112 protein-coding genes, 1 tRNA gene and 2 pseudogenes (2 of these 115 only partly in view) are annotated in these 114,227 nt (G+C 68.4%); 52 read left to right on the top strand and 63 right to left on the bottom strand.

Annotation, left to right across the window (positions count from 1 at the left end):
* Window positions 1-406: the 3' portion of a polyamine aminopropyltransferase gene (locus NM203_RS20475; protein WP_255062168.1), read on the top strand. The gene continues 308 nt to the left of window position 1, outside the view; only the last 406 of its 714 coding nucleotides appear in the window; the start codon falls outside the window, past its left edge; its stop codon occupies window positions 404-406.
* A 59-nt stretch (window positions 407-465) separates the two neighbouring features.
* Window positions 466-1,884: an SDR family NAD(P)-dependent oxidoreductase gene (locus tag NM203_RS20470; RefSeq protein ID WP_255062167.1), complete on the top strand. Its 1,419-nt coding sequence runs from the start codon at window positions 466-468 to the stop codon at window positions 1,882-1,884.
* A 1-nt stretch (window position 1,885) separates the two neighbouring features.
* Here the strand turns inward: NM203_RS20470 and NM203_RS20465 are convergent, their stop codons facing one another.
* From NM203_RS20465 to NM203_RS20455, 3 genes are read right to left on the bottom strand one after another with little or no spacing between them, the layout of a single operon-like run.
* A complete protein-coding gene (locus NM203_RS20465) occupies window positions 1,886-3,094 on the bottom strand; it encodes a thiolase family protein (protein ID WP_255062165.1) in 1,209 nt (402 codons plus the stop codon).
* The gene (locus NM203_RS20460; protein ID WP_255062164.1) at window positions 3,091-3,504 is read right to left on the bottom strand and encodes a Zn-ribbon domain-containing OB-fold protein; all 414 of its coding nucleotides are present in this window, start codon (window positions 3,502-3,504) and stop codon (window positions 3,091-3,093) included. Before NM203_RS20460 ends, NM203_RS20465 begins: the two co-directional genes overlap by 4 nt.
* A 13-nt stretch (window positions 3,505-3,517) precedes the next feature.
* Complete coding sequence (locus tag NM203_RS20455) at window positions 3,518-3,982, bottom strand: cyclic nucleotide-binding domain-containing protein (RefSeq protein WP_255062156.1); 465 nt, start codon at window positions 3,980-3,982, stop codon at window positions 3,518-3,520.
* 124 nt (window positions 3,983-4,106) lie between these two features.
* On the opposite strand from NM203_RS20455, the gene NM203_RS20450 reads away from it, so the two are divergent.
* Window positions 4,107-5,528 (top strand): DUF2252 domain-containing protein, encoded by a 1,422-nt coding sequence (locus NM203_RS20450; RefSeq protein ID WP_255062155.1) that lies wholly within the window; start codon window positions 4,107-4,109, stop codon window positions 5,526-5,528.
* Between the two features lie 13 nt (window positions 5,529-5,541).
* Window positions 5,542-6,678, top strand: coding sequence for a zinc-binding dehydrogenase (locus tag NM203_RS20445; RefSeq protein ID WP_255062154.1), 1,137 nt, complete (start codon window positions 5,542-5,544; stop codon window positions 6,676-6,678).
* On the opposite strand, the gene NM203_RS20440 is transcribed toward NM203_RS20445, so the two are convergent.
* The 13 genes and pseudogenes from NM203_RS20440 to NM203_RS20380 all read right to left on the bottom strand — a co-directional run bounded on the left by NM203_RS20440 (window position 6,633) and on the right by NM203_RS20380 (window position 20,797).
* Window positions 6,633-6,896 carry a hypothetical protein gene (locus NM203_RS20440; protein ID WP_255062153.1) on the bottom strand — a complete coding sequence of 88 codons (264 nt, stop codon included), beginning with the start codon at window positions 6,894-6,896 and terminating at the stop codon, window positions 6,633-6,635. The genes NM203_RS20445 and NM203_RS20440 overlap by 46 nt on opposite strands.
* 106 nt (window positions 6,897-7,002) lie before the next feature.
* On the bottom strand, window positions 7,003-7,263 hold the full coding sequence (locus NM203_RS20435) for a hypothetical protein (RefSeq protein ID WP_255062152.1): 261 nt from the start codon (window positions 7,261-7,263) through the stop codon (window positions 7,003-7,005).
* A gap of 112 nt (window positions 7,264-7,375) precedes the next feature.
* On the bottom strand, window positions 7,376-8,119 hold the full coding sequence (locus NM203_RS20430) for a YwaF family protein (protein WP_255062151.1): 744 nt from the start codon (window positions 8,117-8,119) through the stop codon (window positions 7,376-7,378).
* 3 nt (window positions 8,120-8,122) lie between these two features.
* Window positions 8,123-8,734: pseudogene (locus tag NM203_RS20425) on the bottom strand (DUF1460 domain-containing protein); the annotation flags it as partial.
* Window positions 8,735-8,869: 135 nt separating this feature from the next.
* Window positions 8,870-9,766, bottom strand: a pseudogene (locus NM203_RS20420) (transglycosylase SLT domain-containing protein); the annotation flags it as partial.
* A gap of 70 nt (window positions 9,767-9,836) precedes the next feature.
* Complete coding sequence (locus NM203_RS20415; RefSeq protein ID WP_255062150.1) at window positions 9,837-10,253, bottom strand: EVE domain-containing protein; 417 nt, start codon at window positions 10,251-10,253, stop codon at window positions 9,837-9,839.
* A gap of 168 nt (window positions 10,254-10,421) precedes the next feature.
* Window positions 10,422-11,843, bottom strand: a complete 1,422-nt coding sequence (locus NM203_RS20410; protein WP_255062147.1) for a hypothetical protein — start codon at window positions 11,841-11,843, stop codon at window positions 10,422-10,424.
* A gap of 358 nt (window positions 11,844-12,201) precedes the next feature.
* Window positions 12,202-14,460, bottom strand: a complete 2,259-nt coding sequence (locus NM203_RS20405) for an ATP-binding cassette domain-containing protein (RefSeq protein WP_255062146.1) — start codon at window positions 14,458-14,460, stop codon at window positions 12,202-12,204.
* Between the two features lie 10 nt (window positions 14,461-14,470).
* Complete coding sequence (locus NM203_RS20400) at window positions 14,471-16,429, bottom strand: serine/threonine protein kinase (protein WP_255062142.1); 1,959 nt, start codon at window positions 16,427-16,429, stop codon at window positions 14,471-14,473.
* A 39-nt stretch (window positions 16,430-16,468) separates the two neighbouring features.
* Window positions 16,469-18,346 (bottom strand): serine/threonine-protein kinase, encoded by a 1,878-nt coding sequence (locus NM203_RS20395; RefSeq protein ID WP_255062296.1) that lies wholly within the window; start codon window positions 18,344-18,346, stop codon window positions 16,469-16,471.
* A gap of 49 nt (window positions 18,347-18,395) precedes the next feature.
* A complete protein-coding gene (locus NM203_RS20390) occupies window positions 18,396-18,653 on the bottom strand; it encodes a hypothetical protein (RefSeq protein ID WP_255062140.1) in 258 nt (85 codons plus the stop codon).
* 90 nt (window positions 18,654-18,743) lie between these two features.
* The gene (locus tag NM203_RS20385; protein ID WP_408633380.1) at window positions 18,744-19,931 is read right to left on the bottom strand and encodes an LLM class flavin-dependent oxidoreductase; all 1,188 of its coding nucleotides are present in this window, start codon (window positions 19,929-19,931) and stop codon (window positions 18,744-18,746) included.
* On the bottom strand, window positions 19,928-20,797 hold the full coding sequence (locus tag NM203_RS20380; RefSeq protein WP_255062135.1) for an alpha/beta fold hydrolase: 870 nt from the start codon (window positions 20,795-20,797) through the stop codon (window positions 19,928-19,930). Before NM203_RS20380 ends, NM203_RS20385 begins: the two co-directional genes overlap by 4 nt.
* A 47-nt stretch (window positions 20,798-20,844) precedes the next feature.
* On the opposite strand from NM203_RS20380, the gene NM203_RS20375 reads away from it, so the two are divergent.
* Window positions 20,845-23,043 (top strand): acyl-CoA dehydrogenase family protein, encoded by a 2,199-nt coding sequence (locus tag NM203_RS20375; RefSeq protein WP_255062133.1) that lies wholly within the window; start codon window positions 20,845-20,847, stop codon window positions 23,041-23,043.
* 39 nt (window positions 23,044-23,082) lie between these two features.
* Window positions 23,083-23,229 (top strand): hypothetical protein, encoded by a 147-nt coding sequence (locus NM203_RS20370; RefSeq protein ID WP_255062130.1) that lies wholly within the window; start codon window positions 23,083-23,085, stop codon window positions 23,227-23,229.
* A gap of 4 nt (window positions 23,230-23,233) precedes the next feature.
* Here NM203_RS20370 and NM203_RS20365 read toward each other — a convergent pair whose 3' ends face one another.
* On the bottom strand, window positions 23,234-23,614 hold the full coding sequence (locus NM203_RS20365) for a nuclear transport factor 2 family protein (protein ID WP_255062129.1): 381 nt from the start codon (window positions 23,612-23,614) through the stop codon (window positions 23,234-23,236).
* 81 nt (window positions 23,615-23,695) lie between these two features.
* Between NM203_RS20365 and NM203_RS20360 the strand changes: the two genes are divergently transcribed.
* A complete protein-coding gene (locus NM203_RS20360; protein ID WP_255062128.1) occupies window positions 23,696-25,066 on the top strand; it encodes an APC family permease in 1,371 nt (456 codons plus the stop codon).
* On the opposite strand, the gene NM203_RS20355 is transcribed toward NM203_RS20360, so the two are convergent.
* Window positions 25,013-25,684 carry an alpha/beta hydrolase gene (locus NM203_RS20355; RefSeq protein ID WP_255062294.1) on the bottom strand — a complete coding sequence of 224 codons (672 nt, stop codon included), beginning with the start codon at window positions 25,682-25,684 and terminating at the stop codon, window positions 25,013-25,015. The genes NM203_RS20360 and NM203_RS20355 overlap by 54 nt on opposite strands.
* A 109-nt stretch (window positions 25,685-25,793) precedes the next feature.
* Here NM203_RS20355 and NM203_RS20350 point away from each other — a divergent pair, with 109 nt between their 5' ends.
* Window positions 25,794-26,342 (top strand): hypothetical protein, encoded by a 549-nt coding sequence (locus NM203_RS20350; protein WP_255062127.1) that lies wholly within the window; start codon window positions 25,794-25,796, stop codon window positions 26,340-26,342.
* On the opposite strand, the gene NM203_RS20345 is transcribed toward NM203_RS20350, so the two are convergent.
* From NM203_RS20345 to NM203_RS20310, 8 genes are all read right to left on the bottom strand, one after another.
* Window positions 26,314-27,963, bottom strand: a complete 1,650-nt coding sequence (locus NM203_RS20345; protein ID WP_255062125.1) for a patatin-like phospholipase family protein — start codon at window positions 27,961-27,963, stop codon at window positions 26,314-26,316. The two genes, NM203_RS20350 and NM203_RS20345, sit on opposite strands and share 29 nt — an antisense overlap.
* A gap of 5 nt (window positions 27,964-27,968) precedes the next feature.
* On the bottom strand, window positions 27,969-28,310 hold the full coding sequence (locus NM203_RS20340; protein WP_255062123.1) for a hypothetical protein: 342 nt from the start codon (window positions 28,308-28,310) through the stop codon (window positions 27,969-27,971).
* An 87-nt stretch (window positions 28,311-28,397) separates the two neighbouring features.
* The gene (locus tag NM203_RS20335) at window positions 28,398-30,032 is read right to left on the bottom strand and encodes a monocarboxylic acid transporter (RefSeq protein WP_255062121.1); all 1,635 of its coding nucleotides are present in this window, start codon (window positions 30,030-30,032) and stop codon (window positions 28,398-28,400) included.
* Window positions 30,029-30,346 carry a DUF485 domain-containing protein gene (locus tag NM203_RS20330; RefSeq protein ID WP_255062293.1) on the bottom strand — a complete coding sequence of 106 codons (318 nt, stop codon included), beginning with the start codon at window positions 30,344-30,346 and terminating at the stop codon, window positions 30,029-30,031. Before NM203_RS20330 ends, NM203_RS20335 begins: the two co-directional genes overlap by 4 nt.
* A 177-nt stretch (window positions 30,347-30,523) precedes the next feature.
* The gene (locus NM203_RS20325; protein ID WP_255062120.1) at window positions 30,524-32,263 is read right to left on the bottom strand and encodes a sodium/solute symporter; all 1,740 of its coding nucleotides are present in this window, start codon (window positions 32,261-32,263) and stop codon (window positions 30,524-30,526) included.
* Window positions 32,260-32,628 (bottom strand): hypothetical protein, encoded by a 369-nt coding sequence (locus tag NM203_RS20320; RefSeq protein WP_255062117.1) that lies wholly within the window; start codon window positions 32,626-32,628, stop codon window positions 32,260-32,262. Before NM203_RS20320 ends, NM203_RS20325 begins: the two co-directional genes overlap by 4 nt.
* A complete protein-coding gene (locus tag NM203_RS20315) occupies window positions 32,621-33,400 on the bottom strand; it encodes a LytR/AlgR family response regulator transcription factor (protein WP_255062116.1) in 780 nt (259 codons plus the stop codon). The genes NM203_RS20320 and NM203_RS20315 overlap by 8 nt, the downstream gene beginning before the upstream one ends.
* Before the next feature lie 28 nt (window positions 33,401-33,428).
* Window positions 33,429-34,631, bottom strand: coding sequence for a sensor histidine kinase (locus NM203_RS20310; protein WP_255062115.1), 1,203 nt, complete (start codon window positions 34,629-34,631; stop codon window positions 33,429-33,431).
* Window positions 34,632-34,755: 124 nt separating this feature from the next.
* On the opposite strand from NM203_RS20310, the gene acs reads away from it, so the two are divergent.
* The gene (gene acs / locus NM203_RS20305; protein WP_255062111.1) at window positions 34,756-36,720 is read left to right on the top strand and encodes an acetate--CoA ligase; all 1,965 of its coding nucleotides are present in this window, start codon (window positions 34,756-34,758) and stop codon (window positions 36,718-36,720) included.
* On the opposite strand, the gene NM203_RS20300 is transcribed toward acs, so the two are convergent.
* Entirely contained in the window at window positions 36,721-37,509 is a 789-nt protein-coding gene (locus NM203_RS20300; protein ID WP_255062107.1) for an SDR family NAD(P)-dependent oxidoreductase, read from the bottom strand.
* Between the two features lie 44 nt (window positions 37,510-37,553).
* On the opposite strand from NM203_RS20300, the gene NM203_RS20295 reads away from it, so the two are divergent.
* The 4 genes from NM203_RS20295 to NM203_RS20280 all read left to right on the top strand — a co-directional run bounded on the left by NM203_RS20295 (window position 37,554) and on the right by NM203_RS20280 (window position 42,507).
* The gene (locus NM203_RS20295; protein ID WP_255062106.1) at window positions 37,554-38,417 is read left to right on the top strand and encodes an extracellular catalytic domain type 1 short-chain-length polyhydroxyalkanoate depolymerase; all 864 of its coding nucleotides are present in this window, start codon (window positions 37,554-37,556) and stop codon (window positions 38,415-38,417) included.
* A 99-nt stretch (window positions 38,418-38,516) separates the two neighbouring features.
* On the top strand, window positions 38,517-39,359 hold the full coding sequence (locus NM203_RS20290; protein WP_255062105.1) for an extracellular catalytic domain type 1 short-chain-length polyhydroxyalkanoate depolymerase: 843 nt from the start codon (window positions 38,517-38,519) through the stop codon (window positions 39,357-39,359).
* Window positions 39,360-39,442: 83 nt separating this feature from the next.
* Entirely contained in the window at window positions 39,443-41,500 is a 2,058-nt protein-coding gene (locus NM203_RS20285; protein WP_255062104.1) for a TRAP transporter permease, read from the top strand.
* On the top strand, window positions 41,497-42,507 hold the full coding sequence (locus NM203_RS20280; protein WP_255062103.1) for a TAXI family TRAP transporter solute-binding subunit: 1,011 nt from the start codon (window positions 41,497-41,499) through the stop codon (window positions 42,505-42,507). The genes NM203_RS20285 and NM203_RS20280 overlap by 4 nt, the downstream gene beginning before the upstream one ends.
* Before the next feature lie 3 nt (window positions 42,508-42,510).
* Here the strand turns inward: NM203_RS20280 and NM203_RS20275 are convergent, their stop codons facing one another.
* Window positions 42,511-44,079, bottom strand: a complete 1,569-nt coding sequence (locus tag NM203_RS20275; protein WP_255062102.1) for a PTS transporter subunit EIIC — start codon at window positions 44,077-44,079, stop codon at window positions 42,511-42,513.
* Between the two features lie 105 nt (window positions 44,080-44,184).
* Between NM203_RS20275 and NM203_RS20270 the strand changes: the two genes are divergently transcribed.
* From NM203_RS20270 to NM203_RS20255, 4 genes are read left to right on the top strand one after another with little or no spacing between them, the layout of a single operon-like run.
* Window positions 44,185-44,655 (top strand): PTS sugar transporter subunit IIA, encoded by a 471-nt coding sequence (locus NM203_RS20270; RefSeq protein WP_255062100.1) that lies wholly within the window; start codon window positions 44,185-44,187, stop codon window positions 44,653-44,655.
* Window positions 44,655-45,440 carry a glucosamine-6-phosphate deaminase gene (gene nagB, locus NM203_RS20265; RefSeq protein ID WP_255062099.1) on the top strand — a complete coding sequence of 262 codons (786 nt, stop codon included), beginning with the start codon at window positions 44,655-44,657 and terminating at the stop codon, window positions 45,438-45,440. The genes NM203_RS20270 and nagB overlap by 1 nt, the downstream gene beginning before the upstream one ends.
* A complete protein-coding gene (gene nagA / locus NM203_RS20260; protein WP_255062098.1) occupies window positions 45,441-46,583 on the top strand; it encodes an N-acetylglucosamine-6-phosphate deacetylase in 1,143 nt (380 codons plus the stop codon).
* A 28-nt stretch (window positions 46,584-46,611) separates the two neighbouring features.
* Window positions 46,612-46,935, top strand: coding sequence for a hypothetical protein (locus NM203_RS20255; protein WP_255062094.1), 324 nt, complete (start codon window positions 46,612-46,614; stop codon window positions 46,933-46,935).
* A 9-nt stretch (window positions 46,936-46,944) separates the two neighbouring features.
* On the opposite strand, the gene NM203_RS20250 is transcribed toward NM203_RS20255, so the two are convergent.
* Entirely contained in the window at window positions 46,945-47,634 is a 690-nt protein-coding gene (locus NM203_RS20250) for a TVP38/TMEM64 family protein (protein WP_255062092.1), read from the bottom strand.
* Window positions 47,635-47,793: 159 nt separating this feature from the next.
* On the opposite strand from NM203_RS20250, the gene NM203_RS20245 reads away from it, so the two are divergent.
* Window positions 47,794-49,590: an HNH endonuclease signature motif containing protein gene (locus tag NM203_RS20245; protein WP_255062091.1), complete on the top strand. Its 1,797-nt coding sequence runs from the start codon at window positions 47,794-47,796 to the stop codon at window positions 49,588-49,590.
* Between the two features lie 5 nt (window positions 49,591-49,595).
* Here the strand turns inward: NM203_RS20245 and NM203_RS20240 are convergent, their stop codons facing one another.
* Both NM203_RS20240 and NM203_RS20235 read right to left on the bottom strand, forming a co-directional pair.
* The gene (locus NM203_RS20240; protein ID WP_255062089.1) at window positions 49,596-50,693 is read right to left on the bottom strand and encodes an NAD(P)H-dependent amine dehydrogenase family protein; all 1,098 of its coding nucleotides are present in this window, start codon (window positions 50,691-50,693) and stop codon (window positions 49,596-49,598) included.
* A gap of 18 nt (window positions 50,694-50,711) precedes the next feature.
* Window positions 50,712-51,251, bottom strand: coding sequence for a spirocyclase AveC family protein (locus NM203_RS20235; protein ID WP_255062292.1), 540 nt, complete (start codon window positions 51,249-51,251; stop codon window positions 50,712-50,714).
* 587 nt (window positions 51,252-51,838) lie between these two features.
* Between NM203_RS20235 and NM203_RS20230 the strand changes: the two genes are divergently transcribed.
* From NM203_RS20230 to NM203_RS20220, 3 genes are read left to right on the top strand one after another with little or no spacing between them, the layout of a single operon-like run.
* A complete protein-coding gene (locus NM203_RS20230) occupies window positions 51,839-52,822 on the top strand; it encodes an LLM class flavin-dependent oxidoreductase (RefSeq protein ID WP_255062088.1) in 984 nt (327 codons plus the stop codon).
* An 11-nt stretch (window positions 52,823-52,833) separates the two neighbouring features.
* Window positions 52,834-53,907, top strand: coding sequence for an NAD(P)H-dependent amine dehydrogenase family protein (locus NM203_RS20225; protein ID WP_255062086.1), 1,074 nt, complete (start codon window positions 52,834-52,836; stop codon window positions 53,905-53,907).
* Between the two features lie 11 nt (window positions 53,908-53,918).
* Window positions 53,919-55,112, top strand: coding sequence for a cytochrome P450 (locus NM203_RS20220; protein ID WP_255062084.1), 1,194 nt, complete (start codon window positions 53,919-53,921; stop codon window positions 55,110-55,112).
* On the opposite strand, the gene NM203_RS20215 is transcribed toward NM203_RS20220, so the two are convergent.
* Window positions 55,099-56,376 carry a TetR/AcrR family transcriptional regulator gene (locus tag NM203_RS20215; RefSeq protein WP_255062083.1) on the bottom strand — a complete coding sequence of 426 codons (1,278 nt, stop codon included), beginning with the start codon at window positions 56,374-56,376 and terminating at the stop codon, window positions 55,099-55,101. The genes NM203_RS20220 and NM203_RS20215 overlap by 14 nt on opposite strands.
* A gap of 171 nt (window positions 56,377-56,547) precedes the next feature.
* Here NM203_RS20215 and NM203_RS20210 point away from each other — a divergent pair, with 171 nt between their 5' ends.
* Window positions 56,548-57,786, top strand: coding sequence for a cytochrome P450 (locus NM203_RS20210; protein WP_255062081.1), 1,239 nt, complete (start codon window positions 56,548-56,550; stop codon window positions 57,784-57,786).
* Between the two features lie 17 nt (window positions 57,787-57,803).
* Here NM203_RS20210 and NM203_RS20205 read toward each other — a convergent pair whose 3' ends face one another.
* Complete coding sequence (locus NM203_RS20205; protein WP_255062079.1) at window positions 57,804-58,001, bottom strand: hypothetical protein; 198 nt, start codon at window positions 57,999-58,001, stop codon at window positions 57,804-57,806.
* Between the two features lie 84 nt (window positions 58,002-58,085).
* On the opposite strand from NM203_RS20205, the gene NM203_RS20200 reads away from it, so the two are divergent.
* Together NM203_RS20200 and NM203_RS20195 are read left to right on the top strand one after the other, a co-directional pair.
* The gene (locus NM203_RS20200; RefSeq protein WP_255062291.1) at window positions 58,086-58,460 is read left to right on the top strand and encodes a hypothetical protein; all 375 of its coding nucleotides are present in this window, start codon (window positions 58,086-58,088) and stop codon (window positions 58,458-58,460) included.
* Window positions 58,461-58,520: 60 nt separating this feature from the next.
* Entirely contained in the window at window positions 58,521-59,153 is a 633-nt protein-coding gene (locus tag NM203_RS20195; protein ID WP_255062078.1) for a GNAT family N-acetyltransferase, read from the top strand.
* A gap of 3 nt (window positions 59,154-59,156) precedes the next feature.
* On the opposite strand, the gene mbtN is transcribed toward NM203_RS20195, so the two are convergent.
* From mbtN to NM203_RS20180, 3 genes are read right to left on the bottom strand one after another with little or no spacing between them, the layout of a single operon-like run.
* Window positions 59,157-60,314, bottom strand: a complete 1,158-nt coding sequence (gene mbtN, locus NM203_RS20190) for a mycobactin biosynthesis acyl-ACP dehydrogenase MbtN (protein WP_255062076.1) — start codon at window positions 60,312-60,314, stop codon at window positions 59,157-59,159.
* Window positions 60,311-61,903: a long-chain-fatty acid--ACP ligase MbtM gene (mbtM, locus tag NM203_RS20185; RefSeq protein ID WP_255062075.1), complete on the bottom strand. Its 1,593-nt coding sequence runs from the start codon at window positions 61,901-61,903 to the stop codon at window positions 60,311-60,313. Before mbtM ends, mbtN begins: the two co-directional genes overlap by 4 nt.
* A complete protein-coding gene (locus NM203_RS20180; protein WP_255062074.1) occupies window positions 61,900-62,169 on the bottom strand; it encodes a mycobactin biosynthesis acyl carrier protein MbtL in 270 nt (89 codons plus the stop codon). The genes mbtM and NM203_RS20180 overlap by 4 nt, the downstream gene beginning before the upstream one ends.
* Before the next feature lie 79 nt (window positions 62,170-62,248).
* Here NM203_RS20180 and NM203_RS20175 point away from each other — a divergent pair, with 79 nt between their 5' ends.
* The 5 genes from NM203_RS20175 (at window position 62,249) to NM203_RS20155 (ending at window position 66,192) form a co-directional block, all read left to right on the top strand.
* Window positions 62,249-62,719 (top strand): fluoride efflux transporter FluC, encoded by a 471-nt coding sequence (locus NM203_RS20175; protein WP_255062073.1) that lies wholly within the window; start codon window positions 62,249-62,251, stop codon window positions 62,717-62,719.
* Window positions 62,716-63,087, top strand: a complete 372-nt coding sequence (crcB, locus tag NM203_RS20170) for a fluoride efflux transporter CrcB (RefSeq protein WP_255062072.1) — start codon at window positions 62,716-62,718, stop codon at window positions 63,085-63,087. The genes NM203_RS20175 and crcB overlap by 4 nt, the downstream gene beginning before the upstream one ends.
* 53 nt (window positions 63,088-63,140) lie before the next feature.
* On the top strand, window positions 63,141-64,775 hold the full coding sequence (pgm, locus tag NM203_RS20165; protein ID WP_255062071.1) for a phosphoglucomutase (alpha-D-glucose-1,6-bisphosphate-dependent): 1,635 nt from the start codon (window positions 63,141-63,143) through the stop codon (window positions 64,773-64,775).
* Window positions 64,776-64,785: 10 nt separating this feature from the next.
* Window positions 64,786-66,063, top strand: coding sequence for an MFS transporter (locus NM203_RS20160; RefSeq protein ID WP_255062070.1), 1,278 nt, complete (start codon window positions 64,786-64,788; stop codon window positions 66,061-66,063).
* 56 nt (window positions 66,064-66,119) lie between these two features.
* Window positions 66,120-66,192, top strand: a tRNA-Ala gene (locus NM203_RS20155).
* A gap of 33 nt (window positions 66,193-66,225) precedes the next feature.
* Here the strand turns inward: NM203_RS20155 and NM203_RS20150 are convergent.
* A complete protein-coding gene (locus NM203_RS20150) occupies window positions 66,226-66,567 on the bottom strand; it encodes a hypothetical protein (protein ID WP_255062069.1) in 342 nt (113 codons plus the stop codon).
* 13 nt (window positions 66,568-66,580) lie between these two features.
* Entirely contained in the window at window positions 66,581-66,871 is a 291-nt protein-coding gene (locus NM203_RS20145) for a DUF732 domain-containing protein (protein WP_255062068.1), read from the bottom strand.
* A gap of 112 nt (window positions 66,872-66,983) precedes the next feature.
* Here NM203_RS20145 and NM203_RS20140 point away from each other — a divergent pair, with 112 nt between their 5' ends.
* Both NM203_RS20140 and NM203_RS20135 read left to right on the top strand, forming a co-directional pair.
* On the top strand, window positions 66,984-67,475 hold the full coding sequence (locus NM203_RS20140; protein ID WP_255062067.1) for a hypothetical protein: 492 nt from the start codon (window positions 66,984-66,986) through the stop codon (window positions 67,473-67,475).
* Window positions 67,472-68,791 (top strand): hypothetical protein, encoded by a 1,320-nt coding sequence (locus NM203_RS20135; RefSeq protein WP_255062066.1) that lies wholly within the window; start codon window positions 67,472-67,474, stop codon window positions 68,789-68,791. The genes NM203_RS20140 and NM203_RS20135 overlap by 4 nt, the downstream gene beginning before the upstream one ends.
* Before the next feature lie 41 nt (window positions 68,792-68,832).
* Here NM203_RS20135 and NM203_RS20130 read toward each other — a convergent pair whose 3' ends face one another.
* The 3 genes from NM203_RS20130 to NM203_RS20120 form a co-directional block, all read right to left on the bottom strand.
* Window positions 68,833-69,363 carry a hypothetical protein gene (locus NM203_RS20130; RefSeq protein WP_255062064.1) on the bottom strand — a complete coding sequence of 177 codons (531 nt, stop codon included), beginning with the start codon at window positions 69,361-69,363 and terminating at the stop codon, window positions 68,833-68,835.
* Between the two features lie 90 nt (window positions 69,364-69,453).
* The gene (locus NM203_RS20125; protein ID WP_255062290.1) at window positions 69,454-70,386 is read right to left on the bottom strand and encodes a membrane protease subunit, stomatin/prohibitin; all 933 of its coding nucleotides are present in this window, start codon (window positions 70,384-70,386) and stop codon (window positions 69,454-69,456) included.
* A gap of 93 nt (window positions 70,387-70,479) precedes the next feature.
* The gene (locus tag NM203_RS20120; protein ID WP_255062063.1) at window positions 70,480-70,734 is read right to left on the bottom strand and encodes a hypothetical protein; all 255 of its coding nucleotides are present in this window, start codon (window positions 70,732-70,734) and stop codon (window positions 70,480-70,482) included.
* A 246-nt stretch (window positions 70,735-70,980) separates the two neighbouring features.
* Between NM203_RS20120 and NM203_RS20115 the strand changes: the two genes are divergently transcribed.
* A complete protein-coding gene (locus NM203_RS20115) occupies window positions 70,981-71,958 on the top strand; it encodes an AraC family transcriptional regulator (RefSeq protein ID WP_255062061.1) in 978 nt (325 codons plus the stop codon).
* Here the strand turns inward: NM203_RS20115 and NM203_RS20110 are convergent.
* Window positions 71,938-73,401, bottom strand: coding sequence for an AMP-binding protein (locus NM203_RS20110; RefSeq protein ID WP_255062060.1), 1,464 nt, complete (start codon window positions 73,399-73,401; stop codon window positions 71,938-71,940). The genes NM203_RS20115 and NM203_RS20110 overlap by 21 nt on opposite strands.
* 42 nt (window positions 73,402-73,443) lie before the next feature.
* The gene (locus NM203_RS20105) at window positions 73,444-73,698 is read right to left on the bottom strand and encodes a WhiB family transcriptional regulator (protein ID WP_308212841.1); all 255 of its coding nucleotides are present in this window, start codon (window positions 73,696-73,698) and stop codon (window positions 73,444-73,446) included.
* A gap of 81 nt (window positions 73,699-73,779) precedes the next feature.
* Here NM203_RS20105 and NM203_RS20100 point away from each other — a divergent pair, with 81 nt between their 5' ends.
* Window positions 73,780-74,391: a TetR/AcrR family transcriptional regulator gene (locus NM203_RS20100; RefSeq protein ID WP_255062058.1), complete on the top strand. Its 612-nt coding sequence runs from the start codon at window positions 73,780-73,782 to the stop codon at window positions 74,389-74,391.
* Here the strand turns inward: NM203_RS20100 and NM203_RS20095 are convergent.
* Entirely contained in the window at window positions 74,351-75,232 is an 882-nt protein-coding gene (locus NM203_RS20095) for an AraC family transcriptional regulator (protein WP_255062057.1), read from the bottom strand. The genes NM203_RS20100 and NM203_RS20095 overlap by 41 nt on opposite strands.
* Window positions 75,233-75,256: 24 nt before the next feature.
* Between NM203_RS20095 and NM203_RS20090 the strand changes: the two genes are divergently transcribed.
* The 3 genes from NM203_RS20090 to NM203_RS20080 all read left to right on the top strand — a co-directional run bounded on the left by NM203_RS20090 (window position 75,257) and on the right by NM203_RS20080 (window position 77,548).
* Window positions 75,257-76,519, top strand: a complete 1,263-nt coding sequence (locus NM203_RS20090) for an amidohydrolase family protein (protein ID WP_255062056.1) — start codon at window positions 75,257-75,259, stop codon at window positions 76,517-76,519.
* A gap of 104 nt (window positions 76,520-76,623) precedes the next feature.
* Window positions 76,624-76,785 carry a hypothetical protein gene (locus NM203_RS20085; RefSeq protein ID WP_255062054.1) on the top strand — a complete coding sequence of 54 codons (162 nt, stop codon included), beginning with the start codon at window positions 76,624-76,626 and terminating at the stop codon, window positions 76,783-76,785.
* Between the two features lie 16 nt (window positions 76,786-76,801).
* Window positions 76,802-77,548 (top strand): hypothetical protein, encoded by a 747-nt coding sequence (locus tag NM203_RS20080; RefSeq protein ID WP_255062053.1) that lies wholly within the window; start codon window positions 76,802-76,804, stop codon window positions 77,546-77,548.
* A 30-nt stretch (window positions 77,549-77,578) separates the two neighbouring features.
* Here the strand turns inward: NM203_RS20080 and NM203_RS20075 are convergent, their stop codons facing one another.
* The 8 genes from NM203_RS20075 to NM203_RS20040 form a co-directional block, all read right to left on the bottom strand.
* Window positions 77,579-78,001 (bottom strand): Zn-ribbon domain-containing OB-fold protein, encoded by a 423-nt coding sequence (locus NM203_RS20075; RefSeq protein ID WP_255062048.1) that lies wholly within the window; start codon window positions 77,999-78,001, stop codon window positions 77,579-77,581.
* Between the two features lies 1 nt (window position 78,002).
* A complete protein-coding gene (locus tag NM203_RS20070) occupies window positions 78,003-79,208 on the bottom strand; it encodes a thiolase family protein (RefSeq protein ID WP_255062046.1) in 1,206 nt (401 codons plus the stop codon).
* On the bottom strand, window positions 79,208-79,795 hold the full coding sequence (locus tag NM203_RS20065; RefSeq protein ID WP_255062045.1) for a TetR/AcrR family transcriptional regulator: 588 nt from the start codon (window positions 79,793-79,795) through the stop codon (window positions 79,208-79,210). The genes NM203_RS20070 and NM203_RS20065 overlap by 1 nt, the downstream gene beginning before the upstream one ends.
* 75 nt (window positions 79,796-79,870) lie before the next feature.
* Window positions 79,871-80,749, bottom strand: coding sequence for a DMT family transporter (locus NM203_RS20060; protein WP_255062044.1), 879 nt, complete (start codon window positions 80,747-80,749; stop codon window positions 79,871-79,873).
* Window positions 80,746-81,870: an acyl-CoA dehydrogenase family protein gene (locus NM203_RS20055; protein ID WP_255062043.1), complete on the bottom strand. Its 1,125-nt coding sequence runs from the start codon at window positions 81,868-81,870 to the stop codon at window positions 80,746-80,748. Before NM203_RS20055 ends, NM203_RS20060 begins: the two co-directional genes overlap by 4 nt.
* Window positions 81,871-83,103 (bottom strand): acyl-CoA dehydrogenase family protein, encoded by a 1,233-nt coding sequence (locus NM203_RS20050; RefSeq protein WP_255062036.1) that lies wholly within the window; start codon window positions 83,101-83,103, stop codon window positions 81,871-81,873.
* Window positions 83,104-83,142: 39 nt separating this feature from the next.
* Window positions 83,143-83,799 (bottom strand): TetR family transcriptional regulator, encoded by a 657-nt coding sequence (locus tag NM203_RS20045; RefSeq protein WP_255062035.1) that lies wholly within the window; start codon window positions 83,797-83,799, stop codon window positions 83,143-83,145.
* A gap of 50 nt (window positions 83,800-83,849) precedes the next feature.
* Complete coding sequence (locus NM203_RS20040; RefSeq protein ID WP_255062034.1) at window positions 83,850-84,527, bottom strand: TetR family transcriptional regulator; 678 nt, start codon at window positions 84,525-84,527, stop codon at window positions 83,850-83,852.
* A 544-nt stretch (window positions 84,528-85,071) separates the two neighbouring features.
* Between NM203_RS20040 and NM203_RS20035 the strand changes: the two genes are divergently transcribed.
* Window positions 85,072-85,941, top strand: coding sequence for an FAD-dependent oxidoreductase (locus NM203_RS20035; RefSeq protein WP_255062033.1), 870 nt, complete (start codon window positions 85,072-85,074; stop codon window positions 85,939-85,941).
* Here the strand turns inward: NM203_RS20035 and NM203_RS20030 are convergent.
* The gene (locus NM203_RS20030; RefSeq protein WP_255062032.1) at window positions 85,909-87,765 is read right to left on the bottom strand and encodes a putative bifunctional diguanylate cyclase/phosphodiesterase; all 1,857 of its coding nucleotides are present in this window, start codon (window positions 87,763-87,765) and stop codon (window positions 85,909-85,911) included. The two genes, NM203_RS20035 and NM203_RS20030, sit on opposite strands and share 33 nt — an antisense overlap.
* Window positions 87,766-88,457: 692 nt before the next feature.
* Between NM203_RS20030 and NM203_RS20025 the strand changes: the two genes are divergently transcribed.
* The 3 genes from NM203_RS20025 to NM203_RS20015 all read left to right on the top strand — a co-directional run bounded on the left by NM203_RS20025 (window position 88,458) and on the right by NM203_RS20015 (window position 91,954).
* Window positions 88,458-89,222: a hypothetical protein gene (locus tag NM203_RS20025; RefSeq protein WP_255062031.1), complete on the top strand. Its 765-nt coding sequence runs from the start codon at window positions 88,458-88,460 to the stop codon at window positions 89,220-89,222.
* Between the two features lie 111 nt (window positions 89,223-89,333).
* Window positions 89,334-91,469, top strand: coding sequence for an Rv1355c family protein (locus NM203_RS20020; protein WP_255062288.1), 2,136 nt, complete (start codon window positions 89,334-89,336; stop codon window positions 91,467-91,469).
* Window positions 91,470-91,501: 32 nt separating this feature from the next.
* A complete protein-coding gene (locus NM203_RS20015; RefSeq protein ID WP_255062030.1) occupies window positions 91,502-91,954 on the top strand; it encodes a MaoC family dehydratase in 453 nt (150 codons plus the stop codon).
* Window positions 91,955-91,961: 7 nt separating this feature from the next.
* On the opposite strand, the gene NM203_RS20010 is transcribed toward NM203_RS20015, so the two are convergent.
* Window positions 91,962-93,140 carry an acyl-CoA dehydrogenase family protein gene (locus NM203_RS20010; RefSeq protein WP_255062029.1) on the bottom strand — a complete coding sequence of 393 codons (1,179 nt, stop codon included), beginning with the start codon at window positions 93,138-93,140 and terminating at the stop codon, window positions 91,962-91,964.
* Window positions 93,141-93,245: 105 nt separating this feature from the next.
* On the opposite strand from NM203_RS20010, the gene fabG reads away from it, so the two are divergent.
* The 7 genes from fabG to NM203_RS19975 all read left to right on the top strand — a co-directional run bounded on the left by fabG (window position 93,246) and on the right by NM203_RS19975 (window position 100,029).
* Window positions 93,246-93,986: a 3-oxoacyl-ACP reductase FabG gene (gene fabG, locus NM203_RS20005; protein ID WP_255062028.1), complete on the top strand. Its 741-nt coding sequence runs from the start codon at window positions 93,246-93,248 to the stop codon at window positions 93,984-93,986.
* Entirely contained in the window at window positions 93,986-95,197 is a 1,212-nt protein-coding gene (locus NM203_RS20000) for an acetyl-CoA C-acetyltransferase (protein WP_255062027.1), read from the top strand. The genes fabG and NM203_RS20000 overlap by 1 nt, the downstream gene beginning before the upstream one ends.
* On the top strand, window positions 95,194-96,387 hold the full coding sequence (locus NM203_RS19995; RefSeq protein WP_255062026.1) for an acyl-CoA dehydrogenase family protein: 1,194 nt from the start codon (window positions 95,194-95,196) through the stop codon (window positions 96,385-96,387). The genes NM203_RS20000 and NM203_RS19995 overlap by 4 nt, the downstream gene beginning before the upstream one ends.
* Window positions 96,371-97,048, top strand: a complete 678-nt coding sequence (locus NM203_RS19990; RefSeq protein ID WP_255062025.1) for a GntR family transcriptional regulator — start codon at window positions 96,371-96,373, stop codon at window positions 97,046-97,048. The genes NM203_RS19995 and NM203_RS19990 overlap by 17 nt, the downstream gene beginning before the upstream one ends.
* Window positions 97,049-97,109: 61 nt before the next feature.
* The gene (locus tag NM203_RS19985) at window positions 97,110-98,450 is read left to right on the top strand and encodes a flavin-containing monooxygenase (protein ID WP_255062024.1); all 1,341 of its coding nucleotides are present in this window, start codon (window positions 97,110-97,112) and stop codon (window positions 98,448-98,450) included.
* Window positions 98,447-99,085 (top strand): TetR/AcrR family transcriptional regulator, encoded by a 639-nt coding sequence (locus NM203_RS19980; RefSeq protein ID WP_255062022.1) that lies wholly within the window; start codon window positions 98,447-98,449, stop codon window positions 99,083-99,085. Before NM203_RS19985 ends, NM203_RS19980 begins: the two co-directional genes overlap by 4 nt.
* Entirely contained in the window at window positions 99,082-100,029 is a 948-nt protein-coding gene (locus NM203_RS19975; protein ID WP_255062021.1) for an alpha/beta hydrolase, read from the top strand. Before NM203_RS19980 ends, NM203_RS19975 begins: the two co-directional genes overlap by 4 nt.
* Window positions 100,030-100,063: 34 nt before the next feature.
* Here the strand turns inward: NM203_RS19975 and NM203_RS19970 are convergent, their stop codons facing one another.
* The 8 genes from NM203_RS19970 to NM203_RS19935 are packed head-to-tail and all read right to left on the bottom strand — an operon-like array spanning window position 100,064 to window position 108,937.
* A complete protein-coding gene (locus tag NM203_RS19970) occupies window positions 100,064-100,885 on the bottom strand; it encodes a mycofactocin-coupled SDR family oxidoreductase (RefSeq protein ID WP_255062020.1) in 822 nt (273 codons plus the stop codon).
* A 37-nt stretch (window positions 100,886-100,922) separates the two neighbouring features.
* Window positions 100,923-102,056: an NDMA-dependent alcohol dehydrogenase gene (locus NM203_RS19965; protein ID WP_255062019.1), complete on the bottom strand. Its 1,134-nt coding sequence runs from the start codon at window positions 102,054-102,056 to the stop codon at window positions 100,923-100,925.
* Window positions 102,053-103,603 (bottom strand): class I adenylate-forming enzyme family protein, encoded by a 1,551-nt coding sequence (locus tag NM203_RS19960; protein WP_255062017.1) that lies wholly within the window; start codon window positions 103,601-103,603, stop codon window positions 102,053-102,055. Before NM203_RS19960 ends, NM203_RS19965 begins: the two co-directional genes overlap by 4 nt.
* Window positions 103,596-105,083 (bottom strand): class I adenylate-forming enzyme family protein, encoded by a 1,488-nt coding sequence (locus NM203_RS19955; RefSeq protein WP_255062015.1) that lies wholly within the window; start codon window positions 105,081-105,083, stop codon window positions 103,596-103,598. The genes NM203_RS19960 and NM203_RS19955 overlap by 8 nt, the downstream gene beginning before the upstream one ends.
* Window positions 105,076-106,521 carry a class I adenylate-forming enzyme family protein gene (locus NM203_RS19950; RefSeq protein ID WP_255062013.1) on the bottom strand — a complete coding sequence of 482 codons (1,446 nt, stop codon included), beginning with the start codon at window positions 106,519-106,521 and terminating at the stop codon, window positions 105,076-105,078. Before NM203_RS19950 ends, NM203_RS19955 begins: the two co-directional genes overlap by 8 nt.
* The gene (locus NM203_RS19945; protein WP_255062287.1) at window positions 106,521-107,297 is read right to left on the bottom strand and encodes an enoyl-CoA hydratase/isomerase family protein; all 777 of its coding nucleotides are present in this window, start codon (window positions 107,295-107,297) and stop codon (window positions 106,521-106,523) included. Before NM203_RS19945 ends, NM203_RS19950 begins: the two co-directional genes overlap by 1 nt.
* On the bottom strand, window positions 107,297-108,103 hold the full coding sequence (locus tag NM203_RS19940) for an enoyl-CoA hydratase/isomerase family protein (protein WP_303624912.1): 807 nt from the start codon (window positions 108,101-108,103) through the stop codon (window positions 107,297-107,299). The genes NM203_RS19945 and NM203_RS19940 overlap by 1 nt, the downstream gene beginning before the upstream one ends.
* A gap of 12 nt (window positions 108,104-108,115) precedes the next feature.
* On the bottom strand, window positions 108,116-108,937 hold the full coding sequence (locus tag NM203_RS19935) for an enoyl-CoA hydratase-related protein (protein ID WP_408633387.1): 822 nt from the start codon (window positions 108,935-108,937) through the stop codon (window positions 108,116-108,118).
* Between the two features lie 56 nt (window positions 108,938-108,993).
* Between NM203_RS19935 and NM203_RS19930 the strand changes: the two genes are divergently transcribed.
* From NM203_RS19930 to NM203_RS19915, 4 genes are all read left to right on the top strand, one after another.
* Window positions 108,994-109,749 carry a FadR/GntR family transcriptional regulator gene (locus NM203_RS19930; RefSeq protein ID WP_255062012.1) on the top strand — a complete coding sequence of 252 codons (756 nt, stop codon included), beginning with the start codon at window positions 108,994-108,996 and terminating at the stop codon, window positions 109,747-109,749.
* A gap of 33 nt (window positions 109,750-109,782) precedes the next feature.
* Window positions 109,783-110,664, top strand: coding sequence for an enoyl-CoA hydratase/isomerase family protein (locus NM203_RS19925; RefSeq protein ID WP_255062006.1), 882 nt, complete (start codon window positions 109,783-109,785; stop codon window positions 110,662-110,664).
* 79 nt (window positions 110,665-110,743) lie between these two features.
* Complete coding sequence (locus NM203_RS19920) at window positions 110,744-111,919, top strand: thiolase family protein (RefSeq protein WP_255062005.1); 1,176 nt, start codon at window positions 110,744-110,746, stop codon at window positions 111,917-111,919.
* Window positions 111,920-111,938: 19 nt separating this feature from the next.
* Window positions 111,939-113,123: a CaiB/BaiF CoA transferase family protein gene (locus NM203_RS19915; RefSeq protein ID WP_255062004.1), complete on the top strand. Its 1,185-nt coding sequence runs from the start codon at window positions 111,939-111,941 to the stop codon at window positions 113,121-113,123.
* 4 nt (window positions 113,124-113,127) lie between these two features.
* Here NM203_RS19915 and NM203_RS19910 read toward each other — a convergent pair whose 3' ends face one another.
* The gene (locus NM203_RS19910; RefSeq protein WP_255062284.1) at window positions 113,128-113,871 is read right to left on the bottom strand and encodes a TetR/AcrR family transcriptional regulator; all 744 of its coding nucleotides are present in this window, start codon (window positions 113,869-113,871) and stop codon (window positions 113,128-113,130) included.
* 200 nt (window positions 113,872-114,071) lie between these two features.
* Between NM203_RS19910 and NM203_RS19905 the strand changes: the two genes are divergently transcribed.
* A protein-coding gene (locus tag NM203_RS19905; protein ID WP_255062003.1) for a crotonase/enoyl-CoA hydratase family protein crosses the window boundary here: on the top strand, window positions 114,072-114,227 show its 5' end (the start). It continues 606 nt past the right edge of the window; 156 of the gene's 762 nt are visible here — the first part of the coding sequence; it begins with the start codon at window positions 114,072-114,074; the stop codon falls past the right edge of the window.

Raw genomic sequence — 114,227 nt, 5'->3', positions numbered from 1 at the left:
CGGCTGGCATGAACGCGAGTTGCTTCCCGATACCGCCGAACTGGCCTCGGATCCGCGAGTCCGCTTGCAGCAGGGCGACTTCTTCGCGATGACCGCCAGCGACACCGGCTTCGACCCGCAGGCACCGGGCCGGCGCTTCGACGTCGTCCTCCTCGACATCGACCACACCCCCCGACACCACCTGCACGCGAGCCACGGCGGCTTCTACACGCCTGCGGGTCTCGAGACGCTGCGCAGGCACCTGCATCCCGGCGGCGTCTTCGCGCTGTGGTCCGATGATCCACCCGACGCCGACTTCGAGGCCGTCCTCGCCGGGGTGTTCGACCGATCCGAGGCGTCCGTCGTCCGATTCCCGAACCCGCTGACCGGCGGGCACTCGACCAACACGATCTACGTCGCGAGCTAGGGCGGTCGGCCGGCGTCGCTCGTTTCGTATCGGCGTCCCCCTCGCCGTACTCTGCCTGCGTGAACGCGATCGACCCGGAGAAGCTCGACACGTGCCTGCAGGTGCTGGCCGAGATCGAGTCGTTGCCGCCCGAACATCCCGATGCCGTCGCCGTGCGGCGAGCCACCGCGGGCATCTTCAAGTCGGTCAAGAAGGCCCGCCGCACCGCCAAGCGCGACGCGGTGGCCGCTGCCGACCGTGCCGTCATCGCCGCCACCGCCACCGGCGCACCCGGACGCATCGACGACGAGACGGCGGGCCTGCCGCTGGTGTCCAACGCGGTCGGGGCCAGTGCGGGCACGCTGCTCCGGTCGCGGGCGTGCTACATCTGCAAGAAGCACCACACGGTGGTCGACGCCTTCTACCACCAACTCTGCCCGGAGTGCGCCGCCTTCAACCGGGCCAAGCGCGACGCCCGGACGGACCTCACCGGCAGGACCGCCCTGCTCACCGGAGGCCGCGCCAAGATCGGCATGTACATCGCGCTGCGACTGCTGCGCGACGGCGCGCACACGACCATCACGACCCGGTTTCCGAACGACGCCGTACGCCGCTTCGCCGCCATGGACGACAGCGCCGACTGGCTGCACCGGCTTCGCATCGTGGGCATCGACCTGCGCGACCCGGCTCAGGTCGTCGCGCTCGCGGACAACGTCGCCGCGCAGGGTCCGCTGGACATCCTGATCAACAACGCCGCCCAGACCGTGCGCCGCGCGCCGGGCTCCTACGCCGCGCTCGTCGAGGGGGAGCGCACCCCGCCACCCGAGTTGGTCGACGTCGTTACCTTCGACCGCGTCAGCGACGCGCATCCGGCAGCGCTCGCGGGGAGCCTGTCGCAGCACCCCGATCCGCACGCGGTGACATCGCTCGCGCTCACCGCCCGCAGCGCGTCCCCGGACCGGATCGAAGCGGGAACGGCGATCGACGCCGGCGGCCTGCTACCCGACACGGCGTCGGTGAACAGCTGGACCCAGCGGGTGGACGAGGTCGACGCGATGGAACTGCTCGAGGTTCAGCTGTGCAATCAGACCGCGCCGTTCATCCTGGTGAGCCGGCTGCGCCCGGCGATGGCGGCGGCATCCGCGCGCCGCAAGTACGTCGTGAACGTGTCGGCGATGGAGGGCCAGTTCAGCCGCGCGTACAAGGGGCCGGGCCATCCGCACACCAACATGGCGAAGGCCGCGCTGAACATGCTCACGCGGACCAGTGCCGCCGAGATGCTGGCGCAGGACGGCATTCTCATGACCGCCGTCGACACCGGCTGGATCACCGACGAGCGACCGCACCCGACGAAGCTGCGGCTCGCCGACGAGGGTTTCCACGCGCCGCTCGACCTCGTCGACGGCGCCGCCCGCGTGTACGACCCGATCGTTCGCGGGGAGTCGGGCGAGGATCTGCACGGTTGCTTCCTGAAGGACTACTCGCCGAGCAACTGGTAGCTCAGGCCGCTGAGCGCTTCAGAATGTGCACTCCGCACGCCGAGCCCAGCCCGATCACGTGCGCGAGGCCCACCGTCGCGCCCTCGATCTGCCGGTCGCCCGCCTCACCGCGCAGGTGGTGACAGACCTCCCAGATGTTGGCGATCCCCGTGGCGGCGATCGGGTGTCCCTTCGACTCCAGCCCACCCGAGACGTTCACCGGCGTCGTGCCGTCCCGCCACGTCGCGCCGGAGTTGAAGAAGTCTGCGGCGCCGCCGGTTTCACACAGCATGAGGTTGTCGTAGTGCACCAGTTCGGCCGTCGCGAAGCAGTCGTGGAGCTCGACCAGGTCCAGGTCGCCGGGGCCCACGCCGGCCTGGTCGTAGGCGATGGCGGCCGCCTTGCGTGTGAGCGTGTTGACGTTCGGCAGGACCTGGCAGCCCTCCTCGTAGGGATCGGTCGTGAGCACCGACGCGGACACCTTCACCGCGCGTCGTCGTTGTTCGAGTGACAGCGATTTGAGCGTCTCGCCGTTGCACACCACGGCGGCGGCGGCACCGTCGCAGTTGGCGGAGCACATCGGTCGCGTGTTGGGGTAGGCGATCATGACGTCGTTCATGATCTGCTCCAGGGTGAATCTCTTCTGGTACGACGCAAGGGGATTCAGGGTGGAGTGGGCGTGGTTCTTCTCGCTGATCCTGGCGAACAACTCGAAGCTGGTGCCGCCGTACTTGTGGCCGTACTCCATGCCGATCTGGGCGAACACCCCCGGCATGGTCTCAGTGCCGATGCGTCCGTCGATCGGTGCGACCGCGCCGTACCGGCCGGCTGGCGTCCAGGTGTCGGTGTCCTTCTTCCTCGAGCCTCCCGCGAGAAGGCCCGCGCCCGAGAGCTTCTCGACTCCGACGGCCAGTCCGTAGTCGACCTCGCCGGCCTTCACCGCCATGATCGCGGTCCGCAGTGCGGTGGCCCCGGTCGCACACGCGTTGGCGACGTTGTAGACCGGTATGCCGGTCTGGCCGATCTGCTTCTGAAGCTGTTGTCCGATACCGGCACTCGCGTTCATGAGATTCCCCGCCGCGAGCACGCCGATGTCGGCCATCGTGACGCCCGCATCCGACAGCGCACCGGTGGCGGCCTGCGCCGCGAGATCGACGGTGTCCAAGTCCGGGTGCTTGCCGAACCTGGTCATCTGAATTCCGAGGATCCAGACCTCGTCGCTCGCGCTCATCGCCGGTCCTCCTTCGTCAGGGGCTCGAAGCCGAACCCCATCGCCTCCGTGCCCTCGGTGTCGGTTCCGATCGACTGGGTGGTGAGCCGCACCCTCATCCCGTCGTGGACGTGCTCGGGGTCCGGTTCGACGTTGACCAGGTTGGCGCGCACCTGGGTTCCGCCGCAGTCGACGACGGCCGCCACGAACGGCGTGGGAATACCCGGTGCCGCGAAGGCGACGATCGTGAACGCGCGCACGGTGCCCTCGGTCGGGATGGGCACGGTGGTGAACTCACTCGCGAAACAGTTCGCGCACGCGTTGCGGCGGTCGAAGAACCGGGCGCTGCAGTTCGTGCACTCCTGCGCGACCAGATGCGGTTCGTCACCGTCGAGCACCAGATAGTCGACCAGGGGAATGCGCCCGGCCATGTGCACCTCCTTGTTAACCCGGCTCGGCGGTTGCCCCGGGAGCGTGGCGCGCGACGGTCGCGTCCATCGCGGCGCGCAGCGCGGGTATCTCGTCCAGCAGGCGGTTGAGGTCGTCCCGCGTCACGTGCAGCACCTCGGCCCGTCCGGTGGTCGTCACCGTCGCACTGCGCAGCTTGCCGCGAAGCAGTGCCGATTCGCCGATCACCTCGCCCGGTCCCACCAGCGCGACGCGGTCCTGTCCGACGTACACCCCGACCTCCCCGCTCAGCAGGATGTAGCAGGAGTCCGACGGTGTCTGCTCCCGGATCAGCGGCCACGGCCCCGATGTCGAGGTCCGATGAGCCGCTTGCACCAGGCGCTTCAGGTCCTCGTCGGAGAACTCCGCGAAGGTGGGGAAATCCCGTAGCCGGCGGGCGTCCTCCTCGATCTCCAGGGCTCGGGCGGCCTCCGCCTCACGCGCGTACTTGCGGTTGTCCATGGCTCGGCTCCCGACTCCGTGTTGTGATCCCGACGTCGTGGAGCGTAGCGGGGGCGCTCGCCGGAACGTCCGGATCAGTGGGATTCGTGCCGTGGTCATCACGTCCATCGGGTATCACTGCACTATGAACGGCAACTCGGCGGCCGGCGTGCACACCGTGCTCGCCGACGCCGACGGGCAGACCTATCGTTCGCTGCGGCAACGCCCGGTCACCCGTGCGGAGCGCTACGCGCTGGGTAAGGGGCTGCGCAAGAAGGTGCCCCGTAAGTCGTTGGCCGACTGGACGGCACCGGCTGGTCGTCCCGACCCGGTGGATCTCATCAACGCCAGCCACAAGGGCCGCGTGGACCGGCTGATCCCCATCCGGGTGGGCCGAATGGTCGAGTCGCCGTACGGTTTCCTGCGCGGCACCGCGGTGGTGATGGCCGAGGACGTCGCGCATCTGCCCGCCACCGGCATCACGCCCGTTGTCTGCGGCGACTCGCATTTCGGCAACTTCGGGTTCTACGCGTCGCCCGAGCGCGATCTGGTGATCGACCTCAACGACTTCGACGAGGCGCATCCCGGAAGCTGGGAGTGGGACCTGCGCCGGCTGGTCGCGAGCATCTGGGTCGCGGGGCGGCACAACGGCGCGTCGGAGACGCACTGCGCGCGGGCGGTGCGGTCGTGTGTCGCGTCGTACCGGTACGAACTGCGACGGCTGGCGGATCTGCCGCTGTTCACCCGTTCGTTCATCCGCCTGGACGTCGACCGCCTGGCCGAGGAGACCGCCGGTCCGCTGCAGGCGGAGGTCGCGCGCTCGGCGGAACGGGCGCGGCACCGCACGGGCGACCGCGCACTGCCGCGGTTCACCCACGAGGTGGACGGCGTGCGGAAGATCGTCGAGGAGCCGCCGCTGATCACGCGACTGCCTGCGCGCGAAGCGGATTCGCTGGCCGAAGCGCTCGACGACTACCTCGAGACGCTGCCCTCGTACTGGCGACGCGTGCTCGGCGGCTACACCCTCGTCGACGTAGCGCACAAGGTCGTCGGCGTCGGGAGCGTGGGGCTGCGGGCGTACGTCGCGCTGCTCGAGGGTTCGTCGCCCGAAGACGTCGTGTTCCTGCAACTCAAGCAGGCCCGCCGGTCGGTCCTCGCACGGCACGTGCACGGCGAGTCGGCCTGGCACGCACACCAGGGGCAGCGGGTCGTCGAGTACCAGCAGTCGCTGCAGACCGTCAGCGATCCGCTGCTGGGTTGGACGTCGATGGACGGGCTCCAGTACTACGTGCGGCAGTTCCGGAACATGAAGGGCCGAATTCCGTTGGACGCCATCGACGCAGCCGCGCTCACCGACTACGCGGGTGTGGTCGGGCAGCTCCTGGCCAAGGGCCACGCACGCACCAGTGGTGCCTCGATGATCGCGGGGTACATGGGCGGATCGGATCGCGTCGACAAGGCGCTCTGCACGTTCGCCCGCCGCTACGCGGATCAGACCGAGGCCGACCACGCCGCGCTCGTCTCGGCCGTCGACCGGGGTCTGCTCCCCGTCGAGCTCGGGGTCTGAGTAGGGTCCGACGATGACCGTTGAACTGCCCGCCACGGCACTGGAACTGCGATCGCTGGTCACCGCGGACGGGATGTTGGAGCTGTCGCTCCACGACGTGCCGGTGCCGACTCCCGGTGTCGACGAGGTGCTGGTCCGCGTGGAAGCGGCACCCATCAACCCGTCGGACCTCGGCCTGCTGGTCGCCAGCGCGGACATGGCCGCTGCGACCGTGACGGGCACGGCGGAGCGTCCGGTCGTCACCGCGCCGCTGGCCGCAGGCAGCGTGGAGCGGTTGTCTGCGCGCATCGGGGAGTCACTGCCGGTCGGCAACGAGGGGGCGGGCACGGTGGTCGCCGCGGGTGCTTCGGCTGCGGCTCAGGGCCTGCTCGGGAGAACCGTCGCGATCGCGGGCGGTGCGATGTACGCCCAGTACCGGTTGGTGGCCGCCGCGGCCTGCCTGGTCCTGCCCGACGGGGCGACAGCGCGGGACGGTGCGTCGTCCTTCGTCAATCCGCTGACCGCGCTGGGGATGGTGGAAACCATGCGCAGCGAAGGGCATTCAGCACTGGTGCACACCGCCGCGGCGTCGAATCTCGGCCAGATGCTCGTCAAGATCTGCCTCGCGGACGGGATTCCGCTCGTCAACATCGTCCGCAAGAGTGAACAGGAGGAGATCCTCCGCTCGCTCGGCGCGGTGCACGTGTGCAACTCGGCATCGCCGTCGTTCGAGGCGGATCTCGTCGACGCGCTCACGGCGACGTCGGCGACGCTGGCGTTCGATGCCACGGGCGGTGGCACGCTGGCGAGCCAGATCCTCAACGGTATGGAGGACGCGGCCGCCGCATCGCCGACCGCAACGTACTCGCGGTACGGGTCGTCCGTGCACAAGCAGGTGTACATCTACGGCGCACTCGACACGGGACCGACGGTGCTCATCAGGAACTTCGGGATGGCGTGGGGAATCGGCGGGTGGCTGCTCACCCCGTTCCTGCAGCGTTCGGGCGCCGAGACGATCGGGCGTCTTCAAGCGAGAGTCGCCGCCGAACTCACGACGACGTTCGCGAGCACCTACACCCGTGAGGTGTCGCTGCAGGGCATGCTCGCACCGGACGCGTTCAACGCCTACAACCGGCGCGCGACGGGGGAGAAGTTCCTCGTCACGCCCTGAATCGACAGTCGCTCGTCGAGCAGTGCGTCGGCCACGTCGGTCGCCGGTCTGGTCGCGAGTTCCCGGTCCACGGAGTCGATTCCGCGCGGGCCGTCGGCGTCGCGAAGGTGCTGTTCGGCGCCGTCGATCAGCTGGCGTCGCATGCGTCGCCAGCGGTTGTCGAAGAGCACTGTGAATGTCAGAGCAGCCGTCAGCGCGGCGACGATGCAGCGAACCACGATCCCCCCAAGGTCAGGAGCTCCCCCGAGCTACACCGGGAGCATATCCGCAGCCCGCACTTCGTGTCGTCGAGTTGCGCGGTTCTCGGACGGCACTCAGTCGCGGTCACCGAGAGGACCGCGCCAGGCCGAGCGGACTGGCGCGTCTCACATGCTGCACGAACGCCTGCAAGGTCTTTGGCCGACGACGCCTGCCGCCGAAGATCGTCGCGGCCGTCCACCCGGCGGAGAAGCCGAGGACGAAGAACCTGCGCGCCCGGCGTCTCTTCGCCTGCGCGATGACCGACGCCGTGTGGATCCAGATGGCGGCGACGATGGCGATCGCGACGAGCAGGATCATCAGATGGGTCGGTTCAAGCCATCCCACTTCGCACCCTCAGACCTGTCGCGGCGACATTCGTCCCGATCAAACCATCGCCGGTCGGGAATCGCGGCCGTCGAGCACGGTTCGTGACCGAAGCGAGTGCTAAGCGTTAGCTCTAGACGGGGTTCGGGGGCCCTTCTGCCAGCGGCTGTTTCGCGCGTGCCCGCTCCCACGGCCACGTCATCAGCGCCCACACGCCGATGACGACGGTGACCTCGATGAGCGCGTACACCGGCCACGGCCCGAGCAGATCCAGCACCGACGCCGCGGCGGGCTTGGCGTTGAGATAGCCGTAGTTGGTGTTCGCGATGATGTTGAACGTGAAGGTCAGCGCCACCCAGATCATGGTGATCGCGACGGTGAAGCGGAAGGTGCGCCAGGTGGGACGCTGTCGGAGTCCCCACGTCACGTAGATGGCCGCCCAGACGACCAGCACGTGCAGCGCGAAGAACGTGACGAAGAGATGGTGCGGGAAATCCGGCGCGCCCTCCGCCGGCGTGCCGATGTCCGGTGTCAGCAGCGCCTGTGAACTCAGGAAGAGCCCCCAGTAGTAGGTCACCGCGCAGGCCCAGTGCCGCTGCGTCCACAGCGCGTAGGCCGCCATCAACTCCGCGATGTCGCACAGCTGAATCGGGATCGAGGTCTGGATGTCGGGCCGGATCAGCTTGTAGACGAGCGCCACGCAGAACATGGTCACCAGCGCGACCGCGAGCACGCGACCCAGGAGCCTGGCCCTCTCGTCGGTCTGCGTACGCCCGGCCCAGACCAGGAGGACGGCGCCGACGACGAAGATCGCGAGGACGATCAGGTGCGACACCCCGTACGCCGAGAACTCCTGTTGTGCAGCTGAGAACTCCATCGGTCACGCGACCGGTCGCAGCACCACGATGCCTGGCACGGTTTGAAGGTAGCCGAGGAACGGCTGATCGACCACCTGGCCGTACTGGCTGAGCGACGACGCGTTGCGGAAAACGGGCCCATCGGGTCCGTTGACGAAGACGCCGACGTGCGTGACGTCGAGGCCGCCGTCCGCTGCGTACGCCCCGACGTAGTCACCGTCGCGCAGCCGGCTCAGCACGCTCGCGTCGACGCTTTCACTGGGAATGTAGGTGACCGCCCGCGGAACGACCGGCAGGCCGGGCAGGTACGTCCCGCCGACGTCCTTGGCGTTGAGGTTCTTTCCCGTCTGGATCGCGGCCGGGCTCAGGCTGGCGGTGACGTCGGTGGCGAGTTCGGGCGCGACCGCCGCCCAGTCGGTGAAGAAGTGCTTCCTGTTGGTGAACGACACGATGCCGTCGCGGTAGCGCACGGCGGTCAGGGCCGCGATGAACTCGTCGCGGGTGCCCGCTCGTTTGAGTGCCTCCACGTAGTCGGCGTAGGTGAAGCAGTCGACGCTGTCGAGGTCGACGACTAGCTCCTCGGGCACGCTCTCGGTGCCGATGAGAGTGTTTGCGCCGTAGGGAATTCCGAGGAACTGGCGGGAGAGCAGCTCGGATCGCCGCGACGTTTCGGCGGTGGAATCGGCGTTGCGCGCGGCGAGCATCCGGTCGAGCGTCGCCTCGCTCTGCGGAGAGATCCGCGCCGCGGCGGGGGACATCGCATTCCGTCCGAGGTAGTCCGCCACGGGGACCTCGGCGGCTTCGGAGTAGCCGACCGGCAGCAGGATGTCACCCATGGTGGTGTGGAAGTAGACCTGCCACCGGTGATAGGCCGGGAAGGCGGTCGCGTCGGCGGCCATCGCCGTCGCGTAGTCGTCGACGGCGCGCACGTAGTGGTCCGAGTTGTTGTAGCGGAACAACGCGCTACCGCGATTCTCGGCGAAGCCGTTCGCGGCCAGCAGTCTTCCCGCGGCCATGATGCTGTCGCGCGGCGCGGTGATGTCTCCGCCGTCGCCGTACTGGGCGAACGTTCCCGGCAGGAACTGCATGGGCCCCTGCGCTCCGGCCGGGCTCACGCCGACGATGCGGCCGAAGGCGGTTTCGACGAAGTTGATGGCCGCCAGGTAGTTCCACGCGACGCCCGTCGCGGCCTCGGCCTCCCGGTAGTAACCGAGAAGCTCGTCGGCGGGTGGGGGTGAGACGATCTGCCACGCGGGTACGACATCGCGCGCGGTGCTCAGGGCCTCGAGCTGGCGACGCGCGTCGACGTTGCGGTCGTAGGCCTCGATCAGGGGCGGCGGAATGCGCGGCCGCACGACGGCATCCCACTCGGGGTGCTCCCCGATGGCGCGATACGCCGCCTGCTGACGGTGGGCCGCCGCTGTCAGCAGTTCGTCGGACGCCGCCGGGTCGCGCAGCACGTTCTCGTCGGCGATCAGGTCGTCGGCGAGGCGGCTCGGGTCGGAGGAGAGCTCACGGGGTGCGACTACGGGTGGCGGGGAGGCTGCGGTCGAGGTCGACGGCGCGCTCGTGGCCACGGGCGGGCTCCCGCCGTCGGAGCAGCCGACAACCAGCAGCGCGATCACGGCGAAGACTGCGCCGACGCGGCCGAGCGCGCCGACGTGCACATCTGGGCTCACGTGTAGCGATCCTCCCCGTGAACGCCGAGGCCCGCACGCATTCGTGGAGAACGCCTGGCTAGCGGGACAGCAACGGTTCGATCAGCGCCAGTTCCGCCTTGCTCACCCAGGACGGATTCGCCTGTTGCGGCGACCGGAACACCTCCATCGACCTCAGTTCGGGGAGCGCGAGCAGATCGATGGCCGAAAAGGGCTCGGCAAAGAGGGGAATGCTCACCGGCACCTGCAGCCCACCGCCCTCGACGAAGACGTCACCGGTCACCCGGCCCGCTCCCCAGATGCCTCGGCGGGGATGCGCTGACACCCAGAACAGCACCCGCTGACCGGGTGCGACCAGTCGCGCACGGTAGTTGGAGGCCACGCACCACCGGGCCTTAGCCTCACCGGCTGCGAGCATGGGCTCGACGGATGTCGTACGCGGATTGCACTTGATCACCCAGGCCCCCAGGTTGTCGGGGGTGATACGTCGGTGCACGGCAACGCCTTCAGTCTCGAGGTGAGGGCGGTCAGCGACGGCTGCCCGCGCCCACGAACCGGTGCCGCCGCGATACCCGAGGAGATGCGGTGCAAACTCGACGGCGGAAAGCGGAAACCGAAAACAGGCCAGGGCGAATACCCTGGCCTGTCTTCGGACTACAGATGGTTACTCCGAGCCGCCCGAGTCGCCACCACCCGAGTCGCCGCCCGAGTCCGTGCCGGAGTCGCCGCCGGCACCGGTCGTCGCGCCACCAGTGGTGCCAGCGGCCGAATCGTCGTCGTCACCGTCGTTCGACTCACCGGAGGTGTTGCCGCCGGTGCTGCTGCCGCCGCTGGTGGAGGTGTCCTCGTCCTGGTCCTCCTCCTGGTCCTCGTCTTCGTCCTCGGCGGTCGGCGCGGCGGTCGGCGCGGTGGTGCTCCCGGTGCTCGCCGAGTCGTCGACCACCGGCGTGGTGGCGGCGGGTTCGGCCGCGGGCTCAGTGGACTCCGGGCTGGCCGACAGCGAAACCGCCTCGGGTGCAGTCGATTCGACCGCCACCAGGGTGGTGGTCGCCGAGGAGAGGCCGAGGTCGGTCGGCTCGGACGCCGCCACCTTCGCCGTCGTCACGACCGGGGGAGCCTGCGGCGTGGCGTTCAGTGCGGTCGCGATCGCGTTCGGCACGTCGACGAGGAAGTAGTCGAAGAAGCCGTTCGGGCTGAGCAACCCCGCGAACGGTGACCGGCTCGGGAAGTCCGGCACGTACCCGTTGAGGAACGCGTCGACGAACCCGATCGGAGCGCTCAGCAGCTCGCTGAGGGCGCCCTCGACGTCACCGGCCTTGAAGGAGGCCTGCACGTGGTCGAGCGTCTCCGCGACGAACAGCGTCGCGGTGATGGGGGCGACGAGCAGCGCCCTGGTGAGGCCGGTGGCGATGCCGCGGGTGAACACCGCATCGGCCAGGTTCGCGAGCACCCCGCCGCCGGGAATGGCCGCGAGGGTGTCACCGGGGATGGAGAAGATCGGGAACAGCGGGCCGCCCGGCCGCTCCAGCAGCTGCACGAGGAAGTAGATGTTGACCTCGCTGAAGGCCTCGACGAACTGACCGGTCTGCAGATAGCCCAGGGTGTTCTGCAGGATGGTCGGGAAGTTCTGCAGGTTGGTGTTGAGGATGGCCGTCGAGCTCGCCAGGGCATCGGTGATACGGCCTATGGGGAAGCTCTGCAGGACCGACAGCAGCGCCTGCGGGTTGGTCGCATTCGCCGTGATGAGCTCGGCGAACTCGGCGTAGATCGCCGAGTTGCCCAGCCCCTCGAGCAGCGAGGTCGACGCGGCCGGAATGCCGGTGCCCAGCAGATTCAGGTTGGTCAGCGTCTTGGTGAGCGTCTCCTGCAGCACGACGAGCGGGTTGACGACCGCGTTCAGCTCGACGGCGCGGTGCGTGATCTCCGCTGCCAGAGGGGTGGGCGTCGGCGTGACGGGGTTGATCGCCAAGACGCCGGCGGTCGCCGCCGCGATGCCGGCCACCACGAATGTGGTGCTACGGCTCGGCGACGAGGAACGGGCCGACGGGATGTCCACATCCATGTCGGCGCTAAGGGCTTGCTGCACGGTTTCTCCTGTGGTGCGGTGCGGGATGCCAATTGGCAGTCGAACATTAGCTGAGGCTTACCTGATGAACAATAGGTATGCCTAACCTAGATAGAGCGCGGAGACGGCGGTTTCAGTGACGCCTCTCAAACTCGCCCGCACGGCGATTTGCCAGGTGAGAGGACCTGCTTCGCGTTGCTGAGAACCCGGTGGTGCAAAGCGGGAGAAAATTTGCGCCGGTGTCAAGGTCTCAGCCGGTAGACAGCGCACGTTCGAAAACGGGTCCGCACACCCGGCGCTAGGGCCCGGGCCGCGCGCGTTTGCCGAATCGTGCGCCGATTCAGTAGGGCCGTGGGATGAACAGGCCCCAGCACCGCCGCTACGCGCCGGGTCGTCGTGGCCGGATCCGCCACCGCGCCAACGCCGCGTAGAACACGCCGAGCACCGCCAGCATCGCGATGTCGAGTAGCCACGCCGATGCGGTGTGCAGCCAGAGGTCGTCCCTCGCGATCTTCGGCACGACGGTCGTCAGGTCCGCGGTTGACGCCGTCGCCGCCAGCCCCCACCGGGACGGGCTGAGCCAGGACAGCGGCTCGATCAGCCGATCGGTCATCGACACCATGCCGCCCGCGAACACGATCTGCGCCATGAGCACCGCCACCGTCAGCGGCAACACCTGGTGACCGGTCCGCGCGACAGTGGACACCAGCAGGCCGAGGACCATGGAGGTCACGCATGTCGCTGAGAGCGCCACGAACAGTTCCACCGTCGGGTCGCCGAGCACGCTCGCACCCGGAGGCGAGCCCCGCACCGCGGTGACGATCGCCACCAGGACCGCCGATTGCAGCACGCCGATCACGCCGAGTACCAGGATCTTCGATGCGAGGTAGGCCGTCGTCGACAACCCGGTGGCCTGTTCGTGCCGGAAGATCGGACGCTCGCCGACGAGTTCGCGAACCGACAGCGACGTGCCCATGAAGAACGCGCAGAGGTTCATGAAGCCGAGGATCTGTTTCGTCTCGAAACCTCCCGTCCCGCCGGGCTGCGACGCCCTCAAACCGGTGTCTCCGGCGATGGCGAGCGGCAGCAGCCCGATCACAAACGGAAGCGCGACGAGGAAGGCGAGGTGTCCGCGGTTGGCGACGATCAGCTGCAGATGCCTGCGAGCCAGCACGGCAACCTGGCGCCGGACGGGCGGTCGGGTGCGTCGGTCCGTGACGACGGCCGCAGCGGGAGCGGTGCGCGCCGCCGGGTGTTCGGTGCGGGCGAAGTACCGCCGCTGGGCGCCGTCGGGATCCGCGCTGACGGCGGCGTAGATGTCCGCCCAGTCGGTGGCGCCCATCGTCTCGCCGACCTGACCGGGCGAGCCCCGGTACGCCAGCCTTCCGCCGGGAGCGAGCAACAGCACCTGGTCGCATGCGTCGAGACACATCAGCGAGTGGGTCACCACGATGACGACTCGGCCGGCGTCGGCGAGTTCGCGCAGCATCGACATGACCTGTTGGTCCAGCGCGGGATCCAGGCCGGTCGTCGGTTCATCGAGCACCAGCAGCGACGGGCCGGTCAACAGTTCGATGCCGATGCCGACGCGCGTACGCTGCCCGCCCGAGAGCATGTCGACGCGGGTATCGGCGTGCGGTGTCAGCCGGAGTTCCTCGAGTACCTGTGAAATCGCCTGTTGCCGTTCGGATTCAGTGGTGTCCGGCGGCATCCGCAGTTGTGCTGCGTAATCCAGCGCCTGCCTGACGGTCAGCAGTCCATGCACGACGTCGTCCTGCGGAACGATGCCGACCCGTCCGCGCAGCGAGGCGTACTCGGCGTGCAGATCGCGGCCCTCGAACGACACGGAACCCGCCAACGGCCGCGCGAGCCCGACGACCACGTTCGCGAGCGTGGACTTCCCGGAACCCGACGGGCCGATCACCGCTGTCAGCGTGCCCGCAGCGGCGGAGAACGAGACGCGGTCCAGCAGTGTCTTGTCGCCCGCGACGGTCAGGCTCACGTCGCGCACGTCGAGACCGCTGGTCGCGGCCGCCGGCTCCACCTTCCGCGTGAGTTGTCCACCGGCGTAGACGAAGTCGACATTTCCTATCGTCACGACGTCGTGGTCCTGCAGTGGAGCGTCGCGCACGGGTGCGCCGTTGACGAACGTCCCGGTGAAGCGGTCGGCCTGCTGGATGCGGGGGCCCCGTGCGGTCAGGACCACCGTGGCGTGGTGGCTGGAGGCCAGCACGTCCGGCACGACGATGTCGTTGTCGGATCCGCGGCCGATCCGGATCGTGGCGCCGTCCACGGGTTTGGTCGTGATCACCGTCGGCCGGTCGTCGGGTTCCGCGGTCACGTCGAAGCTCAGCCGGGGTCCGTCGGGGTCGCCGATGTTGATGGTCTCGCCGCCGCGGATGTCCACCGTCTGGACGCGCTGACCGCCGACGTACACACCGTTGAAGCTGTTGTCGTCGAAAGCCGTCCAGTGGCCGTCGCGGCAGCGCAGGATGAGGTGCGACCGCGACACCCCCGGATGGGGAATGCGGATGTCGGCGCGCACGTCGCGCCCGATCACCACGTCTCGGCCCGGTGGAAAGGTGCGCTGCCATCCGCCGACGCGGACGGTCACGGCGGGCCATGTCGAATCACTCATCCGGGTACCGCTAATCGCCTGTGCGCGTTAAGGTCTCGGTGTACGTCATATCGACCGCGCAACTGCCCGTCTGCACCCACCTGCCGGTGCCACTGAGCGCTGCGATGGGGTTCTGCGGAGGTTCGGGGAGCGGGAAGGAGATGTCGGTGGTCAACTGCGAGATGTCGCCGCTCGGGCAGGGCCCCTCGGTGCGGTCGGTGACCGTCCACTTCCCGCTGTCGAAAACGAGCGGGAGATCGCCCGATGCGAGCACGAAGTACGTCATGCACGAATCGCCCGTGCGAAGGCAGTACGTGACCGCCGACGAGTCATCCTGCAGCGCGGGGATACTCGGGATCGAATAGGTGCGGGTCAAGTGGTAGCGGCCTCTCAGCGCCTCGGCGGGGGACACCACTCGAGCCGGGAGTTCGGCGGGGTCGGGTAAGCCGAAGAAGTCGGCGGTGACGTCGACATCGCCGGTGCGAGTGAAGGTGACGTCGCGCTTCTCGGCGCACTGGTTGAGCGTCATCCTGATGTGCTCACCGGCGAGTGTGCCGTCGGGGCGGGGTGTCAGCCGGAACACCTGCCAGGTGTCGGTCGTGACGCCCCGGCAGATCCCGGGCGCGACGGTCACGGCCAGCCAGTGGTCGCCCACTTCGTCGAATACCACTGACGGCGCGAGGAACTCGGCGCCGTTCCGCATTGACGAGGTGGCGACGCAGCCGTTGTCCGCGCATACCGAGCGGACACCGAAGGTGCCCGTCGAGGGTCCGCCGCCGGGTGGCACGGCACCGTCGAGATTGGTGGCGCGGGCGAAGTCGGCGCGATACACCCCCGTGAACGGCCCGGTGTTCGGCGGCGGACCGGTGACGCTCGGTGGCTGCGCGCCACTCGGCGGGGACGTCGCGGTGACGGGTTCGTCGGAGTTCCCGGTCAGCGTCAGCGCGGCGAACACGGCGGCGGCCACCAGGAGCACGGCGCCGACCACCGCGCCCATGACGAGCAGCGGTCGCTTCGACGGCGCTCCCGGCCGGACGTCTGCGAGCGCGGTGGGCGCCTCGCTACTGGACTGCCAGGGCTGCGTCAACGGCGCGGGAGCCGGCCGCCGCGGTCCCGTGTCGGGATACGGCAGCACAGCCGGCGTCGGCGAGATTCCCGGATCGGTCGGTCGCTCCACGGCTCGCTGCGCGGCCGCCGCCAGTTCCACCGCGGAGCCGTAGCGGTCGGAGGGTTGTTTGGCCAAACCCGTCGCGATGACGTCGTCGAGCGCCGTCGGGACGGTGTCGTGTTCCTGCGATGGACTCGGCGGCGGTGCCACCATGTGCCCGACCGCGACCTGTTCCAGTGTGGTTCCGGGGAACGGTACGTCGCCCGTCAAGCACTGGTAGAGCACGCATGCGAGCGCGTACACGTCCGCACTCGGGTGGGTCTCCGCGGAGCTGAAGCGTTCCGGAGCCATGTAGGCCCAGGTGCCGATGGTGGTGTCGGCGGCGGTCAGCACGGTGTCGGTCGTGCTGCGGGCGATGCCGAAGTCGATGAGATACGCGAAATCGGCGCCGGAACCGGAGTCGGTGACGAGGATGTTGGACGGTTTGACGTCGCGGTGCACAAGTCCGTTCCGATGCGCGTGATGCAGTGCCGATGCGATCTGGTCGATGATCCGTACGGCGCGAACGGGTTCCAGCGGACCGTCGGCGAGTATGGCCTGCAGATCCCGGCCCTTGATGAGGCGCATCGTCACGTAGAGACGTCCGTCGATCTCGCCGACGTCGTAGATCGGCACGATGTGCGGATCGTCGAGTCGCGCGGCGGCGCGGGCCTCGCGGCGGAATCGCGTCTCGAATTCGGGATCCTGCGCGTAGTGGGGGAGCAACATCTTGATGGCCACCACGCGGTCGATGGTGGTGTCGTGAGCCCGCCAGACTTCGCCCATGCCGCCGCGTCCCAGCAGTTCGATCAGCTGGTAGCGGCCGAATGAGGAGCCCTCCACCGGCTCACCATAACGATCGCTGCGAGGGTGCGTAGTCAATCAATCACCGGTCCGCGTCATCGTTTCGGTGAACTCGACCTCGGCGGCACACGGCGCGGACTGATCCTGTCGCCCGGAGCCGTTGAGTTCCGGAATCGGTGTCTGCGCCGGGGCGGGCAGCGGGTACCGGCCGGTCTTCTTGACGTGCATCGTCGCGCCACGGCACACGACGTCGGTCTCGGTGAACAGCGCCCACGCGTCCTTGTCGAACACCAGTGGGTTGGCCTCACCGTTCGGACCCCACATGAAGCTGATGCAGCGGTCGCCGGTACGCACGCAGTGGGTGTTCACGCGATAGGTGGCCTGCTGCTGCTGGCCGACCCGCGGGAACGTCCGCGTCTGCAGGTACTCGCCCCACAGGCCTTCGGCGGGCGAGCGCACCCGCGGCGCGAGCGACGCCGGATCCGGCAGGCTCTCGACATCGACATCGCCTGTGCGGGTGAGCGTTACGGTGCGCTTCATCAGGCAGTCGTTGCCTGTCAGCGACATGAACTCGCCCGCCAGTCTGCCGTCGGGTTGTGGTCGCAGTGACATCACCTCCCAGGCTTCGGTGGCCTGATCGGTCTTGCACGGCACCGCGCTGAGGCCGACGGCGAACCAGCGGTCGCCGATCCGGTCGAGGACGAACGGTTTCGCGTAGGCCACGGTGCCTTCGAGTCGGGTCGCGTTCGCAACGCATCCCGTCGGCAGGCACGTCGAGCGGATCGCGAACCTGTCCGAGGCTTTGGACGGATCGGGTCCCGGCACGTCGTTGAGGTGGGTGATCGGACCGAAATCGGCCCGGTACAGGCCGGTCAGCGGACCGGTGTTCGGCGGCGGCCCGGTGGGTGTCGGTGCCGGCAGCGCAGCCGATTGTTCAGTGGCGGTGGTGGTTCGGCTCTCCTCGGAGGGTCTCGCGGCGATGAAGACGCCGCCCGCGATCAGAGCGGTGACCGCGAGCAGTGCACCGATCAGGATTGCGGTCCGCCGGCGGGATCGGCCGGCGACCACGGTCGGCGGATCCGTCGCAGCGGGCCCGCCCGAGGGCGACCAGGTCTGCGCGTACGCCGGGTCCGGACGAGCGATCGGCGCGGTGATGGCTCGCTGCGCCGCGCTGGCGAGGTCGACGGTGGTCGGATACCGGTCGGCGGGTCGCTTGGCCAGACCGACGGCGACGACGTCGTCGAGCGCGGTCGGAATGGCGACGTGGCCGTGCGACGGTCTCGGCGGCGGCACCACCATGTGCGCTCCCGCGACCTGCTCGAGCGTGTCGCCGGGGAACGGCACTCCGCCGGTGAGGCACTGGTAGAGCACGCAGGCCAGGGCGTAGACGTCGGAACTCGGCGCGATGTCACCGGTGCTGAAGCGTTCCGGCGCCATGTAGGCCCACGTGCCGACGGCGGAACTCGCCGACGTCAACGCCGAGTCACCCGCGGAGCGCGCGATGCCGAAGTCGATGAGATACGCGAAGTCGTTCTCGCCCACCAGGATGTTCGACGGTTTCACGTCGCGGTGTACCAGGCCCTCCTGGTGCGCGTGGTGCAGGGCCGAGGCGATCTGCTCGACGATCCGCACCGCGCGCGCCGGCTCCAGGGGGCCCGCGCTCAGCAGGCTGAGGAGGTCCCGGCCCGAGATCAACCGCATCATCACGTAGAGGCGTCCGTCGATCTCGCCGACGTCGTAGATCGGCACGATGTGCGGATCGTCGAGCCGTGCGGCCGCGCGTGCTTCACGGCGGAACCGTTCGGTGAAATCGGGGTCCTGTGCGTAGTGCGGCAGCAGCGTCTTGATGGCGACTTCGCGGTCGATGGCGGTGTCGTGGGCCCGCCAGACTTCGCCCATGCCGCCGCGTCCCAGCAGTTCGATCAGCTGGTAGCGGCCGAACGCCGTCCCCTCCACGGGCTCACGATCACCCACCGCACTCACCCTCTTCCGGCCGCTGCTGGTGTCAGGGCTGCTTGTAGCGGCGCAGGAAGACGAACGCGTTGACCGCGGCGAGCCCACCGATGACGAGCGTCCACACCAGCGAGAAGATCAGCGAGAACGCCGACAGGCCGTAGCTCGAGAACGCGATCGCCGAGTAGGCCAGCCAGAACAGGCGCCACACCACCCAGAGCAGCGTCACACCGGACAGGATGCCGATGACGAGCGCGTAGTTCTTGTCCATCCGGTTGACCTGCTCCTGGTAACGGCTGAGGACGTTCATGGGTGTTCCTTTCGTCATGCACCACGCGTTCGGTGGTGTCATGACGAGAACCTCATCGCGCCGGACCGGCTACCGATCCCAAGAACCCGGTCACGGTGCGGCCTGTCTGGCCTCCCGCTCGGCGGCGTGGTCGTCGATCGCCTTGCCGATCGCGTGCGCAGCCCGGTCGACGAACTGCGTGCCGCTCCCGACGACCCAGTCGTGCGACGTGGCCGGGCCGGCCAGCTGACCAGTGAAGTGGGGCAGCACGTACTCGGCGAACAGTTCGTAGCTGCGGAGCTTGGCGTCGGGCCTGGCCCAGTCCTGATCGAACAGGAGGAACGCGCCGAAGCCCCCGTTACTCGCCTCGACGAGTTCGGAGATCTTCTCGATCGCGTCCTGCGGTGTGCCGATCACCGCGAAGCCGTGATCGCGATTGTTGGCCACGATCTCGGCGGGGGTGTCGCCCTGCACCGGACCCGCGGGCAGGATGTGTTTGAAGTAGCGGGAGAACTGCGCGATGCCGTACTCGACGTCGCGCGCCGCCTCCTCCCTGGTTTCGGCGAGATGCATCGGCCCCACCAGACGCCACTTCGAGCGGTCGGCGACGTGGCCGTGCTCGGCGGCCACCTCCTCCCAGGTCGCCCAGTGGTGGGCCAGCATGTCCATACCCTGCTTCGCGGTGGCCGCGATCGACAGCATGCCGACGCCGTGCTTGCCCGCGCCGCGCGGTCCGGTGGGGGAGAAGGACGCCGCGACCGCGACGTCGAAAAGCGGGTCGCTGTAGGGCTTCAGCTGGAGACACGCGTCCTGCAGGGTGAAGCCGTCCGTCGTCATGGTGACCGTCTCACCGCGCAGCAGCCGCATGATGGCCTCGAGGCACTGCTCCATTCGCGGCCGCTGCTCGTCGGCGGGGATGCCCAGCATGTGCGCGTCCGACGTCAGCTGGCCGGGGCCGCAGCCGAGCATCACCCTCCCCCGGCTGAGGTGATCGAGCAGCACCATCCGGTCGGCCAGCATCAGAGGGTTGTGATACGGCAGCGAACTGACCCCGGTGCCGAGCTTGATGTGCTTGGTGCGCTCGGCGGCGACGGCGATGAACACCTCGGGCGAGGCGATGATCTCGAACCCGGCCGAGTGGTGCTCGCCGATCCAGGCCTCGTGGAAGCCGAGCCGGTCCATCGCGACGATCAGGTCGAGATCCCGCTCGAGGGCGAGGGTCGGATTCTGGCCGACGGGGTGGAAGGGGGCCATGAAGTTTCCGAAGCGCATGCGGCCATTCTGACCCGGCGTGCTCATCGTGCGTGGCGAACCAGGAACTCCACCACCGCGTCGGCGAACAGGTCGTTTCGATCGCCCGCGACCATGTGCCCCGCGCCGCCGACATCGACGAACTCGACGGCGGGGAAGCGGGCGAGGAACGCCTGCGCACGATCCTCGGTCACCAGGTCGCTCATCTGGCCGCGCACCAGCAGCATCGGCACCCCGTCGCGCAGGATGGCGTCCACGGCGGCGTGGCAGCGGTCGACCTCGGTCACCTCGACGGGCGGCAGCGCCGACGTGCCGTCGATGAACTTCGGGTCCCAGTGCCAGAAGAACCGGCCGTCGCGCTCGCGCAGGTTCGCGCGCAGCCCGTCGAGGTCGGTGGGCCTCGGACGATGCGGGTTGTAGGCCTGCACGGCGTCGGCCACCTCGTCGAGGGAGCCGAAGCCCGACGTCATCCGGTCGTGCATGAAGTCGTGAATCCGCGACGCCCCCGACGGGTCCATGTCGGGAACGATGTCGACCAGCACCACGGCGCGCACCGTGTTCGGCGCCAGCTCACCGGCGAGCAGCATCGACGTGAAGCCGCCTAGCGAGGCGCCGACGAGAACGGGTCGCGGCGGGAGGGCGGACAACACGTCGATGACGTCGGCGGCGAACGTGGTGACCCGGTAGTCGCCCTCGTCGGACCAGTCCGATTCGCCGTGCCCGCGGAAGTCGACGGTGACCGCCTGCCAGTCGCGCGCCGCCACCGCGGCGGCCGCCTTTCCCCAGGAGCGCCGGGTCTGCCCGCCGCCGTGCAGGAACACCACCGCGGGCGCGTCCGGATCGCCGAGCCGATCGGACACGATCCGAACGCCGTCGTCGCGAACGGTGCTGAACGGCGTAGGTGCCACACTCATCGGAACAGCATGCGCGATGCGCAGCCGAACACGAGAGGGGATGGCCGATGCCCGTCGGTGTCACCGATGAACAGCGGGAGCTCGCCGAGGCGGTGGCGGCGTTCGCGTCGCGCCACGCACCGCTCGACAAGACCCGCGCGTCGCTCGATGCGCTCGCGGCCGGTGAGCTGCCGCAGTGGTGGGACGAGTTCGTCGCGAACGGGTTCCACGCCGTGCACCTCGCAGACGACGTCGGCGGCCAGGGCGGCACCCTCGCGGACACCGCGTGCGTCGTCGAGGCCGCCGCGACGGCGCTGCTGCCCGGTGTCGTCACCGCGACGGTCGTCGCAGGCGCGGTGGCGACGCTCGCCGACGACACCCCGGCCGCGCGGCGGGTCCTCGGCCGACTCGCGGCGGGGACGCCTGCGGCGGTGGTGCACACCGACGGGTTCGAGCTGACCGACGGCGTGCTCAGCGGCGCCTCCACGCCGACGCTCAGCGTGTGCGCGGCGGGCCTGCTGCTGGTCGCCGCGCACGACGGCGACGCCGTCGTCTGGTGTGTCGTCGACCCGGCGGACCCCGCGGTCACCGTCGACCCCCGGCGCGGCACGGACCTGACCACCGACGTGGGCGTCGTCCGGGTCGCGGGGCTCACCGTCACCGAACTCCTGACCGGCATCGGCGAGGCGCGCGCCCGATGCGTCTCGACGGCGCTGCATGCGAGCGCCGCCTCCGGCCTGCTCCGGTGGTGCGTCGACGCCGTGACCGAGCACCTCCGCACCCGTGAACAGTTCGGCAAGCCGATCGGCACGTTCCAGGCACTGCAGCATCAAGCGGCGATGCTGCTCGTCAACAGCGAGCTCGCCACGTCGGCCGCCTGGGACGCCGTCCGGGCGCTCGACGAGTCGCCGACACAGCAGCGCATCGCGGCCGCCGGTGCCGCCCTCGTCGCGGTGGCGCCCGCCGCGGAACTGGTGCTCGACGCGCTCACGATGTTCGGGGCGATCGGCTTCACCTGGGAGCACGACCTGCACCTGTACTGGCGGCGGGCGATCAGCCTCGGTGCGTCGCTGGGTCCGGCGAACCGGATCGCCACCGAGTTGGGCGATCTCACCCGCGGCGAGAGTCGGGACGCGGCAATGAAACTCGGCGACGTCGAGCCCGAGTTCCGCGCGCGAGTGGCCGCGGTGCTCGACGAGGCGCTCACCCTGGAGAACGACGGTGTGGCGAAGCAGGGTGACTACGCCAACCTCGCCACCGGCCCCCAGCGCACGCTGATCGCCGAGGCCGGTCTGATCCAGCCGCACTGGCCGGCGCCGTGGGGCGTCGACGCAACCCCCGTGCAGCAACTCATCATCGACGAGGAGTTCGAGAAGCGCCCGAGCCTGGTGCGACCGTCGCTGAACATCGCCGAGTGGGTGCTGCCGACGCTGCTGTCGGGCGCCTCGCAGGACGTTCAGGCCCGGTTGGTCCCGTCGACGATGCGCGGCGAAACGCTGTGGTGTCAGCTGTTCAGCGAGCCGGGTGCCGGCTCCGACCTCGCGTCGCTGACGACCAGGGCGAGCCGCGTCGACGGTGGCTGGCGGGTCAACGGACACAAGATCTGGACGTCGTCAGCCCAGTGGGCCGACTTCGGTGCACTGCTGGCGCGCACCGATCCCGACGCGCCGAAACACCGCGGCATCGGCTACTTCGTCGTCGACATGCGCTCCGAAGGCGTTGAGCTGGAACCGATTCGGACCGCGACCGGCGATGCGCACTTCAACGAGGTGTTCCTCCGCGACGTCTTCGTACCCGACGAGATGCTGCTCGGCGGGCCGACGGACGGCTGGAGCCTGGCCATCGCCACCATGGCCCAGGAGCGCGTCGCCATCAGCGGCTACGTCAATTTCGATCGGTCGCCGGATCTACGCAGACTCGCCAATTCCGAAGGCGTCGAGCATGATCCGGTGTGTCGTGCGCTCGGTGAACTCGACGCCTACGGCAACGCGATCAAGGCGCTCGCCGTGCGCGAAGTGACTCGGCTCATCGACGGCCAGGCGGCGGGACCGGCCTCCAGCATCGCCAAGGTGGCGATGAACGTCATGCTGCGTCGCGCCGCAACGGCGACGCTCGCGCTCACCGCGCCGATGGCACTGGTCGACGACGACTCCTCTGAAGTGGTCGAGCACTACCTGCACCTGCCCGCCGAACTCATCGGCGGCGGTACCAAAGAGATTCAGCTCAACATCATCGCCCAGATGATTCTGGGCCTGCCGCGCAAGTAAGCGGTGCGTGAAGCGCCCGGCAGCGGGTAGCCCGCCCGCATGACCGATCCGAAGAACGACGACCACGACGACACGACCGCCGACGACCCGCCGCCCGGACCGACGGACCAGGGCCGAACGGGCGGGATGGCCACCCGCGAGGTTGCGCCCGATGTGGCGACCAGTGGCGAGGAGCCGCCGGACTGACGGATCAGTGCTTGGAGGCGACCAGGAACGCCGCGGTGTCGTAGTACGTGCGGAAGGCGTCGATCGTGTCACCTCGTGCCTCAAGCACGCTCACGCCCTCGTACTGGAAGTCGGCACCGTCCCGCAGCGACCCCTTCGACGTCCACTCCAGATACGCCAGCCCGTCGCCCGTCGTCTGATGCCGGAACTCGGCCTCGATGTCGTTGAACACATCGCGGTACTGCTGCCAGAAGAGGCGAGCGCCGTCTTGGCCGCGCTCACCGTGTGGTACTCCGGCCTTGTCGAGCGTCGCGTCATCGGAAAACAGCTCGACGAGCGGTTCGACGTCCCGATCACGGTGTAGTTGCTCGAGTGCGGTCACGAAGCGCTGCGTCAGATCGTCCATATCCCACCGGTACCCGGCACGCACCGGATCACACGTTGAACGGCGATGAATAGCAGGCGGCAGACGGGGTACCGCGCCGCGATGACTTCGGATGCGGCGGTGCGCGAACCGGCTGCCGAGAAGCTGAGCCGGCGCATTACCGGACCACTGCTGTTCCTCTTCATTCTCGGAGATGTGCTCGGTGCCGGCGTGTACGCGTTGATGGGGGAGCTCTCGAACGACGTCGGCGGCGCGCTGTGGGCACCCCTACTGGTGGCTCTCCTGCTCGCATTGCTCACGGCGGGCTCGTACGCCGAGTTGGTGACGAAGTATCCGGAAGCGGGCGGCGCCGCGGTGTTCGCCGAGCGGGCGTTCCGACACCCCATCGTGTCCTTCCTGGTCGGGTTCTGCATGCTGGCCGCCGGGGTGACGAGCGCTGCAGGGCTCGCGATCGCCTTCGCGGGCGATTACCTGACGACGTTCATCGACGTTCCGGCGGTACCCGCCGCCATGGTGTTCCTCCTGCTGGTCGCCGCGTTGAACGCCAGGGGGATCAGCGAGTCGGTCAAGAGCAACGTCGTGATGACCGTCATCGAACTCACCGGACTCATCATCGTGATCGTGGCGGTGGCGTTCATGGTCGGGGCGGGCCGCGGTGACGTGGGCCGAGTCGTCGAACTCCCAGACGGCAGCACCCCCGCGCTGGCGGTTCTCGGCGGTGCCATCGTGGCGTACTACTCGTTCGTGGGTTTCGAGACCTCCGCGAACGTCGCCGAGGAGATTCGCGAACCGAGCAGGATCTATCCGAGGGCGCTGTTCGGCGCGCTGCTCACCGCTGGCGTGGTGTACGCGTTGGTGGGGATCGCAAGCGCCATCGCACTGCCGTCCGAGGACCTGTCCGCGTCCTCCGGGCCGCTGCTGTCGGTCGTGGCCGCCTCCGGATTCGGGGTGCCGGATCGGGTGTTCAGCGCGATCGCCCTCATCGCCGTCGCCAACGGCGCGCTCCTCACCATGATCATGGCGAGCCGACTCGCCTATGGAATGGCCGAACACGGCCTGCTTCCGGGTGCACTGAGCAGAGTGCTGCCTGGACGGCGCACGCCGTGGGTGGCGATCGTCGCGACGACCGGGGTCGCCGTACTCCTGACCCTCGTCGGCGATCTCTCGACGCTCGCGGAGACCGTCGTCCTCCTGTTGCTGTTCGTCTTCATCTCCACCAACACGGCCGTGCTGGTGCTGCGCCGAGACCGCGTGGAGCACAGTCACTTCCGCGTGTGGTCCGCGGTGCCGCTGCTGGGGGTGCTGTCCTGCGTGCTGCTGCTGTCTCAGCAGACCGCGAAAGTGTGGCTGTTCGCCGCAGCCCTGTTGGCACTCGGGGTGCTGCTGTACCTGCCTGCCAGGCTGGTGGCGCGAAAGGACTCAGCGGCAGATGAACTTGGCGATCAGCACCGCGACGTCCGAGGCGACGGCTAGCGTCGCCTCGTCGTCGGCGTACTCGTAGCGATCCTCGGATGCGTCGTAGCGCGCACCGGCGATCGCACCGTGGTCGGTGTCGATGTCGACGATGCTGACCGGCCAACTCGCCTGCTCCAGCGCAGACGCGAAACCGCTGCTCACATCGGCGGACACCACATCGTCGAGGCGTCCGTGCAGCAGCGTGAAGACACCGTCGGCACGCGAGGTGGCGGCAGCCTCACCGACCAACCCGCCGGTGATCGGGCCCGGCACGGTGAAAGCCCCTGCGAGACAGACGGTGTGCGAGACGGCTACGCCGAAGTCGGTCGCGTGAATCGTCAGATCGGCCGCCGCGAGACCGCCCATCGACCAGCCGACGAGGACGATGCCGGAGGGGTCGGCACGGACCTGCGCGAACGCCGCGGACTGCAGCAGATCCGCCCGGCCGCCGTCGCAGGCGTGGGAGTCCCAGTCCGGAACCACGACGTCGAGTCCGTGTCGGGCCAGCGCCTCGGCGAGCCGGCGGACCGATGCGCGCGCGTTGGATTGCATGCCGTGCCACAGCAGAACGGTCTCACCCGTCGGGTCGCCGTAGAGGTCGACGCCACGGCCCGGTGCGTACTCCAGATTCGCCATCTTCCCGGTGTTCCCGAAAACGTAGGCGATCACCCCATATCTCGGTACGTCTTTCCGCCATAGCGTCCTAACCGAAGTACCAGCACACGGGGAATTCAGGGGTGGGGTCATGCGTCCAGTCAGCGAACGCCGGCAGTTCCGCGTCAAGGCCGTGGAATGGATGCGACGGTATCTGTGCAACGAGATCGCGGGGACGACGGTTGAAATGGTCGGCGCGACCGTCGCCTACCTCGTCACCGACTCGTTGGCCGCTGCAGCGATCGTCGCGTCGATCGGAGCGTCGGTCGGCTACTACGCCGCCGCCTACGTGGCCGCTGTGCGGCTGTCGTTCCGAGCGCAATGCGCCCGTCCGCGTGCGGAACGCCTGGCCGTCGCGAACCTGCTGGCGCTGCGCAGCGTGCTCGTCGAGTTCGGTCCCGCCGAACTGCTCGACAGCATCTTCGTGCGGCCGTTGGCCTTCTACCTCGGCCCGCAGATGTTCGGCAACGTGGCCGCGGGCTGGGTTTTCGGCAAGCTGGTGTCCGACCTCGCCTTCTACGCCGCGGCGATCTTCAGCTACGAGCGCTTCACCAGCCTGCTCGTCGTCGACCGCTCGGCGGCGTGCGACACGGAACCGGCGGAAGTCCCCGTCAGGTCAGCCGATTACGCAATCTCGTGAGCGGGTTCTTCGGCATCCGGATCGCGGCCAGCACCGCGCTCATCGGAGACGCCACCGACGTGACCCGCACCGGCTCCTCGGCGGGCGGGACCGGCGTCTCGCCCTCCCACCAGATCGGCTCCAGCAGCGCACTGGTGACCGGGATCGCGCGGTCCACGCTGCGGTGGCCCCAGCGGCAGGCCCGGTCGATCGCGCTGACCGACGGCGCGAGATTGACGGGCGACAGCGTCGGCTCGAAGCGCACCAGATGGTCGGCGTAGGGCGCGTTTCGGCGCATCTGCAGGCGGATCGCCTGGGTGATCGGCACCAGCCACAGGTGTCGCGGATCCCAGTGTGGATGGAAGCAGTCGAACGCGAGATAGCACGCGTTGCGCGTGCCCAGCCTGCCACCGCGGACCCGCTTCCACGCCAATTCGACCGGCACGTTGCTCGCCGCGCCACCGTCGACGAGCGCCGCGACCCCCCGGTCGTCGCACAACGCGTCGAGGATGCCGTGCATGTCGTCGTCGCTCGACTCATGGTGCAGCACACCGGGAATGGCCGATGAGAACGAGGCGGCGTCGACGATGTTGACGTCGCGCGTGAGGTCGTCGTCACCGATCACGATCGGCTTCACCACGCGGACGTCGATGAACGCCGCGACCTGCCACATCCGGCCCGCGACGCGCGGCCCCACCCCGATCGGCAGGAAGGGCAGCGATCGCAGCGCGGCCACTTCGGGGTGACGGAACCGGAACGGCAGCGCCGCATACGGTTGTCGGCGGACGCCGGCTACCACGGCGTCGAACGGAATCGCGCTGTCGCGCATGCGCATCGGCGCACCGTCCGCCCTGGTGAACAGCGCGCTGGCGAACTCGTTGAACCGCAGCGAGAACAGCCCCGCCAGCCCGTGCCTGCGACGCAGCCGCTCGGGCCCGAGGATCGCGCGATACGACACGGTCTTGGCCCAGGCGACGTACTCCTCGATCGGCACCGGCAGTGCACGGCTGACGACGCTGCCCATGATCGAGCCGAACGACGAGCCGATCATGTAGTCGGGCACGTGGCCGGACTCGAGCAGTCGCTGCATGCCGCCGATGTAGACGAAACCCGCGCCGCCGCCACCGCCGAGCACCGTGACGAGCTTCTTGTAGCCGACTTCGGCGTCGAGTTCGCGCGCCGAGAAGTCGGCGCCGTGACGCTCGATCAGCAGGGCGCGCCGCTCGTCCTGCTCCGCGTCGAGCGCCGCCAGCACGTCGCGGGCACCGGTCAGTGCGGTGACGGCATCACGCTCCTCGCGCAGCGGACCAACGAACCCGTCGACCACCCGATCCCGCCATGCCGACAACTCCGCGCCCACCGACACGTCGCCTCGCCCGCGGTGTCCGGCGGGGCCGGCCGCTCCCGGTTCGAAATCGTCGAGCCGCGCGAAGTTGAGCAGGTAGCGGACCTTGCGCAGTTGGTCGGAGCTGAGCACGTCGGGATGGGCGAGGTGGTGCCGGACGAGCCGGTTCTCCATGCGCTGCAACAGCAGAACCGGATTTGCCCGCACCGGATCCGCGGTGGTCGCGGGCAGCGCCGCGGCGTCTCCCGTTTCGTCGAGGCCGTCGAACTCCTCGAAGCGGGAGTCGCTGTCGGACACCCGGACTACGGACTGGAGTCGATGGTCACGCGCGGTGTCGGCTGCGGTCCCGCGGCCGCCTGGTCTTCGGCCAAGCCGATGCACGCACCGCTATCGCCGCCGGTGCACGGATCGCCGTCGATTTCGGAGATGTCTGGATTCGCCCCCGTCGACGTGAAGCCCTGCGGTGACGGCGAGTTGGGCACCAGGAGCGGCGTGCACGTGGTGGTGAAGGTGTCCATCTCCTCGCCGCTGCTGCAGTCGGCGAGTGCGCGCTCCGGGGTGGCCGCGACCATCGCGGCGGGCGCGCCGAACGCGGCGAGCGCGAGTGCCGCACCGATGACGAATCGCTTGGATGTGTGGGTCATTCGTCGGATTCTAAAGATCGGCGGCGCGAAACAGGCCAGGACGCGACGTCCTGGCCTGTTCCGGTTGCGCTCGGTTAACGCACTCGGTTAATGCGAGACGGCCTTCTCGGCGCCGACGCCGGTCAGCGCACGCACCTCGAACTCCGCGTTGACGACGTCGTCACCGCGATCCGACGACGACAGCGTGCCGACGATGCCGAGGATGAACGCAAGCGGGATCGACACGATGCCGGGGTTGGCCAGCGGGAACCAGGCGAAGTCCAGGCTCGGCAGCATCGCCGTCTTGCTGCCCGACACCGCGGGCGAGAAGACGATCAGCACGATGCACGAGATCAGCCCGCCGTACATGCTGAACAGCGCGCCGCGGGTGTTGAAGCGGCGCCAGTACAGCGAGTACACGATGGTCGGCAGGTTGGCCGACGCGGCGACGGCGAATGCCAGCGCCACCAGGAACGCGACGTTCTGGCCGTTGGCCAGGATGCCCAGGGCGATCGACACGACGCCCAGCACGACCGCGGTGATGCGGGAGATCCTCACCTGCTCGTCCTCCGTCACCTTGCCCGGCTTCAGCACGCTGGCGTAGATATCGTGCGCAAACGACGCCGACGCCGTGATCGTGAGGCCGGCGACCACAGCGAGGATGGTCGCGAACGCCACCGCCGAGATGATGCCGAGCAGCACCACGCCGCCGAGTTCGAAAGCCAGCAGCGGTGCCGCGGAGTTGACGCCACCGGCTGCCGCCAGGATCTTGTCCGGACCGACCAGTGCCGCGGCGCCGTAGCCGAGCACCAGCGTGAACAGGTAGAAGGCGCCGATCAGGGCGATCGCCCAGACCACCGACCGACGGGCCTCCTTGGCGGTGGGCACGGTGTAGAAGCGCATCAGCACGTGTGGCAGGCCCGCGGTGCCGAGCACCAGTGCGATGGCCAGCGAGATGAAGTTGATCTGCGACGTCAGCGAGCCACCGTACTGAGCGCCGGGCGCCAGCACGTCGCGCGCCGCAACCGCCTCGGTCGCCGATCCGGCGACGGCGGTCTGAGCCGCTCCGAGAATCTCCGAGAAGTTGAGCCCGAACTTGGCCAGCACCATGATCGTCATGACGCCGGCGCCGACGATCAGCAGGACCGCCTTGATGATCTGCACCCAGGTGGTGCCCTTCATGCCGCCGACGAGTACGTAGACGATCATCAGAACGCCGACCACGGCGATCACGATCGCCTGGCCACTCTTGCTGTTGATGTCGAGCAGCAGGGCGACGAGGCCGCCCGCGCCCGCCATCTGCGCCAGTAGGTAGAAGAGCGACACCGTCAGCGTCGAGGTGGCGGCGGCGACCCGGACGGGTCGCTGCTTGAGGCGGAAGCTCAGCACGTCGGCCATCGTGAATCGGCCTGTGTTACGGAGCAATTCGGCGACCAGCAGCAGCGCGACGAGCCACGCCACCAGGAAGCCGATGGAGTAGAGGAAGCCGTCGTAACCGTAGACGGCGATGGCTCCGGCGATGCCGAGGAAGCTCGCGGCGGACAGGTAGTCGCCCGCGATCGCGATGCCGTTCTGCGGTCCGGAGAAGCCGCGGCCGCCGGTGAAGAACTCGTCGGCGGTGGCGTTCTTCTTACTGGCCCGGATCACCACCACCATCGTGACGATGACGAATGCCGCGAAGATGCCGATGTTGGCCAGCGGGTTGCCCACGGTTTCGCTGGCCGCCAGCAGTGTGCCCGTCATCGGTTCGCCCCTTCCAGCTCGTTGCGGATCGCCGCGGCGCGGGGGTCGAGTTCACGGTTGGCGAACCGCACGTACAGGCCGGTGATGACGAACGTGGTCAGGAACTGACCGAGGCCGATCAGCAGTCCGACGTTGACGTTGCCGAATACCGGAGTGGCCATGAAGTCGTGCGCGAACGCGCCCAGGGCGACGTAGATGCCGTACCAGACCAGGAAGAACGCCGTCATGGGGAACACGAACTTGCGCAGTCTGGTGCGCAGTTCCTGGAACTCGGGGCTCTGTTGGGTTTCGATGAACGGCTGCCCGTACGCCATCGAGGGCGCGGTAAGCGGTGGTGGTTCTGTCTTGGACACAGGGCTCCTACCTTGACTGTGACCCGGCTCAAGCCGGCGGCTACCTGAGACCCTGCTCACAATCGGCGACGGTGTCGACGGGCACACGGTCAAGGCGTCGAGGCGTGCGGTGAACGGTCGATCGACGACGACGAGCGGTCAGGCCTCGGCCACCGGGTTGTCCCGCACTCGCTCGTCGGTCGGCACCCGTTCGATGCTCATCCCCAGCCGTTCGGGCAGGTGCATGCGCGCGAAGATGCGCGCGGTGTCAGCCGATGCCGTGGTGAACCTGCTGACCACCACCATCGTGACGAACGCCAGCGGCACGCTCACCGCGGCGGGATATCCGGTGAGCACGCCGAGCCACCCGCCCAGCGCGTGCTCGTCGACTCCGCCCGCGAGGGTGAGCGCCGCGGCGGTGCCGGACGCCAGCCCTCCGGTCAGCAGGCCGCTCATCGCCCCGGCGACCGTGAGCCCGCGCCACCAGATCCCCAGCACCAGAAGCGGGCACAGTGTCGACGCGGCGACCGCGAACACCAGGCCGACGTTGCGGGACAGCTCCAGCGTCGAGGCCGCCATCGCCAGCGGCAGGGGCAACAGCCCACCGAGCACCGCGGCGATCCGGAAGTCTCGGACCCGACCGCGCAGCACGTCGGTCGCCAGCGCGCCCGCGATGCTGACGAGCAGGCCGGACGACGTGGCCAGGAACGCGGCGATCGCCCCGGCCGCGGCCAGCGCGGCGAGCAGCTGACCGAACGAGCCGGCGAACGCCGCCTGCGGCATGAGCACGACGGCCGCGTCAGCGGTGTCGGTGATCAGCAGCTGCGGCACGTACAACCGGGCGAAAACGCCCATCAGCGTGGGGAACGCGTAGAACAGCGTCAGCAGCGCGATCACCGCCAGCGCCGTGCGCCGGGCGGCTCGCCCGTCGGGATTCGTGTAGAAGCGCACCATCACGTGTGGGAGGCCCATCGTGCCGAGGAACGTCGCCACGATGATCGACAGCACCTGGAACAGCGGATGGGCGCCGCCGAGTCCGCCGCCGGAGCCGACCCACTCCTCGCCGGTGCTCGGCGCGCCCGCCACGACGGGGGTGAGCGAACCGGCCTCGAGCACCAGCGTCGTGCCGGCACTCAGCTGGTACTCGCCCGGAGCAGGCACTGCGACCCCGTTCATCGACACGCCCGCCGGCGAGTCGATCTGCACCAGCACCGGCGTTTCGATCGCGACGGTGGTGCGTTCGGCGATCGTCGGCGGCAGCGGTTCGGTGAGCGGTGCGGGGTTGCTCGCGAACAACGCCAGCAGTGCCAGCGCGGGAACGGCGATGGCCGTGAGCTTGAGCCAGTACTGGAACGCCTGCACGAAGGTGATGGAGCGCATCCCACCGCCGACGACGTTGGCGATGACGATGACCGCGACGGCGACCGGGCCGACCCAGAACGGCAGACCGAGAAGGATTTTCAGCGTCAGACCGGCACCCTGGTACTGAGGCACGAGGTACAGCACGCAGATCACGACGACGAAGACCATCGTGAGGGTCCGCAGGCGTCGCGAGCCCAGCCGGAACTCGGTGAAATCGGGCACGGTGTACGCACCGGAGCGGCGCAGCGGGGCGGCGACGAACAGCAGCAGGCCGAGGTAACCCGCGGTGAAACCGATGGGGTACCACAGCGCGTCGGCGCCGTACTTGGCGACCAGGCCGGCGACACCGAGAAACGATGCCGCGGAAAGGTATTCACCCGATATCGCCGCGGCGTTCCAGCGTGGGCCGACGGTTCGCGACGCCACCAGGAAGTCGGAGGTGGTCCGCGACAACCGTCCGCCGTACACCCCGACGGCGACCGTCGCGAACGCGGCGGCCATCAACGCGAGCGCGGTGAGGGCCTCGGAGCCGGTCACGGTTCCTCGTCGACCACGCGCACGAAGTCCTTCTCGCTCTGTTCGGCCAGCCGCACGAACAGCCAGCCGACGCCGTACAGCAACGGGCACAGCAGCGCGAGCACCAGCCAGTTCAATCGGATGCCGAACACCGACGTCGTGACGAGGACCGGGAACACGATGCCGCTCAACGGGATCGCGACGACGACGACCATCACCACCGCCGCGAGCCGCAGCGCCAGGCCGAGCTGCGCCCGCACCAGCCCCCGGACCAGGGCGTCGCCGACCGCGGTCTGCTCCTGAACCTCGACCCGCGTGCGCACCACGCGAGCGCCGCGGCGGTCCGCCAGCACCACGCGCTGGCGGCCGGGCTTCGGACTACTCATCGCCGCGCGCCGAGCGGTACTCGCGCATCGGGTCGCGCACCAGCCGGTCGCGCAGTTCCCGGACCTGTCTGCGGCTGACCGGCAGTTCGACGGCGGGGGAGTTGCCGTTGGTGGCCAGGCGCACGGTGACGGCGCCGTTCGAGGTGCGCATGCCCGTCACCATTCGCAACGCCACCAGGTAGGACCGGTGTACCCGTTGGAAACCCGCATCGGCCCAACGGGTTTCCAGGGTGGTGAGCGGTATGCGCACCAGATAGCTGCCCGTCGACGCGTGCAGGCGGGCGTAGTCGCCCTCGGCTTCGACCCAGCCGATCGAGTTCCGGTGGATCAGGTGGGTGACGCCGCCCACCTCGGCGGGCACGACGTCGGGCGCGTGGTCGTCGGCCGTCGGTGCGGGCTCGGGTGTCCGCGCCGCGGCGACCCGGCGCACCGCCTCGTCCAGTCGGTCCCGGCGGATCGGCTTGAGCAGATAGTCCACGGCGCCGACGTCGAACGCCGCCACCGCCTTGTCGTCGTGTGCGGTGACGAAGACGACCGTCGGCGGATCGGCGAAGTTGGCGAGCACCGCGGCGAGTTCTAGGCCGGACAGGCCCGGCATGTTGATGTCGAGGAAGACCGCGTCGACCTGGTCCTCGTGCAGCCGGCGCAACGCCGCGGTGGCATCCGGGGCGCTGCGCACGCGGCCGATCGCGGGGTGTTGCTCGAGAAGGTAGACCAGTTCATCCAGCGCGGGCGCCTCGTCGTCGACCGCGAGCACCGTGAGCGTGGTCATGCGCGATCCGCTCCGCTTCTCGCCGGCCTCAACTCAACCCACCTCCGTCGGCGCGGACGCCGTCGCGGAACTTCGGCACCCGCATGACGACCTTGGTGCCGGCGCCGATCGCCGTCTCGACCACCAGACCGTAGTCGTTGCCGAAGGCCGCACGCAGCCGATGATCGACATTCGTGAGCCCGACGTGGGCGGACCGTGACGTGCCGTCCTCCGCAAGGGCGTCGGCGTGGCCCGAGCGCAGCGTGTCGGGGTCCATGCCGATTCCGTCGTCCTCGACGGTGATGACGCAGTCCGCTCCTTCGTCGCGCGCGATGATCTCGACCGATCCGCCGCCCCGGCCCGCCAGGCCGTGCCGCACGGCGTTCTCGACGAGCGGTTGCAGCGCCAGGAACGGCACTACGACGGGCAGCACCTCGGGCGCCACGTGCAGCTTCACCTGCAGCGCGGTGCCGAACCGGGCCCGCTCCAGGCCGAGGTAGCGGTCGATGTTGTGCAGTTCCTCGGACAGCGTGGTGAACTGGCCCGCGGCGCGGAACGAGTAGCGGGTGAAGTCCGCGAAGTCGAGCACCAGATCGCGGGCGCGGTCCGGGTCGGTGCGGACGAACGAGGCGATGGTGTTCAGGGCGTTGTAGATGAAGTGCGGGCTGATCTGCGCCCGAAGCGCGAGCACCTCGGCACGGTCGAGGCGCGCGCGCGAGGCGTCGAGTTCGGCGAGTTCGATCTGGCTCGCCGCGTAGCGGGCGACTTCGCCGACGGCGCCGAGCATGCCGGGTCCCGGCGTCCGCGTCGTCACCACGGCCAGCACGCCGATGACCCCGGAGTCGTCCGCGAGCAGCGGCTGAGCGATCACCGTCGGTTGCCCGCCGGACATCACCCGGCGCTGTCCCGACACCGAATCGGCGGCAGCGCGTTCGCATTCGGCGCTGAGGGCGTCGGACCAGACGGTGCCGTCGTCGGGTTCGACGGTCAGCAGCCCGCCGTCGGCGTCGAACAGTGCGACGCCCTCCGCACCGGTGAGCGCGCGCAGGGGCGGCGCGGCGGCGCGCGCGGACTCCGCGTCCAGCCCGCGACGCAGCGCCCGCGCGGCGAGCGACGCGGTGTGCAGCGCCTCGTGCACGGCGCGTTCGGTCGGGGTGGCGACCACCCGGCGGGTGCGGACCAGATAGGCCGCCGCCGCCAACCCCGCGACGCCGAGGACCGCGAGGAGAACCGTCACTACCGCGCCGGACATCTCACCTCGCCAAGCCGACCGCTGGGCCGGTCTGATCGACCGGTCGGCGCGGCGTTCGCACCGCTCGCAGACTGGTGTGACGCACGCCTGGTCAGGGCCCATTCAGTGACTACGCTCACACCGCATGACTCAGACATACAGCGAGCCAAGGGCGTCGTACGCCCCCTCAGACGACTTCGCGGCGCAGGCCAACGGCACCGTCGAACTGTACCGGCAGGCGGAGGACGATCGGCTCGAATTCTGGTCGCAGCAGGCCGACCGGCTGGCGTGGGCCACTCCGTTCACCGAGGTGCTCGACTGGTCGAACGCCCCGTTCGCGAAGTGGTTCGTGGGCGGGCGCCTCAATGTGGCTTACAACTGCGTCGACCGCCACGTCGAGGCGGGGAACGGTGACCGGGTTGCCATCCACTGGGTCGGCGAACCCGTCGACGACGCCCGCTCGATCACCTACGCCGAACTTCAGGACGAGGTGTGCAGGGCGGCCAACGCGCTCACCGATCTCGGTGTCGTCGCAGGCGATCGCGTGGCGATCTACATGCCGATGGTGCCCGAGGCGATCGTCGCGATGCTCGCGTGTGCGCGTCTCGGGGCCATGCACTCGGTGGTGTTCGCGGGCTTCTCCGCCAGCGCGCTCAGGGCCCGGATCGAGGACGCGCAGACGAAGGTCGTCGTGACCACGGACGGGCAGTACCGCCGCGGACAGGCCGTGCCGTTGAAACCGGCCGTGGACGACGCGGTCGCGGGACTGGGGGAGACCAATCCCGTTGAACACGTTCTGGTCGTGCGCCGCACCGGGATCGACACGCCGTGGACCGAGGGGCGCGACCTGTGGTGGGACGAGGTGGTGGACTCGGCGTCGACCGAGCACACGCCCGACGCGTTCGACGCCGAGCAACCGCTGTTCCTGCTCTACACCTCGGGGACGACGGGCAAGCCGAAGGGCATCGTGCACACCTCGGGTGGCTACCTGACTCAGGCGTCGTACACGCACCACTACGTCTTCGATCTCAAACCGGAGCGCGACGTGTACTGGTGCACAGCCGATATCGGCTGGGTCACCGGACACAGCTACATCGTCTACGGGCCGCTGTCGAACGGCGCCACGCAGGTGGTGTACGAGGGCACGCCCGCGTCGCCGGACGAGCACCGGCACTTCCAGATCATCGAGAAGTACGGTGTCACAATCTATTACACCGCGCCGACGCTGGTCCGGACGTTCATGAAGTGGGGCCGCGAGATCGCCTTCGCACACGACCTGTCCAGCCTCCGACTGCTCGGCTCCGTCGGCGAGCCCATCAACCCGGAGGCGTGGCGCTGGTACCGACTGGTGTTCGGCGGTGACGCCACCCCGATCGTCGACACGTGGTGGCAGACCGAGACCGGTGCGGCGATGATCGCTCCGCTTCCCGGCGTCACCGCGTGCAAGCCGGGCTCGGCGATGGGCGCGCTACCGGGCATCTCGGCCAAGATCGTCGACGACGACGGCAACCAGCTCGAGCCGGGCACCGAACACGGCGAGCAGCCCAGCGGCTATCTGGTGCTGGACAAGCCGTGGCCCGCGATGCTGCGCGGGATCTGGGGCGACCCGGAGCGTTTCAAGGAGACCTACTGGTCGCGGTTCGCCGAGCAGGGGTGGTACTTCGCGGGTGACGGCGCCCGCTACGGCCACGACGGTGAGATCTGGGTGCTGGGCCGCATCGACGACGTGATGAACGTGTCGGGACATCGCATTTCGACGGCCGAGGTGGAGTCGGCGCTCGTCGGCCACGCCGGGGTGGCGGAGGCGGCCGTCGTCGGCGCGTCCGATGAGAGCACCGGTCAGGCGATCTGCGCCTTCGTCATTCTGAAGGCGCATCACACCGACCTGTCGCACGAGCAGATGGTCGAAGAGCTGCGCGCCGAGGTCGCCAAGGAGATCTCCCCGATCGCCAAGCCGCGCGAGATCCACGTCGTGCCCGAACTGCCGAAGACGCGCAGCGGCAAGATCATGCGCCGGCTGCTCCGCGACGTCGCCGAGGGCCGCGAACTCGGCGACACCTCGACGCTGATGGATCCCGGTGTCTTCGAGGCGATCCGCGCGGCGCGGTAGCTACTGCTCGCCGAGGCCCATCAACTCGGTGACACCGTGGTCGCGCCCCGCGGTGTAACCACCGTCCACGGCGATGGCCTGACCGCTGACGAAGCTGGCGTCCCTGGAGAGCAGGAACGTCGCGACGGCGGCGACCTCCTCGGCTCGGCCGAAGCGGCGCAGCTTGTGCTCGTGTCGCAGGCCTTCGCGCGCACCCTCCATGCCGGGGATCCCGACCACCGACTCGAACAGCGGCGTCTCGATGAAGCCGGGGCAGATCGCGTTGGCGCGAATTCCACTGGGCCCGTAGTCGATCGCGGTGTTCTTAGTGAGCAGGACGACCCCGCCCTTCGAGGCGTTGTAGGAACTGCCGCCGGCGGTGCCCTCGAGGCCCTCGATGCTGGAGAGGTTCACGATGGAGCCGCGTTCACCGTCGACGCGGTCCTGCTTCATCATCTGGTTGAGCGCCGCGCGGGTGACCCTGAACGTGCCCGTCAGATTGACGCCGATGACGCGATCCCACTCCTCGTCGGGGACCAGGTGCACGGGTCCGCCGCCCGCCACCCCGGCGGAGTGCACGACGCCGTCGAGTCGGCCCGCCACATCGACGACGGCGTCGACGGCGGCGCCCACCGCGCCGGAGTCCGTGACATCGGCGCGCAGGTACGCGCTCAACCCGTCGGGCGGGTCCTGCGCCACATCGACACCTACCACGGTGGCGCCCTCGGCGAGCAGTCGCTCGACCGTCGCCCGGCCGATGCCCGATGCCGCGCCCGTCACCAGTACGCCCTTGCCCGCGATGCCGTTCATCCGGTCATCATGGCGCAGATCGCCTGGCGTCATCCGGCGTTCGCATGCGCCCGGATACTGGCCGAGTGCCTGTGATCCGCGGCTTCGCCGCCAGCGTCGTCGTCGTCGTGCTGGCGCTCGTCGGCTCGGTGTCCGCGTCCGCGCTGCCGGGCGGTGACGCACCCGGCCGGCTGGCGTTCGGCGGTGAGCAGCGCACGTATCTGGTTCACGTCCCGCCGGGACCGCCCACCGGGCTGGTGCTGAACCTGCACGGCGCGGGTATGAACGGCGCTGCGCAGATGGCGGCCACCGGTTACGACGCCGTCGCCGATCAGCACGGCTTCGTGGTCGCCTACCCCGACGGCATCGATTTCAGCTGGGCCGACGGCCGCGGCGCCTCGGTACCCGACCAGCGGGGTGTGGACGACGTGGGCTACCTCGTCGCCCTCGTCGACCAACTCACCGCGCAGTACGGCATTCCGCGCGGCCGGGTGTTCGCCACCGGCATGTCGGCGGGCGCGTTCATGGCCACCCGGCTGGGCTGCCAGCGCGCCGACGTGTTCGCCGCGATCGCACCGGTGGCGGGGACGCTGGCCAGTGGCTATCCGTGTTCTCCAGCGCAGCCGGTGTCGGTCCTCCAAACGCACGGCAGCGTGGATCCCGTGGTGCCGTTCACCGGCGGCCCGATGGTCGGACGCGGCGGCTCGAGTGATGTCGTCGCCGCTCCCGCCATGGCGCAGCGCTGGCGGACCGTCGACGGTTGCCCGCCGCCGGTCACGCAGCAGGGGCCGGGCGTGCTGCGCTACACCGCCGCCGGTTGCGCGGAGGGCACCGAGGTGACATTCGTTCAGATCGACGGCGGCGGGCACGTGTGGCCGGGTGACGCGTCGCAGGCCATCGGGCGGTTCTTCGCAGCGCACGGCAGGTGACGATCGATTCGCCGGAGTAAACCTCGACGAGACCCGGCAAGGCTCGGCATACTGGCCCACGTGTTTGCAGGCGGTGCGGTTCGAGGGGTCGCGGGTGCGGTGGCTCGGCGTTGGGCTGCAGTCGCCGCGGTGGCGGCGGTCCTGCTCACGGTGTCGGCGTTACGCGCGCCGAGTGCGTCCGCGTTTCCGGGCGCACTCGATTTCGGCGGTATGCAGCGAACGTATCTGGTGCACGTGCCCGCGGGTGTCGACCGCCCGTCGGGCCTGGTGCTCAACCTGCACGGCGGCGGCCAGAACGGCGGGCAGCAGATGGCGTTGAGCAATTACAACGTCGCCGCCGACCGGCAGGGTTTCCTCGTCGCCTACCCCGACGGCATCGACATGAGTTGGGCCGATGGCCGCGGCGCGTCGGTGCCCGACCGGACCGGGGTCGACGACGTCGGGTTCCTCGTCGCGCTGGCCGGTCAACTGGCCGATCAGTACGGCATCGACCGCGCCAACGTGTTCGCCACCGGGATGTCGGCGGGCGGTTTCATGACCACGCGACTGGGCTGCGAGCGCCCCGACGTCTTCGCCGCCATCGCGCCGATGGCCGCGACGTACACCAGCGCCTTCCCGTGCACACCGTCACAGCCGGTGTCGGTGATCGGGGCGCACGGCAACGCCGATCCGGTGGTGCCGTTCAACGGTGGCCCGATGATCGGGCGCGGCGGTCCGAGTGAGATCGTCCCGGCGCCGGTGATGGCGCAACGCTGGTTCGATGTCAACGGGTGCCCACCGCCCGTCGTCGAGCCTGGACCGGGGGTGCTGATCCGCACCGCCACCGGTTGCGCGGACGGCGCCGAGGTCGAGTTCGTCCAGATCGAGGGCGGCGATCACCGCTGGCCCACCGGGGTGTTCGACGCGTCGCAGGCGGGCGCGCAGTTCTTCGCCGAGCACTAGCCTCGCGCTGAAACCCGTTCGGCGAGAGCGTAAGTTCCCAATACACAGCGGACGCCCAGGCGGCGGCTTAACGTTGCGGCCATATGAACCGCAGCTCGTCGACGGAGCCCGGCGACCCGCAGACGGTGGTCGTCGCCGACACACCCGCAGCGCCCGACGACCCGGACCGGGACGCCGCGCTCGCCGCGCAGGTCGACGATCAGGAGCGGCCGGGACGTCCGCTCACGGGCTGGCCGAACCGGGTGGTCGCGGTCGTGGCGTTCGCCGTCGCCCTGCTGACCATCTGGCAGGTGTTCCGCCCGCTGGCGCAGGGCAGCCAGTTCTACCTGATCGTGTTCCTCGCCGGGTCGCTTCCGCTGGTGTTCCTGGTCTACCGGTCGGGCTGGGGTCGACTCGACCCGGATGACCGACCGGGTCCCGTGGACTGGGCGCTGGCCGTGGTCACGCTGCTGGTCTGCCTGTATCCGATCCTGCCGGTGCCGATCGGCTCCGCGGGCGGCGGCTACAACGCGTTCCTCGATCGGCAGGGCCTGCTCGATCCGGTGGACGTCGCGATGGGTGCGCTGCTCCTGGTGCTGATCCTGGAGGCGTGCAGGCGCACCACCGGTTGGGCGCTGCCCATCGTGTGCGGGGTGTTCCTGGCCTACGGCTACTACGGGGGCCTGCTGCCGCAGGGGTGGACGATCGCGCACGCGGGCTTGAACTTCGACCAGATCGTCGACGCCCTGTACAACTCGGGCAGCGGGTTCTTCGGCACGCCGCTCGACGTCGCGGCCACCTACATCGTGCTGTTCACGATCTACGGCGCCGTCCTCGAACTGTCCGGTGGGGCACGGTTCTTCGTCGAGCTGTCGGTGGCCGCGTTCCGGCGGTCGCGCAGCGCGGCGGGCCGTACCGCGGTGGCGTCGGGCTTTCTGCTGGGCACCGTGTCGGGGTCCGGGACGGCGACGGCCGTCAGCGTCGGCGCGGTGACCTGGCCGATCATGCGCAGGGCCGGCTACACACCGGAACGGGCGGGCGGTGTACTCGCGGCTGCGGGTGTCGGCGCGCTGCTGTCGCCGCCGACGCTCGGCGCCGCGGCCTTCATCGTCGCGGAGTACCTCGAGGTCTCGTACCTGACGGTGCTCGGCTGGGCGATGATCCCGACGGTGCTGTACTACCTCGGCATCCTGCTCGCCGTCGAGATCGACGCCAGGCGATACGGCATGACCCCGGCCCGGCTCGAGTCGGAGTCGGCGTGGAAACTGCTGGGCCGCTTCGGGTATCACTTCTCGTCGCTGATCGCGATCGTGGTCCTGCTGGCGATGGGGATGTCCGCTACGCGGGCGGTGGTGTACGCGACGGTGCTGGCCTTCGCGCTGTCGTTCCTCGACCGGCGCTACCGGTTCACGCCGCAGCGGCTGTTCGAGGCGCTCAGTGCCGGCGTGCGCGGGGTGCTGCCGGTCGTCGCGGTCTGCGCCGCCGCCGGTGTGATCACCGCGACGACGACGAAAACCGGTTTGGGAGCGCAGTTCTCGTCGCTGCTGGTCGGGGGAGTCGACGCGATCACCGACAACCGCACCGCAATGCTGGCGCTGACCGCCGTGTTCGCCGCCGTGGCCCTGGCGCTGCTGGGTCTCGCGATCCCGGTGACGGCGTCGTTCGTCATCGGCTGGGTGATCATCGGACCCGCGCTGCTTGCGCTCGACGTGCCCGCCCCCGCCGCGGCGATGTTCGTCTTCTACTACTCGGTGCTCTCCGAGGTGACGCCGCCCACCGCGCTGGCCGCGGTTGGCGCGTCCGCCGTCACCGGCGGCAGGGCCATCCCGACGATGTGGCACGCGCTGCGATACGCGGCGCCGGCGTTCCTCGTTCCGATCGCGTTCGTGCTGACCGCACCGGGTGAGTACCTGTTGGCGCGGGGGCCGGTACTGGGGGTGATCTGGGTTGCCGCCGTCGCGTGCCTGGGCATCGTCGCGCTGTCGTTCGCCGCGGGCGGTTGGGTGCTGGGCGTCGGGGAGGCCCGCCTCGTTCCCCGCGTCCTCACCGGCGCTGCGGCGCTGCTGCTGCTGTTCCTTAATCCCGCCACCATCGTGGCGGGTTCGGCGTGTCTGCTCGCCGCGGTCGCGCTGACGTTCATCGACAAGAGGAGACGAACATGAGACGAGTAATGACGGTGGTCGCGGCAGTGGTGCTCACCGGGACCGCCGCGACCGGGTGCGGTGGCAGGCAGGACGCGCCGACGGCGGACTCGGGCGGCGAGCTCACGTGCGAACTCGCGGGCGAGACTCGCGTCAGCATTGCGACCGGTAACGCGACGGGGGTGTACTTCTCACTGGGAAACGCTTACGCCGAACAGGTTTCGACGTCGACGGACGGGAAGGTGAAGGCCTCGGCCGCGGAAACCGGGGCCTCGGTGCAGAACATCCAGCAGTTGGTCGCCGGAACCTACGAGGTGGCGTTCTCGCTGGCGGATACCGCTGCCGACGCGGTCGAGGGTAAGGCCGCGTTCGATGGCGAGAAGCAACCGGTGCAGGCGCTCTCGCGCATCTACCCGAACTACACGCAGGTGATCGCGCGCAAGAGTGCGGGCATCACCACGGTCGCCGACATGCGCGGCAAGCGGGTGTCAACGGGGTCGCCGGGGTCGGGGACCGAGGTGATCGCCAACCGCATCCTGGAATCCGCCGGACTGAACCCGGCCTCCGACGTCTCCGCGCAGCGCTTGGACCTCACCAAGACGGTGGACGGGATGAAGGACGGGTCGATCGACGCGCTGTTCTGGTCGGGTGGACTGCCGACCCCCGGCATCACCGACCTGCTCACCACCTCGCGCAACGACGTCGACTTCGTCGACATCACACCGGAGTTCGCGAAGATGGCCGAGATCAGCCCCGCCTACGAGGAGGGCGTCATCCCGGCGGCGACCTACGGTCTGGCCGCCGACGTGAAGACCATCGTGGTGCCCAACGTGCTGCTGGTGCGCGACACCGTCGACGCGAATCTCGCCTGCGTCCTGACCAAGACGCTGTTCGACCGGCTGCCGCAACTCCAGCAGGTGGTGGGAGCGGCGAAGGGGATCACGCTCGAGGATGCGCGCAACACGGACCCGGTGCCGCTGAATCGCGGTGCGGAGCGCGCCCTCGACGATCTCGGCGCGCCGAAGTAGTGCCTAGAGCACCTCGTTGATGTCGTTCTTGAGTGCTTCGGACTGCGTGCCGAACACCGCCTGCACGCTGTTGCCGACCTCGATGACACCTGCTGCGCCAAGGCTTTTCAGGCGGGCCTGATCGACCTTGCTCTTGTCGGCGACCTCCATCCGCAACCGCGTGATGCAGGCGTCGACGTTGACGAGGTTCTCCCGGCCGCCGAACGCCTCGATCAACTGCTCGGCCGTGCTGGTGGCCGGCGCGGTCACGGTCGCCGTGGACCCGGACTCCGCCGCCACCGAGGTCACGGACGCCGTCGCCTCTTCGAGGTTGGCCTGCTCTTCGGCCTCGAACTCCGCCTCCGGTTCGCGGCCGGGGGTGCGCAGGTTCCACTTGACGATCGCGAAGCGGAACAGCAGGTAGTAGACGACGAAGAACACGACGCCCATGCCGATCAGCAGTGGAATGTTCTTCGCGGCGGGCGCTCCGCCGTAGAGCAGGAGGTCGATCAAACCGGCGGAGAACGAGAAGCCGAGATGGATGTCGAGTAGGTACGCGATCGCCAGCGACAGTCCCGTCAGCAACGCGTGAATCACGTACAGCGGGAAAGCGACGAACATGAAGGCGAATTCGAGCGGTTCCGTGACGCCGGTGAGGAACGCCGTCAGCGCAGCGGCCGACAGGATGCCGACGGCGACCTTGCGCTGCTTCTTGTTCGCGACGTGGATCATCGCCAGTGCGGCGGCGGGTAGCCCGAACATCAGGATCGGGTAGAAGCCCGACGTCAGGTGGCCACCGGTCGGGTCGCCCGCGGCGAAGCGGGTGAGCTCACCGGTGACCACGCCGTCCGGGGTCTCGTAGTCGCCGTAGAGGAACCAGATGTACGAGTTGGGGATGTGGTGCAGGCCGATCGGGATCAGCATGCGGTTGGCGAACCCGTAGACGAACGCGCCGATTGCGCCCGCGCCGCCGATGAACTCGCCGAGGCTGGTGAGCCCCGCGTCGAAGATCGGGTAGAAGTAGCTCATCGCGAAGGCGATGAACAGGCTCGCCAGGGACACCACGATCGGGACGAACCTTCTGCCGCCGAAGAATCCGATGTACGAGGGGAGTTGGATCGTGTGATAGCGATCGAAGAGCCACGCGGTGAGTAGACCGATGACGATACCGCCGAACACGCTGTAGTTGATCTGAGCTTGTTCGCCCGCCTTGTCGAGTACGCCGGCGAGCACGAACGGCGACATCGTCTCGAACACCTTGTCCATCACCAGGTAGCCGACGACAGCGGCCAGTGCGGTGGACCCGTCGGCCTTCTTGGCGAAGCCGATCGCAACGCCGACCGCGAACAACAGGGCGAGGTTGTCGAACAGCGCACCGCCCGCGGCGCTCATCGCCTGGAAGAACGGTCCGATGACCGGCGCCTCGATGCGACCCAGCAGGTCGGGCTGTCCCAGTCGCAGGAGGATGCCTGCGGCGGGCAGCACCGCAATGGGCAGCATGAGGCTCTTGCCGAGCCTCTGCAGTAGCGCGAAGCCGGGTATCCTCAGTCCCGATTTCTTCTGTGGTCCACCGGTTTTCGTCGCATCGGTCATCGTTGAGGCCCTCCTGCTTCGCCACGGTCGAGCACCGCTGAAGTTGTGCGAAAGCCTAGACGAGAACCGATGAACCCGCGGCCGTCTTTCCGTACAGTCATGTCCGTGAGCACAACGCAGGTCCTCGCGCCCGTGGGCGGACGCGCCGTCGCCCTAGCCGATGTTCCCGATCCGGTGTTCTCGGCCGGCATGGTGGGCTTCGGCGCCGCCGTCGACCCGCCGCGTGAGGTGGTGCAGGCCGTCGCCCCGGTCAGCGGCAAGCTGCTTAAACTCATGCCGCACGCGTACGTGGTGCTGACCGCCGACGGTGTCGGCGTTCTGGTTCACCTCGGACTCGACACCGTTGCGCTGAACGGCGAGGGATTCACCACGCACGTCGCCCAGGGTGACGACGTGACGCACGGCCAACTGATCATCACCTACGACGTACCCGCCATCGAGGCGAAGGGGCTCAATCCCATCGTCCCCGTCGTGGTGATGGACGAACGCGAGGCGGCCAACGTGGCGCCCTCGGCGGCGGTGCTGACTGGTAACCAGATCGCTTCCGGGGCAGGTCTTTTCACGGCGAACAAGTAATGGAGGTCATCATCCTTCCGGGTGCCGTCGACATCGGCGCCGTTGGAGCCGACGCGGTGGAGGCGCTGCTGGCCCGTACACCGAATCCGGTGCTGGGGCTCGCGACCGGGTCGTCGCCGCTGTCGATCTACGACGAGCTGGTCCGCCGATACGCCGAGGGGCGACTGACGTTCGCCGGGGCTCGCGGCTTCACCCTCGACGAGTACGTCGGGCTGCCCGCGAACCACCCCGAGCGCTACGGCAACGTGATCGACCGGGTGTTCGTCTCGCGGGTCGACTTCGCGCCGGGCGCGGTCACCGGTCCCGACGGACTCGCGGCGGACATCCCCGCGGCGTGTGCCGCCTACGAGGACGCGATCCGCGCCGCAGGCGGCGTCGACCTGCAGATCCTCGGGATCGGGACCGACGGGCACATCGCGTTCAACGAGCCCGGCTCGTCGTTGGCGTCGCGCACCAGGATCAAGACCCTGACTCGGCAGACCCGAATCGACAACGCGCGCTTCTTCGACGACGACGTCGACGCGGTCCCCACGCACTGTCTGACGCAGGGGCTCGCCACGATCATGGAGGCGCGGCACATCGTGCTGGTGGCGTCCGGACGCAGCAAGGCCGAGGCCGTCCATCAGCTCGTCGAGGGCGCGGTGAGCGCGATGTGGCCCGCCACCGTGTTGCAGCTGCATCCGCACGTGTCGGTGCTTCTGGACGACGCCGCCAGTCGCCGACTCCAGTTGGTCGATTACTACCGCGAGACCTATCGGTCGAAGCCGGACTGGCAGGGCATCTAGGTGCTCGTCACCGCCGACACCGTCGTCACGGGCGCCGAGGTGCTGCGGCCTGGTTGGATCGAGGTGTCCGGCGCCAGGATCGTCGCGGTGGGCGCAGGGCCTCGGGGTGATGTGGACGTCGTACTCGGTGCGGTCACGGTGGTGCCGGGATTCGTCGACAGCCATGTGCACGGCGGTGGCGGGGCGAACTTCACGGCGGCGACGGCGGAGCAGACGGCCACCGCGGTCGAGTTGCACCGCAGGCACGGCACCACCTCGTTGGTCGCCTCGCTCGTCACCGCGAGCCCGGAGGATGTGCTGCATCAGGTCCGGGGTTTGGCGGCGGACGTGCGCGCGGGCGTCATCGACGGCATCCACCTGGAGGGGCCGTGGCTGTCGACGCTGAGGTGCGGGGCGCACCAGCCGGGCCTGATGCGCGACCCCGACCCGGCGGAGATCGCGCGGATCCTCGACGCGGCCGACGGTGCGGTGCGGATGGTGACCGTCGCCCCGGAACGCGACGGCGCGCTCGAGGCCATCGCGCAGTTCGTAGTCGCCGAAGTCGTTGTAGCCGTTGGTCATACGGAGGCGACCTACGAGCAGACGGTGGCGGCGATCGATGCGGGCGCGACGGTGGGCACCCACCTGTTCAACGCGATGCGTCCGATCGACCGGCGTGAGCCGGGGCCGGTTGTCGCGCTGCTGGAGGACGACCGGGTCACGGTCGAGATCATCACCGACGGTGTCCACGTCGACCCGGCGGTCTACCGGCTCGTGACGCGGACGGCGGGGCCGGACCGGGTGTCGCTGATCACCGACGCGATGGCGGCGACCGGCGTGTCGGACGGCGTCTACCGCCTCGGGCCGTTGGACGTCGAGGTCGTCGAGGGAGTGGCGAGGGTGGCGGGCACGGACACCATCGCGGGCAGCACCGCGACCATGGACCGGGTGTTCCGCTTCGCCGTCACGCACAGCGGGCTGCCCCGCGACGACGCTCTCCTGGCGGCGGTGCGGCAGGCGTCGTCGAACCCCGCACGCGCGCTTCGTCTCCCGAGCGTCGGGCTGGTTTCGGGTGCGTTCGCAGACCTTGTCGTGCTGGATGCCGACCTCGCCGTCAGGGGTGTGCTGCGGCGAGGGGAGTGGATTGTCGGTGAGCTCGCCTAGAGTTCGGCGCATCGAGAAGGGGGAGAGAATGAAACGTCGTTTCGTCGCCGCGGTGGTCGGCGCGTTGGCAGCAGTGGGTGGTGTGGTCAGTCCGGTGGCCTACGCCGACTCCTGGCGGATGCCGGACGTGATCGGCATGGATCTGCAGGGCGCCCAGGACATGGTGCAGTCGGCGACCGGTGGCGAGGTGTGGTTCAGCAGCTCAACGGATCTGACAGGTCAAGGCCGGGCGCAAGTCAGCGATCGCAACTGGCAGGTGTGCACATCGACCCCGCCTGCGGGCAGTGTCATCACCGTGTCGAGCGATATCGATTTCGGTGTGGTGCGCATCGACACCGAGAGCTGTCCGTAGTCGGCACACCTAGTCGCGCGCGCGGGCGCGCCAGTGCCGGAAGCCGCGATGGGCCGCGAATGCGCCGATGACGGCCGTCACGATCCAGACCGCGAGTGCGGCGTAACCCAGTGGCGAGTTGAGGTCGTTGATCGACGCGCCGAGTGCGGTGTAGACGAATGCCCGCGGCGCTGACCCGATGAACGCGCCGACTGCCATCTGCCACAACGGAACTCCGAAGGCGCCGAAGGTGTACGACGCGAGGGCGTCGGATATGCCGGGGATGAAACGCTGCCCGACGACGGCCCACAACCCGTAGCGCTCGATCCGAGCGTCGATGCGGTCGGCCCGGTCGGCGCCCAGCAGCGCGCGTGCACTGTCGCGACCCGCACGCCTGCCGATGAGGCTCGCGATGACGGCGGTGCCGACCGTTGCGCCGAGCGTGACGAACACGCCGATGACGGGCCCGAAGAGGACGCCGCTGCCTGCGGCCAGGATCGGGCCCGGCACCAGGATCGCGCCGAGCAGTGCCGATACGACGATGTAGGCCAGCGGCGCCGCAGGCCCGGCCGCCGCGACCGCGCTGCGGACTGTCTCGACGTCGACGACGCGCGCGACGGTGAAGAGGTAGAACAGCGCACCCAGGAACGCCACCAACACCAGTAGCCGGACGACATGGCGTCGTTGGGATTCGGGTTCGGGATTCTCGGTGTCGGTCATGCCGACGTCGATTGTCCAGCACGAGCTCATAGCACGTGGGTCCGACAGCTTCTGGTACGCGGGTGCCGGTTGTGCACAGTCCGGGATTCATCCACAGCTCGGGCTCTGTGCTGGAGTTTTTCCTGATCGGTGGTCTGATGGCCGGGGATAATCGAATGTATGTGCGAGACCGTCGATCCAGCGTTGTTGGATGACGCTGCGCTGAATCTGTCGATCACCGGGTACGCGCGGATCGAGGCCGCCGCTGCCGGGCATCGCCTGGCCCTGATCGCGGAACTGGTCGACCGGCGGCTGGGCACCGACCTGGCCCGCAGCCGCGAGCGCTCGGCCTGCGACGCCTGGGATTGCTGTGCCGCCGAGATCGCCGCCGACCTGATCGTCAGCCACCGCACGGCCTCGGGGTTGATGTATCAGGCCCTGGACCTGCGCGACCGGATCCCCCTGACCGGGGACCTGCTGCGCCTCGGCGACATCACCCCGAAGGTCGCGACCACCGCGTCGTGGCGCACCCAGCTCGTCGACCCCGACGCGCTGGCCCGGGTGGACGCCGACCTCGCCGCAGTGGCCACCCGATGGGGCGGCTACTCCGAGCAGAAACTCGCCGACGCGATCGACGCCGCGATCGAACGCCACGACCCCGACGCGGTGCGCCGGTTCCGCACCGCGCAGAGATCGTTGAACATCGCGTTCGGCAAACCCGACGACGCCACCGGCACCCGATCCATCTACGGGCGGGTCAGTGCCCTGGACGCCGAGCTGACCGACCGCCGCCTGGACGCCATGGCCACATCGGTGTGTCCCGAGGATCCGCGCACCCACGGCGAGCGTCGCGTGGCGGCCCTCGGGATCATCAACGCCGGCGGCGATCACCTGCCGTGTCTGTGCGGATCGGCGGACTGCCCGGCCACCGGGCCCGACGCCCGCGGTAAGCACTTCGAGATCCTCGTCCTCACCGACAACCCCCACCCCGCCGACGGCCCGGCACCCGAGGCACCCGACGACGGCCCGGATGACGGGCCCGATGACGGTGGGCCGCGCTACGACCCGGACTACGACTGGGAACAACACTGGACCGACGAAGCGCCACCCGGGGATGAGGAAGAGCCCGAACTGCCGCCCGGCGACGGGGAACCGGACCGAGACGTCGACCCCACTCGTGACGACGGTGTAGGTGACGACCCGGTCGTCAACTGGGAACACCATCGGCCCGCCGAAGACGAGCCCGACGATCAGCACCCGGAGCCGCCACTCGACGAGGAATCCGCGCCCGAACGTATGGATTCCGTCGCCGAGCTCGAGAGTGCCGAATCCGCAGCAACGACTTCCGAACCCACACCGGCCCCGTGCAGCTACACCGCGATCGTCGCCGGCGGTGGCGTCCTGCCCGCGGCGCTGCTGGCCGACCTGTGCCGGATGGGCGCCTCCATCCGCACCATCGCCACCCCGGAGGACCTGACCGCCGAGGTGCGCTACCGGCCCTCCATCGCGACCCGACGCCTCGTACGGGCCCGCGACATGACGTGTCGGTTCCTCGGCTGCGATCACCCGGCCGAGTACGCCGACCTCGACCACACCGTCCCCTACGGCCGTCCCGGCGGGCTGACCCATCCGGGCAACATCGCCACGCTGTGCCGAAAACATCACCTGCTCAAGACGTTCTGGGTCGGGGAGGGCGGCTGGTCCGAGGACCAGCTCGCCGACGGCACCATCGTGTGGACGAGCCCGTCCGGACTGAAACACCGGGCGCCGCCGGGCAGTCGGATCTACTTCCCCAACTGGGACCCCACCACACCACTACCGGACACCCCGGCACCGGTCACCGAACCGCCCCCCGGCCGCGACCTCCGGATGCCACAACGAAGACGCACCCGCGCCCAACAACGCGCCGCCGCCATTGCCGCCGAGCGCCGACGCAACCGCGAAGACCGGCTCACCGAATGCACCGCACCGTTCTGACCGACTTAGGAAGCGGCGAAGGCGCCCTTGGGTATCGTCAGCGGCAGCTCCACCGAGCTCACCAGGCCCGGCTCTGCGGCCATGACGTAGGGGACGGCGTTGAGGACGCGCATGGCCGTGGCGACCATTGCGCCAGCGCCCGAGGTCATTCCGCCGATGCCCGCCCCCGCCGGATCCCGCAGGGTGGCGGCCAGTGTGCAGTCGATATCGGGTACGCCCGTGATGTTCACCCGGTAGGACAGGTCGCCGATTCCCCGCGGCCAGTCGGGGGCGACGTCATGAGCCAGGCGGGTGACGTGCTCGATGATGATCGCCTCGCGGCCGTCGACGACGCCGATGGCCTGCATCCGCAACGCCCCGCACGTGCCCGCCTCGACCCTCCCCATCGCGACGTCGAGGGTGCGTTCCGTGATGGCGCGATCGAATGTCTCACGGACCTCCTCGATCTCGACGCCAAGCGCCTCGGCGACGAGGCGCAGCTGGCCCTGCCATTCGCCGGCGATCGCGCCGGGGAAGCTGATCCACGGCTCGTACTCGAGGGGTCGGCCGAAGCCCAGTGCGTCGGACATGATGTCGGGCACGCCGTAGTCGTCGTACAGGCCCATCTCGTAGCAGTGGATCGTCTCGATTTGCGACGACTGCGTGGACAGCACGAGCGGCAGGTAGTCGGCGGCGAAGCCGGGCTCGATGCCCGAGGCGTACAACGTCACCTGTCCCTGCTTCGCCGCAGCGGCAAGCTGGTCCCGCCATTCCGCGGGCTCGTAGTTGTGTGGATTGACCAGACGGGTGGTGCTGGTGGTCACGACGTTCAGGCCGGCCGACAGTAACTTCACGTAGTCCGGGATGTGTCCGGCATCCCGTTCGGGGCCGCTGGCCGCGTAGATGACGCAGTCCGGTCGCAAGGCGATCAGCGCGTCCGCGTCGTTGGTCGCCGCGACGCCGATCGGATCGCCCCCCGCTAGCACTCCCGCGTCCGTGCCGACCTTGTCCTCGGAATGCACCCACACGCCCACGAGTTCGAGATCGGGGCGATGCTGAATGGCGCGGATGGCGATCGCGCCGATCCCGCCTGTCGCCCAGACGACTACGCGCTGCTGACTCATATCGCTCTCCTCCGTTGGTTACCGATAGAACGGGCCCGGCTTGCCCGCGCGCTCCAGATCGCCGTACGGGTCGTAGACCTTCACGGCGGGGTAGGGGTACTCGTCGTAGGACGGCGTGGCGAAGCCGCCGACGCGCAGCAGGCTGAACACCGCGATCGGCACCGCGACGGCGGTCATCAGCACGGCGATCGCCACCGCCAGCAGTCGAGGGGTGGTCGGCGGTCCTCCGACGATGGGGAGGCGTTGGGCGACACGCGCGACGAACGCGGGCCGACCGCGGTCGTCGGGCACGCAGAGGACGGCCACCACGGCGAACAGGAAGCTGTCGTAGATCACCATGTACAGCGGCAGCTGCCTGCCTGCGACGTCGAGCACCGGTCCGGCGGCTTGCGTGTAGACGAACAGGTCGACCTTCAGCCACAGGAACTGCATGAGCGCGTTGACGGGCAGGCCGACCACGAACCCGGTGGCGAACACCGCGAGACGGCGATGCCCGCCCGGCTTCACGTGCGGCTCCACGACGCGCCGGTATATCGACAGCAGGCCGACACCGGTCAGGACGTAGTAGCTGGCGTATCCGCCGAGAAACGACAGGGTGGGGTTCGAGTAGTGGCGAGATGTTGAAATACGGCCACGACAGCGGAAAGTGGGCGACGCGGGCGTCGAAGACCGCGAACGTGGCCCAGTTGGCCAGCGGGTCGAGAGCTCCCGCGCACAGTCCGGCGATGCCGACGATCAACGCCCAGTGCGCCCTGCGTTCGCGGACGGACCACCAGCCCACCACCCCGAAGAAGCCGATGGTGACGGCCACCGACATCGCACTCGTGACCAGAGGCCAGTTGGTGACACCGAGGAAGCCGGGGCGCTGTGCGTACTGCGGGTCGGGGTTGACGGTCCGGGGATCGCCGTGCAGCCCGGTCTCCATGTTCAGTAGCGCGACGATGGCGAACACGCCGAAAGCGGCTGCGAGCGCGACCCATCCGACACGCCCGCGCCGTTGGCGGGTGTCCGTCGCCGATGCAGTGGTCAACCTCGTACCTAATGTTTGATCCGCAAGCTAGCAGGGAGCCCGCTAAGCGGTCAAGGGGTGCAGTGCGGACGTGTCGGCCCTTTCCACATCGAAGAACAAACGTTAGGTTGAGGGCGTGCTGACGCTGCGGTTCGACATGCGTGCCCCCGACTGGGCTGGACCCGCTGCCGACCTGTACGCGGCGGCGATCGACATGTGCGGATGGGCGGAGTCCAGGGGCGCGGTGCTGACGGTGCTGTCCGAGCACCACGGCACCGAGGACGGCCACCTGCCCACGCCGTTGATACTGGCCTCGGCGATCGCCGCAAGGACAACGTCGCTCGCGATACTTATTGCCGCGGTGCCGATTCCGCTGTGTGATCCGGTGCGACTTGCCGAGGAGATCAACGTGCTGGATCTGATCAGCCGCGGTCGGGTGTCCTACGCGTTCGGGGTTGGCCACCGCCCGGAGGAGTACGAACACGGCGGCGTCGACTTCAGCGAGCGCGGGCGCATCGCGGACGAATACATCGCGGCCGTGCTCGCACTGACCCGAGGCGAACCCGCCGACGTTGCCGGCCGTCGGGTGCGCGTGACCCCACAGGGCACGTCGAGCGCCGGGCCGCCGATGATGATCGCCGGCGGCAGTCGGCCGGGGGTGCGCCGGGCCGCGACGCACGGCCTCGGCTTCATCTCGCAGATCGATCGGCCGGACCTCAAGGACTATTACGACGAGCGGTGCCGCGCCGCAGGTAGGGAGCCGGGTTTCGTCCAGTTCCCCGTACCGGGCGCTCCCACAGCGGTATTCGTCGCCGACGACGTCGGTGCTGCCTGGGACGAACTCGGGCCGCATCTACTGCACGACGCGCGGATGGCGGCGGCCTACCGACACGGCGACGATTCGATTGCGAGCATCACGCGGGCCGACGACGTGCCGGCACTGCGGGCGGCCGACGGACCGTACCGCATCCTGACGCCGGCCGACGCGGCCGACGTCGTCCGCGCCGGCCGCCCGCTGCCCCTGCATCCGCTGTGCGGGGGGATCGACCCGGCCGTTGCGTGGCGGTACCTCGACACCGCAGTCTCCGCAGTCGCCGCAGTCGAACAGTCCCGAACCTGAGAGGAACATACGTGGCAACACCCGCCCGAGTGATCGTCTGGTCGACCGGAGGCGTCGGCTCCATCGCGATCGACGCGGTACACCGACGTCCCGATCTCGAACTCGTTGGTGTCTGGGTTCATTCGCCGGACAAGGTCGGTAGGGATGCGGGTGAGTTGGCGGGAATCGAGGCGATCGGGATCACCGCGACCAACGACGCCGACGCCCTCATCGCCCTCGCACCGGATGCCGTGGTGTACGCCGCGAGCGGCCCGGAACGCGACGCGGGCGCGGTTCCCGACTACCTGAAGCTGCTGGGGGCCGGCATCAACGTCCTGTCCACGTCGACCACCAGCCTGGTGTACCCGCCGTCGTACTTCGCCACGGAGTGGCGGGATCAGCTCGACGCGGCGGCCCGCGCAGGCGACGCGTCGTTCTACGCCTCGGGCATCTTCCCCGGCTTCGCATCCGACCAGCTCGCCCTGCTGATGACGACGCAGTCGAAGAACATCCGCACCGTGACCGCCACCGAGATCGCACTCAACGACCACTACCCGGTGGCCGACGTGATGATGGACGGGATGGGTTTCGCCAGGCCGCTCGACTTCGAGCCGATGCTGAAGACGCCCGGCTTCATCGAAATGGCCTGGAAGGCACCGATTCACCTCATCGCGAAGGGGCTCGGTGTGCAGATCGAGGAGATCAACGGAACACTCGATCGCGAGGTGACGCATCGCGACATCGAGGTGGCGTTCGGCACCATCCCGGCCGGGACCTGCGGCGCGGTGCGCACCAGGGCGGCCGGGGTGGTGAACGGTCGCGAGGCCATCGTCATCGAGCACATCATCCGGATGTCTCGAGACGTCGCGCCGAACTGGCTCACCTCGGACTGCGACGCGACCTATCGTGTCGACATCGAAGGTGAACCCGACATCCACTGCGCCATGACGATGGGAGCGGCCGAGGGCCACGCGGCGGGGCACGCGGCGATGGCCGCCACGGCGATGCGGGCGGTCAATGCGGTGCCCTACGTCGTCGACGCCCCGGCGGGTCTGCTCAGTTCGCTGGACATTCCGACGACACTGCCGCGACACGCGTTCGAGTAGGGGGAATCGACGTGACGGACCCGAAAACCGTTGACCTGTATTACGATCCGTTCGACTTCGTGATCGACGACGATCCGTACCCGGTGTGGCGGCGGATGCGTGAGGAGGCGCCGCTGTACTACAACGAGCGCCACGACTTCTACGCGCTGAGTCGTTACGACGACGTCGCGCGCGAGTTGCCGAACTGGCAGACCTACCGGTCCGGCCGTGGCACGACGATGGACGTCATCAAGAGCGGCTTCGCCGTGCCACCGGGCGTCATCCTCTTCGAGGACCCGCCGCTGCACGACCTGCACCGGCGGCTGCTGTCGAAGGTGTTCACCCCGCGTCGGATGGCGGCCATCGAGCCGTTGACCCGCCAGTTCTGCGTGCGGGCGCTCGATCCGCTGGTGGGGGCGGGCGGATTCGACGTCATCGCCGACCTCGGCGCGCTGATCCCGATGCGCACCATCGGGTACCTGCTCGGCATTCCCGAGCAGGGGCAGCAGTTGATTCGGGACACCACGAACTCCGCCATCGATCTGAAGGAGGGGGAGTACGTCGTCGCCGAGGGGTCGTTCGAGCAGGCGTATCAGCTGTTCGCCGACTACATCGACTGGCGCGCCGATCACCCGTCCGACGACCTGATGACCCAGCTGCTCAACGCGGAGATCGAGGACGACGACGGACTGCGCAAGCTCACGCGCACCGAGGTATTGACCTACACCAGCATGGTCGCGGGTGCCGGTAACGAGACGACGACGCGGCTGATCGGGTTCGCGTGTCAGCTGCTGGCCGAACACCCGGATCAGCGCCGCGAGCTGGTGGCCGACCCGGAGCTGATCCCCGGCGCCGTCGAGGAGGTGCTGCGCTTCGAGGCACCGTCACCGGTACAGGCGCGCTACGTCGCCCACGACACCGAGTGCCTCGGCCAGTCCATCGCCGAGGGCTCGATCATGTTGCTGCTCAACGGATCCGCCAACCGCGACGAATCCCACTTCCCGGGCGGCGAGAGGTTCGACATCCACCGCAGGGGCGGCCATCTCAGCTTCGGGCAGGGTCTGCACTTCTGTCTCGGCTCGTCGCTGGCCCGCATGCAGGCGCGCGTCGCGTTGGAGGAGCTTCTGAGGCGATGGCCGGAGTGGGACGTCGACTACGCCGGGGCGGCCAAGGCGCACACGGCCAGCGTGCGAGGGTGGGCGACGCTGCCGATCACGACGCGATAGAACCCGCGACAACCCCGCGTAGCAGAGTGTCGCGGACGTGGACGAGCGCCGCGCGGGCCCCGACCTCGCGCAGGATGTTCTCCGGGATCCACTGCAAGCCGATGACGCAGCGCGCCAGCATCTCGGTCGGGACATCGTCGACCTTGATCGCGCCCGCCTTGATCTCCTTGGCGAGCAGGCTCCTGGTCTGCTTGAGCCGAACGGGGAAGTCGACGCTGGGATTGGGTGCGTCGGGCGGGATCTGGCGCATCCACGCCAGTTGGATGCGGAACTCGTCGCCGAACCGGTCGAGTGCGTTGATGTTGAGCCAGCTCAGTGCGTCGAGTTTTTCGAGCGCTGTCGAATCCGTCCGCAGCACCTGGCGGGAGCCCGCCTCGACCTTCTCGCCGAACGAGTTCACCACGGACGCCAGGAGTTCGTCCTTGGACCCGATGAGGCGGAACACCGTGCCGTGGCCGATGCCCGCGGCGGCGGCGATGTCCCGCACCGTGGTTCCCTCGTAGCCGCGGCGGCCGAACTCCTTGCGCGCGACCGCGCGAATACGGGCGACCTTGTCGTTCTCCGGCTCGTCGTCCTCGGTCCAGCCTGTGATGGCTGCGTCGGCCGCCCGGAACGCCGCCGATGAGTCCAGTTCGGTGTCGGACGGTCGGTCGGTGGCCAAGCCCTCCAGGATGATTCGGCAGGACAGCGTGGCGATCTGCTCGGTGGCGGCGTTGTGCCGCATGACGTCGAGGCCGGTCCGCAGCATCGTCTGGCAGATGCGGTCGGCCAGCACGCGCAGATCGATGTCGGGTTTCAGATAGCCGGCCCAGCGCGCCGCCCGCAGCGTCTGGTACATCGCTTCGAGTATGGCGGCGGGCCGACGCTGGGTCCATTCGATCAGCTCGGGATTGCTGCTCGGCGTCTCGTACATCGAGATCTGAATGGCGGCACGATGTGTCACGGCGCAATGCGCGATCTCGCCGCCCAACGCTGCGATCCGGGCGAAACCCGGCCGTGCAGCGGGGTCGTCGAGGGTGGCGAGGGTGCGTTCGGCCAACCGGTCGAGATCCGTGTGGTAGCCCCGCAGCAACTCGACGAGAAGTGCTTCCTTGCTGTCGAAGTGGTGATACAGGCTGCCGGTCTGAATGCCGGCCGCTCCGGCGATGTCGTGCATCGACGTGCGGAGTCCGGAGGTGGCGATGAGGGACGCGGCGATCTCGAGCACCTCGGCCCTGCGGGTGGTGTCGTCGGCGGCCACGCTCTTGCCAGCGGACACCGTCATCGCGCTCCCGTCCAGCCGAACCAAGGTTTGGTCAACGCTAGCAGGTCGAAGCGGGTGGGACACTGCGTCTCCGGCTGTCAGGGGTGTCGATCTCGCCGGAGAAGCAGCGTCTGCCGTCACAGTAGCAGAACAAACGTTAGGTTTGTTAGCCTGTGCCGTGGAGGAGGCGCCATGACCGAGCCGACGACGGCCGATGAGTTGTCGCAGGAGGTGAAGGACGCCCAGGCGAAGTTCGATGCGGGCATGGGCGCCGACGGTGACGCGTCGCCGTACCCGATGTTCGCGGAACTTCGCGCCGCCGCCCCGGTGCATCCGGGTTGGCGGGAGATGGGCATCCTCGAGAACGCGGCCGAGGGGCAGCAGTTCTTCTCGGCCTACACCTTCGAGGCCGTCAAGGCGGTGTTCACCGACAACCGGACGTTCAGCACCAAGTGCTACGAGGCCATCGTGCGGCCGCTGCAGGGCCCGACGATCCTCGAGATGCAGGACCCCGAGCACGCGGTCTATCGACGGCTGCACGAGTTCGCCTTCGCGCGGTCGTCGATGCGGCGGTGGGAATCCGAACTCGTCCGGCCGCTGGTCGAGCGGACCGTCGACAGGCTCCGTGACCGGAGGTCCGCGGACCTGGTCGAGGACGTGTTCATGCCGATCCCTGTCCGCGTGATCGCCGCGCTGATCGGGCTGCCGGAGTCGGACATCCCCATGTTCCACCGCCTGGCGATCGACCTGCTGGGTTTCCACTCCGACATGGAATCGGCGATGACAGCCTCGGCAAAGCTCAAGGAGTACTTCGTCGGCATCCTGGCGGATCGCCGCCGCGCGCCGCAGGACGACATGGTGACCGTGCTCGCCGAGGCCGACATCGACGGCGTCCGGATGTCGGACGAGCAGATCTACGGATTCATGCGCAACCTGCTGCCCGCGGGCGCGGAGACCACGTCGCGGTCGACGGCGAGCCTGGCGTTCGGGCTGCTGAGCCATCCCGAGCAGCTGGCGGCGGTGACCGCCGACCGTGAGCTGCTGCCGCAGGCCATCGAGGAGGGCATCCGCTGGGAGACACCGCTGTTGAACTTCATGCGCGAGACGACCGCCGACATCGAGTTCTTCGGCGTACCGATTCCCGCCGGCTCGACGATAGCCGTGAACCTCGGCAGCGCCAACCACGACGATGCCAGATGGGACCGCCCCGAGGAGTTCGACGTCTTCCGGGATCGCAAGCCGCACATCGGATTCGGTCACGGTGCACACGTCTGCCTCGGCATGCACCTGGCGCGGCTGGAGAGCACGATGATCTTCAACACGCTGTTCGATCGGCTGCCCGGCCTCCGGCTCGATCCCGATGCGCCCCCGCCCTTCGTCTCGGGCACCTACTTCCGCTCACCGCAGCATCTGAGGGTCGTGTGGGACTGAAAGGCTGACGGGCGTCCCTAGGCTCGGCGAGCCTCGAGGAAGGCCCGCAACCGGGCGTCGTCGGTCGTGAAGCGGGCGGCCTCCTCGCCGCCGTCGCAGCGCAACAGCGCGACCGTCACACCCCGTGCCGTTGTGGCGAGCACTTCCCACGTCGCACCGGAGTCCTCCCACCGCGTCAACTCCTCGACGTAGTCGCGGTCGGCTTCCTGGTCCATGCGTCTAGGATTCCACTCGATGAGAGCCAGGCGAGCGTGAACGGCATCGCGGTAGCCGCGTCGGCGACGTTCGTCTGGCTGGGTATGGTGCTGGCCATCTCGTTCCTCGAGGCCCCCCTGAAGTTCCGCGCGCCAGGGGTGACGACGACAATCGGGCTGGGCATCGGACGCCTGGTCTTCCGCGCGCTCAACGTCTGCGAGCTGGTCTTCGCAGTGGTTATCGCCGCCGCGCTGTTCGCGACGTCGCACGGGTTCGGGATCGACGTGGCGTTCACCGTCGCCATCGCCGCGCTGTTCTTCCAGACCGTCGTCGTGCGACCACTGCTCGCGCGGCGCACGGCGGAGGTGCTGGCGGGTGACGAGGGGACGCGCTCCCGTGCTCACTTCGCGTACGTCGCCCTCGAGGTGGTGAAGGTCATCGCCCTGATCGTCGGCGGAATCGCGCTCCTGTCGGCCTGACTCGAACGGGCGCAAGGTAGGCAAACCTACCCTTACTCGGTCCGGTAGGCTCTGCGCCAAATGACGGATCTCGAAGAGGCGCTGCCCGTTCTGCCGCGTGAGCTGACCACCATCACCGACGAGGTACGCGCCGTACCCGCCCCGCCCAGTCCGGTACTGGCCGAGCCCTACTCGCTGCGACCGGTGGACGCCGAGACCGACGCCGACCTGCTCTCCGAGTGGATGAATCGGCCACACCTGGTCGAGGCGTGGGAGTACCCGCATCCGCCACGCTGGTGGCGCGGTTACCTGGGCGCCCAACTGGCGGGGGACTACTCGCGCCCGTTCATCGGCAGCTTCCGCGGCAAGGACGTCGCTTACCTCGAGGTGTACCGCGCCTCGAAGGACTCGATCGCGCCGCGATACGCAGCCGAACCGCACGACCTCGGCTTCCACGCGGCCATCGCGGATCTCCGCTTCGTCAATCGGGGTATCGGGCCGATCCTGTTCCCCCGGGTGGCCGCCAGCCTTTTCGAGCTCGAACCCGACTGCCGCCGAATCATGTTCGACCCGGACTACCGGAATACCGGCGCCCGCGCAGTGTGCGAATGGGCGGGTTGCACGTTCCTCGGCGAGCACGACATGGCGAACCGACGGATGGCTCTTTACGCGCTGCCGCGGACCCCGGAGGACGTGCCCAAGCCGCTGGGCTAATGCCTAGGGCTCCTGATCGAACTCGGCGTAGCCGTCGTAGTCGGGCTTCATCGCGGCGGCGACGAGCTCCCAGAGCACCTCGTCGGTGCCGCCGCCGACTCGCGCGAGTTTCATGTCACGCCACCACTTTCCGAGCGGCGTCTCGTCGACGAGGTAACCCGAGCCGCCGAAGATGTGCATGCACTCGTTCATCACCTCTTCGCCGAGGCGGGCGGCGGTGACCTTCATGGCGGCGGCGGCGCGCAGGTCCAGCTTCCCGGCCGCGGCGATGCCGTCCAGTGCGTAACGGAGCATGTCGACCCGCGCCTGCAGGTCGGCGACGCGTAGCCGCAGCGCCTGATGCTCGTAGAGCGAGTGCCCGAACTGGCGTCGGGTCATCATGCGCGCCAACGTGATCCCGAGGACGCGCTGAGCCGACGTCGACACCAGGCCCGCCACCGACATGCGTTCCTGCGCCAAGCCCCATGAGATCGCCGCGAGGCCGATACCGGCGCGGGCCACCAGGGCGTCGGCGGGGACGACGGTGTCGATGTGCACGGCGGCGGTGTCCAACGGGCCGGCGCCGACCTTGCGGTACGGCGTCTGGATCTCGCACTGCGCCAGCGGAACGGCGACGACGACCACGCTGCCGTGCTTGCTCGTCGGATCGTGGTCGACGCTGCGCGCCACCGCCATCACGTGATCGGCGATGGGGGACAGGGAGACGAACTTCTTTATGCCCGTGACGTGCAGGCCGTCGGCGACGGTGCGCACCTCGGTGCCCACGATCTGCAGGTCGGAGCCGCCCGACTGCTCCGAGGCGCCGATGCACAGCACCGCATCGCCGCGGATCGCCTGCTCGGCGATGTCCCTCAGGTAGTCCGACTTGCCGAACCGGCGCAGGATGGCGATCGCCGAATCGTGCAGACCCACACCGACCCCGATACCCGCCGAGCCCAACCGGCCCAGCCTGCGGGCCAGCTCGATGACCTTCGCGACGTCCGACTGCTGCTGGCCGGGTGGCCACTTCGCCGCGAAAACGCCCGACTCACCGAGGTATTCGATCAGCTCGCGGGGAAACTGCTCGGCCTCTTCGGCTTTCTCGGTCCACGCCATCACGCGATCGTCGAAGACGCCGTCGAGCAGGTCGCGGTAGTCCTCGAGTGACGTGGCGTCCGTCATCGGCCGGCCCCCTCCAGATTGCGTTTGACCTCGAGGCGGCGCAACTTGCCCGACGACGTTCGCGGCAGCGAGCCGGGTGTCATGAACACGACGTCGGCGGGGACCACGCCGCACTCCGAGGCGATCCGTGTGACGAGCTCGCTGCGTGCGGCGGGTTCGTCGGAGCCCTTGAACTCGGCGGCGATCACCAGACCGGGCCGCGCCGACGATTCGCCGGTGCCGACTGCGACGACGCCACCTTCGCGCACCCCGTCGACCTGCGCTGCGATGCGCTCGATCTCGGCGGGGAAGACGTTTCGCCCGGCGACGGTGATGAGCTCCTTCGCCCTGCCGCACACGACGAGTTCCCCGTCGACGAGGTATCCGATGTCGCCGGTGGGCAGCCAGGCGCGCGGATCGATGTCGGATTCGCCGACGTAGCCGGTCATCAGGGAGGTGCCCCGCACCTCGACCTCGCCGACGTCGCGGCCGGTGACGTCGGTGTCGTGGCGGGCCTCGGTGTTCAGGCGGATCTCCATGCCGGGGATGGCCGCACCGAGGATCGCGTACTGCCGAAGGACGCGGTGATCGCCCGTCGCGATCTCCAGCTCGTCGACTCGCAGTCCGGTGAACGGCTCGGGAACCGTTACCGCGCAAGTGGATTCGGCTAGACCGTACGACGGGGCCAGTGCGGTCGGGTCGAAACCGAACCGGGCCATCTCGGTGGCGAAGCGCGCGGTGCCCACGCAGTCGACGGGCTCGCCGCCGTTGAGGGCGAAGCCGATGGTGCTCAGGTCGACGTCGTCACCGACGATCCCGGCGTACTTGCCGATGATGTTGTAGGCCATGTTCGGTGCGGCGGTCATCGTGGCCCGGCTCTCCGTGAGCCACTTCAGCCAACTGAAGGGGGACGCGGCGAATGCGGGTGTCGGCGCCTGCCAGACCTCGGCGCCTCCCAACAGCGTCGTCAGCAGGAAGGCCAGTCCCATGTCGTGGTAGATCGGCAGCCAACTCTGGGCCCGCACCCGGCTGTCGACGTTGACGCGCGCGACGAGGCCGCGGAGATTGGCCAGCGACGCCTCGGGCGAGATCCGGGCGGTGCGAGGCGTGCCGGTGGATCCGGCGGTGCCCTGCAGGATCACTGGATTGTCGCTGTCGCCGACGCCATGTGCGGCGAACGTCGTCGACCGCCCGCTGTGCCCGAACGCGGTGACGTCGAGCACCGTGACGGCGTCGTCGCGTCCGCGGAGTTTCTGCAGCAACTCGCCGTGGCTGAAGACCGTGCTCACCCCGATGCTGCGGAACCGCGCGATCGTGGCGTCGGCCCAGTGCTCCGGGTCGGCGCCGCGAACCGGGCCGGGCAGGATCGACAGCGCCGCACCGGCGAAGAAGGTGCCGGGGATGGCGGCGAGGAACTCGACGGTCGGGTCGCCGACGAGGCCGACGGCTCGGGCACCGGAGTCGCCGACGCGTTCGGCGATGTTCTCCGCCCGTGCGTGCACCTCCTGCCACGGATGGTGCGACCACTCGCCGGATTCCGTGTCGAGTACGTGCAGACTCGTCGTCGCGGCGGTCATCGCGGCCGAGAGCGCCGCGGCGAGCTGATTCACGAGTTCGACTGCGCGGCAGGCACCTTCGCCAGAATGGCCGCTTCCAGTTCGCCGACGGTGTCACAGCTCAGGAGGTCCTCCTCCGTCAGTGCCACACCGAGTCGATCCTCGATGGCGACCATGCCGACCGCGAACGCGACCGAGTCCAGGCCGACGTCGTCGATCAGTCGGGAATCGGGGGTGACGCGACTGATGTCGACGTTCATGTCGTCGCGCAGGATCTCTGACAGCGCGGTGTGGACCGCTTCCGGTGTTGATTCAGTCACGGCGTGCGACGGTACACCGACAGCTTAGCCAAGGCTAGGCTTACCTACAGCGCGCGCCGGGCGGCGGTAGAGTCCGGCCGTGGCCGACGATCCGCACCTCGAACTGCCGGTCGATCCCGACGTCCCCGGCCGACCGCTGCACCTGCGGCCGTCGTCGCTGGCCTGGGTGTTCGCCGGCGGCGTCGTCGGCACGGCACTGCGGTACTGGGTCGAACTCGCGATTCCCCACGACGGCGCGGCGTGGCCGTGGGGGACGTTCCTGATCAACCTCGGTGGCGCGTTCATCCTCGGCGCGCTGCTGGAGGGTCTGGCGCGCCTGGGCGACGACGCCGGATGGCGCCTGCGGGCCCGCCTGTGCGCGGGCACCGGCGGGTGCGGGGCGTTCACCACCTACAGCACGCTCGCGCTGGAGGCGTCGTTGCTCGGTAGGAACGGGCACGTGGGAACCGCGGTGAGCTACGGAGTCGTCAGCGTCGTCGCCGGCATCGTCACCGCGTGGCTCGGCATCGTGGTCGCGTCCAGCCTGCGCAAGAGCGGGGCACCCGCGTGATCGTCGTTCTCACCCTGGTCGCCGGAGCGTTCGGGGCGGTGACCCGCTTCGTGCTCGACTCGTCGATCAAGCAGCGCTGGACGTCGTCGTTTCCGCTGGCGACCGTCGTCATCAACGTGACCGGTTCGCTGCTGCTCGGCGTCCTCGCCGGCCTGGTGCTGTTCCACGGTCAACCGAGCGCGTGGCAGACGATCGTGGGCACCGGATTCTGCGGCGGTTACACGACCTTCAGCACCGCGAGCTTCGAAACCGTTCGACTGGTCCAACTGGGCAGGCGCGGCTTCGCATTGCTCAACGCGCTCGGCTCGCTCGTGCTGTCGGTTGCTGCGTGTGCCGCCGGGCTCGCCGGAATGTGGTCGCTCAGCTGAATTCTCGGCGACGCGGCGGTGCGGCACGCCACGAGAGAGCAGAATCGGTTGGCATGGCTGCCAATCCTCGCGCCGGGCAACCGGCGGAACCCGATGACCTGATCGACGTGGCGCAGGTGGTGACGGCGTATTACACCGTCGCGCCCGATCCCGACAACGTGGACCAGCAGGTGGCCTTCGGCACGTCGGGGCACCGCGGCTCGAGCCTCGACGCGGCGTTCAACGAGGCGCACATCCTGGCCACCACGCAGGCGATCGCCGAGTACCGCAAGGCGCAGGGCACCACCGGGCCGCTGTTCATCGGCCGCGACACGCACGCGCTGTCCGAACCCGCGTGGGCATCGGCGCTCGAGGTGCTCGCCGCCAACGACGTCGTCGCGATGATCGACGGTGCCGACCGGTACACGCCGACCCCCGCGGTGAGCCACGCGATCCTGAAGTTCAACAGGGGGCGCGACAGCGATCTGGCAGACGGAATCGTCGTCACCCCGTCGCACAACCCACCGCGCGACGGCGGCTTCAAGTACAACCCGCCCAACGGCGGTCCCGCCGACACCGACGCCACCGGGGTGATCGCCAAGCGCGCCAACGAGATCCTGCGCGGCGGACTCGCCGACGTGAAGCGCATCCCGCTTGCGCGGGCGCTCACCGTCGCCGAACGGCACGACTACATGAGCGCCTACGTCGAGGACCTGCCGAACGTCGTCGACATCCACGCGATCCGGGCCGAGGGCGTGCGGATCGGCGCCGACCCGCTCGGCGGTGCCAGCGTCGACTACTGGGCGGCGATCGCCGAGACGCATCAACTGGATCTGACCGTGGTCAATCCGCTGGTGGACGCCACCTGGCGGTTCATGACGCTCGACACCGACGGCAAGATCAGGATGGACTGCAGTTCGCCGAACGCGATGGCGTCGTTGATTCACAAGATCGGCGACTACCAGATCGCGACGGGCAACGACGCCGACTCCGATCGGCACGGCGTCGTCACTCCCGACGGCGGGTTGATGAACCCCAACCACTACCTTGCCGTGGCCATCGACTACCTCTACTCCAACCGCCCCGACTGGCCGGGCTCGACGGCCGTAGGGAAGACGGCGGTGAGCAGTTCGATCATCGACCGCGTCGTGGCGGGGCTGGGTCGCAAGCTGGTCGAGGTGCCCGTCGGCTTCAAGTGGTTCGTCGACGGGTTGATCGGCGGCACAATCGGTTTCGGTGGCGAAGAGAGCGCGGGAGCGTCGTTCCTGCGCACCGACGGATCGGTGTGGACGACGGACAAGGACGGCATCATCCTCGCGCTGCTGGCATCGGAGATCCTGGCGAAAACCGGGTCGACGCCATCACAGCGGTACGCCGAGCTCGCCGACAAGTACGGTGCCCCGACCTACGCCAGGATCGACGCACCGGCCAACCGCGAGCAGAAGGCGCGGCTGGCGAAGCTGTCGGCGGACCAGGTGAGCGCCACCGAACTGGCGGGGGAGTCGATCACCGCCAAGCTGACGACCGCTCCCGGCAACGGGGCGCCGCTGGGCGGGCTCAAGGTCACCACCGAGAACGCCTGGTTCGCAGCGCGGCCGTCGGGCACCGAGGACGTCTACAAGATCTACGCCGAGTCGTTCCAGGGTCCCGAGCACCTCGCGCAGGTGCAGGAGGCGGCCAAGGAAGTGGTCAACGCGGTGATCGCTTAAAGTCCGATGAGTGAGTTCTGATGCGGAGGCCGACTGTCTGACCGACGCCTCCGATAACCCCAAACCGAAGCTGCCCACCGAGGTCTGGGTGCTGGTCAGTGCCAACGCGGTCATCGCCATCGGCTACGGCGTGGTGGCGCCGGTGCTGCCGCAGTACGCGCGCAACTTCGGGGTCAGCATCGCGGCGGCGACGTTCGTCGTCACGGCGTTCGCGATCATGCGGTTGGTGGGCGCACCGCCCGCGGGTCTGCTGATCCAGAGGTTCGGAGAGCGCCGGATCTACATCAGCGGCCTGCTGATCGTCGCGCTCTCAACGGCCGCGTGCGCGTTCGCCGAGACTTATTGGCAGCTCCTGGTGTTCCGGTCGCTCGGCGGTCTCGGTTCCGCGATGTTCTCGGTGTCGTCGTTCGGGCTGATGATCCGGATCTCGCCCCCCGATGCGCGTGGCCGCGTGTCGGGTCTGTTCACGTCGGCCTTCCTCGTCGGATCGGTGAGCGGCCCCGTGCTCGGAGCGCTCACCGTCGGTCTGGGGCTCGCGATGCCGTTCATCATCTACGGCGTCGCGTTGCTCGTCGCCGCGACGGTGATTTTCATCAGCCTGCGGCACTCGGCGCTGGCCACCCCCGACATCGCGGCGGAGCAGGCGATCTCGGTGGGCACGGCGCTGCGCAATCGCGCGTACCGGGCGGCGCTTCTGTCGAACTTCGCCACGGGCTGGTCGGCCTTCGGGCTTCGCATCTCGCTGGTCCCGCTGTTCATCGTGGAGGTGCTCGACCGCGGCCCCGGCTGGGCCGGCCTCGCGCTGGCGACGTTCGCCGTCGGCAACGTGGCGGTCGTCATTCCCAGCGGTTACCTCTCCGATCGTGTCGGCAGGCGGATCCCGCTGCTGATCGGGCTGCCGGTCGCAGCCGCGGCCACGGTGCTCGTCGGCTTCACGTCGTCGCTGCCGCTGTTCCTCGTCGCGGCGTTGATCACGGGCGCCGCGACGGGCATCTTCATCTCGCCACAGCAGGCCGCAGTGGCCGACATCGTGGGCAGCAATGCCCGCGGCGGCACCGCGGTCGCGACGTTCCAGATGATGTCGGACTTCGGTGCGATTCTCGGCTCGCTGGCCGTCGGGCAGATCGCCGAGCACCTGTCCTATGGCGCCGCCTTCGCGGTGAGCGGAGCAATCCTGCTCAGCGCCGCTGTCGCCTGGCTGTTCGCGCAGGAGACCCGGCCGAAGATGGAAACCGCGCACACCGCCGCCCGACCACTGGGTCCGGAGGCGTGCGGAGAGGCGTCGTGACCAGCGGTTTTGAGCGGCCGTTGCGGGTGGTGTAGCGTAGCCGGGCACGACATTTAGGGGCTATGGCGCAGTTGGTAGCGCACCACACTGGCAGTGTGGGGGTCAGGGGTTCGAATCCCCTTAGCTCCACTTAGAACACGCAGATCGCGACGTCGCCAACGACTAGCTCATCGGCCCGAACGTGCGCATCGCACGCTTCACCTGATCCAGGTACTCCGGACAACCACCCTCCACCGACTCCCAGGTGATGTCGCCGGCGGACTCCAGATCCCAGCCCTGGTCCCGCAACCCGTTGATCACTGCGAGCGCATCGTCGGTGCCGACCGGCGGATGCTGTTCGGCGGCTTCGTCGAGAGCGACGCACACCCTCCAACCGTTCGCCTGGATTTCGTGGTTCTCGTCGGGCGTCAGGAGGCCGTAGACGTTCGGTTCGGCAGCGGCTGGCGCGGCCAACGTCAACGCCACCGCTAGCGGCAGAGTCAGAATCCCCGAAAATCTCCCCATGCGGTTAGTCCGGTCAGCAGTCCAGGTATCGAGCTGACGCGATCGTGACGTCGATGGCTACGGACGGGGTCACGTCGAGGTCGTCGGACACCATGTTCGACACGGCCGATGTGGGACTTCCCGCGCGGAGCATGCTGCACACCCTGTCTGCTTCCGTCAGCAGCTGTTCGCTCGTCAGGAACGGGAATCGGGTGAGTAGCGGACGCAGGAAGTCGTCCTGATCGGTGGCAGCCGCCGGTGGGGCAACAGCTACCGCTGCGGCCAGCGCGACGAATGTGAGCCCGGCGATGCGACGCTTGTTCATGAGTAGTGTTCTACCCGCGTTCGAGCGAGTCCGAGTGCCAATCGCCGCGGACCGTAGCTCGGCCTCGTTTTTGCCGCCATCTCGGGGGATGCCGGAGTGCGAGACTGGCCGGGTGGATGTCGTTCTTCGAGCGGGTGTGCTGGAAGACCTGCCGGCACGGGAGTTCCTCGTCTCGCCCGGCTTCGCCGGGATCGCGGCGTTGCTGGCCGCGATCATCGCCGCGGGTGCGGTGCTCTACGCATCGCGACGAGCCCGGCAGCGGTTCGACCTGCATCGTGAGCAGGAGGAACGCGGTCGACAACTGGGTCGAGACGACACAGCGAAGGCGCTGGCGTGGGAGCGGTGGCAGTGGGTGGTCGACAAGGCCGGTGTAGAGCCCGCGGTGAGTGAGGGCGCCACTCTGGGTCTCGGCCCTGCCGTGGCCCTGGAACTCCTGCGCGGCCTGCTCCGTGACGCCGAGGCGCTCGGCGACGACACGCTCGCCAAGGCGATCGCGGTGTATCAGGAGCAACTGCTGCTCGTGCTGGCGCAGCAGGGCGGCCCCGTCGCCGGACTCGCGGGCGTTCCCACGGCGGACGCGCCCGACGATGGAAAACCCCGATGACCACCACCCGGCAGCACATCGAGGACCTCGACGTCGAGACGTGGGCGACGCTGACGCGACGCGCCGCGAAGGACGCCGTCGCGGCCGCCGAGCGGCTGGGCATCCAACCGCGCGCCGAATCGGTCGCGATGGCCGAGATGAGTGAGCGCGAACTCGTCGAGCACCGCGAACGCAACGACCCTCCCGTGCCCCACCGGTCGCTGGCGATGCAACTCGTGGAGGCCGACCATCTGCGTCATGCGGCCGAAGACCGGGCCCGCGACGCACACCAGGGCAGGCTGGACGCCGAATCGGCGGCCTCGCTTGCACGCGGTGAAGCCGCTGAGTCCGCGGCTGCGGCGACGGCGGCTGATGAGCGTGCCCGCGCCGCCGAGGCCGAGGCCGCGCAGGCGAAGGCCGAGATCGCACGGATCCGCGCCGCCGCAGCGGCCGACGTGGCGGCGGCCGACGAGCGGGCTCGGGCTGCCGAGGAACGAGCCGACCAGCGCAGCACGGAACGGGCGACCGAGCGGGCGGCCGGGGAGAAGGCCGTGCAGCAGTTGCAGGCCGAGATCGCGCGGGTGCGCGCCGCCGCAGCGGCCGACGTGGCGGCGGCCGAGGAGAAGGTCCGGGCTGCCGAGGAACGAGCCGACCAGCGCAGCACGGAGCGGGCGACCGAGCGGGCGGCGGGGGAGGAGACCGTCCAGCGGATTCAGCTCGAGCTCGAGAAGGTGCGCTCCGATGCCGCAGCCGAAGTGGCTGCGGCACAGGGGAAGGCGAGCGGTGTCGTCGCCGCCGCGCGGGAAGCCGCAGACGCCGAGATCGCCGCCGCGCGGGAAGCCGCAACGGCCGAGATCGCCAACTGGAGGGCCCATTCCGCGAACATGGAGCGCTGGGCGCGGGGCGAGGTGGCCAAGCAACTGCTGACGATCCCCATCCCGCCGCGGGAACTGCGCAATCGGATCGGCACCGTCGAGATCACCATCGACGCGCTGTACCAGATCGACTACGTGCTCGAGGTGGGTCTGGACGAGGACGCGGACACTCGGTTCGCGCCCGATCTCGAATTCACCCGAAGCCTCGCGCTGAGGGTGCAGCAGCAGGCCAGGGATCTCACAACGGAACTGGCCAATCTGCCCTCGCGCTTCCTCGACCCGCCACAGGTGGAGATCGCCACCGGCTACGCGGTTGCCGCCGGCGATGCCTACCGCGCGATCCTTCAGCGCATCGACGGCGCGCTCGCGCGGATCGGACGTCGCTTCCACAGTCCGGACGCCGAGATCATCGCCGCGGTCACCGCAATGCTCGACGACCTCCGGGCACAGGGCCTCACCTAGCGGGACGGCGAAAACGGTGTTGCCCGAGGCGTTTCCGTCGCCTAGCGTTGCGCGTCCATCAGCCGGTTGGCCGTGTCGAACTGCTTCTGCGCGTCGGCCATCAACGACGTGAACCGCTCCACGTCGGCTGTGCTGGCTCCCGCGAGGGTGAAATCACCGCAAAGTCTCACCGCCGATTCGACGTCGTCCACCATGGCCTGCAGCGCCCCGGTCACCCCGGGGTCGGGGCTCGGAAGTGCCGCGCGCAGCGGATCGGCGTCGCGGTCCAACACCGCGCACGCCTCCTGGAGGGTGCCCAGGTTCTGGGATTCGATCGCATCGACGATGCCCCCCATCGAGGCCGTCAGATCGGAGAAGACGTCGCTGTGGGCGGCCCGCCACGCGGCGACCGCCTGCTGCGGCTGCGGTGTGACGCCTCCCGCGGTTTCCGTGGGTGTCAGGGGAGAGGCCGTCGCCGACCGGATCGACGTGATCGGCGGCGGCACCGGTGGCTTGGTCGCCTCGTCCGGCTCGTCGCTGCACCCCGCCACCGCGATCGAGAGCGCGATGAGAATTGCCGGGGTGCTCCTCACTTAGCAAAGCCTAGCGAGACGCAGTCAAGATCGCCCTGCGACACACTCGGTGCGGGGCGACGACGTGGCAGGAGACCGCGGGTCAGATGATCAGCCGCCCTGCGGCACCACGTAGGTGGGTTGGTAGGGATTCTGGCCCGCGTCAATGGCTTTGGACCGCAAGTAGTCCTCGACCGACGGATACCCCGAGATCTCAGCCGCCTGCTGCAGCGCCCGCTGCCTGGCCAGTTCGGTCTGCGCCTGCGCCGTGGCGATCTCTGCTTCCGCAGCGGCCTTCTTTGCGTTGGCCTCGGCGATGCCCTTCGCCTCGGTGGCCCGGCCGTCTGCGATCGCCTTCTGTTCGGCGATGATGGCCTCCTTGAGACCCTCGTCGCGGGGCTCCGGCTTGAGTACCGTCACCTGGAAGTTGCTGAAGTAGTCCTGCCCGTTGGTGCGGGCCTTGCTGGCGTTCGGCAGCTCCTGCCGCAGGGCGTTCTGGAACTCGACGCGGATCGCCTCGTCATTCCAGATCTGCTGCCACGTGTACTTCTGCGATACCCGGATGAGCGTCTGCTCCAGCGGTTGTCCGACAACGTAATTGAGCAGTTGTATCCAGCCGTCACTGGGCAGACCGTCCTCGTTCAGCCAACCCTGGTACTTCGTCCCGAACTCGCGGTGGAACGACTTGAGCTTCTCGCAGTCGGTGGTGAGGTCGAACGTCACCGATACGGGCACCAGCAGTTCGGCGGGTGCCTTCGCGTTGGACACCACCACATACGGTTCGCGTTCCGCTCCGGTGTCGAAGGTGGCGTCCCAGGAGATCTGACGCGCCGGATAGCGGTAGACGTCGACGCTGCCGTAGATCTCCGACGTCTCCTCCTGCAGACACTCGATGATCGCCGGGTCGGTGGGGATCAGAACGTAGTTGTCGACGATGATGGCGGTCTGGCCCGCGGTCACCCGTGCCGTCGTGCACGCGGACAACCCGAACACCGTGCCGAGGACCGCCACCGCCGCGACGCCGGCGATACCCCACTTGCTCACCTTCAAGGGCCAGCTCCCCTCCGTGCGCAGCCGGACAGCCGCGGAACGAAGTCATTATTGACCTTGATCCGCGAATTCGTCGCGGTTGTGCGATCAGCGCGGTGGCGCGGGTGGCGCGGGCGCTGGCACCGGCAGGCCGCCGCCACCGGGGAGCTCGGGGATCTGAGGTGCGGGCGGTGCCGGCGGCGCGGTGGTCAGATTGCCGGGGTTCCAGTCGGTGTTACCGAACAGCAGGTCCCAGTTCACGGTGTGCAGCACAGCCCAGCCCATCACGCCCGCATAGATCAGGCCGAGTACGGCTACGACGCCGACCAGCCACCACACGGCGAACTCTGCTCTCTGCGTCACTGCGGTAACCCCATTTCGACGATGAATGTGGTTCGAGGGTAGCCATGGGCGCCGCGTGGCCGGGCGAGGGAGCCGCGATTGGCAGCCGACTCCCACGTAATCACGTCGCCGCCGTACCGTCGATCTTGATGACAGCAAACTAATCAATATCCGACGTTTCGTCGGTTTTGCGCCTATCGTGGTGGTCGACCGCACCTTTTACAGCGCAGCGCGGTGCCGGCGTCTGCGCAGGGAAGGAGAGGGCGAATGTCGACGATCGGATCGTTCCTGGTCGACACCGACGACATCGGTGAGGCCGAAGCCGCGTTGAGCGAGAACTTCGGCCGGATCAACATCGGCGTCGTCCCCGACGGATTGCCGACGAGGACGCGCATCTGGCGCAACGAGATCGGCAAGTTGACCCTCGACGACGCCGAGTACACCTATTCGATGGAGTACTCGATGCAACCGCCGGAGCACATCCTGCTGTGTCGGGTGAGATCGGGTGTCATCGAGGAACGCACCGGCTCCGGCGATCCGGCGGTGTACGGACCGGGATCGGCCGCCGCTTTCGGCGCCGTCGCGAACACACCGTTCCGGGGCAGGGTCCATTCGGCGGTCTACGACCTCTTCGTCATCGACAGGCAGTGGCTGAACGACGTCAGCGGGCGATCGGATCGCCCGGTCGAACTCGGCTCGTCCCAACCTCTCTCCGCATCGGCGAATCAGCTGATCGTGGACGCCCTCGACTACGTTCGGCACGGGGTGATGGCGAACGCGCACGCCCCCGCGGAGCCTCTGCTGGCGGGCGCCTTGACCAACTACCTCGCGTCGGCGGTGATCTCGGCATTCCCCGTCGACGCGCCGGATGCGGACGTGCCGACCCGGCTCCCGCGGAGCACCGAGGTGCTCGTCCGGCGCGCCACCACCTTCATCGACGAGAACGCCCACACCGACATCACGCCCGCCGATATCGCGGCCGCCGCGAACCTGACACCTCAGGTGCTGGACATGATGTTCGTCCATCACCACGGCTGCTCGCCGACGCAGTACGTGCGCCGCGTCCGGCTCGACCACGCACACCACGATCTCGCTGCTGCGGACCCGGCCACGACGACGGTCGCCGACGTCTCCAGGCGGTGGGGGTTCGGCAGCGTCAGACGTTTCGCGATTTCATATCGCCTGGCCTACGGACGGTCCCCGAACGCCACATTGCAGGCCTCGTCACCGTCCGCCCGCCTCTGATCGTCGCGCGAACTCGCGCACCGCCGCCTTCGACACCTTGCCGTTCGTCGTCACCGGCAGCGCATCGACGAACAGCACGCGCCGCGGTCGCTTGAAGCCCGCGAGGTGGGCACGCGAATGGGCGATCAGCTCGTCGATCGAGGGCGCGCTGCCGGACCGCTGCACCACGACGGCGCATATCGCCTCACCCCAGTAGTCGTCCGGCACACCCACCACCGCCACGGCATCGACGTCCGGATGCGTCGACAGCACGTCCTCGACCTCGCGCGACGACACGTTCTCTCCGCCGGTGATGATGACGTCCTTCAGTCGGTCGGTGACGACGAGCCGGCCCGAGTCGTCGAGCCGTCCGACGTCGCCGGTGCGGAACCACCCATCCGACTCGACCAGCGCGGGAGCGAATTGCGCTCCCCGGAGCTGGATCTCACCGGAGTCAGCTGCGAACCGCACGTCCACCTCGGCGTGCGGTCGCCCCGCGCTCCGCAGCGCTGCGGCGTCACCCGCCGCACCTGCGCGGTGCTCGTCGGGGCCGAGGAACGTGACGTTTCCGCCGGCTTCGGTCATCCCGTAGCCCTGGTGGAAGTCGACGTTCAGCCGCTCGATCGCTCGACGCAACAGATCGGCGGGTATCGCCGCCGAGCCGTAGGCGATCTCGCGCAGCGTCGGCAGGCGGACGTCGGTGCCGGCGAGATACTCGAGCAGGCTGTGCAGCATCGTCGGCGCGAGCGAGCACGAGGTCACTCCATGGGTGTTCACGGCCTCGACGAACGACTCGGGGCGAAACGCCGGCACGGGTAGCACCGTCGAGAACGCGGCGTGCTGGACGAGCATGTTGTAGCCCGCGATGTGGCACATCGGAAACGGGAGCAGGTACACGCCACCGGAGCGCACCGATCGGCCCGACACCGTGCCCCGAACCGCGGTGGAGATCGAACGGTGAGTGTGGACAACGGGTTTCGGTGCGCCGGTCGAGCCGCTGGTGAACAACCACCACGCGGGATCTTCAGCGGATACGTCTGGACGATCGGGCCGGTGCTCCAGCGCGCGTGACCATTCGGCGTCGGTGAACGCGACGGTCGGCCCGGCGTGGCGGAGCGGGTCGAGATAGCGCTGGTCGCCGAGCACGACCGCGGGCCGTGTCGCTGCGAGTTGTGCGACCTGCTCGTCGACGCTGAGCCGCTGATTGACGAGCACGAGAACGCGACCGGCCGCGGGCACGCCGTAGTACAGCCGGGCGTAGTCGGCACCGTTGTCGGCGATGACCGCAACCCGACCGCCGCGGTCCGTCACCTGCGAAACCCAGCCGGCTACTGAGCGCACGTCACGATCGAGCTGAGCGAACGTCGTCGAGGTGCCGTCCGGGCTGACCAGAGCCAGGCGGTCCGGTACCGCGGCCGCAGCCGCCGACACCAGGTCGTGGATGCGGTCGATCCGGTGCGGCATGCGCTCGACCTTAAGCGCGATGCCGAGGAAATCGGGACGCGGCTAGTTCGCGTGCCGTTCGGCCAGCGACCGCAGTTGGCGCAGGGCGAACTGCCGGCCGCGGCCCCCCTGGGGGATGAGGATGCCCGCCCAGACGCCCTCGGCACCGGGTGTCGTGCACGCGTCCCTGGCGCATCGCCAGCGGTGTGAACAGCGTCGGCAGAGTGCCTTGGCGCCCTCGTCGGCGGCCGTGGTCCACCGATCGGGGTCGCGTTCACACGGGAACGCCACGTCCAGCTGGATAACGGTCGAACTCACCCTCGCTCCTCCCGACACGCGACGCCACGACAATACATGTGTATCGGCCGGACGATACAGTTGTATTGCTAGTATCGCCACGTGACAGTGACCGCCGACGCGATCCGCGACGAGCGCACGACCATCGAGCGCATTCGCGCCGCCGCCATGAAGAGCTTCGCGGAGCAGGGGTCGGCCGCCACGACGATGCGCGGCGTCGCCGCCGCGGCAGGCGTGTCCCTCGGGTTGGTGCAACACCACTTCACGACGAAGGCCGGGCTCATCAAGGCCGTTGACGACTACGTCCTGAGTCTGGTGATCGCGTCGATGTCGCAGCCGCTGTCCGACGGGCCCGGCGATTCGATCTCCGAGATCGGCGGCAGGATCAACGCGCTGATCGCGGCGCAACCGGACGTGGCCCGCTATCTCGGACGCGTGCTGGTCGACGGAAGTCCGTTCGGCGCCACCGTCTTCGACACCCTGCTCGCGCTGGGAACGGCGCGGTGGCATCACCGCGTCGAGATGGGCGAGGTGCGCTCCGACGTCGACATCACCTGGGCGGCGATCAACGGCCTGGTGCTCGCCCTCGGCGCCATCAGTCTGCGAACACACCTCGACCGGCACCTGCCTGAGCCGTTGACGAGCCCCGGTCAGCTCGCACGATGGCAGGCCGCTACGGACGCGCTCCTACGCGAAGGGCTGTTGCGGCACTAGGTCGAACTCGTTCGTCGGCCACCCGTTTGCGATAGGCGCTCGGTGTCTCGCCGCAGAACTGAGTGAACGCACGACTGAACGAACTGAGGCTGTCGAAGCCGACCGAGCTGGACGTCTCCTGCACGGACTGCTCGGGTGCGGCGAGCAGCGCCATCGCCCGGAGCATGCGCGCGTGGAGGAGATACGTCCGCCACGGCATTCCGATGGTGTCGGCGAAGAGTCGCCGCAGCGTCCGCTCGGACACCGCGACCTCTCGCGCCACGTCGTCGGTGGTCACGGCGTCGAGGTGCGCCTTCGTGTACGCCAGCGCCGCCGCCACGATGGGGTGATCGGATGTCGGAAGGCTCAGCGGCGCTTCGTGATCCAGGGCTTCGGATACCAGCGCGGCCAGCGTGCGGAAGAAGTCGTCGGACGTGCGGTCGCCGTGTGCGCGGTCGATGGGCCACCGCAGCGCGTACAGCATCATCTCGCGAATGAGCGGCGACACCGCGATGATGCGGGCGCGCCCGTCGGCCTGCGGGATGAGCGTCGGATCGAACATCACCGCGACGGTCTTCACGTCGGGGTTCATCACGGCCTGATGCTCGAGGCCGGCGGGGATCCACGCAGCCTGCTGCGGGGGGAGCAGGTAGTGCGCGGTGTCGGTCTCCACCTCGACGACACCGTGCACGGCGTACTCGATCTGATGGACCTCGTGCGAGTGCCAGCCCGTGATGAGCGCTTCGCCTTCGTAGAGGTAGCTGCCGCCGAGGGCGCGGCCACCGCGGCGCAGTTCGATGACCCGCCTGGCCAGGTTGGCCGATTGGGGCAAAAGTCTGTCCGAAGTCGCAGAGCCGGTCACGGGATCTGACGGTACTACTGGGATATGCAGACCGACGACCTGATCCTGGTGAGCATCGACGACCACGTGGTCGAGCCGCCCGACATGTTCCTCAACCACGTACCCGCGAAGTACAAGGCGGAGGCGCCGATCGTCGTGACGGACGACAAGGGCGTCGATCAGTGGATGTATCAGGGCAGGCCGCAGGGTGTCAGTGGACTCAACGCCGTGGTGTCGTGGCCCGCAGAGGAATGGGGGCGCGACCCGGCGGGTTTCGCCGAGATGCGACCCGGCGTGTACGACGTCCACGAGCGGGTGCGCGACATGAACCGCAACGGCATCCTCGCGTCGATGAACTTCCCGACCTTCACCGGCTTCTCCGCGCGACACCTCAACATGCACCGCGAAGAGGTCACGCTCGTGATGGTGTCGGCCTACAACGACTGGCACATCGACGAGTGGGCGGGCAGCTACCCGGACCGCTTCATCTCGATCGCAGTCCTGCCGACCTGGAATCCCGAGGCGATGTGCAAGGAGATCCGCCGCGTCGCCGCGAAGGGCTGCCGCGCGGTCACCATGCCGGAGCTGCCGCACCTCGAGGGGCTGCCGAGCTACCACGACGACGAGTACTGGGGCCCGGTGTTCCAGACGCTCTCGGACGAGAACGTGGTGATGTGTCTGCACATCGGCACCGGCTTCGGCGCGATCAGCATGGCGCCCAACGCCCCGATCGACAACCTCATCATCCTGGCCACCCAGGTGTCGGCGATGTGTGCGCAGGACCTGCTCTGGGGCCCGGCCATGCGCAAGTACCCGGACCTGAAGTTCGCGTTCTCCGAAGGTGGAATCGGTTGGATCCCGTTCTATCTGGATCGCAGCGATCGGCACTACACCAATCAGAAGTGGCTGCGCCGCGACTTCGGCGACAAGCTACCCAGCGACGTGTTCCGCGAGCACTCGCTGGCCTGCTACGTCACCGACAAGACGTCCCTGAAACTGCGCCACGAGATCGGCATCGACAACATCGCATGGGAGTGCGACTACCCGCACTCGGATTGCTTCTGGCCCGACGCGCCGGAGCAGGTGCACGCCGAACTGCTGGCCGCAGGCGCCGACGACACCGACATCAACAAGATCACCTGGGAGAACTCCTGCCGCTTCTTCGGTTGGGACCCGTTCAAGCTGACGCCGAAGGAGCAGGCGACCGTCGGGGCGTTGCGCGCCAAGGCAACCGACGTGGACGTGTCGATCCGGCCGCGCAGGGAGTGGGCGCAGCTGTACGCGGAGAAGCAGCTCGCCAAGGCGTGAGCTGTGAATGAACCTCCGACTGTGGACAACTCGCGGTACTCGGGCTGATTCGTCGGACCGGGCCCCGAGACTCGTCGCAACATCGATTTGCGAGGAGTTCGGGCATGGGCAACAGGGCCAACATGGTGGTCGTCGAGAACGGCGACTGGACGCTGCATTACGCGCATTGGGCGGGCTGCCGCATGCTCGATGCTCTGGCGTTCGGACCGGAGCACGCGGTGCGGTACATCCGAGCTCACGAGCTGTGGCCCACCGAGCGGTGGTGAGGAGCTCGCGGCGTCGATGAACGAGCGGAGAGCGATGCTCGGCCTCCTCCCGCTGATTTGGCCCGGCTACGAGGTCGGGTGGGCGTACGGCGGAACCGACGAACTGGTGGATTACCTAGGTGCTGGACGGCATTGGGATCTCGGCCGACCGGGCGTGGAGTTGGAGCTCGCGAATGCGCGTTCCGGCCTGTGCCACCTCGTGTCAGTTGTCGATGGGGACGGTCGTCTTCGAATGTGGCCGCTCCAGTGGGGGTACAGCGCCGCGTGGCAGGGTCCGTCGATGCTGGACACGCTGCCCGGCAAAGGCGTAGCCCGCATGAGCAGGACCGAGATTCCGGAAAGCGGTGTGCACGTCGACGTGGCGGATCGGACAGTCGGTGTCTGGATCACCTCAGAAGCCAGAGGGATCTTCGACCTGATGCCCGAGCGATGGCCCGAATGGCGGACGGAATGCTGGGACGATCGCTACGAGGAGCAACTGCTGCGCTGCGGCGGTGCGTTGCGCTTGCCGGTAACCGATCTCCGCGCAGGCATCGATGAAGTACGAGATTGGCTGCGCAAGAGAGTCTTCCAGAGCTTCGAGGACAGCCCGGCGGGTGCCATTGTCAAGATGGCGGGCCTGCTGACAGATGCAGGACTGCCCGAGCCGACCATCCGTGCGAGTGCTGTGGCGAGCTCGCCCTTTCGACCCGACCGCGACGCGTGGAACCGCTTCGCGGCGGCATGCGAGGCGCAGCACCTGCTGTATACCGAGAGCGCGTGAGGCTCTGGATGTCGAACACCGCGCAGTCGCTCAGGCGGGCTCGTAGCGCAGCATCGTCACACCGGCGTCGGGGTAGTCGGTGAACACCGGTCGCACGCGCATGCCGACCCGGAGGTCCTCTGTTGCGGCGTTCACGATCTCGGTGGAGAACCGCGGTCCCTCGTCCCACTCCACAACGGCGAGAACCTGGGGGACGTCGTCGGTGAAATGCGGTGACACCGCGCGATAGCAGACGGTGAACGTGTACAGCGTTCCGGCGCCGCTGATCTCACGCCATTCCAGGTCGTCGGCCAGCGTGCCCGGCGCGAGCACCCGAGGGTAGAAGATCCAGCGCTTCGATGACGGCGAGTACTGGATCCGAATCCTGTGCTCTGCCAGGGCGTCCCAGAACGGTTGGCTCGTCGGGGTGGGAATCGGCATGGGTTTCGCCATGGGTTTCGCCATGGCGGTCATGTCAGTCGCCCTCCAGAACCAGCGTGGTCTGCTCGGACAGGATGCCGCCGTTGCCCGACACGAACGCGCGGTGGCAGTCGGCGACCTGGGTGGCACCCGCCCGGCCCATGATCTGCCGGGTGGCGTCACATACGTGATGCATACCGCCTGCGATGCCGGGTTGGCCGTATCCCAGTTGTCCGCCCGCCGTGTTCATCGGGAAGTCGCCACGGAACGTCATGTCGTGCTCGGCGATGAACTGAAGACCCTTGCCCTTCTGGCAGAAGCCGGCGTCCTCCAGGCTCATCAGCACCGTGATGGTGTAGCAGTCGTAGATCGACACCACATCCATGTCCGACGGGCTCAAACCCGCCATGCCGAAGGCGGATTCGGCGGCCTTGATCATCGGCGTGTCGAGCAGTCGTTCGGCGTAGGTGGGGGTCTTGTACGGCACCCGTTCGCCGAAGCCCTTGACCCACACCGGCCGGTGGCGGCCGCGGCGGGCCAGTTCCGCGTCGGTGACCAGCACAGCGGAGCCGCCGAGCACGGGCATGACGATCTCGAGCATGTGCAGCGGCGCGGCGATGACCGGGCTGGCGAGCACGTCGTCGACCGTGAGCGGAGTGTCCTTGAAGATGGCGCCCGGAGTGTGGTTGGCGTTCACCCGCTGGTCGACGCTGATCTTGGCCATCGCGCGTTCGTCGTAGCCGTAGGTCGCCGCGTACAGCGTGGCGACCTGACCGTAGGGACCGTTCTGGCCGAGATTGCCGTAGGGGATCTCGAACTCGGCCTGCGGCGAACCGTAGCGGTTGCTCGAGGCGCCGAAGTAGAGCATGTCGCCGAAGTCGAGCGGCTTGGCCGCCGACATCGGGGTCAGCGGCGTCGCGGGGATGACGCAGAGCACGGCCCGGCACAGCCCGAGTTCGACGGCAGCCGCTGCGCGCCACACCATGGCGGCGGCACTTGCTCCGCCGAGGTCGACGATCTCGGCGAAATTCGCTCGGATACCGAGGTATTCGATGATCGTCGAGGGGACGAAGATCTGCGACTCCTGCAGGTGCCCGGTACAGATGCCGTCGACGTCCGACGCGCTGAGTCCCGCGTCGTCGAGTGCGGCGGCCGCCAGCCGGGCCCACTGCTCGATGGTGAATTCGAGCGGTCCCGTCGGCTTCTTCGTCGCGGGCAATTCGGTGTAACCGACGATCGCCGCCTCGCCACGCAGTCCCATCAATTCTCCTCGGGAAGGACGAGGGCCAGCATGGTGTCGAGGCGGGTGGCCATCACGCGGTAGCTGACCGCACCGGATTCAACCTGCAGCAGTGCTCCCCAGAACAGCGTCTCGAGGGTCTCGAGCACCTCGGGCCATGCGCCCATGCCCATCGCGGCGGCGATGCGGCGCCGCACCTCCGCGGCGATGCGCGTGCGGGCTTCGGCGACCGCCGCGTCGTCGTTGCGCAGCAGCGCGCCGGTACAGGCGACGGCGAGCCGCGGTTCATCGGCGACGACGAGGGTGACGGCGCGCAGCTGCTCACTGACCCTGGCCCGCGGGCTCGCCGTCGGATCGACGTCGAGGGGGAGCTCGGTGACCCTGGCGAGATACAGCTCGGCGAACATCGCGTCGAGGGACGGGAAGTGCGTTCGCAACGCGGATGGCGCGATGCGGGCGCGCTGCGCGAGCGCGGGCACGGACACGTCGGGTCCCGCGGACTCGTCGAGCATTGCCGCGGCCGCACCGAACACCCGTCGGCACGTGAGCGTGCGCTGGGCGTGAGGATCGCGCAGACGGGTGACGCGAGCCACCGCTGAGCTGGACATGTGTCCAGGTTAGCCAAGTCCTCCTGGCTGTGCAATCCCGTCCTGTGTCGCCGCTGACGGGATGTCGGAGGTCGCCTAGTCGGACACCTGTCCACTGCGCTCTCCGGACCGCCGTGTCGCGAGCACCGATCCGGCGAGGATCAAGCCGAGTCCGGCGAGGTGGGCGGCCGTCACGTGCTCGTCGAGGATCAGCACCCCGGCGGCCAGCGCGACGGCGGGGTTGACGTAGGTGAAGACCAGCGCTCGCGTGGCGCCGACCTCCCGGATCAACGCGAAGAACACGATGAACGCCAGGGCGGTGCACAGGACGGCGAGACCACCGATCGCGAAAAGCACTTGTGCAGAGGGAATTTCGGATGGCCAGGTCGCCGCGGCGGGGACCGCGTAGATCAGCGCCGCCACCGCGAGGCACGCCGTGGTCAACTGCATCGCCGGGACGTCACCGAGATACCGCGCGGCGATGAGCGGGGCGATGGCGTAGCAGGTGGCCACCAGCAGCACCTCGAGCACCGGCCAGGTGGAGCCGCCACCCAGCTCCGGGCCCGCAAGCGCGGCCACGCCCCCGAAACCGATGGCCAGTCCGGCGATTCGCTTCGCGCCCAGGCGTCGTTCACCACCGGTGACGCGGTCGAGCGCGGCGGCGATGATCGGCGACGCCGCGATCAGGAGTCCGGTCAGCGAGCTGGTCAAGTGGCGTTCGGCATCCGACAGCAACAGCCAGGCCGCGATCACCTCGAAGAACGCGAACGCCAGCGCGGGCTTCCAGTGCCGGAGTACCAGCGCCCACGCCGGTCGGGAGAGGCTGAGCGGCAACAGGACTGCGGCACCGATCGCGGTGCGGGCCAGAACCAGCACGGGCACCGATACGCCCTCGACCGCCACCTTGATCATCAGGTAGGGCACACCCCAGATGACGCTCATCGCGGCGAACAGCGTCCACCCGCGCAGGCTCACGTCGTGGTCAACCTCGCATACCGTGCGACGTGGTGGTCGGTGGTTCCGAACTCGTACTGGACGGCGGTCAGCCGTTTGAAGTAGTGACCGATCGCGAGTTCCTCGGTCATGCCCATGCCGCCGTGTAACTGCACCGCGTTCTGTCCGATGAATCGCGCCGCGCGCCCGATCGTCGCCTTGGCCGCCGACACCGCCTTCGCGCGCACGGCGGGCTCGGCCTCCAGGTTCAGGATCGCGAGATACACTGCGGCAATCGACTGTTCGAGTTCCATGTGCATGTCGACCATGCGGTGCTGGAGTGCCTGGAACCCGCCGATGGGCTGGCCGAACTGCCGGCGTTGCTTGGCGTACTCGACGGTGTCGGCGAGCACCTTGCGCATGCACCCCACGGCCTCGGCGCACACCGCCGCGGCACCCTCGTCGCGCGCCGTCTCGATCGACGGCCACGCCCGACCCTCGTCACCGAGCAGCGCGTCCGCGTTCAGTCGCACGCCGTCGAGGACGACGTCGGCGGCTCGCCGGTCGTCCACGGTTCGGTAGGCGTGCAGGGTCAGCCCCGATGGCTCCTCACCGAGGTCGACGAGGAACAGCGACTGACCGCCGGGGGTCTTGGCCGTGACGATCAGGTGGGTCGCCAGTGGGGCTGCGACGGCCATCGTCTTGGCGCCCGTGAGCACCCAGTCGGATCCGTCCCGCGTCGCGGTCGTGCCGATATCGCGCCAGTTGTCACCGCATTCCGCCTCCGCGGCGGCCAACGCCACGATCGCGGTTCCCTCGCAGATGCCCTCGAGCACCTCGCGTCCGGCCGTGGACTCCGCGCGGAGCAGCAGCCCGGCCGCGACCACCGCGGCGTCGACGTACGGTTCGACGACGAGCGCGTGACCGAGGGCCTCGGCGATCACCATCACCTCGACGGGTCCGCCACCGATGCCGCCGACCTCCTCGGGAAGGGCCGCGCCGAGGATCCCCAGCTCGTCGGCGAAGGCCCTCCAGATCTCGGGTTGCCAGCCGGCGCCCGTCTTGACCGCCGTCCGGCTCTTCTCGAGCTCGTAGCGCGTCGCCAGGAACTTGTTGAGGCCGTCGCGCAGCAGTTCCTGTTCGTGCGAGAGGGTGAAGTCCATCTACAGTCCCAGTTCCGCTTTGGCGAGGATGTTTCGTTGAATCTCGTTGCTGCCGGCGTAGATCGAGCCGGCGCGGTCGTTGAAGTAGCGCAGTGACGCGACCGCCTGCCACGGCTCACCGCTGACGTAGCCGTCGGCGGGCGGTTCGTATCCGGCGACGGGACCGCCGGGGAAGGTGGCGTGCGGTTGATAGGCGCGGCCCCTCGGCCCGGCGGCTTCCATCGACAGTTCGGTGAGAGTCTGGCTCAGCTCGGTCGACAGGATCTTGAGCATCGACGATGCGGAACCGGGGTGTCCGCCTCCGGCGAGCGCGGCGAGCACTCGGTATTCCAGGACTTCGAGTACTTCGGTGCGGATGCGCGCCTCGGCGAGTCGCCTGCTGAATGCGGGATCGTCGATCAGCCGGCCGCCGTCCGGGCCGGGCTGGGACGCCGCCGCCGCTGCGACCTCGTCGGCCAGCACCTGCAGGGCCGGGGCGTTCGCACCGCCGCCGCGTTCGAACTCCAGCAGGTACTTGGCGACGGTCCACCCGTCGTCGACGCTGCCGATGACGTTGCGCTTCGGGACGCGTACGTCGTCGAAGAACACCTGGTTCTGGATCTCCTCGCCGGAGGTCATGACGAGCGGACGGATCTGAATGCCGGGGGAGGTCATGTCGATCAGCACGAACGTGATTCCCTGCTGCTTCTTGCCCGTCCGCGACGTTCGGACGAGGGCGAACATCCAGTTCGCCTCCTGCGCGTGCGTGGTCCAGATCTTGCTGCCCGTGCAGACGAGGTCGTCGCCGTCGTCCACTGCGGCCATCGAGAGCGCGGCCAGGTCGGATCCGGCCTCCGGCTCCGAGTACCCCTGGCAGAAGAACACCTCGCCGGTCAGGATGCGCGGCAGGAAGTAGCCCTTCTGCTCGTCGGTGCCGAACGCGACGATCGCGTGGGCGACCATGCGAATACCCATCGGAGACAGGGAGGGCGCGCCGGCGAGTGTCGATTCGCGACTGAAGATGTAGTGCTGCGTCAGGCTCCAGTCGCACCCACCGTGCTCGACTGGCCACGCGGGAGCCGCCCAGCCGCGCTCGTGCAGGATCGCCTGCCACGCCATGCTCGCTTCGTGATCGCTGTAGACGCTGGTCTGCAGCCGTCCCGCCTGCTGAAGTTCCGGAGTCAACCGGTCCCGGATGAACGCCCGCACCTCATCACGGAACGCGATGTCCTTCTCCGACCACGTCACATCCACTTGTGTAACCTAGCAACAGATGTGCTGCCCCGGAACGCCCTAGGGCCTGTCCTTGTCCCGTGAGCGAGTGGACTGGCGGGCCAGGAACTCCCGGTAATACCCCACGGAGTCCGGTGCCACGATGGCGGGCAGCAGCACCTCCCAGGTGGTGACGAAGTGCTTGCCCAGCTCCTTACCGTCGTCTAGGGATGCGGACAGCAGTTCCGAGCCGAGCATGCTGCCGAAGATCGTTCGGCCGACGGCCTCGGCGTCGAGGTCTGCGCGCACGTCTCCCTCGGCGATGGCGGCCTTGACGCGACCGGTCATCTCGGCGAGGAACTCCCCGTAGGTGCGTTTGGCCGCGGGGTTGAACCCGCCGAATGTGCGCAGCAGGCGGGAGGCGGCCTGTGCGAGCTTGTCGTTGCGGATGGTGTCGGCGACCATGAAGACGCCGTGGATGACGTTCTCCAGGGCCGGCGAGCCCGTTCTCCCTGCGGCTCGGAACGCACCGATCACCCGATTGCCGCCGTCGTCGATGATGGCGGTGGCGAGCACTTCCTTCGAGTCGAAGTGGTAGTACAAGGCGCCCTTGGTCATTTCGGCGCGGTCGATGATGTCGGCGAGCCCGGCTGCCGGGTAACCGATCTCGTTGATCAGGTCGACGGCCGAGTCGATGATCTTCTGCCGCGTGGCTTCCGAACGGGCTTGACGGACCACTCTGCGATTACCTCAGTCAATTCATCCGATGCGACGTACGTTCCGGGGAATCATAGATTGCCATGGACCAATGGCGCTGTATTCCTGATGGCGAGTGCGGATCGGCGTTGGATGAAGCCGTGTAGATAGTCGAGCCGTCCCGGTTCGGCGAACCCGGGAAGGATCAGGAGCAAGGTCGCTTCGAGGTCGCCGATCAAGGTCTTCGGCTCGTCCAGATCGCTGGTCTGGCGCAGGCCCAGGTACATCGACACGATCGTGCGAGCAACCGCCTCGGGGTCGACCGCGGGCAGCACATCCTCTTGCTCTTGCGCCTGTCGCACCAACTCAGCGAAGCCGCCGACCCAGACGTCCACGACCTTCGCCTGCAGTCCGTCGAAGCGGCCGACCGACTCGAGCAGATTCAGTCCGGCCCTGGCCATCTCCTCACCGCAATCGGAGACCGCGATGAGGTACGTCACGTCGACGAGCGTTTCGAGCGCCGAGGACGATGGCGTGGTGAGGTCGGCCACCTGCTGCCGCGTGAGCTTGGTGCGCTCCTCGATGACCGCCATCGCCAGCTCGTGCTTCGACCTGAAATGCGTGTAAAGCGCGCCCTTGGTGACGTCTGCTCCCAGGAGGACGTCGTCGAGGTTGACCCGGGTGTACGGCTTGAGTGCGAACTCGTGCGCGGCGGCGTGGATGATGTGCAGGCGGGTCGCGGCGGGTCCGGAGTCGGCGGCTTCGGTCACCAGATCGCACCCCCGTCGCCGTCTGCGTCGGCCCGGTCTCGCGCGACCGCGGTGGTTCTCAGCGTGACCACATTCTGGTTGTCGACGTACCCGATTTTGCTACAGACTCGCGGTCATCTCCAGTGGTGCAGAACATTCCATTGGTATGTAAAGTAGGAGGGGTGAAGACTGGTGGTCTGAAGCCGGGGATGGGTCTGCGGGGGCCCGAACCGTCGGAGATCTGCACGTCGGAGGCGGTATCGCGCTTTCGTCTGCCCTCCCGCGCTGGTGGGTTCAGCGCGTTGCCACAGTCCGCACAGGCAAACTCCTTCGAATCCCCGCGCGGACCGTGGCAACGTCGTTTCCGCGGTCAGTGGCCAAACTCAAAGATGGTTTCGGCGTGCCGTGTCGATGCCTTTGAAGTGCAGCCGATGCCCCATCGCGGACGGGTCCCGACGTTTACGTCGAGCGTCCCAGCCGGTCGGTGGAAATTGACCGCAGTATCGAAAAGGCAACGTAAAGGTAAATAACGTCGATGTGGGATATCGAAGTTGACGTGGCATGTGTGGGAGCTGGACCGAGCGCGTTGGCAGGCGCTGTGGCCACCGCCGATATGGGGGCGACGGTGTTACTCGCCACCCCGTTGGCCGACCGCGGACCAGCCCGCTCGAACGTCGCCCTGCAACAGCGAGTCGGGGGATTTCTCGGTAGCTGGGCGCGCCTCGACATGGACGAGGAGACCGACCACTATCTGACCGCGCTCGTCGAGGACTACTGTGCGCCCGGAGATTTCTCGGGTGATTCGCGGATGACGGTGCGCGCCGTCAGTGCGATGCCCAGCGGTGGCTCCGCCGCCGCGTTCATCGGTTCGCGGCTGGGCAAGTGGAACGCGACGTGTCTCGCGTCTCCCTACGGACTGCTCTTCTCGAGTGTGTCCGGCTGGCGCACGTCGAAGATGCGGACCGAGGACGGGCAGTCGATCGAGGTGCAAGCCCTCGGGACCGTCAGCTCGGGCGACCTCGCCGCCGGATTCGATGCCACGTGGTGGCTGCGGTCCGAGGCGCGCGCCCGCGGGGTCGAGGAGCATCGCTTCACCGAACTGAGGCGCATCGTGTTCGACGACGGACGCATCGTGGGCATCGAACTCGACACCGCCGACGGCGTGTTGGCGGTCGGCATCCGGCGCGGGCTGGCGCTGTCGTCGGGTAGTGCACCGGCGGGGCAACTTCCCCGGACGGTGCACTCGGCAGGGGGCGAGGACCTGCAACTGTGCATCGTCGGACAGCCTGCAAGCCGTTTCCTTCGCGTCGAATTGCTCGGCACCGTGGTGCCGGAACGGCCCCTCTGCACGGCCTCCGGCAAGCGGCTGCGGGACGCCCTACGTGATACGAGGTCGCTGCCGTCACTCGCCGGCCGGTGCGGAAAACCGCGCTGACACATGGCCCTTCGTAAGGAGGGCGGCGAGGTCGGTGGCGCTGATAGGCGGCGACAGCAGGAATCCCTGTGCGCGGTGGCAGCCGTGGCGGAGCAGCGTGATGGCTGCGGCTTCGGTCTCCACACCCTCTGCGACGAGTTGCAGACCGAACGCCTCGGCCAGGGCGATGGTCGCCCGCACGATGGCCAGGTCGTCGGGATTGGACCCGAGGTCCGTCACGAAGCTGCGGTCGATCTTGAGGACGTCCACCGGTAGCGCCTTCAGGTGGGACAGCACGCTGTAGCCGGTTCCGAAGTCGTCGATGGCGATCTGCACGCCGGCGGCCTTGAGTCCGTTGAGCGTGATGCTGGTGGTTTCGATGTCCTGTACGACGACGCTCTCGGTGATCTCCAAGCAGATCGACCCCGGTTCCAGGCCGAACTCGCGCATGGTGGCGGCGACGGATTCGGCGAAACCGGCGCTGACGAGCTGCACCGGAGACACGTTGATCCGCAACACCGTGCCGATCCCGATGCCCGCGGCCCGGAAGCTCGCGAACTCGGAACAGGCGGTTCTGATCACCCATCGGCCCAATTCGCCTGCCAGATTGATGGATTCGGCCACCGGGATGAAGTCCGCCGGTGAGATGGCCCCACGCGTCGGGTGGTCCCACCGCACCAGGGCTTCGGCAGCCAGCACCTCACCGGTGCGCATGTCCACTTCCGGCAGGTACCGCAGGTACAGCGCGCCGTCCTCGATCACGCTGCCGAGGTGCAATTCGATGTCGGTGCGGTACTCGGCTTCCTGCGACATCTCGTCGGTGAACATGGCGACTTGATTACCGCCTGCGGCCTTGGCGTTGAGCAGCGCGAGGTCGGCGCGGCGTAGCAGGTCCGACGTGGTGTCGCGGCCGGGAACGCCCTGAGCGACTCCGACGCTGACGGTGCGCGCGAGCACCTCGCCGTCAAGCGACACCCGCTCGCTGATCGCATCCAGGAGTTCGCCGCCCATCTTCTCCGCGGCCACCGCGGTGAGCCTGCTCGCGGGCACGACGACGAACTCGTCGCCGCCGAGTCGGGCGATGACCGTCTTCGGCTTGGTGCGCTCCTGCAATCGTTCGGCGAGGACCTTCAGGAACCGGTCACCGGCGGTGTGTCCGAGATAGTCGTTGATCGTCTTGAGCCGGTCGAGGTCGAAGAACAGCGCGGTCACCGGGCCCGAACGGCCTGCGGCGAGCCGCTTCTCGAGATGTGCGAGCAGCGCGCGCCGGTTGTAGACCCCGGTGAGGTCGTCACGATCGGCGAGATAGCGCAACTGCTCCTCGGCCTTCACCCTGGCTTGAACCTGGGCGAAGAGCGAGCCGATGGCCTCCAGCGCGTTGAGCTCGTCCTCGCGCCACTCCCTGTCGCCGATCTTGACGAAGCCGAGCACGCCGGTCGTGACATCCCCGGACACCAGGGGTGCCGCCGCAAGCGAGGTTTGAGGGATGTTGCGGCCCTGTTCGATGCGCTTCTGGTAGTCCGCGTCGTCGGGCCGGAACACCGCGGGCTTCTTGAAGTGCTCCGCGTACTTGAACACCGGATCGGCGTTCTCGAAGTAGACGACGCCGATGGGGTCGGGGTCGGGAACATCGGTGCGGACGGGCCATTCGGCGATGAGGATCGACGCGTGAATGCTGTGGTCGTTGTGCCGGAGGAAGCTGACGTCGACGGCGAAGTAGTCCACCAGCAGCTCGAGCATGTCCTGGCTCACCTGGGCGGCGGTCGCGGCGTTGGCCGCCATCAACCGGGCAGCGACGGTGACGACCAATCGCTCCAGGCTGAACGGCGCACTATCCGCGAACATTCACGGATTTTAGCCGTCGCGTCGGTTTCACGGGTGCGGGCCCGGTGGGGTTATCTGAGGGATCCCTGGCGAATCGCGCACAGGTTGGGAATTCCAGCAACTTTCGACGGCCACGCGAACGGTCGCAAAGCCTGGGTGGACCATTGTCGGGGGCGCGTTTGCCCGGTCGTCGCCGCCCGGTACCGGCCCGCAGCTATTGCCAATTAGCTGAAATTGCACACTTTCGCATTACTACTAGCGAGTTTGACGCGTGTCGGCGTCGAAATTTCGCGGTGGAGGCAAATTGACTGCCATTTGCCAATGGCGGCCGATCGAGAGGTTGCTCCTCGACACGGCGCACGGCGTTTCGGATCTGGCTACCGTCCATCACTTTGTCGGTATCGCATGGCGGCTGTCCGAGCCGCGGCGTCCGGCAGCCGCAGATCGAAGGAACTACCAGGCAGGGAGCCCTGTTGCCAGTGCCTGGCGCGGATTGAGAGGGCGGATATCGTCAGCTTCTCATCGTGGTGAGTGCGCTGTCGGGATTCGTGAAAACGGCGGCCGTGGAAATCGACGGATACGGTGATTCTGTTTACTAAAGCGATCATGGCAAGCGCTAGTCGGATAGGCTTTCGAATGGGAGGGGAAGCGAAATGCCTGGCTGGCTTCGCAATTAATTGCCAGCCGCGTGATAGGGACAGGAGCGGATGCTCGTGAGCATTGGCAATCCCCAAGTGGACGTCCGTACGGCTATCGAGTTGCCCGTTCACCGCTGGCGCGACCAGGCGTCCGGCTGCTCGATGCTTGCCGCGACGCCGGCGGCACTTCCCGACCTCTGGGAGGAGTTCCTCGACGGAGCACTTGGCAGCTATCGCAGGCACGGTGTCGAATGCGCATTGGATGTCGCCGCGATCGCCGACGGCCGCGATACGGCCCTGTTCTTCGTCGCTCTCGACCGGCGCGAAAGGGTCGTCGCCGGGGTTCGCGCGAAGGGCCCGTACGGTTCGCCGGACGAATCGCACGCCGTGGTCGAGTGGGCGGGTGAACCCGCCATGGTGGACGTCCGCGCGATGATCGCCGATCGGATCGGCGCCGGTGTCGCGGAGGTGAAGTCGGCGTGGGTGGGTGACGGCTCATCCAACGGTCGGACTCTGACCCGCGTACTAGCTCGCTCTCCGCTTTACACGATGGCGCTCTTGAACATTCAGCACGTCATGGCGACATCCGCCACCCACGTCCTGGAACAGTGGCGGTCATCGGGCGGCGTGATCGCCAGGCACATCGCGCCCGCGCCGTATCCCGATGCCCGTTACGAGACCAGCATGATCTGGTGGGACCGAGCCACGGTGATGCGGCACGCCGAGCCCGACCAGGCGGTCAAGATCGCGTTCGAGACCGCGGCCCTGCGGCGCGGCGACTTCCAGTACGACGCCCGTCCTTCGGGCGGCGACGATTACCGCGAGTCCGCGGCGGCGTGACGACGCGGTAGCGCGGTGTGCCGACTGGGGGAGCGAAACGCATCCTTCCGCAAGTAATGTCGGACGGTGGTGGGGAGCGGCCGGACGGCAGAGGGGCGAGACGGGATGCGGATGGTCACTTTCGACGACGGCGTGTGTTCGGCGGCCGTTCTGAACCCTTCTCTTCCCGACGACGCCGACGCACTGGCGGGACTCCGCACCGACCCTCGGCTCGACGTGCAGGATCGGCGTGCCGAACAACTCGACCAGTTGCGGGGATTGCGTCCCGCCGTCGACGCCGCCGTCCTCGAGGAATCGGGGCGGTGGGCCTACTTTCCGTGGCGCCGCGCTCTGGTTTCCCTCCTCGGCCCTGTCGGCTACCGCAGGCTTCGGCTGGACAGGAACCGCAACCTGATCACGGACGCCGAGCAGGATCGATTGCACGCGTTGCGCATCGGTGTCGTCGGACTCAGTGTCGGGCACGTCATCGCACACACGCTCGCCGCCGAGGGGCTGTGCGGTGCCCTGCGGCTCGCCGACTTCGACACCCTTGAGCTCTCAAACCTGAACCGTGTTCCCGTAACGCTTTTCGATCTCGGTATCAACAAGGCGACGGCGGCGGCGCGACGGATCGCAGAGGTCGACCCCTACCTGCCGGTCGAGGTCATGACCAGCGGGTTGACCCCGGACAACATCGAGGAGTTCCTCGACGACCTGGACATCGTCGTCGAGGAATGCGACTCGCTGGACGTGAAGGTGGCGCTGCGCGAAGCGGCCCGGTCGCGCCGGCTGCCGGTGCTGATGTCCACGTCGGACCGCGGACTGGTGGACGTCGAACGTTTCGACGAGGAGCCGCGCAGGGCGGTGATGCACGGTCTGCTTGGCGACGCCGATGCGGCGTCGCTCGCTGGAATGTCCAGTCGGGACAAGGTGCCCCACGTGTTGACCTATCTCGACGGGAGGCGACTGTCCGCGCGGATGGCCGCGTCACTCGTCGAGGTCGACCGGTCGATCTCCACATGGCCGCAACTGGCTGGCGAGGTGACGCTGGGTGCTGCCGCGATCGCGGAGGCGGTACGCCGCATCGGGCTGGGCGAGCCGTTGCATTCGGGCCGGGTCCGCGTCGACATCGGAGCAGCGCTGGACTCCCTGATCGATCCGATATCCGAGGCCGCACAGACGCTTCCGGAGTCCGCGGTGCGAGCCGCTGAGAGTGTGGACTCGACTGACGTCGCTCGGTTGGTCGTCGATGCCGCCATGCGCGCCCCGTCGGGCGGCAACGTGCAACCCTGGGCGGTCGAAGGTGGCCGCGACGAGGTCCGGCTCACGCTGGCACGTGAGCACACGTCGACGATGGACGTCGCACTGCGCGGCAGCGCGGTGGCACTGGGTGCGGCGGTGTTCAACGCGAAGGTGGCCGCGGCCGCACACGATCGGCTGGGTCCGGTTCAGTTCACGGTCGACGGCGACGGGTGTCCGCTGTCCGTCACCGTCGCACTGGGGGACGGCGCTGACGCCGTGTTGGCATCGCAGTACCCGGCGATGCTGGCGCGCGAGACCAACCGGCGGCTCGGGCGGCCGGGCACCCTCGCAGCGGCCACGATCGACGAGCTGAAGGCCGCCGCCGAGCGCGAGGGCGCCACCCTCTCGGTCCTCACCGACCCGCACCAGATCGACTCGGCCGCAGCGATTCTCGCGGCCGCCGATCGTGTGCGATATCTCACGCCGCGGCTGCACGCCGACATGATCTCCGAGTTGCGCTGGCCCGGCGATCCCGATCCCGATGCCGGTATCGACGTGCACTGTCTCGAGTTGGCACCCGACGAGTACGCGGTTCTGAGCATCCTGCGCCGTGGCGAGGTGATGGCCGCGCTGTCCGAGTGGAATGCGGGCGAGGCGCTCGGCGACCTGACGGGTGACCGGGTGCGGTCGTCGTGCGGGCTCGCGGTCGTCCGCGTCGACGGATCGTCGCTGACCGACTTCGCGCGCGGGGGAGCAGCGGCCGAGGCGGCGTGGATCTGCGCCGAGCGCAACGGGGTGGCCGTGCAGCCGATCTCGCCCGCCTTCCTGTACGCGCGCACGCCCGCCGACTTCGCCGAGTTGTCGAGCCCGTTCAGCGGCGAACTGGCTCGGCTCCGGTCGGAGTTCTCGGACCTGCTGGACATCGGTGATCGCGACGAGCTGGTCCTGATACTCCGGTTGGCGCTGGCGGAGCGGGCATCGGTACGCAGCCGCCGCAGCTCCGATCGGCTCAGAGCGATGGCGTAGATTCGCCACGTCAACGGTGAAAAGGAGAAGCGGTGAAGGTTTTCGGCGATCTGGACGAACTCGTCTCGGCGCAGGGCAGTGAGCTGGGGCCGACCGAGTGGATGGAGATCACCCAGGAACGGGTGAACGTCTTCGCCGACGCCACCGACGATCATCAGTGGATTCACGTCGATGCCGCGAAGGCGGCCGACGGTCCGTTCGGCGGGACCATCGCCCACGGATTGCTGACACTGGCCCTGGTGCCGCACTTCTCGCACCAGCTGTACTCGGTGAAGGGCATCTCGCTGGCGGTGAACTACGGCTACGACAAGGTGCGCTTCATCACCCCGGTCAAGGTCGGGGCGAGGATCCGCGCACGCGCCGTGCTCTCGTCGGTCAAGCAGCTCGAGGGTGCCGCTCAGGCGACCATGACGGTGACGGTCGAGATCGAGGGAGTCGACAAGCCGGCCGCGGTGGTCGAGCAGATCATCCGCTACATCGCGTAAACCCCGGTCACCTGGCGCGCTGCGCGGCTTTCACCAGCCCGCCGCCGATGATGAGGCGCTGGATCTCGCTGGTGCCCTCGTACAGGCGCAGCAGTCGCACGTCGCGGTAGATGCGCTCGACCGGCACGTCGCGCATGTATCCGGCACCCCCGTGCACCTGAACGGCCAGATCGGCGACCTTGCCGACCATCTCGGTGCAGAACAGCTTGGCGGTCGACGGCGCGATGCGGCGGTCCTCACCGGACACCCACATCCGGGCGGCGTCGCGGACGAGCGCCCGGCCCGCCATCACCCCGGTCTGCATGTCGGCGATCATCGCCTGCACCAGTTGGAAGCTGCCGATCGGCGTACCGCCCTGCGTCGCGGTCGCCGCATACGCGACGGCCTCGTCGAGGGCCCGCTGCGCGGTGCCGACCGACAGCGCGGCGATGTGGATGCGACCCCGCGCCAGCGATGTCATCGCGGCCCGGTACCCGATGTCTTCCGCGCCGCCGATCAGGGTGTCGTGGCCGACACGGACGCCGTCGAAGTTCACGTCGGAGGTCCACGCGCCCTCCTGGCCCATCTTGGCGTCCTTGGCGCCGATCTCGACACCGTCGGCGTCGGCCGGGACCAGGAACACGGCGATGCCGGGGCCGTCGGTGTCCGCGGGCCGGGTTCGCGCGAACGTGATGAAGAGGTTGGCCGTCGGCGCGTTGGTGATGTACTGCTTGCGCCCGGTTATGACCCAGTCGTCGCCGTCGCGAACGGCCTTGGTGCGCAAGCCCGCCGGGTTCGATCCGGCACCCGGCTCGGTCAACGCGAAGGACGCGACGACGTCGCCTGAGGCGATGCCCTCGAGCCACCGCGCCTTCTGTTCGTCGGTGCCGAAGCCGACCAGCACCTGTCCGGCGATCCCGTTGTTGGTGCCGAACATCGAGCGCAGCGCCAGCGTGGTGTACCCGAGTTCCATCGCGAGTTCGACGTCCTGCACCAAGGTCAGGCCGAGACCACCCCACTCCTGCGGGATGGCGTAGCCGAACAGGCCCATCTTCTTCGTCTCGTCGCGGATGTCGTCCGGGACGCGGTTGTCGTTGGCGATCTCCAGCTCGCGCGGCATGACGACCGTTCGGACGAAGTCACGAGTCGCGTCGAGGATGTCCTGGAAGTCCTGTTCGCCGACTTCCGCGTCGGTCTGATCGGCCATGCGTGGGCACTCCTGGGGCGGGGTCGGGTCGAAGTTTGATCGAGCTGAGAAATATCATATTTTATGTTGCAGATCGATCGACGTTCGGGAAGGACGGCAGCACCCATGGCATTGCTTGAGGGAAAAACCGCGGTGGTCACAGGCGGGGCGCAGGGGATCGGCTTCGCGATCGCCGAGCGCTTCATCGCGGAAGGTGCACGGGTGGTCCTCGGCGACCTCGACCCGGAGGCGACCGAGGCGGCGGTGCAGAAGCTCGGCGGTGCCGACGTCGCGCGGGCGGTCACCTGCGATGTGACGTCCGCTGCTGATGTCGAGGCGCTGGTGAACGCCGCCGTGACCGAATTCGGCGCGCTGGACGTGATGATCAACAACGCGGGCATCACCCGCGACGCGACGATGCGCAAGATGACCGAGGATCAGTTCGACCAGGTCATCGCCGTCCACCTCAAGGGCACGTGGAACGGCACTCGGCTCGCGGCCGGCATCATGCGCGAAGCGGGCGGCGGCGCGATCATCAACATCTCGTCGATCTCGGGCAAGGTCGGCCTGATGGGGCAGACCAACTACTCGGCGGCGAAGGCGGGCATCGTCGGTATGACGAAGGCCGCGGCCAAGGAGGTCGCGCATCTCGGGGTGCGCATCAACGCGATTCAGCCCGGTCTGATCCGATCGGCGATGACCGAGGCGATGCCGCAACGCATCTGGGATGCCAAGCTCGCCGAGGTGCCGATGGGCCGCGCGGGCGAGCCGGGCGAGATCGCCTCGGTCGCGGTGTTCCTCGCGAGCGACCTGTCGTCGTACATGACGGGCACGGTGCTCGAAGTGACCGGCGGGCGGTACATGTGATGCGACAGGCCGTCATCTGCGAACCCGTGCGCACGCCGATCGGCCGGTACGGCGGAATGTTCAAGACGCTCACGGCGGTCGAGCTCGGCGTCACGGCGCTCAAGGGTCTGCTCGAGCGCACCGGAGTCGCTCCCGACCAGGTGGAGGACGTGATCCTCGGGCACTGCTATCCGAGCATGGAGGCACCGGCGATCGGCCGCGTCGTCGCGCTGGACGCGGGCCTTCCGGTCACGGTGCCCGGCATGCAGCTGGACCGCCGCTGCGGCTCGGGACTGCAATCCGTCGTTCAGGCCTGCATGCAGGTGGGCGCCGGGCAGAACGAGCTCGTCGTCGCCGGTGGTGCCGACTCGATGAGCAATGTCGTGTTTCACTCCACCGACATGCGCTGGGGCGGTGCCAGAGGCGGAATCACGGTGCACGACGCGTTGAATCGCGGCCGCACCACCGCCGGCGGGCGCGACTACCCGGTGCCGGGCGGCATGATCGAGACCGCTGAGAATCTTCGGCGGCAGTACGGGATTCCCCGTGAAGAGCAGGACGAGTTGGCAGTGGCGTCGCACCGGAAGGCCGTCGCCGCGCAGCAGGCCGGGGCGTTGACCGATCAGATCATTCCGGTCACGGTGACGAGCCGCGCGGGTGACGAGGTGATCGACACCGACGAGCATCCGCGAGCCGACACCTCGGTCGAGTCACTGAGCCGGCTGAAACCGATGCTGCTGAAACAGGATCCGGAGGCCACCGTCACCCCCGGCAATTCGAGTGGGCAGAATGACGCCGCGTCGATGTGCATCGTCACCACCCCGGAGAAGGCCGCCGAGCTGGGTCTCACCCCGCTGGTCGCGCTGGTGTCGTGGGGGGTCGCGGGAGTGCCGCCCAACGTCATGGGCATCGGTCCGGTGCCCGCCACGGAAGCGGCACTCGGGCGTGCGGGGCTGGCGCTATCCGACATCGACCTCATCGAACTCAACGAGGCGTTCGCCGCTCAGGCGTTGGCCGTCATGCGCGAGTGGAAGTTCACCCCATCCGATCTCGAGCGCACCAACGTGCAGGGGTCGGGAATCTCGCTCGGACATCCGGTCGGCGCCACCGGCGGTCGCATGCTGGCGACGCTGGCTCGCGAAATGCACCGGCGCGACGCACGATACGGGCTGGAGACGATGTGCATCGGCGGCGGCCAGGGCCTCGCTGCGGTGTTCGAGAGGGTGACATGACACGCATTGCACAGACGCTCGGGCTGACCGACGTGCAGACCGAGATCCTCGCCAGCGTCCGCGAATTCGTGGACAAGGAGGTCATCCCGAACGCGCAGGAACTCGAGCACGCCGACGAGTACCCGCAGCACATCGTCGACCAGATGAAGGAACTCGGGTTGTTCGGGCTGATGATCCCTGAGGAGTTCGGCGGGCTCGGGGAGTCCCTGCTCACGTACGCGTTGTGCGTGGAGGAACTGGCCCGTGGCTGGATGAGCGTGTCGGGGGTGATCAACACCCATTTCATCGTCGCGTACATGCTCCGACAGCACGGCACCGATGAGCAGAAGCAGCGGTTCCTGCCGCGGATGGCCACCGGCGAGGTGCGCGGGGCGTTCTCGATGTCGGAGCCCGAACTCGGTTCCGACGTCGCCGCCATCCGCACCAGGGGCGTGCGCGACCCCGACGGCGGTTACCTCATCACCGGACAGAAGATGTGGCTGACCAACGGCGGTAGTTCGACTCTCGTTGCGGCGCTGGTGAAGACGGACGAAGGCGCGGACAAGCCGCACCGCAACCTCACGGCGTTCCTCATCGAGAAGCCGCAGGGCTTCGGCGAGGTGATGCCGGGGCTGACCATCCCCGGCAAGCTCGACAAGCTGGGTTACAAGGGCATCGACACCACCGAGTTGATCTTCGACGGATACGCGGCCGCCGACGCCGACGTCCTGGGCAACGCGCCGGGGCAGGGCTTCTTCCAGATGATGGACGGAGTCGAGGTCGGACGAGTCAACGTCGCGGCCAGGGCCTGTGGGGTCGGGCTGAGAGCTTTCGAACTCGCGGCGCGTTACGCCCAGCAGCGCAGTACGTTCGGCAAGCCCATCGCCGATCACCAGGCGATCGCGTTCCAGCTGGCGGAGATGGCGACCAAGGTCGAGGCGGCGCATCTGATGATGGTCAACGCGGCACGGCTGAAGGACTCGGGTGAGCGCAACGACGTCGCGGCCGGGATGGCGAAATACCTCGCCAGCGAGTTCTGTTCGGAGGTAACGCAACAGGCCTTTCGCATCCACGGTGGCTACGGCTACTCCAAGGAGTACGAGATCGAGCGGCTCATGCGCGACGCGCCGTTCCTGCTCATCGGCGAGGGCACCAGCGAGATCCAGAAGACGATCATCAGCAAGAGCTTGCTCAATGAGTACCGCATCTGATCCCTTCGTGGTTCGGCCACAACTCTCCGACGACGTCGCGCGCTACGTGCGTCGACGGATCTTCAACGGCACCTACCCCGCAGGCGAGTACCTGCGGCTCGATCAGCTGGCGGCCGACGTCGGGATCAGCGTCACCCCGGTACGCGAGGCGCTGCTGAACCTGCGGGCGGAGGGACTCCTGGAACAGCATCCACGCCGGGGGTTCATGGTCCTCGAGGTGACGGCGCGCGACATCGCCGACGTCGCGCGGGTGCAGGCGTTCATCGGCGGCGAGCTGGCGGCCCGCGCCGCCGAGTCCGCGACCCCCGCTCAGCTCGCCGAGCTGAAGTCCATTCAAGACGAGCTCGAGAGCGCTTACGAGCACACCGATCTCGACCGGATGGTGCGGCTCAACCACGAATTCCATCGCACGATCAACGTCGCCGCCGACTCGCCGAAGCTGACGCAGTTCATGTCGGGCATCACCAGGTACGCGCCGGAGTCGGTGTTCCCCACGCTGCCGGGTTGGCCCGAGCAGTCCATCTCCGATCACCGCGCCGTCATCGCGGCGTTGGACACCGGCGACGCCGAAGCCGCACGCGCCGCCATGGCCGAGCACTTCACCGTCGGCGTGGGACCGCTCACCGCACACCTCACGGAACGCGGTGTGATCGGGCGGTAGCAGGTTTGACACTTGTCAGAATTCATTGACGTACGTCAAAACGCCTTGTTATGGTCCTGACGTGAACCAGGCGCGCCCGCGCACCGCCGTGATCGGTGCGGGTATGAGCGGATTGACCGCTGGCAAGATGCTGAAGGACTACGGCGTCCCCTATACGACCTTCGAGTCGTCGGACCGAATCGGCGGGAACTGGGCGTTCGGCAACCCCAACGGGCACAGCAGCGCCTATCGCTCGCTGCACATCGACACATCGCGGGACACGTTGTCGTTCAAGGACTTCCCGATGCCAGCGCATTACCCCGAGTTCCCTCATCACGCCGAGATCAAGGCCTATCTCGACGAGTACGCGGCGACGTTCGGACTGCTCGACCACATCGAGTTCGGCAACGGCGTCGCTCACGCCCGGCGCGGTGCCGCCGGCGGGTGGACGATCGTCGACCAGGCCGGGGTGACCAGGGAGTTCGACCTGCTGGTCGTCGCCAACGGACACCACTGGGACGCGCGGCTGCCGGATTTCCCCGGCACGTTCGCCGGACAGTCCATCCACTCGCACCATTACATCGATCCCGGTGATCCACTGGAGCTGACGGGAAAGCGGATCCTCGTCGTCGGCATCGGCAACAGCGCTGCCGACATCACCGTGGAGTTGTCGTCGAAGGCCCTGCGCAACGAGGTCACTCTGTCGACGCGGTCGAGTGCCTGGATCGTGCCGAAGTACATCGCGGGCAGGCCCGGTGACACGCTCTGGCGGACCTCGCCGTACCTCCCGCTGTCGTGGCAGCGCAAGGCGGTCCAGGTGTTCGGCTCGATGATGGGTGCCAACCCCACGCTGTACGGACTTCCCGAGCCGAATCACAAACTGTTCGAAGCGCATCCGACGCAGTCGGTCGAGCTGCCCCTGCGACTCGGGTCGGGTGACGTGACACCCAAGCCGAACATCTCGCGGCTCGACGGCGACACCGTGCACTTCGTCGACGGCACCAGCGACGACTTCGACGTGATCATCTACGCGACCGGGTACAACATCACGTTCCCGTTCTTCGACCGGGACTTCATCAGCGCACCCGACAACCGAATCCGGTTGTACAAGCGCATCTTCAAGCCCGGTATCGAGGATCTAGCGTTCATGGGGTTCGCGCAGGCCGTACCGACGCTGTTCCCGTTCGTGGAGTGCCAGGCGAGGGTGCTCGCCGCGTACGCCGTCGGCCGCTACGCGCTTCCGTCGGCCGCCGAGATGGAACAGACCATCGACGAGGATCAGCAGCTCTACACCGGGCACTGCACCGACCGCGCCAGGCACACCCAGCAGGTGGACTACTTCCACTACGAGCACGACATCCGGACGCGCGAGCTGCCTGCGGGCGCCAAGCGCGCCGCGGCCCGGACGCCGGTGTTCGCGTGAGATCTCAGACCGACCGCAGGCCGCCGCAGCGCAGTGACGACCGGCGCGAAGCCATCCTCGGAGCGTTGGATAGCTGGCTGCAGGAGTCCAGCCTGGAGGCGATCAACATCGCCGAGATCTCCAAGCAGGCTGGTGTCACCCGCAGCGCGTTCTACTTCTACTTCGAGAACAAGGGCGCCGCGGTGGCCGCGCTGATGGAACGCATGGTCGACGAGACCTTCGCGGTCAACGAGCTCTTCACCACGGGTTCGGAGAACCCGAGGGTGCGGATCCGCACGATGCTCACCGGCCTCTTCGCCATGTGGGATCGCCATCAGCACCTGTTCAAGGCGATGCTCGAGGTGCGCGGTTCGAGCCCTTCCGTGCGCGAGATCTGGGATACCGCACGGGAATCCTTCGTCGACTCGATCGCCGACATGATCCGATCCGAACGCGCCGGCGGCTCGGCACCTCCCGGCGTCGACGCCGACGTGCTGGCCACCGTCCTCCTGGAGTTCAACGGGCAACTGCTGGAACGACTTACGCTCGGGGGGCCGCTTACCCCCGAACAACTGATGGACGGTGCGACGGCGGTCTGGCTGGGCTCCGTGTACGGCATCACCGACGTCACCAACCGCGGGCAGGAGGCGTCATGACGTTCACCGAAGTCGAGTTCACCTCCGACGGTGTGCAGTGCAGCGCATGGCACTTCCGCGCCGCGTCCGATGCGTTGACGGGTCCGGCCGGACGCCCGGTGGTGGTGATGGCGCACGGGTTCGGCGGCACCAAGGACTCGGGCCTCGCCCCGTTCGCCGAGCGGTTCGCCGCCGCCGGTGCCGACGCGTTCGCGTTCGACTACCGCGGCTTCGGAGCATCGGAAGGCGCACCGCGACAGACGATCTCCATCAGGCGGCAGGAGCAGGACTACGCGGCCGCGATCGAGGCCGCCAAGCGACTGCCGGACGTCGACCAGGGTCGGATCGCGATCTGGGGGTCGTCGATGTCGGGCAGTCACGTGTTCCACGTCGGCGCGGACCGCGACGACGTGGCCGCCGTCATCGCGATGACACCGCTCACCAGCGGACTGGCTGCGGGGCGGGCGGCGGTGGCGCAGACCGGCGTGCTGAAGGCGCTGTCGGTGACGGCGGCGGGCCTGAGCAGTCGTGTCGCCCAGGCCAAGGGAGGGGCGCAGAAGTTCATGCCGGTGGTGTCCCGCCCCGGTGAGGGTGGCGCGCTCGCACTCGAAGGAGCCTACGAGAGTTACACGGCCCTGGCCGGACCGACGTGGCGCAACGAGATCGACACGTCGGTCGGCTTGGAAATGGGTTCCATTCGTACCATTCCCGCGGCGAAGCGGTTGACGGCGCGCCTGCTGGTCCAGATCGCCGACTTCGACCGGTACGTGCCCGCGCACTCGGTAGCCAAGACCGCGGAGGCGGGCCGCGCTGAGGTGCACCACTACCCGTGTGACCACTTCGACGTCTGGCCCGGCCACGCCTGGTTCGACAAGGCCAGCGGCGATCAGGTGGCGTTCCTGCGCCGCGCCTTCAGCAGACCGGCGGTGGTGGCCGGTACGGCGCGGCCGCCTCGACCGGCCTGACCTTAATCCCTCGCTGCGAACGGTTCTCCGGCCATCAGTACTGGGTGGTGCCGCCGTCGACCGGAATGGCCGCCGCCGTCACGAACTTCGACTCGTCGCTGGCCAGCCACAGCACCGCGTCGGCGATGTCGCCGGCCTCGCAGATGCCCATCGGGAGGAAGCCGAGCAGCATGCTGCCCAGTTGCGGGTACGTCTCGATGGTGCGGCCGATGTCGGCGGCCATCGTGCCCGAGCCCATGTCGGTGAAGACGGGGCCGGGATGCACGCTGTTGACCCGGATCGAGTGCTTTCCCAGTTCCGCGGCGAACGCGCGTGCCATGCCGGTGACCGCGTGCTTGCTGGTGGTGTAGTGCACCATGAACGGCTGCATCTTGAGCCCCGCTGCGGAGCTGATCAGGATGATCGAGCCGCCGCGGCCGCCGTCGACGATGTGCCGGGCGCCGGCCATCACGGCGTTCCACGTGCCGGTCACGTTGATGTCCAGAACGTCGCGCCACGATTCGGGAGTGATCTCGTCCCACGTCTGCGGTGCCGCGATGCCGGCGTTTGCGACGATGACGTCGAGCCGTCCGAGCTCGGCGACGCCGTCGGCCACCGTCTGCGCCAGCTGGGCGTGGTCGCGGGTGTCGACGACCGTGGCCAGGACACGTCGACCCGTCGCCTCCACCAGCCGGACGGTCTCCTCGAGGTCGTCCGGGGTGGCGCTGTCGTACGTCACCGACGGCGGGAGCTGGCCCGCGATGTCGACGCAGATGATGTCGGCGCCCTCCTCGGCCATCCGCACCGCGTGTGCGCGCCCCTGGCCGCGGGCGGCCCCGGTGATGAATGCGACTCTGCCGTCGAGCTTTCCCGTCACGGTGTACCCTCTCGTTGCATGAGTCTGACCGTCTGCGTCATCGGCGATCCGCCTCGGTGTAGCGGATGACACCGCGGATGTTGCGACCCTCCAGCATGTCCCGGTAACCGTCGTTGATCTGCTCGAGTGAGTACGTTCGCGTGACCATGTCGTCGAGGTTGAGCTGACCCAGCCGATAGGCCGTCAGAAGTTCGGGGATGTCGAACTGCGGGTTGCCGCCTCCGAAGATGCTGCCGCGCAGGCTCTTCTGAAGGAGCGTCAGCCCGGCGAGGTTCAGCGTGGTGTCGCTGGCCAGGACGTCGCCCATGGCGGTGAGCACGCACGTGCCGCCCTTGGCGGTGAGACCGAGCCACGATTCCACGTCGGCGCCGTCGGCCCGTCCCACGGTCACGACCACCTTGCCGCACATGGCCCCGCGCGTCGCCTCGGCGATCCCCGCCACTGCGCTCTCCACGTCGGCGAAGGTGTGGGTGGCGCCGAAACCGGTGGCACGTTCGCGCTTCCACGGCACGGGGTCGATCGCGAATATCCTCCTGGCACCGGCGATCCGGGCACCCTGCAGTGCGGCGGTGCCGACGCCGCCGATGCCGACGATCGCCACGTCGTCACCGGGTGTGACCCCTGCCGTGCGGACGGCGGAACCGTACCCGGTGGTGACACCGCAGCCGACCAGGCACGCCACCTCGAAGGGGATGTCCTCGTCGATCTTCACCACCGAGTACTGGTGCACCACGGCGTACGGGGCGAAGGTGCCCACCAGCGACATGGCGACGACGTCGCGACCCGCGGGCGTGTGGATGCGAAACGACCCGTCCGACACCGATGCGCCGGCGAGCAGTCCCATTCCGAGGTCGCAGAGGTTGCGCATCCCGGCCTGGCACGCGGGGCATCGCCCGCACGCCGGGATGAAGGACATGACCACGTGATCGCCGACCGCCAGATTCTCCACGTCCGGACCGACCTCGGTGATGACGCCCGCGCCCTCGTGGCCGCCCAGGATGGGGAAGTCGGCCGCCGGGATGTCCCCGGTCATCAGGTGGTGGTCCGAGTGGCACAGCCCCGCTGCCCGCATCTCGACCTTGACCTCGCCCCGGCGCGGATCGCCGATCTCGATCTCCTCGACAACCCACGGCTGGTTGACGTCCCACACCAGCGCGCCCTTGGTCTTCATCGCGTCTCCCCATCGGTAGTTGCCGTCAGTAGCATGTCACGAAGTCGTGAGATGTCGACCTTGCCCGTCGTGCCTCGGGGCACGGCGTCGCGGGACCGCGCCAGGAGCCAGACCGTCGGTACCTTGTACGCGCTCAGCACGTTTCGCGCGGCGGTGGTGAGCGCTTCGGTCGTGAGCGACGGGGCGCACACCACCAACGCGCCCACTCGGTCACCGGTCGGGCCCGGCACGTTGGTGACGAATGCGGCGTCGACGTCGTCAAGCGTCCTGATTCCGGCCTCGACCTCGCTCGGGTAGACGGTCGCCCCGCTGACCTTGAACATGTCGTCGGTACGCCCGTGGTAGAACATGAACCCGTCCGCGTCGAGGTGCCCGAGATCCCCGGTGGGGTAGTACCCGTCCTCGGTGAAGATCTCCTCGCGTGCGCGTCGGCAGATGCCTCGCAGCGTGTGCGGACCGCGCACCTGGAGCTCGCCGACCCTCCCCGTCTCCACGGGTTCGCGTGTGTCCACGTCCACGACGCGAACCTCCATGCCCGCGAACGGCTTACCGCAGCTTCCGTGAGCCGATGCGGGCATGTCGGTGTCCGCCGCGAAGCCGCAGTACGGGCCGAACGACTCCGTCATGCCGAACAGTCGGGCCCGTGCGCCGGGGGCCGCACGCTGTGCCGGTGGCAACAGCGCCTCGAGGCTGCCCTGTCGCAGCGCTGACAGATCCGCCGAATCCGCCTGCCGCGCCAGTGCTTCGGCCTGATCCGGCCAACCGCGGAACAGGGTCACCCGCTCGCGCTCCAGCAGGCGCAGCGTCGACTCCGGGGTGGGGATCGGCTCGGTGACCAGCGTGGCTCCGGCGAGCAGTGCCGACAGGACGCCGCCGCCGAAGCCGCCCACCCAGAAGAACGGCATGGGCAGGTACAGCCGGGTGTCGGAGTCGATGCAGCGCGGCTGCAGGCTCGCCCGCACCGCGCCCAGTGCGCTGCCGTGGGAGTGCTTGACGCCCTTCGGTGTTCCGCTGCTGCCGGAGGTGAACATCACGACCATGTCGTCACTCGGGTCGACCGAGGCCGCGAGCGCGTCGGCGGTGTCGGCGTCGCCGGAAGCGGGCAGCGAATCCGGATGCCAGACATCGCGCAGCGCCGGTAGGTTTTCGAGGCACACCGGTCCCTCTCCGAGGCCGGGAGCGGAGAGTTCTGCGCGCAGCGCGTCGAGGTAGCGGTGGCCGCGGAACTCGTCGACGGCGACGAGGTGGCGAACGCCGGCGACGCGCAGCTGGGAGACCAGTTCGCGCGGAGCCAGCAGCGTGCTCAGCGGAACCAGCACGGCCCCGATGCGCAGGAGCGCCAGCGCGGTGCGCACCCACGACACCCCGTTCGGCATTACGAGTCCGACGTGCGAGCCCTTGCCCACCCCCGCTGTGACGAACGATGTGGCCAGGAAACGGGTTTCGGCGTCGAGTTCGGCGTAGCTGATGCGGTCGACCGGATCGACGATGGCGTCCTTGGCCGCGCTGGCGCGAACGGTGAGCAGCGAATCGACGGTGTCAATCATCGAACAACTCCGGCAGGGCACGGCCGTCGACCTTTCCGCTGGAGAGCAGCGGGATGCGTGCGGCGGGCAGTCCGATCATGCGCCGCGGCACCTTGTACGACGAGAGTTCCGCCTTCAGCGCGGCGCGCACGGCCGCGTCGTCGAAGGGCCGCTCGTCGGGCAGCGCGACGACCGCGGCGACGAGTTGGCCGCGGTCGGCGTCGGGCAGGCCGAGCACGTAGGCGTTGCAACCGGTCACGCGGGTGATCGCGTTGGCGACCTCGACGGGGGAGACGTTGGCGCCCGCGGTCTTGATCATCGCGCCGCTTCGGCCGAGGTAGTGGTAGAAGCCCTCGGCGTCGACGCGCACCAGATCGCCGGTGTGGAACCAGCCGTCGGCGTCGAAGCACTGCTCGCGACTGCGCCGGTGGTAGCGCTGCATGAGGTACGGCCCGCGGATGCAGAGCTCCCCGTCGGGTTCGACCCGCGTGGCGAATCCCGGCGCGGGCATGCCGTACGAACCCCGCTGGGCTTCGGGTTGATCCGCTTCGTCACCGCTGAGCAGGTAGGTGCCGCCGGCTTCGGTCATGCCGAGCATGTTGTGCCGCAGTTCGGGATCGGCCGGGCGTGCGTCCGGCGCCATGATCGGGTACAGGTTGCCGCGGCGCATCGACGACAGGTCACGGTCGCCGAGGCCGGGATGCCGGGCCAGGTGAGCGACGCCCGCGGCGAAACCGTTGGTGAGGGTGGGACGTTCGGTCTCCAGTAGGTCGAGGGTGTCGCTCGTGTCGACCGCGTTGGAGCAGATCAGGGTGGCGCCGGCGACCAGGGTCGCGAGGAGCCCGAAGCCGAAGCCGCCGATCCAGAAGAACGGTGAGTTGCAGAACAGCCGGTCGTCGGCGGTCAGCCCGCGAATCCCGTTGAGGTTGCGCTGGTGTGCGATTAGCGAGGCGTGCGTGTGAATGGCGCCCTTGGGTCGGCTCGTCGATCCGGAGGTGTAGATGATGGACAGTGGATCCGCGCCGTCGACGTCGTCCTCGACGGCGCGCAGATACGTCTCGGATACTCCTCGGGCGTCCGGGTCGTCCTCGAACAGCACGTGACGCAGGCTCGGCAGTAGCGCTCCCTCGCGGGCCTCGGCCAGCCGGGTCACGTAGTCGTGACCACGGAAGCCCCTGACGGACAGCAGGATCGCGACATCTGCGTCGGCGAGTTGTTCGCGGAGCTCGCGTGCGGTGGAGAACGTCGTGAACGGCACCACGACGGCGCCGATCCGGGCGGCCGCCAGCATCCTGCAGACGAACCCGGAGCCGTTCGGCGCGAGCAGTCCGATCCGGGTGCCCTTCCCCGCTCCGAGGCTGATGAGTCCGCGGGCCAGCAGCGCCGAACGCCGTTCGGCGGCGGCGTACGTCAACCTGTCGGCGTCACAGACGAGCAGGTCGTGCTCGCCGCGGGTCCGTGCGCGCTCCCGCAGTACTGACGCCACCGTGGTCTCATGCACGGGCGTCCTGCTCGAAGTGCCTGCGTACCTCGGTGAGGTCCGCCTTGCCCGAGGGTGTTCTGGGGATCTCGGCGACGACGGCGATCTCGGCGGGCACCTCGTAGCGGGCCAGCCGACCACTCAGATAATCGATGAGTTCCCGGTCCGTCGCAGTGGCGCTCGGCTTCAACTCGACCATTGCAACCGGGATCTCGCCGAGGCGCTCGTCGGACCGACCGACCACCGATGCGCCCTGCACGGCGGGATGGGATTCGAGTGCGGCGCGCACGTCGTCGGGGAGCACCTTGAACCCGCCGCGGATGATGGCCTGATCCGCCCTGCCGAGGATCCACAGGAAGCCGTCGACGTCGATGCGGGCGAGGTCGGTGGTGCGGATCCAGGCGGTATCGGGCCCCAGTTGTCCGGGCTTGACCTCCAGCAGGCCGGCCCGGTCGGCGGGCAGCGGCTGTCCGTCGTCGTCGACCACGCGCAGTCGTGCGCCGAGGGTGGCCCGGCCGACGCTCCCGCGCTTGGCAGTCCAGAACTCCTGATGGTCGGCCAGTGACCACCCGGCTACACCGCCGCCGAATTCCGTCGCCGCATAGGAGGTCAGCACGGGAACGCCGAACTTCTCGGTGAAGGCGTCGGCGTCGTCGGCCGACAGGGGTGCAGTGCCCGAGGTGACCGCCCGGACGCTGGCGAGGTCGTCGCGGGTGAGGTCGGAGTGCAGCACCGTCCTGAGTGCGGCGGGGACCAGGGACACGGCGCGCGGCCGATGGGTTCTGACCGCGGCCGCCCACGTCCGCAGGTCGAAACGGTCGAGCAGAACGAACGGTCTGGCCTCGCACACGCACTGCAGGACCCTGTACACGCCGCCGATGTGGACCAGTGGGGCGTTGACGATCGCCACCCCACCGCGGACTGCGGCCGGGACGTCGCCGAGCACGCTCTTGGCCAGCATGTCGTACGTCAGGTCGACGCGTTTAGGCGGACCCGTGGTCCCGCTCGTCAGCATCCGAACCGCGACTCCCGGCTGTGCCGCAGTGTGTTTCGGCACGGCCGCCGGTCCGGCCACCGGTGGCTGGTCGAGTCCGCGGATCGTGATCGTCGTCGTGTGCGGGGAGGGATCGGCGAGCGTCGAAAGGTCGTCGGGTGCGCCGATGAGCACCGGCAGGTCGAGCGCGGCGATGTCCGCCCTGGTCCGCGCCTCCCCGCGGGACGGGTTGATCACCACCAGGGTGGCCCCCGCCAGCAGCAGGCCCAGCAGGGTGGCCACGTGCTGCGGCCGATTCCGCAGCAGCACACCGACGTGCTGTCCCGCAGTGGCGTGCGCGCCGATCCGCTGCGCGAACGCCGCCAGCTCACCCCAGGTGCACCAGTGGCCGTCGAACTCGAGCGCGTGAGCATCGGGCTGCAGTGCCAGCACCCGCTCGATGCGCTCGGTGAGTGGGTGGGCCATCACCTGATCCGGGGGGAACGCGATGTGCGGTTCGGATCCAGTTCGGCCTTGCCGATCGCGTTACCGAGTCGGGTGTAGATGAGGCCCTGGTCGAGCGCGGCGCGGTACGGCTTGTCCAGTGACTCCCAGATGGCTTTCACCGTGCCCTGCGTCGCGGTGGTGGGGTGCGCGGCAATGAGCGCGGCGATGTCGTGCGCGCGTGTCCACAGATCGTCGGGGGTGGTGATCTCGGTGACGAGGCCGATGCGCAGCGCGGTCTGCGCGCTCACGCGTTCGTCGTTGCCGGTCAGCGCGATTCGCAGCGTCTCGCCGAGGCCGATGCGCCGCATCAGCCCGATCGGCTCGAGCGCCGACACCAGACCGCCGGTCACATGCGAATCGAAGAACGTGGCGTCCGTCGAGCAGATGACCACATCGGACTCGTTGACGAAGTAGAACGCCCCCGCGGTGCACATCCCCTGAACGGCGCACACCACCGGCTTCCACATCTTCTGCCACTTCGGCGACAGGAACTCGCCGGGATCCTCGTGGTTCCACACCACACGGGGCTGCTCGTACGGTGATTTGACGTCGAGGCCCGCGGAGAAGGCCCGGTCACCCGCGGCGCGCAGCACCACGGCGTTGACCCGGTCGTCGAGTTTCACGGTGCGCCAAAGGTCGGCCATCTCGTGGCACATCGTCTTGTCGAAGGAGTTCAGCCGGTCGGGGCGATTGAGCGTGACCGTCGCGACGCGCGCGTCCTCGTCCACGTCGAGGAGAATCGTCTCGAACATCATCACCGGCACTGCCAGTTCGGCGCGCGCTTCTCCATGAACGCCCTGGGCCCCTCCTGTGCGTCGTCGGTGCGGACGACGCGCTCGCGAAACGTCTCGGCGAGGATCTCCCCTTCGTGCAGTGGCAGATCGAGTGTCTTGTGGATCGCCAGGCGAGTGCCCCGCACCGCAAGCGGCGCATTGGAATTCACGATGGCGGCGATCTCGTGTGCCCGCTCGAGCAGTCGGTCGTGCTCGACGACCTCGCTGATCAGCCCGAGGTCGTAGGCGCGCTGCGCGTCCATGCGTTCGTGCTTGCCGACGAGTGCCATGCGCAGGGCGATGTTGCGCGGCAGCACGCGTGCCAGCCTGACCATCTCCCGGCCCGCAACCAAGCCGATCGACACGTGCGGATCGAAGAACGTGGCCCTGTCCGATGCGATGGCGATGTCGCCGGTGGTGAGCCAGTCGAGTCCCGCCCCGCAGCACAGCCCGTTGACTGCGGTGAGAACGGGTTTGGCCATCCGGCGAAAGGGGGGTGTGCCCTCCTGCGGGGCCTCCCACTGGTCGTAGGTGGACAGGTAGGGACGTTCGTAGATAACCCTGCCGTCTTCGGGGATCTCGCCGACGTCGGCGCCGGTGCAGAACGCCCGCCCGGTGCCGGTGACGACGAGAATCCACACCGCGTCGTCGTTCTCGGCCTCGTCGTAGGCCGCTCTGAGTTCGGTGACCATGTGCGGGCTGAGCGCGTTGAGCGCCTGCGGTCGGTTCAGCGTGATCGTCGCGGTGTGTCCGTCGACGTCGTAGCGGATGTCGTCATACGCCCGCATCGGGATGTCCTCTCATCGGCCCTGGAAGTCCGGTGCTCTCCGCTCGCGGAACGCCGCGAGCCCCTCTTTGAAATCCGCCGTCCGGCAGGAGAGTTCGAGATCGAACAGCTCCTGGCGCATAGCCTGGTCCAACGTGCCGTGTGCGCCCGCGTTGATCGATCGCTTCGCCAGGCCCAGCGCGACCGTCGGTCCGGCGGCGAGCCGGCCCAGCAGCTCGTCGGCGACGGCGTCCACGTCGGCGGGGGCGGCGGCCTGATGGATCAGCCCCCAGTCGGCGGCGTCGGTGCCGCTGACCTTCTCGCCGAGCAGTAGCATCCGGCGCGCGCGTGCGACGCCCGCCAGGCGCGGCAGCAGCCACGTCGAACCGGAGTCGGGGGAGAAGCCGCGGCTGACGAACGGCTCCCAGAGCACGGCGTCGTCGGCGGCGACGGTGAAGTCGGCGGCCAGTGCCAGGTTGCAGCCGAGGCCGACCGCCCATCCACGCACCGTGCACACCACGGGCAGCGCGATGGCGTGGACGAGTTCGACCGCGCGGTTGGCGGTCAGGGGTATCCGGCGGGTCAGGTCGCCGGTACGGGGACGCTCGCCACCCGCGTTGGTGGCGACCCAGTCGGCACCGGAACAGAAGTCGCTCCCCGCACCGCGCAGGTGCACCGCGCGCAGCCGATCGTCGGTGGCCGCCTCGGTCAGAACTGCGACGAGGGTGTCGATCATGCTGTGGCTGAGTGAGTTTCGGTGGTCCGGTCGATTCATTTCGATACGCAGAATGGCGTCGTCGGGCCCGCTCCGGGTGGCGGTGACGACGCCGTCGGTGTTATCCGCGTTGCTATCGATAGACCAACAGTAGTGCTATCTTGTACAACTTAGCAAGGAAAGAAGGGGGTCCGATCGTGAGTGCACCGCGCGTGCGGGCCCCGCGAGTCGCCGAACTGGTGGCCTCCAGGCTGCGTGACGACATCCTGTCGGGGCGGCTGAAAGAGGGTGACGTACTGCCCGCCCAGGAGACGCTGTTCGCCGAGTTCGGGGTCAGCCCGCCTGCGCTGCGCGAGGCGATCCACATCCTGGAGTCGGACGGGTTGATCACGGTGCGCCGCGGAAACGTCGGTGGGGCCGTCGTCAACCAGCCGTCGTCGGAGCGCACGGCGCACATGATCAGCATGGTGCTGCAGACCCGAAGCGCGTCGCCCGCGGACGTCAGCGAGGCGCTGCTGCACATGGAACCGGTGTGCGCCGGACTGTGCGCCGCGCGCGAGGACCGGCTGACCGAGGTCGTCCCGTTTCTCGAAGCCGAACTCGCCACGCAGACAGCGCAGTTCGATGACGTCGCGAAGTACGTGCCGAACGCGCGGCGCTTCCACGAGACGCTGGTGGCGCGGTGCGGGAACGAGTCGATGATCCTGCTGATCGGATCGCTCGAGGTGATCTGGTCGGCGCACGAGTCCGCGGTCTGGCGAAGCGAGGACGACGCCGCACTGGCCACCACACGGCGTGCTGCGCTGCGCGACCACCAGCGGTTGGTCGACGCCATCCGCGACGGCAATCAGGGGCGCGCGGTCAAGCTCGCCACCGACCACCTCGCCGCGGCCCGGCGCAACACGCTCGGCCTGGACAGAACCATCGAGGCTCGCCTCATTCCCCAGGCGTGAGGGGACGGCACGGACGATGACCGGAAGGACGGCATGACTCTCGACAGCGGTGACGATCGAGTGCTCTTCGAGGTCGATCGCGACCTGCGGATCGCGACGATCACGTTCAACAATCCCACTCAGCGCAACAGCTATGACGCGACGATGCGAGACGCCGTCGGGCGCTGTCTGGACGTCGTCGCCGAAGACGACGACATCACGGTCGTGCTGCTGCGCGGTGCGGAGGGGGTGTTCTCGACCGGCGCCGACATGAACAACGCGTACGGCTGGTACGGCGATGAGAAGGGCGAGAGGTCCAAGAAGAGCCGACCGAGCCAGCGTCGCCGACTCACGTTGGACCGCAAGAGCTTCGGCTTCTACCACAACCTGATGGGCTTTCCGAAGGTCACGGTCGGCGAGGTCAGTGGATACGCGCTCGGCGGCGGGTTCGAGATGGCCCTGATGACCGACATCTCGGTGATCGCGCGCGACGCCAGGATCGGCATGCCCGCCACCCGGTTCCTGGGCCCCGCGCTGGGCAGCCTGCACATGTTCTTCCACCGGCTGGGCCCGGTGCTGGCCCGGCGCATGCTGCTGACCGGCGACATCATCGAGGCGGGTGAGGTCGAGCACCTCGGTGTCTTCACCGAGACCTGCGCGCCGGACGCCGTGACCGCGCGGGCGTGGTACTGGGCGCAGAAGGCCGCGAAGATGCCCGCGGACGGCGTCGTCATCGCCAAGGAGGCCTTCCGGCTCGTCGAGCAGAGCCAGGCCTACCAGGGCGAGGAGGTGGCCAGCTACCTGTTCCACGCCTACGGCACCAACCTGCAGTTCGCCGAGGGCGAGTTCAACTTCGTCAAGACCCGCGCCCAGCACGGCACCAGGGAGGCGTTCCGGCTGCGTGACGAGCACTTCCACGTGCCGGAGCCGCAGTAACCCGCGATACAGTATCTGCCAATTGTGTAAAGTCATCGCGTAACGTCACGTTCTTGATCGAAAGCCGAGGTTGGTGCCCATGTCCACTCCCGTCATCGTCGGAGCCGTCCGGACCGCGATCGGTCGCTCGTTCAAGGGCACGCTCGTCAACACGCCGCCCGAGACCCTGATCACCGCCGTGCTGCCCGAGGTGGTGCGGCGTTCCGGCATCGATCCCAAGGACATCGACGACCTGATCTTCGCCGAATCCCACTACGGTGGCGGGGATCTCGCCCGCTACGCAGCCGACGCCACTGGGCTGCAGCACGTGCCGGGCCAGTCCGTGAACCGGCATTGCGCGGGCAGCCTGACCGCCATCGGCAACGCGTCGGCACAGATCGGGTCGGGCATGGAGCGCGCGCTGATCGCCGGTGGCGTGCAGTCGTTGTCGATGACGCCGCTGGTGAACTGGCGGATTCCCGGCCCCGAATTGAAGTTCGAGGAGCGGTGGATGCCGCCGACCCACGTGGAAACCCCGGACGCGCCGACCAAGGACATGTCGATCACCGTCGGCTGGAACACGGCTCAGTCCGCGGGAATCAGCCGCGAGGAGATGGACGCCTGGGCGGCCCGCAGCCACCAGCGCGCCGTGGCGGCACAGGATGCCGGCAAGTTCGCCGACGAGATCCTGCCGCTGAAGATCACGCAGTTCGACGGGTCCGTGACCGAGTTCGCGGTCGACGAGCACCCGCGCCGCGACACGACCGCCGAGAAACTGGCCGGCCTCAAGGTGCTGCATCCCGAGATCGAGGGCTTCTCGATCACCGCGGGCAACAGCAGTGGCACCAACGACGCCTGTGCCGCCGTGGCGCTGACCGAGGCCGGCTACGCGGCCGCGAACGGCCTCGACGTGTTGGCCACGGTGAGGGCCTGGGGTTCGGCGGGCGTCGCACCGCGCGATACCGGACTCGGTGCGGTCACGGTCATCGGCAAGGTGCTCGACAGGGCCGGCCTCACGCCGTCCGACATCGCGCTGTGGGAGATCAACGAGGCGTTCGCCTCGGTGCCGATCGCGGCGGTCAAGGAGTACGGCCTCGACGAGGAGTTGGTGAACTTCTCGGGCAGCGGGTGCTCGCTGGGCCATCCGATCGCCGCGTCCGGTGCGCGCATGATCACGACGTTGATCTACGAACTCCGCAGGCGCGGTGGGGGTATCGGGATGGCGGCGATGTGCGCGGGCGGCGGCCAGGGCGGCGCCGTCATCGTGGAGGTCTGAGGACACGCGTGGCTCGCCGATGACGGGGGTGCTCGACGGCATTCGAGTGCTCGACTACGGGCGCTTCATCGCCGCGCCGTGGTGCAGTGCACTGCTCGCCGACATGGGCGCCGACGTGTTGCGCGTCGAGAAGCGCGAGGGCGGTGAGGATCGTTGGGTCCAGTCCGTCACCGAAGGCGGTGAGGGCGGCACCTTCCTGCAGTGCAACCGCAACAAGCGGTCGCTCACGTTGAACTCCGTCACGCCTGAGGGGGCGGAGATCACCCGCAGGCTGGTGCAGCGATCCGACGTGGTGATCGCGAACATGCCCCTGGCTGGGATGCAGGCGAGCGGGTTGGACTACCCGACGCTTCGGGACATCAAGACGGACATCATCCTCGCGAGCGCCACGGCGTTCGGCGAGGGTGGGCCGTACAGCGACCGGATCGGTTTCGACGGCGCGGGCCAGGTGATGTCCGGTGCGGTGTACCGGCAGGGACTGCCGGACCTGCCGATTCGAACGGTGGTGCCGCAGGCCGATTTCGGCACCGCGCTGACCATGACGATCGGCGTGATGATGGCGCTGTTCCATCGCGCCCAGACGGGGGAGGGGCAGCACGTCGAGGCGGCGCTGCTGCCGACGGCGCTGATGCTGTCCAACGCGTTCCTGATCGAGCGTCATCTCCTCGGAACCGACAAGCCGCGAATGGGCAATCGAGGTGCGTCGGTGGCGCCGTGCGACCTGTACCGGGTGACGGACGGCTGGGTGCTGCTGCAGGTGGCTGGCCAACCGATGTTCAGGCGCTGGTGCCGGCTGATCGGCAGGGCCGACCTGGTCGACGATCCGCGCTTCGCCGACGACGACTCGCGCTGGGCGCACGGGGATTTCCTGAACGATCTGATGCAGGAGTGGTGCGAGGGCAAGACCAAGGCCGAGGTGCTGGCGGCACTCGACGCGGCGAAACTGCCGGCCGCACCGCTGCACTCCACCCAGGACGTACTCGACGACCCGCACGTACAGGCGATGGGTTATCTGAAGCCGGTGGCGTTTCCGGGGGCATCTCGCGACGTGCCGATCATCGAGACGCCGTTCCGGATGTCGCGGACACCGGGCACGATCAGGCGGCGGGCACCGCTGCTCGGCGAGCACACCGACGAGGTGCTCTCCGAAATCGGCTACAGCGCAGCGGAAACCGCTGACCTGCGCGACCGCGGGGTCGTCTGAGCGGCTAGCGCGCGGCGGCCTTCCTACGCGGCGTGGCCTTCGTCGGCTTGGACTGTTCGATCAGGCGTGCGGCGTGCTCGAGGATGCAGTTCAGGCCGTACTCGAAGTTCTTGTCATCCGAGGCGCCGATGCGGTGTCCCTCCGCGGAGGCCTCCGCCAACAGTGGCGCGGTGTCGGGATCGATGACCATGGTCTCCTCGAAATCGCCGGGTGCGCCGTCGGTGGAGCGGTTCTTGTCGTAAAGACGTTGCAGGACAACGGATCCGCGCACGTGCACCGAGATCGCGGAGTAGGTGTCGAACGCGTCCGTCGGTGACAGCCCCGCCTCGGCGAGGCTCTCGATCGCCCGCTCCACGGCAACCACGCCGGTCTTCGCGGCCCGCGGGCTGAGCGCCGATCGGATGAGAATCAGGTCGCACAGGATCGGATTGCCCAGGAACGTCTTTCGCATGGTGCGGGCGTGGTTGCCCAGCGTCTCGCGCCAGTCCTTGGCCTCGACGTAGGGGGTCGCGAACACGTACTGCTTGAGCGCGCGGTCCGTCATCGCGTTGAGCAGGTCGTCCTTCTTGCGGAAGTACCAGTAGATGCTGGTGACCCCGACGCCGAGGTGCCTGCCGAGCAGCGGCATGGAGAGGTTGTCGATGCCGACCTGCTCCGCCAGTTCGAAGGCGCCGTTGATGATGTCGTCGGGGTTGATGGAGCCGCGTTCACGGCGCTGCCGCTTGTCGGTGGTCGCCTGCTTGGCCACGCGTGGCTCCTCCGGTAGTCGTATCGCGATCCCGAACAGCTTACCGGTAGCCATACGGTTGAGGGTGCGTAGGACCGTTTGGGTAGGCGCGTCCGCCGCACTCTTCATGCTGGTCCCTGCTGGTTCCCGGCTACTGAAACTCCTATAGTAAGTTTCACTGCGCACGTGGAATCCGATTACCGACGAACGAATGGGGCAACGTGGCCGACGAAGTTCTGACAGAGCGCCGGGGGCGCACGCTCGTCATCACCATCAACCGACCCGAGGCGCGGAACGCGTTCAATCTCGCGGTGGCCCAGGGTCTTGCCGACGCGATGGACGAACTGGACGACAGCCCGGAGTTGTCGGTGTCGATC

Origin of the sequence: Mycolicibacterium arenosum (genome assembly GCF_024320865.1) — a bacterium.
Lineage (GTDB): Bacteria > Actinomycetota > Actinomycetes > Mycobacteriales > Mycobacteriaceae > Mycobacterium > Mycobacterium arenosum.
Note: the sequence above shows the minus strand (reverse complement) of the source record. Positions and strands in the feature narration are given on the sequence as shown.

Coding starts and splice junctions, on each gene's coding strand:
- NM203_RS20465 (WP_255062165.1), bottom strand. CDS start 3,094: ATGAGCGCGAGCGACGAGGTCTGGATCCTCGGAATTCAGATGACCAGG.
- NM203_RS20460 (WP_255062164.1), bottom strand. CDS start 3,504: ATGGCCGGGCGCATTCCCCTGGTCGACTATCTGGTGCTCGACGGTGAC.
- NM203_RS20455 (WP_255062156.1), bottom strand. CDS start 3,982: ATGGACAACCGCAAGTACGCGCGTGAGGCGGAGGCCGCCCGAGCCCTG.
- NM203_RS20450 (WP_255062155.1), top strand. CDS start 4,107: ATGAACGGCAACTCGGCGGCCGGCGTGCACACCGTGCTCGCCGACGCC.
- NM203_RS20445 (WP_255062154.1), top strand. CDS start 5,542: ATGACCGTTGAACTGCCCGCCACGGCACTGGAACTGCGATCGCTGGTC.
- NM203_RS20430 (WP_255062151.1), bottom strand. CDS start 8,119: ATGGAGTTCTCAGCTGCACAACAGGAGTTCTCGGCGTACGGGGTGTCG.
- NM203_RS20405 (WP_255062146.1), bottom strand. CDS start 14,460: ATGAGTGATTCGACATGGCCCGCCGTGACCGTCCGCGTCGGCGGATGG.
- NM203_RS20390 (WP_255062140.1), bottom strand. CDS start 18,653: ATGAACGTCCTCAGCCGTTACCAGGAGCAGGTCAACCGGATGGACAAG.
- NM203_RS20385 (WP_408633380.1), bottom strand. CDS start 19,931: ATGAGCACGCCGGGTCAGAATGGCCGCATGCGCTTCGGAAACTTCATG.
- NM203_RS20380 (WP_255062135.1), bottom strand. CDS start 20,797: ATGAGTGTGGCACCTACGCCGTTCAGCACCGTTCGCGACGACGGCGTT.
- NM203_RS20375 (WP_255062133.1), top strand. CDS start 20,845: ATGCCCGTCGGTGTCACCGATGAACAGCGGGAGCTCGCCGAGGCGGTG.
- NM203_RS20370 (WP_255062130.1), top strand. CDS start 23,083: ATGACCGATCCGAAGAACGACGACCACGACGACACGACCGCCGACGAC.
- NM203_RS20365 (WP_255062129.1), bottom strand. CDS start 23,614: ATGGACGATCTGACGCAGCGCTTCGTGACCGCACTCGAGCAACTACAC.
- NM203_RS20360 (WP_255062128.1), top strand. CDS start 23,696: ATGACTTCGGATGCGGCGGTGCGCGAACCGGCTGCCGAGAAGCTGAGC.
- NM203_RS20355 (WP_255062294.1), bottom strand. CDS start 25,684: ATGGCGAATCTGGAGTACGCACCGGGCCGTGGCGTCGACCTCTACGGC.
- NM203_RS20350 (WP_255062127.1), top strand. CDS start 25,794: ATGCGTCCAGTCAGCGAACGCCGGCAGTTCCGCGTCAAGGCCGTGGAA.
- NM203_RS20340 (WP_255062123.1), bottom strand. CDS start 28,310: ATGACCCACACATCCAAGCGATTCGTCATCGGTGCGGCACTCGCGCTC.
- NM203_RS20335 (WP_255062121.1), bottom strand. CDS start 30,032: ATGACGGGCACACTGCTGGCGGCCAGCGAAACCGTGGGCAACCCGCTG.
- NM203_RS20330 (WP_255062293.1), bottom strand. CDS start 30,346: ATGGCGTACGGGCAGCCGTTCATCGAAACCCAACAGAGCCCCGAGTTC.
- NM203_RS20320 (WP_255062117.1), bottom strand. CDS start 32,628: ATGAGTAGTCCGAAGCCCGGCCGCCAGCGCGTGGTGCTGGCGGACCGC.
- NM203_RS20315 (WP_255062116.1), bottom strand. CDS start 33,400: ATGACCACGCTCACGGTGCTCGCGGTCGACGACGAGGCGCCCGCGCTG.
- NM203_RS20310 (WP_255062115.1), bottom strand. CDS start 34,631: ATGTCCGGCGCGGTAGTGACGGTTCTCCTCGCGGTCCTCGGCGTCGCG.
- acs (WP_255062111.1), top strand. CDS start 34,756: ATGACTCAGACATACAGCGAGCCAAGGGCGTCGTACGCCCCCTCAGAC.
- NM203_RS20300 (WP_255062107.1), bottom strand. CDS start 37,509: ATGAACGGCATCGCGGGCAAGGGCGTACTGGTGACGGGCGCGGCATCG.
- NM203_RS20295 (WP_255062106.1), top strand. CDS start 37,554: ATGCGCCCGGATACTGGCCGAGTGCCTGTGATCCGCGGCTTCGCCGCC.
- NM203_RS20285 (WP_255062104.1), top strand. CDS start 39,443: ATGAACCGCAGCTCGTCGACGGAGCCCGGCGACCCGCAGACGGTGGTC.
- NM203_RS20280 (WP_255062103.1), top strand. CDS start 41,497: ATGAGACGAGTAATGACGGTGGTCGCGGCAGTGGTGCTCACCGGGACC.
- NM203_RS20275 (WP_255062102.1), bottom strand. CDS start 44,079: ATGACCGATGCGACGAAAACCGGTGGACCACAGAAGAAATCGGGACTG.
- nagB (WP_255062099.1), top strand. CDS start 44,655: ATGGAGGTCATCATCCTTCCGGGTGCCGTCGACATCGGCGCCGTTGGA.
- NM203_RS20255 (WP_255062094.1), top strand. CDS start 46,612: ATGAAACGTCGTTTCGTCGCCGCGGTGGTCGGCGCGTTGGCAGCAGTG.
- NM203_RS20250 (WP_255062092.1), bottom strand. CDS start 47,634: ATGACCGACACCGAGAATCCCGAACCCGAATCCCAACGACGCCATGTC.
- NM203_RS20245 (WP_255062091.1), top strand. CDS start 47,794: ATGTGCGAGACCGTCGATCCAGCGTTGTTGGATGACGCTGCGCTGAAT.
- NM203_RS20240 (WP_255062089.1), bottom strand. CDS start 50,693: ATGAGTCAGCAGCGCGTAGTCGTCTGGGCGACAGGCGGGATCGGCGCG.
- NM203_RS20215 (WP_255062083.1), bottom strand. CDS start 56,376: ATGACGGTGTCCGCTGGCAAGAGCGTGGCCGCCGACGACACCACCCGC.
- NM203_RS20210 (WP_255062081.1), top strand. CDS start 56,548: ATGACCGAGCCGACGACGGCCGATGAGTTGTCGCAGGAGGTGAAGGAC.
- NM203_RS20205 (WP_255062079.1), bottom strand. CDS start 58,001: ATGGACCAGGAAGCCGACCGCGACTACGTCGAGGAGTTGACGCGGTGG.
- NM203_RS20200 (WP_255062291.1), top strand. CDS start 58,086: ATGGTGCTGGCCATCTCGTTCCTCGAGGCCCCCCTGAAGTTCCGCGCG.
- NM203_RS20195 (WP_255062078.1), top strand. CDS start 58,521: ATGACGGATCTCGAAGAGGCGCTGCCCGTTCTGCCGCGTGAGCTGACC.
- mbtN (WP_255062076.1), bottom strand. CDS start 60,314: ATGACGGACGCCACGTCACTCGAGGACTACCGCGACCTGCTCGACGGC.
- pgm (WP_255062071.1), top strand. CDS start 63,141: ATGGCTGCCAATCCTCGCGCCGGGCAACCGGCGGAACCCGATGACCTG.
- NM203_RS20150 (WP_255062069.1), bottom strand. CDS start 66,567: ATGGGGAGATTTTCGGGGATTCTGACTCTGCCGCTAGCGGTGGCGTTG.
- NM203_RS20145 (WP_255062068.1), bottom strand. CDS start 66,871: ATGAACAAGCGTCGCATCGCCGGGCTCACATTCGTCGCGCTGGCCGCA.
- NM203_RS20135 (WP_255062066.1), top strand. CDS start 67,472: ATGACCACCACCCGGCAGCACATCGAGGACCTCGACGTCGAGACGTGG.
- NM203_RS20115 (WP_255062061.1), top strand. CDS start 70,981: ATGTCGACGATCGGATCGTTCCTGGTCGACACCGACGACATCGGTGAG.
- NM203_RS20110 (WP_255062060.1), bottom strand. CDS start 73,401: ATGCCGCACCGGATCGACCGCATCCACGACCTGGTGTCGGCGGCTGCG.
- NM203_RS20090 (WP_255062056.1), top strand. CDS start 75,257: ATGCAGACCGACGACCTGATCCTGGTGAGCATCGACGACCACGTGGTC.
- NM203_RS20085 (WP_255062054.1), top strand. CDS start 76,624: ATGGGCAACAGGGCCAACATGGTGGTCGTCGAGAACGGCGACTGGACG.
- NM203_RS20080 (WP_255062053.1), top strand. CDS start 76,802: ATGAACGAGCGGAGAGCGATGCTCGGCCTCCTCCCGCTGATTTGGCCC.
- NM203_RS20075 (WP_255062048.1), bottom strand. CDS start 78,001: ATGACCGCCATGGCGAAACCCATGGCGAAACCCATGCCGATTCCCACC.
- NM203_RS20070 (WP_255062046.1), bottom strand. CDS start 79,208: ATGGGACTGCGTGGCGAGGCGGCGATCGTCGGTTACACCGAATTGCCC.
- NM203_RS20065 (WP_255062045.1), bottom strand. CDS start 79,795: ATGTCCAGCTCAGCGGTGGCTCGCGTCACCCGTCTGCGCGATCCTCAC.
- NM203_RS20055 (WP_255062043.1), bottom strand. CDS start 81,870: ATGGACTTCACCCTCTCGCACGAACAGGAACTGCTGCGCGACGGCCTC.
- NM203_RS20030 (WP_255062032.1), bottom strand. CDS start 87,765: ATGTTCGCGGATAGTGCGCCGTTCAGCCTGGAGCGATTGGTCGTCACC.
- NM203_RS20020 (WP_255062288.1), top strand. CDS start 89,334: ATGGTCACTTTCGACGACGGCGTGTGTTCGGCGGCCGTTCTGAACCCT.
- NM203_RS20010 (WP_255062029.1), bottom strand. CDS start 93,140: ATGGCCGATCAGACCGACGCGGAAGTCGGCGAACAGGACTTCCAGGAC.
- fabG (WP_255062028.1), top strand. CDS start 93,246: ATGGCATTGCTTGAGGGAAAAACCGCGGTGGTCACAGGCGGGGCGCAG.
- NM203_RS20000 (WP_255062027.1), top strand. CDS start 93,986: ATGCGACAGGCCGTCATCTGCGAACCCGTGCGCACGCCGATCGGCCGG.
- NM203_RS19995 (WP_255062026.1), top strand. CDS start 95,194: ATGACACGCATTGCACAGACGCTCGGGCTGACCGACGTGCAGACCGAG.
- NM203_RS19990 (WP_255062025.1), top strand. CDS start 96,371: ATGAGTACCGCATCTGATCCCTTCGTGGTTCGGCCACAACTCTCCGAC.
- NM203_RS19975 (WP_255062021.1), top strand. CDS start 99,082: ATGACGTTCACCGAAGTCGAGTTCACCTCCGACGGTGTGCAGTGCAGC.
- NM203_RS19965 (WP_255062019.1), bottom strand. CDS start 102,056: ATGAAGACCAAGGGCGCGCTGGTGTGGGACGTCAACCAGCCGTGGGTT.
- NM203_RS19960 (WP_255062017.1), bottom strand. CDS start 103,603: ATGATTGACACCGTCGATTCGCTGCTCACCGTTCGCGCCAGCGCGGCC.
- NM203_RS19950 (WP_255062013.1), bottom strand. CDS start 106,521: ATGGCCCACCCACTCACCGAGCGCATCGAGCGGGTGCTGGCACTGCAG.
- NM203_RS19945 (WP_255062287.1), bottom strand. CDS start 107,297: ATGATGTTCGAGACGATTCTCCTCGACGTGGACGAGGACGCGCGCGTC.
- NM203_RS19940 (WP_303624912.1), bottom strand. CDS start 108,103: ATGCGGGCGTATGACGACATCCGCTACGACGTCGACGGACACACCGCG.
- NM203_RS19925 (WP_255062006.1), top strand. CDS start 109,783: ATGACTCTCGACAGCGGTGACGATCGAGTGCTCTTCGAGGTCGATCGC.
- NM203_RS19920 (WP_255062005.1), top strand. CDS start 110,744: ATGTCCACTCCCGTCATCGTCGGAGCCGTCCGGACCGCGATCGGTCGC.
- NM203_RS19915 (WP_255062004.1), top strand. CDS start 111,939: ATGACGGGGGTGCTCGACGGCATTCGAGTGCTCGACTACGGGCGCTTC.